Here is a 114,350-nt window from a genome sequence, read left to right as displayed (position 1 = left end):
TTGTCGGCCTCGGCATCAACCTCGTCGCGTTGCCAGATCCGGTAGGCACCGAGCAGGAAGAGCGCGTTGAGCACCAGCGCGGTCGCCAGATAGACCCAGCCGCCAATCGCGGAAAAGGCAGTGCCGACAGCAAGGACTACCAGCAAAACGGTATAGGCAAGGATATGGCGGCGGGTAGCGGGGCGACCGTGGGTCACGGTCAGCATCGGCACACCTGCATCGTCGTAGTCAGAGCGCATGAACAGTGCCAGCGCCCAGAAGTGCGGCGGGGTCCACATGAAGATCAGCGCGAACATCAGCCATGCTTCGACAGAAAAGCTGCCCGTTGCCACGATCCAGCCGATCACCGGCGGGAAGGCACCGGCGGCGCCACCGATGACGATGTTCTGTGGGGTCGCACGCTTAAGCCACATGGAATAGAACACGGCATAAAACAGAATGGTAAATAACAACATCCCAGCAGCCAGCAGGTTAGCCGCCAGTCCGAGCATCACCACCGCCATACCGGAAAGTGCCACACCGAGTGCCAGCGCCTCACCGGGTTGGACGCGGCCCGAGGGGATCGGACGACTTTGCGTGCGGCGCATGATCGCGTCGATATCAGCGTCCCACCACATATTAAGCGCGCCCGAGGCGCCAGCCCCGATGGCGATAAACAAAATCGATGCAAAACCAACGACGGGATGCACGCCCACGGGGGCCGCCAACATGCCGACGAGTGCGGTGAACACCACCAGTGACATCACGCGCGGCTTTAGCAGGGCGAAATAATCCCCCAACTGTGCCTCGTATTCCATTGCTGGTGTATTAGTGATGTCGGTCATCCCGCACCCTCGCTTTGTTTCTGGAGCAGACAGATCGTCCACCTTGCGAAGCTTTCAAAAGGCTAGGCGCGAGGGGGTCCCCCCGCGACAGTGTTCGGCTTTGTGATCCGAAGGGCGGGCAAAGCGCCCTGCCCTTCGGTCCACGAAGATTACTTGGACGCAACCGTTAGCGGCTGGTCGATACCTGCGTATTCGGCCTTCGCCTTGCCCAGCCATTCGGCATAGGCCTCTTCGGAGACGACTTTCACAGTGATCGGCATATAGGCGTGTGCCTGACCGCAAAGCTCGGAGCACTGGCCGTAGTACACGCCTTCACGCTCGGGCTTGAACCACAACTCTGCCAGACGACCGGGAACCGCGTCTTGTTTGACGCCGAAAGCGGGGATCGTCCAAGCGTGGATCACATCGGCACCGGTCACCTGCACGACCACTGTCTTGCCTACAGGCAGAACAACGGAGGTATCGGTGGCCAGCAGGAAGTCTTCGCGGGCGTAGCCGGCTCGCTCAAGCTTGGCGACCATCGCGTCGTTTAAGACATGGGCAACGCCGCCGGCCTCTTCGTCTTCGGCGGTCATCGTGGCAGGTGCGCCGATCATGTAGCTGTCAAAGCCAAAGCCTTCGTCGACATATTCATGGGTCCAGTACCACTGGTTGCCTGTCGCTTTGATCGTGATGTCAGCCGTCGGAATCTCTTGCTGGCGGAACAGGATCGGCAGCGAATAGGCACCGATCAGCAGCAGGATCAGGATCGGAACAAGCGTCCATGCAATCTCGATCGGGGTGTGGTGGGTAAAGGCAGCAGCAGTCGGGTTGCGCTTCTTGTTATAGCGAACGACGATCCAGAGGATCAAACCGGTCACGAACAGGGTGATCACGGTGCAAACCACCAAAAGCAGATAGTCCAGATCGTGGATGTCTTGGGCGACGCGCGTCACGGCGGGCTGGAAGCCCATTTTGCCGTCAATCGGTCTGCCGACCGTTTCAAGCCCGTCGATCCGCAGATTTTCCTGCGCCATGACCGGCAGTGCCGCAAGTCCGGTCATCAGACCGCTAAGGGAGAGAAGTTTTTTCATGTGTCGTCCTGATCTTGTGACCAAAGCCTGTTTACGATTCGGCGTTGGCGGTGCGCGCGGCGTAGCCTGCCGTTGAATTCCTGTCTGCTTACAATCATATTCTGATCACAAGATAAAGCCATCCGGTTGCGTCAAACAGACGCGACACGCGATTTTGTGGCATCAAGATGAGGTATTATTACGATGAGCAGCAGCGCCTTTGCCCCTTTGGGCACAAATCTGGACCGTGACAGCGCCCTGCGCATCCTGCGCGATGCCGTCGCCGGAGCCGACGATGGCGAGTTGTTTTTCGAGCGTCACCGCTCAGAAGCGCTGACTTTTGATGACGGACGCATTAAAAATGCGAGCTATGACGCCTCAGAAGGGTTCGGGCTGCGCGCTGTGCGGGGCGAGGTCGCGGGTTACGCCCACTCCACCGAAATCTCTGAGGCCGCCCTGCGCCGTGCCAGCGAAACCGCGCGCCTCGCCGTGGGCGATGGCGGCGGCACATGGGCGGATGCGCCCAAGGGCACCAATGTCAGGCTTTACAGTGATCAGGACCCGATTGCCGGGGCTGCCTTTGGCGTCAAGGTCGAGACCCTGCGCGAGATCGACGATTTTGCGCGGGCCTTGGACAAACGGGTGGTGCAGGTCAGCGCGACCATCGCCGCGAGCCTGCAGGAGATCGAGATACTCCGCCCCGAAGGCGGCTCGGTCCGCGATATCCGCCCCATGACGCGGGTGAATGTCTCGGTCATCGTCGAGCAGGACGGACGCCGTGAAAGCGGTGGTGTGGGCGGCGGCGGCCGCATCGCACTTGATGGCATGCTGGCGCCCGAACACTGGCAAGGCAAGGTGCGTGAGGCGCTGCGCATCGCGCTGGTAAACCTCGACGCTGTGCCTGCCCCTGCGGGCGTGATGGACGTGGTACTTGGCCCCGGCTGGCCCGGCATTTTGCTGCACGAGGCCATTGGCCACGGGCTAGAGGGTGATTTCAACCGCAAGGGCTCCAGTGCTTTTGCCGGATTGATGGGCCAACAGATCGCCGCTAAAGGCGTGACTGTGCTGGATGATGGCACGATCCCCGACCGGCGCGGCTCGATCATGGTGGACGACGAAGGCACCGCTTCGCGCCGCAATGTACTGATCGAAGACGGCGTGTTGGTCGGCTATATGCAGGACCGTCAGAACGCCCGCCTGATGGGCGTTGAAAGCACTGGCAACGGGCGGCGGCAGTCCTATGCGCATATTCCGATGCCGCGGATGACCAATACCTATATGTTGGGCGGCGATACCGCACCCGGCGACATTGTAGCGGGGCTGAAGGATGGCATCTATGCCGTGGGCTTTGGCGGCGGTCAGGTGGATATCACCAACGGCAAGTTCGTGTTCTCCTGCACCGAAGCCTACCGCGTGCAGAATGGTGTGGTCGGCGCCCCCGTCAAAGGGGCGACATTGATCGGTGACGGCGCGACTGCGTTGCAGCAAATCCGCGCCATCGGTAATGATCCGGCCCTTGACCCCGGCATGGGCAATTGCGGCAAGCAAGGCCAGTGGGTGCCCGTGGGCGTCGGTCAGCCAACCTTGATGATTGGCGGATTGACGGTCGGAGGAGCTGCGGCGTGACCAGCGGCTTGAGGGACATGTAAATTGTCCTGAAATTGTTCAGGTCTTGTTAACCAACAACTTCTATACCTGATTCTGCACCAGGCGGAGACAGGGCGTGACTGACAAGGACCTACATCCTTCTTCCAATCACCCCCCAATCCCACCCACCCCGGAAGACGAACAGTTTGCCCGTCTCCGCCTGTTGCGATCCAACCGTGTGGGTATTGTGACCTTCAACAGGCTGCTGTCAGAGCACGGCTCAGCCCGCGAGGCCTTGCGTGCATTGCCGCAAGTGGCACAGGCGGCGGGTGTCTCCGGTTACAAGGCCTGCCCCGAGGGGGTTATTCACGCGGAATTAAGGTCCGCGCGGGCCGCTGGTGCGAAATTACTGTTGCGCGGCGAAGCCCCCTACCCGAGATCCTGTCCGAACTCGATGATGCCCCGCCCTTTTTGTGGGCCATTGGAAATACGGCGCTGCTGACGCGGCCAATGATCTCGCTGGTCGGGGCGCGCAATGCTTCCTCGTTAGGAATGCGTATGGCGCGGTCGCTGGCGAGCGATTTGGGAACGGCTGGAATGGTCGTTGTCTCGGGCTTGGCACGCGGCATTGATGCCGCCGCGCATCTGGCGGCGCTGGATACGGGCACCATTGCGATACAAGCTGGCGGCGTTGACGTAATGTATCCGGTTGAAAACACCGTTCTGGCACATCAGATCGCGGAACAGGGCCTGCGCCTTTCGGAGCAACCGATGGGTCTGCAACCAACAGCACGACATTTCCCGCGCCGCAACAGGATCATCTCCGGCCTCAGCCGCGCCACCATTGTCATTGAGGCGGCAGCGCGGTCCGGCAGCCTGATCACTGCCCGCGACGCGCTGGATCAGGGCCGCGAAGTGATGGCAGTTCCGGGACATCCGCTGGATGCGCGGTCCTCAGGCTGCAATATGCTGATCCGCGACGGGGCAATGCTGGTCCGTACGGCACGCGATGTGCTGGAGGTTATCGGGACTGAGGGGGAAACACATCCGCAAGCGCGCGCACAATCACGCGGCGCAGCCATGCCTGCTGCTACGCCTACTGCCACGCCCTCTCCCAAACCACGCTCACTCGCGGACCTTCACAAACGAATACTGTCACTGCTCGGTGCCTCTCCTATAGCGGAGGACCAATTGATCCGGGATCTGCGCGCGCCAGCGGCCGAAGTTGCCCCCGCGTTAATGGATCTGGAGCTTGAGGGCCACGTAATCCGCCGCCCGGGCGGCCTACTGACCCGCACTATTTAACACTCCTCTCCTGTACTGTCGTCGCATCTGTCCATGTCGGTGGCCTGCTCACCACCCGCCAAACGGGTGCCAGATACCGTTTCTAAAAGGCCGCTTTCGGGCCATTGCAGGGGGCTGACAAGATGCACCAACAGCCCGGCGGCGCGTCTGATGCATTGACAATCACCGCCACCATCCCACATGTGACACCGCACGAACTGCCTGCCCCATTTTAGTAAGGTCTTATTTTCTATGCCAGTTGTTGTAGTCGAATCGCCCGCCAAGGCAAAGACGATCAATAAATATCTTGGGGACAATTATACCGTTTTGGCCTCCTACGGTCATGTCCGCGACCTGCCACCCAAAGATGGCTCCGTCGATCCCGAGCGCGATTTCGAAATGCTCTGGGAGATCGCGAGCGACAGTAAAAAACACGTCAAAGCCATCGCCGATGCGCTGGCGAAAGACAACGAACTGATCCTCGCGACTGACCCTGACCGCGAAGGTGAAGCGATCAGCTGGCATTTGCAGGAAGCCCTGACCAAGCGCAAATCGATCAAGAAAGACACGCCGGTGAGCCGCGTGGTGTTCAATGCGATCACCAAAAACGCCGTGACCGAAGCGATGAAGAACCCGCGCCAAGTCGACATGCCGCTGGTGGAGGCCTATCTGGCCCGCCGCGCGCTCGATTATCTGGTGGGCTTCAACCTCAGCCCCGTGCTGTGGCGCAAGCTGCCGGGTGCAAAATCCGCCGGGCGCGTGCAATCGGTCACCCTGCGCATCATCGTCGAGCGCGAGATGGAGATCGAAGCGTTCCGCAACCGTGAATACTGGTCGGTCAAGGTACTGCTGGCCACACCGCGCGGTCAGGAATTCGAAGCGCGGCTGGTCACGCTAGCGGGCAAAAAGCTCGATAAATTTGATTTGGGCAACCAGACGCAAGCCGAAATGGCTGTGCAAGCGATCACTAGCCGCGATCTGAGCGTGACCTCGGTTGAGGCGAAACCCGCCAGCCGCAATCCCTCGGCGCCATTTATGACCTCGACCCTGCAACAAGAAGCCAGCCGCAAGTTTGGCATGGGTGCGCGCCAGACCATGAGCACCGCACAGCGGCTTTATGAAGCGGGCCACATCACTTATATGCGGACCGATGGCATCGATATGGCGCCCGAGGCCGTGGTCATGGCTCGCGATGCAATCAAGGAACGGTTTGGCGCTGACTATGTGCCCGACCAGCCGCGCATTTACAAAAACAAAGCCAAGAACGCGCAAGAAGCGCACGAATGTATCCGGCCGACCGAGATGACCCGCGATGCGGCGTCACTGAAGCTCGAGCCTGATCAGGCCAAGCTTTATGATCTGATCTGGAAGCGCACGCTGGCCTGCCAGATGGAATCGGCACGGATGGAGCGGACCACCGTCGAGGTCGGCGCGAAGGATGGTCAGGTCGGCTTGCGCGCCACCGGACAGGTCGTACTGTTTGACGGTTTCCTCAAGGTTTATGAGGAAGGCCGCGACGATGATGTGGTGGATGACGACGACAAGCGCCTGCCGCAGATCAGCAAAGACGACAAGATGGACAAACGCGCCGTCACGCCCGAGCAGCATTTCACCCAGCCGCCGCCGCGCTATACAGAAGCGACGCTGGTCAAGCGGATGGAAGAACTCGGCATCGGGCGCCCCTCGACCTATGCCAGCATCGTTACAACGATTCAGGACCGCGAATATGTCCGCAAGGAAGGCAACCGCCTGATCCCCGAGGACAAGGGGCGTTTGGTCACGGCATTCCTTGAAAACTATTTCCGCCGCTATGTCGGTTATGATTTCACCGCCGATCTTGAAGACCAGCTTGATAAGGTCAGCGCGGCGGATGCCAACTACAAAGACGTGCTCAGCCGGTTCTGGCGCGATTTCTCGGCGGCGATTGCCGAAACAGCCGATTTGCGCATTACCGAGGTCTTGGAAAAGATCAACGAGGTGCTGGAGCCGCATCTATTCCCTGCCACCGAAGATGGTGGCGATCCGCGTCTCTGTCCGAACTGCGGCGCAGGGCGGCTGTCGATGCGCACGGCACGCTCGGGTGGTGCTTTTATCGGCTGCTCGAATTATCCCGAGTGCCGCTATACCCGCCCCTTCGGCCCACCCGATCCTGAGGCCGAGGCCAGTGCGATCTCGCCCGATGGCAAATTGCTCGGCGAGGACATGGGAGACGAGATCCGCGTATTCAAAGGGCGCTTTGGCCCCTATGTGCAGCGCGGCCCGATGACGGAAGAAAACAAAAAGCCGCCACGCCAGTCTGTACCGAAAGAATGGCCCGCCGAGGAGCTGGAGCTTGAGGCCGCCGTGCGCCTGTTGTCCCTGCCCCGCGAGATTGGTCCGCACCCCGAAGACGGCGTAATGGTCTGGGCCAATATCGGGCGCTATGGCGCCTATATCAAACACGCCGAAAGCACATCGGACCGTGGCGGCACCAATGCCAACCTGGAGGGGCTGGACGAGGTTTTTTCCGTCGGGATGAACCGCGCAGTGCAGCTGCTCGCCGAAAAGGTCGCCAGCCGTGGCGGGCGCGGTAAAGCGGCCCCGCCGATCCGCGAAATGGGCGATCACCCTGATATGGGCGGCGCGGTCAATATCATGGAGGGCAAATACGGCCCTTACGTGAAGTGGGAAAAGGTCAACGCGACGATTCCGAAAGAGATTGAACCTGCGGACCTGACAATGGAACGCGCGGTTGAGTTGATTGAGGAAAAGCTGGCGAAATCTCCGGCCAAGCGTAAGGCAGCAAAGAAAGCCGCGCCGAAGAAGGCTGCGGCGAATAAAGCCCCTGCCAAGAAAGCGGCAGCTAAAAAGGCGCCTGCCAAGAAAGCCCCCGCTAAAAAGGCAGCAACTAAAAAGCCTGCTGCAAAGTCTGAAGAATGACGATCACAATATCACATTTCAGATCATGAATATGTGATTTGCATCACTTGCCCAAGTTTGCGACCCCTCGGGGAGATAACCACGTAAAAGCGGAGCAAGTTGATGGCAGAGCATAAATTTTCCCGACGCGGGCTGATCGTGGGCGCAGGTGCATTCGCATTTGCCCCTGCGATCCTGCGCGCGCAATCTACTGAATCTGATGAAGTACTGGGCGTGCGCCGCAACGCCACAAGCTTTACCAGCCAGAAATGGCAGGACCACTTCGAGACATTGGGCAAGGCCGCGATTGTCGCCGACACTACCAGCCGCGCGCTGCATTTCTGGAGCGGGGACGGCCAGACCTATAACATCTATCCGACCTCCGTGCCGCGCACCGACGAGCTGACCAAGCGCGGCTATACCAAAATCGTGCGCAAACGCGTTGGCCCCGACTGGACGCCGACCCAATCGATGGTCGAGCGCGATCCAACACTGAAATATATGCCGCCCGGCCCTGATAATCCGCTTGGCACCCACGCGATGTACCTCAGCTGGCCCGCCTATTTGATTCACGGCACTCACGATACCCGCAAGATCGGGCGTCAGAGCTCGGACGGGTGTATCGGCCTGTATAACCGGATGGTTGAATCGCTCTACCAGATCGCGCCGATTGGCACGCAGGTTCGGATTATCTGAGGGCTGGCATCAGTTAATATTCTGGCTTGGGATAACTGAAGCACTGGAACGGGGGCTCTGCTCCCGGAACTCTCGAAATATTTGCGTTCTAGGAATACGGGGGCGGATCAGAGATCGTTCGCCCCATTCGCACGTCGATGACGTTGGCAGGCGCATGCAATTGACTTCCTCTACGTCGGGGGTCAGAAACTGTACCCGACAGGTACGGAGAACTTTCATGAAAAAAGTCTATGATTCCGCCGCCGATGCGCTCGAGGGTGTCCTTTCTGACGGGATGCTGATCGCAGCGGGCGGCTTTGGCCTTTGCGGCATTCCAGAACTACTTTTGCAGGCGATCAAGGAGAGCGGGGCCAAGAACCTGACCTTCGCATCCAACAATGCAGGCGTCGATGATTTCGGCATTGGCATTCTTTTGCAAACGCGGCAGGTCAAAAAGATGATCTCGTCTTATGTGGGCGAAAACGCCGAGTTCATGCGCCAATACCTCAGCGGCGAGCTTGAGCTTGAGTTCACCCCGCAGGGCACTTTGGCCGAGCGGATGCGCGCGGGCGGTTGTGGCATTCCCGGTTTCTACACAAAAACCGGTGTCGGCACCCAGATCGCCGAAGGTAAAGAAGTGAAGAACTTCGACGGTCAGGATTACATCCTTGAGCGCGGGATCGTCGCTGATCTGAGCATCGTAAAAGCGTGGAAGGCCGATGATACCGGCAACCTCGTGTTCCGCAAGACGGCGCGCAATTTCAATCCACCCGCTGCAATGTGTGGCAAAATCTGTATCGCCGAAGTCGAAGAGATTGTACCGCGCGGCGAATTGGACGGCGATGCAATCCACCTGCCGGGCATCTATGTGCACCGGATCATCAAGGGCACGCATGAGAAACGTATCGAGCAGCGGACAACCCGCAAGCGGGAGGACGCATAATGGCTTGGGATCGCAACCAGATGGCCGCACGCGCGGCACAAGAGCTTGAAGACGGCATGTATGTGAACCTTGGCATCGGTATTCCGACGCTGGTGGCGAACTATGTCGGCGACAAGGATATTACCCTGCAGTCGGAGAACGGGATGTTGGGGATGGGCCCTTTCCCTATTGAAGGTGACGAAGACCCTGACCTGATCAATGCGGGCAAACAGACCATCACCGAATTGAACCGCACGGCCTATTTCGATTCCGCGACATCCTTTGGAATGATCCGTGGCGGCAAGATCGCTGCGGCGATCCTTGGTGCGATGGAAGTGGCGCAGAACGGTGATTTGGCAAACTGGATGATTCCGGGGAAGCTCGTCAAAGGTATGGGCGGTGCGATGGATCTGGTTGCGGGCGTGGGCCGCGTGATCGTGGTCATGGATCACACCAGCAAGCATGGCGACAGCAAGTTGCTGAAGGAATGCACCCTGCCGTTGACGGGCAAAGCTGTGGTAGACCGCATCATCACCAATCTTGGTGTGCTCGATGTGGTTGAAGGCGGATTGCGGATCGTTGAATGTGCGGATGGCGTTTCGGAAGAAGAGCTGCGCGCCGCGACGGAAGCCACCATTGTCTAAAGAAGATATCCGCCGCGAGGTTACGGGCAGCAAAGGGCGCTATGTGCTGACCCGTGAGGACCACGCGGCGGAACTTACCTATTCGCAGTTAGGCCCGACGCAGGTGATTGCCGACCACACCGAAGTGCCCGAGGCGCTTGCGGGCACGGGCGCTGGTGGAACGGTTGGTCGCCGATGCCCGCGCCGAAGGCTTTGTGATTGTGCCGCTTTGCCCCTTCGTTAATGCAATGCGCCGCCGTCACCCTGAATGGGCAGATGTCTTTAAGGTATAGGCATCCTTGTCGCGTTCAGTTCATCGCGACAAAGACACAGCCATCGCTGATCAGTTCGGGCGGCGTCTGGCACAGCCCCTTGGCCACCTGGAACGCTGCCAACACTTTTGGTACATAGTCGCGGGTTTCTGCGAAGGGCGGCACGCCTGCATGTTTGCGCACCGAGCCTTCGCCCGCATTATATCCCGCGAGCACCAAGATCGGATCGCGGTTAAACTCTTCCATCAGCCAGTTCAGGTATTTCACACCGCCAGTGATATTCTGGGTCGGTGCGAGGCTGTCGGTCACGCCAAAGCGGCTGGCCGTGTCGGGCATCAATTGCATCAACCCCTGCGCCCCTGCCCCGCTGACCGCATCATGACGGCCTGAGGATTCAACCGAGATCACCGCGAGCACCAGCGCCGGAGAGACCTGTGTGCCGATTGTCGCGCGTAGAATGTCGATCCCGTTGGCGCGGGCGATATCTTGCATCTGCTGCATGCGCGGGCTGGCGACACGGTTTGTCGCGGCCGCAAGCGTGGTCATCGCCACCTCCAACCTGCCGGGACCAGACTGCGCGGCCTCGGGCGAGACCTTTTCCCAGAACCAGTCATAGCTGCCCGGTGCCTTGGGCACGATCGCACCCGACGGCACGGCAACGGCGGCCGGTGTCGCTTTAAGCTGAACAGTGGGGTCGATCTGGATGGTGATACGCTTTTGGCCTGCTTTGGGTGGCTTGACCCGTTTGGAGGTAAACTCGGGGAATGGCGCGGGGACCTCGGCAAAGGTGGGTCCAACGGCGATCAACCCCGCCAAAAGCGTATAGCTGATTATATTATGCATGCCTGCCTGCTCATTTCCGTGCGCTTGGCGCGCCTCTGCGAAGGAATGTCTCACAAAAGCACCCTTCAAACCAGCAAATCAAGGCATCAATAATGGCAGTTTTGACACATTTGGCGCTGCAAACCCCGCATTTTCGACGCGGCCAACGATATGTTAAATTATAAAGTGAGTGAAATCATAAGGTTGCTATTTTGTTCGTAAAAAGTGTGGGGGGAACGCGAAATGCCGCATTTGCCGCCAAATTCATGCCCCAATCAGAGGGCTATATATGTTCATACCAAGTCGGACAGGCACTCAACTGAGAGAGACGGTGCCAGACGGACGACAGGGTTAGACTTTAAAACCTGATGATCCTTGGAGGGACATACCATGATGAACTTTATCAAAAACTTCCGTAACGATGAGTGTGGCGCCGTGACTGTTGACTGGGTCGTTTTGACCGCTGCTGTTGTTGGCCTGGCCGTTGCTGCTTATTCCTCGATCAAAGAAGGCGCAGAAGATCTGACAGGCAAGACAGCGACTTATCTCGGAACCCGTGGTCCTGCTGACGCCCCTGCTGATACTTCCGGCGGCTAAATCTCGACTTGAGTTAATCTAACAGAATTTGGGGCTGCATTGTAAGCGAATGATGCAGCCCTTTTCTGTCACACCATTAAGCTGAACCGAGGATTGAGAGTAAAATGATGATGATAAGTTTATTAGCATTTGTCGGTGACGAAGAGGGCGCCGTGACGGTTGATTGGGTCGTGTTGACCGCAGCCATCGTCTCGCTCGCAGCAATCGCAACGGTCAGTCTGAAAGAGAATTCAGACAGCTTGGCTGTAAAAACGCAGACATATATATCCGATCGCGCAGTCGGCGAATAACGCTGTTAAAGGCCGGTGTCGGCCTTTTCTTAGACCAGTTATCCCTCCGCTTAGGGGGACGGTAAAACCGGTTGTCCGATGCGCCAACCGCGATCAACATCGGATTTATGTGATCCGAACTTTCCCTCATTTTGCCAATTTTTTGGCGAAAAATGGCCCAAGTTGGCCAGTATGAAGGAAAAAAATTAACCGCAGCCAGCCCCCAGCGACTGGCATAGAAACTCAAAGAGGTATGACACATGCGTATGGTATTTGGATTGGTTCTTCTGGTAGGCATCGCCCTTGCCGGTGGTGCCGTATATCTGGCCAAGGACCGGATCGCGCAGTATCAGATGGCAAACGCGCAAGCCCAAGCAGCCTTGGCGCAGGTTGTGCCGACTGTTACGGTGTTCGTTGCGAAAAGCCCCCTCAAATACGGCCAGCGCCTCACCCGCGAAGATGTTCGCCCCGTCGCATGGCCTGAAAATGCCATTCCCGAGGGATCCTTTTTAGAAGAGGTAGCTTTGTTTCCTGAAAACACTGACGAGTTGCGTGTTGTCCTGCGCGCCATTGAGAAAGACGAAGCCATTATGGCGCTGAAGGTCACCGAACCTGGTGAAGACACCGGCCTGACCTCGCGCCTTGAACGTGGCAAGCGTGCTTTCACGATCAAGGTCGACGTCTCCAGCGGTGTTTCGGGCTTCCTACGCCCCGGCGATAAGGTCGATATCTACTGGACAGGCCGCGTGAATGTCGGTCGTGACAACAGCGACGTGACCAAGCTGATTGAAGCGGGCATCAAGCTGATTGCGATCGACCAAAGCGCGGGCGGCCAGATGAATGAAGCGAACATCGCTCGCACTGTAACTGTCGCCATCAGCCCCCAGCAGGTCGCTGGGCTGGCTCAGGCACAATCCACCGGCAGACTGTCTTTGTCCCTTGTCGGCGCCGAGGATGATACCATCGCCTCTGCCATCGAAGTTGACCAACGTTCGTTGCTCGGTATCGCCACACAGGAAGTGAAAGCAGAAGTTGCACAGAAGAAGGTCTGCACAATTCGGACACGCCGCGGTGCCGAAGTGGTCGAGATCCCGATCCCCTGCACAAACTAATCTGTCATAAGGTGACACAAAACCAATCACTTGCTCAGGCGCCCTTCCCCGAAGCGGCGCCTGAGCTTTTTGTTATGTTGCTATTTGTCCACATGCGGAACCCCCGTGAACTCTTTGATTCTTGCAATAAAAACCGATTTACCCCACAGTGTTTGAAACGACGGGCACTAAGACCCACTTCCGAGGCGTGATCAAAAAGGCAGGTCACATGAAAATCGATAGATTTCTGAAGGCAGCTCTCCTAGGGCTGACGCTTACCGCCATCCCAATGGCGATAACGGGTTCGAGCCCTGCTTTTGCGGATACGCTACGCATTGTGAAGCGCGGTACCAACGCCACGCTTGATGTGCCGATGAACCGCGCTGTGGTTGTCGAGAGTGACATTCCGTTCGCGGAATTGAGCATTGCCAACCCTGGCATTGCCGACATCTCGTCGCTCTCTGATCGCACCATTTATGTTCTTGGCAAATCGCCGGGTCTGACCACACTGACCTTGCTGGATGCCAACGGCCAGTTGATCACCAACGTCGATGTTCGCGTGGCGGCGGATGTCTCGGAATTCAAAGAACGCCTGCGGCAGATCCTGCCCGGCGAGAATATCGAAGTGCGCACGGCCAATGATGGCATCGTACTTTCCGGCATTGTCTCGTCGATCCAGCGCCTGCAGCGCGCTCTTGATCTGGCCGAGCGCTACGCCCCTGAACGGGTATCCAATTTGATGAGCGTTGGCGGCATTCAGCAGGTCATGCTCAAGGTACGTTTTGCTGAAATGCAGCGTAACGTATCCAAATCGCTCAGCTCTTCGCTGGCTCTCAACGGCTCCATCGGGGGCACGGGAATTAACGGCGGCACCGGCACAACCAACGGTTCGGGCGGTGTAACAACCTCGCTCGGCGGCAATATCCCTGGCAATAACCAGAATGCAGGTGCTGTTCTTTTTGGCTTCAACGCCGGATCGACACAGGTCGGCATTCTGCTCGAAGCTCTTGAACAAAAAGGCGTTGTGCGTTTCCTCGCAGAGCCCAACCTCGTTGCACTTTCGGGGCAGGAAGCAAAGTTTCTCGCAGGGGGCGAATACCCCGTCCCTGTCGCACAATCCTCTGATCAAATCTCCGTCGAGTTTAAACCTTTCGGTGTCGAGCTGTCGTTTATCCCCCGTGTGGTGGACAAGGACATCATCAACCTCGAATTGAAGGCGGCTGTGTCGGCGATTGACCCGAGTAACAGCATCGCATTGGGCAACGGCGTGGAAATCTCCGCCTTCACCCGCCGCGAAACATCGACAACCGTCGAAATGCGCGACGGTGAGAGCTTTGCCATCGCCGGCCTGCTCACCGACGAATTTACCGACAATTCAAGTCAGCTACCGTGGATTGGCGATGTGCCAATCCTTGGCGCCTTGTTCCGCTCTGCCGCCTACTCGCGCAACCAGACCGAATTGGTGATCATCATCACCGCCCATCTGGTCACGCCGACCCGTGGCGATGCACTTGCGTTGCCGACAGACCGGATCAAACCGCCGACCGAGAAAGATTTGTTCCTCTACGGTCGGACCTCCGAAGGAGCGCGCACCCCGAACAAAGGGGCCGCTGGTGAAGTTGCCAAACAGGACTTTGGCGGGTCCTACGGCTATGTACTGGATTGATCCGATGAAAAGCGCGATGATCTCGAAACTCAAGATTTCCTGTCTGACTCTGAGCCTTGCCACTCTTATTGGGTGCGTCAGCCACGATCCGACCTACACCCAGTTCCACCGCGAAGCCGGTGCGATTGTCGATACTGGCCATTTTGGCAATGCGACGCTGAATAACCGTCTGGTAATGACTGGCGAATACACTGCCGGCATGGCGAACCGGTTCTCGACCGAGGTGACTTCGGTGGTGACCTTTGCATTCAACTCTGATCAGCTTGACGGTCTGGCACAGAATGTCCTGCGCCAGCAGGCCGACTGGATCCGCCAGTTCCCCGAGATCCGGTTCCGCGTTTATGGCCACACCGATGCCGTCGGCTCGAATGCCTATAACCGCGATCTGGGCCTGCGCCGCGCCAATGCGGTTGTTTCCTATCTGTCAACACTGGGCATCAGCCGCAACAGGCTGGAAGCTTTGGTTTCCTACGGCGAAACACAGCCGCTGGTCGTGACCCAAGGGCGCGAGCGCAAGAATCGCCGCACCGTGACCGAAGTCAGTGGCTTCGTGAAGCGCCATCCTACTGTTCTGGATGGAAAATACGCTCAAATCATCTATCGCGACTATGTCGCCAGCGCGGTTCCTCCGACGCAATTGACCTCGGCAGCCATCGGGTCTGTTTCAGAGTAACCTCAGACCACGCAGTGCCCTGCCCCGCCCGGATAACCGGCTGGGAACAGGGCATTTTGCATAATTTGGTCTGGGTCAATCAGCACCAAAACAGCTGATCGTTTCAAAATACCTAACAATCGAAGCTTTTCGGCCCCAATCCTGCCTCAGTTGGCGGCGATATTCGCTGTTATAGGACAACTGTGCCCCACGGATCGTCGGGGATGGGTGACGCGATCAGATGCAAAGAGAGGCGCAAAGTGCCTCCGCAAATGTTTCGGTAACCCTTTAACGTTAAAGGATGAAGGCAATGAGCAGTACGATGCCACAACCAGAGACAGCGCCAATCGTGGCCTGTACCGTCAGCCGCGACGTCCAGAACTTTGATCTGTTGATCGAAGACATGGAAGAGGTGCTGGGCGAAAGCTGGGGCGATTTAGGGTTCGCAGAAGCCCTCGCTTTCTTTGGCCAACCCGAAGCGGAGACATTGGAATTCATCGCGCTTGCGCTGGATGAATCCGACGAAGATAACGTTGTGCTGATGGGCGAGATTATCACCCAGGCAAAAGCGCGTGACATCAAGGTGATCCTGATTGCCGAGGACGTGACGCCAGTGGCGCTACATTCCCTTTTGCGTCAGGGCGCTGATGAATTCGTGCCCTATCCGCTGCCAAACGGCGAACTGGCCCAGGCAATCGAACGCGTCAGAAAAGCCGAAGCAGAACCTGAGCCCGCGGCGGTTCAGGCACCGCAGCTCAAGGCTGGCGCGCGCAAAGATGGTGCCCTGATCGTGGTACACGGTCTCGCTGGCGGAACCGGCGCAACCACACTCGCGGTTAATATCGCTTGGGAACTCGCCAACGCGGATAAGAAAGACCCACCCTCGGTCTGCCTGCTGGATCTGGACCTTCAGTACGGCAGCGTTGCGACTTTCCTTGATCTGCCGCGCCGCGAAGTGGTGTACCAGATGCTTTCCGACACCGAAGGCATGGACGAAGAAATTTTTGGTCAATCTCTGCTGACTTACGAAGACAAGCTGCACGTATTGACCGCGCCGCCTGACATGTTGCCGCTGGATCTGATCACCGCAGAAGACGTAAACCGTATTCTGGATATGGCCCGCAACCAGTTTGACTATGTCATCGTCGACATGCCCTCGACGCTGGTGCAATGGTCCGAAACCGTGTTGAGCAACGCGCATATCTATTTTGCGATGCTTGAACTTGATATGCGCTCCGCACAGAACACGCTGCGTTTCAAACGCGCCCTTCAATCCGAAGAGCTTCCGGTTGAAAAGCTGCGCTATGTGCTGAACCGCGCCCCAAAATTCACTGATCTAAATGCCAAAGGCCGCGTCAAACGGATGGCGGAATCACTGAGCATTTCGATTGATGTGCAATTGCCGGATGGCGGCAAGCCGATCACGCAGGCGAACGACCACGGTCTCCCCCTGGCAAACTCCGCCCCCAAAAGCCCGCTGCGGCGCGAAATTGCCAAGCTGGCAGCGTCGATCCACGACCTCAAGGGTGTAACGGCCAAAGCGGCCTGACCCCGAACCGAAAGAGCGCAAAGATGTTTTCAAAATATAAAAAGACAGATGCTGCCGCCCCTGCTTCCAAGCCGGGCGCGCCAAGCAAGGTGACGCCAATCCAGGCTGCAGCACCCGTCAATACCGCATCGATGCGCAAGGCGTTACAACCCGCTGCCGCCGCGCCAATTGATAAGGATGTGAAACGCAAGCAACGGATGAGCGAAATCAAGCTGGAGCTTCACCGCGCCCTGCTGGACAACCTCAACCTCGCCGCGCTTGAACATGCGACCGAGGCGGATTTACGTCAGGAAATCAACGATATCGCGGCCGAAATTCTTGAGGAAAAGGCCATCGTTCTCAACCGCGAAGACCGCATGACGCTCAACTCCGAACTTTATGACGAGGTCACCGGTCTTGGCCCATTGGAGACGCTGCTTAAAGACGAGACCGTTAACGATATTCTGGTCAACGGCCCGCAGCAGATTTTTGTGGAACGTTCAGGCAAGCTAGAGCTGACGGATGTCACTTTTAAGGACGAAAAGCACCTGCTGCGGATCATCGACAAAATCGTCTCCGCCGTGGGACGTCGCGTGGATGAAAGCAATCCTTACGTGGATGCGCGCCTGAAAGACGGCTCGCGATTTAACGCGATGGTGCCGCCGGTGGCCGTGGATGGCAGCCTCGTTTCCATTCGTAAATTCAAAAAAGACAAACTTGGCATCGACGATCTGGTTGGTTTCGGTGCTTTCACCGAAGAGATGGCCGCCTATCTTCAGGCCGCCGTGGCGACCCGGCTGAATATCATCGTCTCGGGCGGTACCGGTTCAGGTAAAACCACCACGCTCAACGCCCTGTCGTCGTTTATCGACAACGCCGAACGTATCCTGACCATCGAAGACACCGCCGAACTCCAGTTGCAGCAGACACATGTGGGCCGGATGGAAAGCCGTCCGCCCAACGTTGAAGGCAAGGGCGAAGTCAGTCCGCGCGATTGTTTGAAAAACGCTCTGCGAATGCGTCCTGACCGGATCATCGTTGGCGAAACCCGTGGTGAAGAAGTTATCGACATGTTGCAGGCCATGAACACAGGCCATGACGGATCAATGACCACGATCCACGCCAACTCGGCGCGCGATGGTGTGTCACGACTGGAAAACATGATCGCGATGGCCGGGATTGAGATGCCGCTCAAAGCGGTCCGTAGCCAGATTTCGTCGGCTGTGAACCTGATCGTGCAGGCTTCACGTTTACAGGACGGCTCGCGCCGCATGACCTCGATTACCGAAATCACCGGTATGGAAGGCGATGTGATCTCCATGCAAGAAATCTTTCGGTATCAGCGTGTCGGCTTGACCCCGGAAAACAAAATCATCGGACATTTCACCGCAACAGGTGTCCGCAGCCACTATGCCGAACGGTTCAAGATGTGGGGCTATGATCTGCCTTCATCCATCTACGAACCCATCGCAGCCCAGTAAGGAAAAGTGCCATGAGCGCCGAACCAATCATTTACGGTCTGATCTTCATCGGGGTTCTGGTGCTGGTCGAAGGCCTATACCTTGTCGCCTTTGGCAAATCCATCAGCCTCAACAGCCGCGTCAACCGCCGCCTTGAGATGCTGGAAAAAGGCGCCCGCCGCGAAGAGGTTCTCGACAAGCTGCGCAAGGAAATGCAGCAGCATATGTCGGCGAAATCTATCCCGCTCTATTCGCTGTTGTCTGAAAAGGCGCAGAAAGCCGCGATCGCCTTCAGCCCGAAACAGTTGATCATGATCATGGGTGGCCTCGCCGCCGTGGCCTTTATGGCTCTGACTATTGGTACCGAAACTGAGCCACCCGTGCGTGCCCTGCTGGCCGTGGGTATCGGCGTTGGCGGTGTCTATTTCTGGGTATCGTCCAAGGCAAATAAACGGATGGGCATGATCGAAGAGCAATTGCCCGATGCGGTTGAGCTAATGGTGCGGTCCCTGCGAGTCGGGCATCCGTTTAGCAGCGCGATCTCTATTGTTTCGAAAGAAATCCAGGATCCGCTCGCCTCAGAATTTGGTGTGATCGCCGACGAAAGCGCCTATGGCCGCGATGTGGGTGAAGCCCTCAAAGACATGGCCGAGCGCCTGGACATGCAGGATTTGCGCTTTCTCGCGGTTGCTGTGACCATCCAGCAGCAATCGGGAGGCAACCTCGCTGAAATTCTGGCCGGTCTGGCAAAGGTGATCCGGGCACGCTTCCGTCTGTTCCGCCGTGTCAAAGCTATCACGGCCGAGGCGAAGTGGTCGGGCAAGTTTCTCTCGGCTTTTCCAATCGTCGCCCTAATCGTGATCAACGTCGCCGACCCGCACTATTATGATGAAGTGCGCGATAATCCGATGTTCATCCCGGCCTGTTTCGCCGTCGGTATTTTCCTTGCCGTGAACCTTCTGGTGATGCGCGTACTCACCGACATCAAAGTGTAAGGAGCATTAACGATGGAATCCCTAACACAAATTACTGGTCAACTTGACGCGATCCTCGGGCCAATGGGGCTCATCATTATCGTGGGGGTGCTGGGCCTGACTTTGGTCGCCTTTACTCTTGTGATGATGCTGCGCCAGCCCGAAGATCCGCTGTCAAAGCTCAAACGGTCAAGTACAGTTACTTCCTCGACCGAGCGGGCGCAGCTGCGCCAGTCCGACCGCAACGAGCAGCTGCAAAAGTTCGCAAAATTTCTTGAACCCGAAGACGTTGCCGAACTTTCTGCCAAGCAGTTGCTGCTGCGGCAAGCCGGATACCAGTCCCGCGATGCCGTGCGCATGTTTTATTTCGCACAGTTTACTCTGGCGATCATCGGTTTGATCTTGGGGGTCGTCTATACCAACTTCCTTGGCGGTGGCGAAGGCATGAGCACGCAAAAAACAATCATGTGGACCATCGGGCCGGGTGCGATCGGATACTACCTGCCGAAATATTGGGTCACTCGACGCGTTGGCGAACGCAAAAAGCAGATCGAGAGCGGCTTTCCTGATGCACTTGATATGATGTTGGTCTGCGTCGAAGCGGGACAGTCTTTGGATCAATGCATTGTCCGTGTCGCCCGCGAGCTGCGTGCCTCCTACAAAGCATTGGCCGACGAATTCGAAGTCGTCGCCTATGAGATGAAGGCTGGTAAAGACAAGGTTTCGGTCTTGAATGACATGGGCGAACGCTGCGGCGTGCAGGACGTATCGTCCTTCGTGACCGTTCTGGTGCAGTCGGCTGCTTTTGGTACCTCTATCTCCGACGCGCTGCGGGTATATGCGGCCGAAATGCGTGATAAACGTGTGATGAAAGCCGAAGAAGCCGCAAACAAGTTGCCAACCAAGATGACCCTCGCCACAATGATGCTGACGGTGCCGCCGTTGCTCATCATTCTCGTTGGTCCTTCGGCGCATGGCATCACGCAGTTGGGCAATATGACAGGACCAGGTCAGTAATGAAACCAGCCATCAGGCGCAGTCTTCTTTGCGCTCTGAGCCTCGTATCGATTTTCGGATTAACCGCCTGTTCCAAAGGCGGTTTTTCCACGCGCGGTAATGACAACCCCTACGCTCCTGGCGTGAACCAGCGCGCCGAAGCTGTGGATGGCATCGAAGTCGGTCACCGTCTGATGGCCGCGGGCCAGTTCGAGCTTGCGATCAAATCTTTCAACCGCGCCGCCCTCGCCCAAGGCATCGACTCTGAAATCCTGTCGGGTTTGGGCAGTGCAAATCTGGGGCTCGGCCGCTTGGGCCAAGCCGAAACACTGTTGCGCCGTGCCGTAAAAGCGGATGAAACCCAACCCGAGACATGGAACAACCTCGGCGTTGTGTTGATGGAAAGCGGAAAAACACCCGAAGCGGTGCACATTTTCCGAAAAGCCTATGCATTGGATAATGGCGAAAGTGACGCAATCCGTGACAATCTTCGCTTAGCACTCGCAAAATTAGAAAATTCTGTTATCACCGATGTAGAAGAAGAGAATTATAAATTGGTGCGGCGCGGCACGGGCGACTACCTGATCAGCTCTAATCTCTGATCTGCCTTCACGCCTGCGAACGACACCAAATCGAGGCAGAGCAGTAAAGAGGACGCAAAAATGCGCCACCCCGTTATTCTGGCCGCTTGCATTGCAAGCGTCACCGCTTTGGCAGGCTGCGGTGAAAAAAATGGCAACGCAACGGTTCAACGTGCCTTCAAGGACGTGAACGTCGTAAACGACGCCAATCTTTCCGACGTGATGTTGACGGTGGCAGACCCAAACGAAGCGGTCTCCTACTTCACCCGCTCGCTCGCCGAGGACCCTACCCGCATTGATCACCAGCGTGGTTTGGCCCTGTCTCTCGTGCGCGCTAAACGCGTCACCGAAGGCGCGATCGAGTGGCAAAAAGTCACGAAGATGCCCAAAGCGACCCCCGATGATCACATCGAATACGCCGATGCGCTGATCAGATCCGGCGATTGGATCAAAGCGGAGAAAGTTTTGAACGGCGTGCCCCCCACCCACGAGACCTTCGCGCGTTACCGTCTTGAGGCGCTGGTCGCGGACAGCAAACAAGAATGGACCAAGGCCGACAGTTTTTACGAAACCGCCGTCGGGCTGACCACTACGCCCGCTTCGGTAATGAACAACTGGGGCTATTCCAAACTGACACGTGGCGACTATAAGAATGCCGAAGTGTTATTCTCTGACGCGATCCGGCAAGACACCACACTGTTTACCGCCAAGAATAACCTCGTGCTCGCCCGTTCGGCACAGCGCGATTACACCCTGCCAGTCATTCCGATGGACCAGACCGAGCGGGCGCAGCTGCTGCACACAATGGCATTGAGCGCGATCAAACAGGGTGATGTCGAAACCGGCAAAACTTTGTTGCAGGAAGCGATTGATACCCATCCCCAGCACTTCGAAGCCGCCGTCCGTTCGCTTCGAGCGCTTGAAAACAGCAACGGCTAGGGCGATGGCACTCTCTGCCGCAACTGCTCTATGGTTTCTGCCCTTTGTTCTGCCAATCTGTCTCTACGTTGCGTTCACCGACATGGCGCAGATGCGGATTACCAATCAGGCTGTCGTGGCGCTGGCGTTGGTTTTTATCGTGCTCGGCGTGTTCATTTTGCCTTTCGAGACATATCTGTGGCGGCTCTCGGGGCTGGTTATCGTCTTGGTTGTGGGAATGGTGCTTAATTTCGCGGGCGCACTTGGCGCTGGTGACGCCAAATTTGCTGCCGCCGCCGCGCCCTATATCCCAATCGGGGATCTGCGGTTTGTCCTCGCATTGTTTACCGCCGTGCTTCTCGCCGCGGCCATTGCCCATCGCGGCATCAAACGCACACCACTACGCCAGCTCGCGCCACATTGGGAAAGCTGGGCACAGACCAAGAAATTCCCCATGGGCCTCGCGCTTGGCCCGACACTGGCGATTTACCTTATTCTAGCGGTGCAATTTGGAAACTGAATTTCCATATTCACGCCATCTTCAACCCTCATGGTGCAGGGTGACGCTTGCCCGCCCCCCGGCTTTAGGAGTTGCTCTATGAACATGCAGCCAACCTCGGTAGTGGCCCCGCCGCCACCAAAGCGGCTTGAGGATATGAAGCTCCCCATCGTCATGATGCGGGATATTTTGCTCAAAACGATCTTCCGCAAAAACGTTGATCTGGTCAGTGACTTGGCCAAGGCGATCTGCCTGCCGGTTCCGGTGACGCAAGAGCTGGTGGATATGGCGCGCACTCAGCGTTTGTTGGAAGCAACAGGCACATTGAACGCCAATAACGGCAATGAAATGGGTTATCAGCTGACCGACGCTGGCAAGGCGCGTGCCCTCGATGCGCTGGCCCAGTCGGAATATTTCGGCGCGATGCCGGTCCCGCTTGATGTCTACCGCGAACAGGTCGCGCGGCAATCTGTGCGAAACCTCCAGATCACCCGCAGCCAGCTCACCGGCGCGATGGGTCATCTGGTCCTGCCCGACAGCCTGCTGGATCATCTCGGCCCCGCGGTCTCTGCGGGCCGCTCGATCCTGATGTACGGCCCTCCCGGAAACGGGAAATCCTCCATCTCCAACGGTATCCGCGACGCGCTCGGCGATCAGGTCTACGTGCCCCGCGCCATTGAATACGCCAGTCAGGTGATCACGGTTTTCGACCCGATCGTGCATGTGATCGCCAAAGAAGCGGAGCAGGACCCGACCTCGCTGCGGCGCGTCACCCGGTATGATGGCCGTTATGTCTGTTGCGAACGACCCACAGTTATCACGGGCGGTGAACTGACAATCGACATGCTTGACCTGGTGTATAACCCGACAGCACGCACCTATCAGGCGCCGCTCCAGCTCAAATCAACCGGTGGCATTTTCATCGTTGACGACCTTGGTCGCCAGAAAGAACCGCCGCAGAGCATCGTTAACCGCTGGATTGTTCCGCTCGAAGAGGGCAAGGACATTCTTGCATTGCAGTCGGGTGAAAAATTCGAAGTTCCCTTCGATACACTGGTGATTTTCTCCACCAACTTTCATCCGAACGAGATCTTTGACCAAGCGGCCCTGCGCCGGATCTTTTTCAAGATCAAAATCGACGGCCCCAATCAGGAAAACTTCCTGAAAATTTTTGCCATGGTCGCCCGAAAGCGCAAAATGGCGCTCGACGAGGCTTCGTTGGTGCATCTGCTCAAGGTCAAATACCCGACCATCGAAAATGTTTACGCCAACTATCAGCCAATCTTTCTAATCGACCAGATGATCGCGATCTGTGATTTTGAAGGCATCCCCTATCAGATGTCCCCCGCCCTGATTGACCGTGCTTGGGCCAATATGTTTGTCAAAGATGAAGTTATCGTAAAATGACACTGTCACCTGCCGTGACGGCTCGGATCGGCGTGGCGGGCTGCGGGCGTATGGGTGGCCCGATGCTGGACGCTTTGCGCGCCGCTGGCTTCGACGCAATCGGCTTTGATGTGGTGTCGACACCTTACGAAGGTGTCACCTCCGATGCTGCCGCGTTCCGCGCGCACGTCGAAATATTGATCGCTGTCGTTCGCGACATAGAACAAACCGACGCCGCGCTGTTTGAAACGCAGGGCTTCGCCACGGCGCCCAACCTCAAACAGATCATAGTCTGCTCCACACTATCCCCCCGCTATGTTCGCGCCCTGCGTGACCGTGTCCCGCCTCACGTCTCGCTCATCGATGCCCCTATGTCAGGCGCACAAAACGCCGCCCAAAATGCCAGCCTTTCCTTCATGCTTGGCGGGAACCGAGCCGAGCTTGACGCCGCACAGCCGCTCTTCAACGCGATGGGCAAACATTTCCACCATATGGGTAAATTCGGCAACGGCATGCAAGCCAAGGTCCTCAACAACTTGCTGGCCGCCTCCCACACCGCGATGACACGGCTGGTGCTCGACTGGGCAGATGACGCCGGATTGGACAGCAACAAGCTGCTCGACCTGATCCACACATCTTCGGGGCAAAACTGGCTCGCCTCCGGCTTTAACGAAATCGAATTTGCCAAACACGGCCATGCACCCGACAATAGCATCGGCATCTTGGTTAAGGACGTGCAAAGCGCGCTTGATGCCGCGCCCGAAGGTGCAGACACCACTCTGCCCGAAACTGTCCAAGCCCGGATCCGCGCGCTCACGTCCCGAAACTAGGGCCCTGTTCAGTTAGCCGATTAAACTCCGGGGGTCGGGGGGCTGGCGCAGGGTCGAAGCCATGCTACCTTCCCTGATATGCGCGCCTTACCCCCTAAATTTAACAACTGGTTTGCCACCAAAGGCTGGTCGATCCACCCGCACCAGCAGGCCATGCTGGACCGCGCCGATGCGCCTGCCCTGTTGCTCATCGCCCCTACCGGCGGCGGCAAAACGCTGTCGGGCTTCCTGCCTACCCTGCTCGATCTCGCCGAAGGCGGGCATGAGGGCATGCACACACTTTATATCTCGCCGCTCAAGGCCTTGGCCGCAGATATCAAGCGCAACCTGACCACGCCGGTTAAGGAAATGCACCTGCCGATCACGATTGATGAGCGTACCGGTGACACCCCGCAAAGCCGCCGAAAGCGTCAGCGCGCCGATCCGCCAAACATCTTTCTGACCACTCCAGAAAGCCTTGCTCTGCTGGTCAGTTATCCCGACGCCGCGCATATGTTCAAAAACCTCAAACGCGTGGTGATCGACGAAATTCATGCGCTGGCCGAATCCAAGCGCGGCGACCAGATGATGCTCGCACTCGCCCGCCTGCAAACCCTCTGCCCCGCTCTCAAACGCGTGGGCCTTTCCGCCACGGTCGAAGACCCCGCCGCCATCGCCCATTACATGGCGCGCCACCCCGATCCGTGCGAAGTTCTGCTCGCTGATCCCGGCCCCGCGCCGGATATCTCGATGCTGACCACCACCGAAGCGCCACCTTGGTCCGGCGGCGGCGCCGCCTATGCCATCCCCGCCGTGCTCGACCAAATTCGCCAACATAAAACCACGCTGATCTTTCACAACACCCGCGCCCAAGCGGAAATATTTTTTCACAACCTATGGCTCGCCAACGACGATCATCTTCCGATCGGCATCCATCACGGCTCGCTGGATCGTACCCAGCGTGAAAGGGTCGAAGCCGCGATGGTGCGGGGCGACCTTCGCGCCATCGTCTGCACCGGTTCGCTCGATCTCGGGATCGATTGGGGCGATGTCGATCTTGTCATCCAGATCGGTGCGCCGAAAAATGTCAAACGGTTGGTCCAGCGGATTGGCCGCGCCAACCACCGCTACAACGCCCCGTCAAAAGCCCTTTTGGTCCCCGCAAACAGGTTCGAAGTCGTCGAATGTGTGGCAGCGCTTGAGGCCGTCCTCGAAGGCGCGCTGGATGGAGAACCGCGCGGCCCCGGTCCGCGTGACGTCCTGTGCCAGCACATTCTAATCGCTGCTGCGGCGGGCCCGTTTGACGCAGATGCGCTCTACCGAGAAGTCACTTCTGCCGGAGCCTACGCCGCCCTGTCGCGCCCCGATTTCGATGCCTGCCTCGATTTCGCGGCCACTGGTGGCTATGCGCTGCGCGCCTACGACCGCTGGCAACGCCTGCTTCAGCGCCCCGACGGCCTTTGGCAATTGCGCGACCCCCGCGCGGCGCAGCGCATCCGGATGAACATTGGCACCATTCAGGATACCGACACCCTCAAAGTGAGGATGCGGCGCAATCGTGGTGGCAAACCTCTGGGCGAGATCGAAGAGGGCTTTGCCGCCTCTCTGACGCCTGGTGATACCTTCTTGATCGGCGGCCAAATCGTCAAATATGAAGGCCTGCGCGAGATGACCGTCGAGGTCAGCCGCGATTCCGCGAAGAAGCCCAAGATCGCGACCTTCATGGGCACCAAATTTGCCACCTCGACCCAACTCTCCGCCCGCGTGCAACAGATGTTTACGGCCCCCAGTTGGCCCGAATTGCCTGACCACACCGCCCAATGGCTTCACTTGCAACGCGAGGTCAGCGAGTTGCCGCAGCCTGGCCGCTTGCTGATCGAGAGCTTTCCACATGACGGGCGGGCGCAAACCGTCATCTATGGCTTTGCCGGACGCAATGGGATGCAAACGCTCGGGCTTCTTCTGACCAAGCGCATGGAGGAGCTGGGCCTGCATCCACTTGGTTTTGTCTCCACCGATTATGCCACCCTGATCTGGGGGCTCGATCCGATCACCGATCCCGCGCCGCTCTTTGATCTTGGCGCCCTGCAGGACGGTTTGGACACTTGGCTGGCGGGCAACGCAGTAATGAAACGCACCTTTCGCGCCTCCGCAACGATCGCAGGGCTGATCGAGCGGAACACCCCCAGCGCCCGCAAATCCGGACGGCAGGCGACGTTTTCGAGCGACATCCTCTACGATACTCTTCTTCGCTACGACCCCGACCATTTAATGCTGGAGATTACCCGCGAAGAAGCCCTGCGCGGTCTCGTCGATTTTGGCCGCATCGAAGAGATGATCACCCGCATTGACGGCCGCATTGATCACCGTGTTCTGCCCCGTGTCACCCCGCTTGCCGCCCCGCTGTTCCTCGAAATGGGCCGCGTCCCTGTTAAAGGTCAGGCCGAAGAGCGCTTGCTCGCCGAAGAGGCCGCCCGCCTGATGGAAGCTTCCGGTCTGGCTCAGATCACCCCACCGCCATCCGACAAGCCGCACTGGCGCGCCAAGCCCTAAGCCCCCTTGCCAAATCATGCCTTTTGAAACATGAACAAAGGATGAACGGATATCAATTCTCATTCGCGTCCACCCATTTCACCGCCCTAGGGAGCGGTGCACTTTATTGGGCCGCGCAGAGCCTGCTCTGCGTCAGTGACCTGCACTTGGGAAAATCCGAACGCATCGCGCGGCGCGGTGGGGCTACACTGCCGCCGTATGAAACCCGCGATACGCTGACTCGGCTCGCGGCAGACATCGCGCTCACCGAGCCGGATATCGTGGTCTGCCTCGGCGACAGTTTCGACGATCTCAATGCCGCGCTCGCCCTGCCCGAAGCCGAGCGTTCGTGGCTCGCACGCCTGCAAGCCGGACGTCGCTGGATTTGGATTGAGGGCAACCATGACCCTGGTCCGGTCGAGCTTGGCGGCACACATTTGCGCGAATTAAATCTCGCGCCGCTGACATTTCGCCATATTGCCCAGAAAAATGCCCGCGCCGAAATCTCCGGCCATTATCATCCTAAAGCTTCGGTCCAGCTTGGCGGACGCCGGATATCGCGCCCCGCGTTTCTGGTGGACAGCGACCGGATGATCATGCCCGCCTACGGCACATATACTGGCGGATTATGCAGCACATCACCTGTGCTCGAAGCCTTGATGCTGCCGGCAACCTGCGCAATCCTGACAGGTGCCACACCCATCGCGATTCCCCTGTTTAGAAAAGTATCCTCATGATCCAACCGGCTATCGATCGCATCCACCGCAGCTTTGACGCGCAAAGCATGATGAAAACGCTGGGCGCATCATTGATCGAAGTGGCCGAGGGGCATATCCGCATCAAGGCGCCAATCCTGCCGACAACCCTACAACAACAGGGTTTCGGTCACGCGGGACTGACCTTTTCCATCGGCGATTCCGCCGCCGGTTTCGCCGCACTTACCCTGCTGCCATTGGATCAGGAGGTCGTCACGGCGGAGATCAAATTAAACCTGCTCGCCCCTGCCCGTGGCGACCATTTGATCGCGACGGGCAAGGTCGTGAAAGCGGGCAGACGTCTCAGCGTCGTCACCGCCGAGGTTCATGCGATAAACGGCCAGCAAGAGACGCTTATCGCTCTGCTGCAAGGCACCATGATTCCGGTACCCCTTGGCTGACGATCAGGCCGTCAGCCCCTCCGGCTCCTCCAACCCGTTCGCCCGACAGCAGGCCGTCACGGTATTGGCCAACAGGCAAGCAATGGTCATCGGCCCTACACCGCCCGGCACCGGCGTAATCGCCCCTGCCACAGCAGCACAACTGTCATAATCGGCATCGCCGACCAGCTTTTTCTTTCCGTCTCGCTCAATGCGGTTGATGCCCACATCAATCACTGTCGCGCCCGGTTTGATCCAATCACCCGGCACCATCTCGGGGCGCCCAACGGCGGCCACGACAATATCGGCCCGGCGCACCACCTCAGGCAAATCTTTAGTCCGCGAATGGGCAATCGTCACAGTACAGCTATCCCCCAGCAGCAATTGCGCCATCGGCTTGCCGACGATATTCGACCGCCCGATTACGACCGCATTCATGCCGGACAACGACCCGTGATGGGCACGCAACATCATCAGACAGCCCAGCGGCGTACAAGGCACCATACTCTTCTGGCCGGTGCCCAACAGCCCCACGTTAGATACATGAAAGCCGTCCACATCCTTCGCAGGCGCAATCGAATTGATCACCAGATCCTCGTCCAGATGATCCGGCAAAGGCAACTGCACCAGAATTCCGTGGATTTCAGGATCATTATTCAGGGCGTCAATCAGATCGAGCAATTCCTGCTGCCCCGTTTGCGCGCTCAACTTATGCTCGACAGACTTCATCCCCACTTCCAAGGTCATCTTACCCTTGGATCGCACATAAACCTCTGACGCTGGATCCTCCCCGACCAACACAACAGCCAGGCCCGGCGTAATGCCATGCGCTTCTTTCAGGCGCGTGACATGTTCGCCCACCTGCTCGCGCACTTTCGCTGCAAAAGCTCTACCGTCGATTACCGTCGCTGACATATCGTAAGGATCCCTGTCTCTTTCTGGCTAAAATATCCCCGCCGGAGGCAGAGGGGGGGTGGGCGGGGCGTCGGCACCGCCGCGCGCCGCACCACCCGACTTACTAGAACAAACCTTCGACGTCACCGTCTGCATTCAACCGGATATTCTCGGCTGATGGCACCCGTGGCAGGCCCGGCATGGTCATGATCTCACCACAGATTACCACGACGAAACCGGCCCCAGCAGAAAGGCGAACCTCACGCACCGGCACAGAGAATCCCGTAGGGGCGCCGCGGCGTTCAGGATCCGTGGTGAAGCTGTACTGCGTCTTGGCCATGCAGACCGGCAGATGGCCATAGCCCTGCTCTTCCCATTCTTTCAACTGGTTGCGAATTTTTGTGTCGGCCAAAACCTCGTCCGCACGATAGATACGCTTGGCGATAGTCTCGATCTTTTGGAACAACGGCATTTCGTCGGGATAGATCGGCGCAAAGTTCGCTGAATCACCATCGGCAATCTCGGCCACGCGGGTTGCCAGTTCGGCAGAACCTTCGGAGCCCAATTCCCAATGCCGGGACAGGATGGCCTCGGAGCCTTGATCCTTCACGTATTCCTTAACGGCCTGCACCTCGGCATCTGTGTCAGTGACAAAGTGGTTGATCGCCACGACCACCGGCACACCAAAGCTTTTGACGTTTTCGATGTGACGCCCAAGGTTCGCACACCCGCTTTTGACCGCATCGACATTCTCGGCACCGAGATCAGCCTTAGCCACGCCGCCGTTCATCTTCATTGCGCGCACAGTCGCCACAACCACTACGCAGGAAGGCGCCAAACCGGCCTTACGACACTTGATGTTCATGAACTTCTCGGCGCCAAGGTCGGCACCGAAACCCGCTTCGGTCACCACATAATCCGCCAGCTTCAGTGCGGTTGTTGTGGCAATGACCGAGTTACAGCCATGCGCGATATTCGCAAACGGGCCGCCGTGCACGAAGGCCGGATTGTTCTCCAGCGTCTGCACGAGGTTGGGCTGCATCGCGTCCTTCAACAGCACAGTCATTGCACCGTCGGCCTTGATGTCGCGCGCATAGATCGGTTTGCGCTCGCGGGTGTAGGCCACGATCATATCGCCCAAGCGCTTCTCAAGGTCTTTGAGGTTTGTCGCCAGACACAAGATCGCCATGACCTCGGAGGCCACAGTGATATCAAAACCAGCCTCACGCGGGAAACCGTTGGCAACCCCTCCAAGGCTCGCTGTGATGGTCCGCAAGGCACGATCGTTCATATCGAGCGCGCGACGCCACACCACGCGACGGGTGTCGATCTCAAGCGCATTGCCCCAATAGATGTGGTTGTCGATCATCGCCGACAGCAGGTTGTGTGCGCTGGTGATAGCGTGGAAGTCACCGGTGAAATGCAGGTTCATCTCTTCCATCGGCACGATCTGAGCATATCCACCGCCGGCGGCCCCGCCCTTCATACCAAAGTTCGGACCAAGCGAGGCTTCGCGGATGCAGACCGCTGCCTTCTTGCCAATCCGGTTCAGACCATCGCCCAGACCCACGGTTGTAGTGGTCTTGCCTTCGCCCGCAGGCGTCGGGTTGATCGCGGTCACAAGGATTAGTTTGCCGTTCGGATTGCCCTGAACGCTGTCGATAAAGGTCTGGCTGACCTTTGCCTTGTCATGGCCGTAGGGCAGCAGGTCGGCGCTAGAGATGCCCAGCTTTTCACCGATCTCTTGGATAGGGCGTTTTTTCGCTTCGCGTGCGATTTCGATGTCGGTCTTGAAAGCCATGTCAGTTCCCCTGTTGCCGCCTTGGGCGATGTCGTTGTGCCCCTCATACAGGGGAGGGGCTCATAGGCGACATGGCATTTCCGACATATCCACCACCCGATGCGGCGGCGGGCGGTGCTGCGGTTTCTTTTCGGAAACCGTTGTCCCTTAAAGGTGCGCCCAGACCCGCTGGTTCGGCACATGCAGCCGCAAAGTATCGCCCACGGCAAGTTGCCCTTCGCGCTCGATCCACCCCGTCACGCCACGCTTGCCGCGTGCGGCGGGTTTGAAGAGTTTTCCCTGCCCCGGTGCCACGGTTTCTATTTCGCGTGCAGGGGCCGTTCTCGACGTCCACAACAAGTGTTGTGCCACTCATGGTTTGCAAGCGTGAAGCAGGCGGCAGATGGGTGAAATCCGGTATCCCCTCCACCACGATCGACACCCCAAGCAGCGCCGGATCGAGGTCATCCACCCCCATCTCCGCGGCAATCTCGGCAATCTCTTCGACTGACAGGATGGAAAGCTGCCGCGTATTGCGGATTTCGGTACCTCGGGGATGTTGCTCTTTCACCCGCACACAAGCGCCGCGCGTTAGCCCGCCATGATAATCCCCCACGATCCCTGCGAAAGTGGCGGTCAGCGACTGAACCGATATCGAGCGGATGTTGCGCCTGTCTTGGGGGACCGTGCCAAGCCAGCGTATCGTGGCTACAAAATCTGTCGGTCTAAGCTCGGCCATGTCCATTCCTGTATACTGTTCAAACCGTGGTGCGCTCACGCTGGCAGAAGATGGCCAATCCCGCATCCGCTTGCAAGTGCAGCAACGAAACTCGCGCACTCCTAAACGCACAAGGCCCCGCAAAAGCAAGGCCTTGGTGTTCTAGTTTGCTAACGCTGTCCGGACTCAAACCGAAGGTTCAGGCTCCAAATCGCCGGCTGGCGGGGTCTTTTTACCCTTGGCCTTGGGGATCGCTGTGACGCTGGGCGCGTTGCCCTCGTCCGGACCGCTTTCGTCCTTATCGTCGGTCGGTGGCAGGCCGTTGATCACGCGCTTGATCTCATCGCCGGTCAGGGTCTCGTATTCCAGCAGGCCTTGGGCCAGACGCTCGAACTCGACTTCCTTTTCAGTAATGATCTGCATCGCATGGTCATAACCGTCCTGAATGAACTTCTGGACCTCCTTTTCCACCAGTTCCTTGGTGTTGGCCGAGACCGAGAAACCCGCCGTATTACCCTGATAGCCTTCTGCGGCTTCGGAATAATCGATATTACCAACCTTATCCGACATGCCCCAGCGCAGCACCATTGCGCGTGCCAAGGCTGACGCCTGCTGGATATCGCCCGCAGGACCGTTTGACACGGAATCAGGGCCGTATTTGTGGATCTCTGCCGCCTTGCCCGCCATGGTCATAGCCAAGCGCTGGTGGCATTCGTCCTTGAACATATTGAGGCGGTCCATTTCAGGCAGGCTCATCACCATACCCAGCGCACCACCGCGTGGAATGATCGTTGCTTTATAGACCGGATCACATTTCGGTAGGGACATGCCAACCAGCGCGTGGCCAGCCTCATGATACGCGGTCATTTCTTTCTGCTCGGCAGTCATCACCATCGAGCGCCGCTCGGGGCCCATCATGACCTTGTCCTTGGCCTGCTCGAAATCGATCATCGTCACGAAACGACGCCCGATGCGCGCAGCGGTCAAAGCCGCTTCGTTCACAAGGTTCGCCAAATCGGCACCTGAGAAACCGGGCGTGCCACGGGCGATGATGCGCAGATCAACGTCAGGGCCAAGCGGTGTTTTGCGCGCGTGTACGTGCAGGATCTTCTCGCGGCCTTTGATGTCGGGGTTCGGTACTGTGACCTGACGGTCAAAACGACCCGGACGTAGCAAGGCAGGGTCAAGCACATCACGACGGTTGGTCGCCGCAAGGATGATCACACCCTCGTTGGCCTCAAAACCGTCCATCTCGACCAGAAGCTGGTTCAAGGTCTGCTCACGCTCGTCGTTACCGCCGCCATAGCCGGCGCCACGGTGGCGACCAACGGCGTCAATTTCATCGATAAAGACAATGCACGGTGCATTCTTTTTGGCCTGCTCGAACATGTCGCGCACACGGGATGCACCGACACCGACGAACATTTCAACGAAGTCGGAACCCGAAATTGTGAAAAACGGCACGCCCGCCTCTCCCGCAATCGCGCGGGCCAGCAAGGTCTTCCCAGTACCGGGAGGGCCGACGAGCAAAGCACCTTTGGGGATCTTGCCGCCAAGGCGCGAGAATTTCTGCGGGTTGCGCAGGAATTCAACGATTTCTTCAAGCTCTTCTTTGGCCTCATCAATGCCAGCGACATCTTCAAAGGTCACGCGACCCTGCTTTTCGGTCAGCATCTTGGCTTTGGATTTGCCAAAGCCCATCGCGCCGCCTTTGCCGCCGCCCTGCATGCGGTTCATGAAATAGATCCACACCCCGATCAACAGAATGATTGGCAGCAGCGACATCAGGAAAGTCTGGAAGCCCGATTGCTGTTGTGGCTGCACCTTGATCGGCACGGAATTGTCGATCAGCAAAGAGGTAATCTCGGCGTCGTCCGGCTTGACCGTCACATAGTCGGTGCCATCGGCCCGGCGGAAGCGGACCTGTTCGCCATCAAGCGTCACATTGCGCACATCCCCCGATTTAACCGAACCGACGAATTCCGAGTAGCTTACCTCGTTGCTTTGCAGCGTGCCGCCTGATCCGTTGAACAGGTTGAACAGCGCTACAATGAGCACCAGCAGAACAACCCAAAAGGCGAGATTACGCATGTTTCCCAAAGAAACTCTCCTAACAGCGAGGGTCGCGCACAGATTGCGCTGACCATGATAGCACATCCCTCCGACGCACCCTGCCCATTAGATAGACATCATACGCCCTAGTTCAATGCGACAACAGGGCAGCAAAGAAAGCTTCTTCGCCACCATCGACGTGGGCATGCCACTTCTGACCCATAGCTGCAAGGGGGGCCGCGACAAGCCGGTCGCCCTTCCATACTGCCGGGGTCGATAAAAGCATCGCATGGGGGCGGCCTGTCGCGCGCCAGTCTGGCACTTGCAGCAGCCCGTCAGGCCCCAAGGCGCGCAGCGTGGTGTCCTCGGTGTCTTCCTGCGCGTCCGCTGGCGACACCCGCCAACGCCCGTCCCAAAGCGCATCGTGTGGCGCCGCGACATCGCGCACCGCGTTCAACTCACGGAAAATCCAGACCTTCCCCTGCGCACGGCAAACATGACAGCCATCAAGCGTTCCCGCTTGGCCGTCTCGTAGGGCGGTCATCAGATTTGCAATGGCCCCGCGACGGGGCGGATATTTGGCACCGCTGATCCACCCGATTGCATGGACCAAGAGCCTGCGTTGAATTTCCACCGGCATGATGCGCAGCTTGCGTTCGCAGATCACCACCGCGCCCGCATCGACCACCGCCGCGTCGCGGGCCGCTGTAAAGGTCTGCCAATCAAGTGCGCTGCGGGCCTCGGCCATGCTGCTTGCCACCGCTGCCAGCCCCTGGACGCCAATTCCTAAAGGGGCGAGCACCTCCAAGGCTTTGCGCACCTTGATGCGGTCGTAAGATAGGTCTTCGTTGCTGGGGTCTTCGGCCCAAGTGATGCCACTGTCGCGCAAGTGGCCGCGCAAATCTTCGCGGCTGGCCCCCAGTAACGGGCGCACCCACGTCAGGCCTGCGCGGGTTTTGCGCGCGGCCATCGCCGCCAGACCGTCCACGCCAGACTGTCGCGCCAGCCGCATCAGGACGGTCTCGGCCTGATCATCCGCGGTATGGCCCAAAGCGATGGTATCGATGCGATGGGTGCGCGCCCACTCCGACATCAGCCGGTAGCGGGCATCGCGCGCGGCGTTCTGGAGATTGCCAGTGCCGTCCCAGTCCTGCCAGTGCAGGGTGTCATGGGAAATTCCCAGCCCTGCGCAAAACCGGTGCACCATCTGCGCCTCGCCATCCGATCCGGCGCGTAACCCGTGATCGACCGTGACAGCCCGTAGGGTGATGTTATGCAGGCTGCACATCTGGTGCATCAAATGCAGCAGCGCCATCGAATCGCCGCCGCCTGACACCGCCACACCCACTCTCTCGGGCGGATGCGGCAAGAAGGCATCCGCAACCTGTTGAGTGAGGCGCAGCGGCATGGGGTTACGAACAGCCGAGTGTCAGTTTCTCAGTCTCGGCCTGAAGGGCGGCCGGATCGCCTGGGAACCGCAGCCCGACTTCGGACAGGGTCACGCAGGCTTCTTGGGTTTGATCGAGCTTGCCAAGCGCACGGCCCAGCTCAAACAGGGTCTGCGGTGCAATCGGACCGGTCGGATTGCTGCTGAAGCCTGCCAAAAAGGCACGCGCTGCTTCGCGGGTGTCGCCCAAACCGGACAATGCCTCGCCACGGCGCAACTCGGCTTCGGCGGCTAGCGGACCACCGGGGTAGGTCTGGTTGAAGGCCTCAAACTGGTCAGCGGCGGTGCGAAAGTCACCGGATGCGAGCGCCGCCTGCGCCCGCTCGAAATCGGCAGCTTCGCTTACTGCGAGCTCTGACTGGTTGGAAAGGGTAGTGCTGGGTGCCGATGGCGCCGTCACGGGGGGCGCCAGCGGTGCCGAAGTCGCGGTCTGTCCCGCGCCGCCCAGCGGTGTCATTTCGGGGAGCGCACCGATATCACAGGCCGGCTCCAGCTCGCAGAGACGGAAATTAAGATCGCCAAGACGGTTGGTGCCATCGCCGACCACCCGGTTGACGCGGTTTTCCAGCTCTTCGGTTTTCGATGTCAGACGTTGGAGTTCGCTCTCCATCGTATAGACCCGCTCCAGCACAGAACCGGCCCCGATCTCTACCGACGCCCCGCCTGTAGTGGACAATTCGCGGCGCAGCTTTTGCACCTCGACATTCAGCACAGTGAGTTCCTGACGCACATCCGCCAAAGTCTCGGCGTCCTGTGCACCCGCGACGACAGGGCTGATCATCACCCCTGTCGCCAAAACCATTAAAAAACGCATCTTCATAGGTCAGACTGTCCTAGCTTGTCAGGCCGCCCGCCAGAACGGTGACGGCACGGCGGTTCTTGGCATAGCAGGCTTCTTGCGAACACACTTCGATCGGGCGTTCTTTGCCATAGCTGATGATCCGCAGACGCGACGATGGCACGCCTTGGGAGATGAGGTATTCTTGCACGGCTGTTGCACGGCGCGCGCCCAAGGCGATGTTGTATTCGCGGGTGCCCTGTTCGTCTGCGTGGCCTTCGATCACGGCTTGGTAGTCGGAATTGGTCAGCAACCACCGAGCCTGCCCGTCGAGCGTTGAACGACCGATGTCGGTCAGGTTGGACTGGTCGACCAGAAACAACACACGGTCGCCGATGGCCTGCTGAAAATAGGCGGAGGATGCGGGATCGTTGGCGCTGCCGGGGATTACGCCGCTGTTGATGCCAGCCGAGCCGTTGGCGCCATTGGCACCAAGACCGTTGGCAGAGCCGTCTGCGCCAAAGCGATTGGGGTTGGTACAGGCCGATACGGCCAATGCGGCGATCAGAAGGGTGCCGGTAAGAATTCGTTTCATTTGTGCTGCCTCTCGTTCGTGGCGTTCTTGTTCTTTGAAATCTGTTAACACAGTGCTGCGGCTGAGGGAATTACCCTGTTGCCGCAGCACGCGTTGTTATTGCTGTAAGGGCGACCATGACGGGTCCGAGGCGCCTTCGGGGGTGCGAACCGGCCGCAGGTTGCGCCCCGAGATATCTACGGAGTAGAGCGAGGATGCGCCCCCCGCCCCTTGCGTTTCGCGGGCAAACATGATTACGCGGCCATTGGGCGCCCATGTCGGACCTTCGTCCAGAAACGACGCGGTCAGCAGACGCTCTTCGGAGCCGTCCAGACGCATCACCCCGATGTGGAAGCGGCCTTTGTTCTGTTTGGTAAAGGCCACCAAATCGCCGCGCGGTGACCAGACCGGCGTGCCATAGCGCCCTTCGCCAAAGGAAATCCGCGTCGGCTCGCCGCCAGTGGCGGACATAACGTAGAGTTGCTGGTTGCCCGAGCGGTCGCTCTCGAACACGATGCGGCTGCCATCGGGCGAATAGCTGGGCGCGGTCTCAATCGACGGTGTGTTGGTCAGCCGCACCGACTGGCCGGAGTTCACGTCCATGGTATAAATGTCGGTATTGCCGCCATTTGTCAGCGAATAAACCACCGTCTGGCCCGAGGGCGAGAAACGTGGCGCGAAGCTCATCGAGCCTTCGGCCCCTTCCAGCGCACGGCGCGAGACACTGCCGATGTCCATCACATAAATGCGCGGAAATCCGCTTTCATAACTGGTGTAGAGCACCCGATCGCCGGAGGGCGAGAACCGTGGCGCCAGAACGATCGAGCCGGATTCGGTGAGAAATTTGTTGTTGGCCCCGTCATAGTCCATGATCCCGAGCCGCTTTTTGCGATCATCCTTGGGTCCGGTTTCCGAGACATAAACCACGCGGCTGTCGAAATACCCGCCTTCGCCGGTGATCCGGCTATAAACCGCGTCGGCCACTTTGTGGGCCATGCGCCGCCAGCCGTCCGTGGTGCCGGAGAACTGCAGTCCACTGCCCAACTCAGCGCCGGAAAACACGTCATAGAGCCGGAATTTCACGTTGAGCGTATTGCCCGAAACATTGACCGCGCCTGTTACCAGCGCCTGCGCGTTGATCGCCTTCCAGTCGGCATATTGCACGGGCGCGTTAAAATCGCTGACCGTCGAGATGAAGGCCGAAGCGGGCACTTCGCGAAACAAACCGGTGCCGATCAGATCTTCGGCCACCACGCGGGCAAGGTCGTTCGCCATCTGGCCCGATTCACCGCTTTCGGGTTGAAAGCTCGGCACCGCAAAGGGCAAAGGCTCGATCACGCCTTCGGTGATTTCGATCCGCAGCGGCCCGTCTTGGGCCTGTACGGGACCGACAAAGGCACAGACCAGCGCCAGAATAATGCTCAGGAACCTCAGTGTCATTTGATCCGCATCCTTTCGGGATTAAAGGTCATCTCGATATTCTGCCATTGGCCGAATTTCTCGACGGGAAGTGTATAGCCTTTTGTACCGCACCGGATAATGGCGCGGCGGGCGGCCTCAAAGGCCTGTTTGGCGGCAGCGTCTGTGCCGCCGGAACTGCTTTCCAACCGGATAGTGCCGGTATTGGGCGTGCCGTCTTGGTTCATCGCAACACTGACCACAACGGTCGTGCGCAGCGCCTCGGATGAGAGCGATCCTACGTTCCAGCAAGCCGATACCGCAACCCGTAGCGATTCCTTTTCGCCTGCCGACAGGGGCGGACCACTGGGCGCGGCCTTGGCAGGCGTATCGCTGGCCGTTTGCGACGCGGCGACCGCAGCCGCGATGGCAGCGGCATCTACATCCACAGGCTTGTCTGCCGGTTTCTCGGCGGGCTTGGGCTTCTCGACCGGTTTCTCGGCGGGCTTCTCAGCTGGCTTTTCTGCGTGTTTCTCGACTGGTTTCTCAACAGGCTTATCTGCTGGTTTCTCTGCGGGCTTTGGTGTCTCGACCGGCTTTACTGCCTCGGCCACTTGCGGCGCTGGCGCGCTTGGGCGTTTGCCGGGCGGGCGCGGCGAGGCAGCCGGAGCCTTTGCAGCTTCGGTTACAATCTCGGTTGTCGCCTCTTCAGGGGCCTGCGCCTCTTTAGGTTCTTCGACAGTTTCGCCCTCGGCATCGGGGGCCACGGCCTCTTGCGGTGTCTCTGCCGGTGCAACGTCAGGCTGGGGCTGTGCCACGGGTTCGGGGGCCACACGCTCCACAGGACGCGGCACTGCAACGGGGGCGATATTCGGCGCCACAACAACCACATCGCCCACAGGCTCGTCCATTACCGGCGGCGTGTCGGTGACTTCGGCCTCGGGCGGCGGGGTGGTTTCGGTGATCTCGGGGGCCACATCGGGGGGCGGCGTTTCGGTTTGGACCGGCGCGGGCTGTTCGATCACCGCATCAGGAGCGGCCACAACTTCGGGGGCCTCGGGTGTGGCTTCGGGGGCGCTTGGCTGGGCTACGTCAACCACCGTATCGGGGGGCTGTTGCGCGGCCAGCAGCGCGTCGAACTCCGCGCCCGTAATCACCGAGACTTCGGACATCTCGAAGGGGGGCGGCTCAGACCGGAAGACGCCACCAAACAGCAGCCAAAAGATCAGCGCTGTGTGGCCTGCGCCAGAAATATAATGACCTGCGTGCACGTTTAGCCGCCCGAAGGCGCGGTGCCGTCAAGTGCGGGCCCGCCGATGTCCGTGACCAGACCGATATTGGAAAACCCGCCTGCATTCAGCGCGCCCATGATTTCCATGACGTTGCTATAAGGCACGCGGCCATCGGCCCGCAGATAGACCCGGTCGCTGGCGCGCTCGGAGGCGATCCCGCGCAGGCGGGTCACAAGCTCGTCGCGCGGCACGTCGGTGGTCTGGATCTGGATTGCACCCTCGGCGGTTACTGTGACGGTCAGCGGCTCTTCCTGTGCGGCGGGCAAGGCTCCGGCTGCAGTTTTAGGCAACTCGACCGGCACACCGACTGTCAGCAGAGGTGCCGCCACCATAAAGATGATCAGCAACACCAGCATCACGTCGACAAAGGGCGTGACGTTAATTTCCGACATGGGACGATTGCGGCTGCGCCGCCTGCCCCGTCCGCCTTCTTTTTGCATGACACCCGCGCCCATCGCTCAAGCGTCCAACTGGCGGCTGAGGATGGTGGCGAACTCGTCCGAGAATGCTTCGTAGCCGCCGATAATGCGGTCGCTGTCAGCGCTGAGCTTGTTGTAGAACACCACGGCAGGGATCGCGGCCATCAGGCCCATGCCCGTCGCCAAAAGCGCCTCGGCGATACCAGGCGCAACGACAGCGAGATTGGTGTTTTGTTGGGCGGCGATTTCGATAAAGGCGTTCATGATACCAAAGACGGTCCCGAACAGGCCGACAAAGGGCGCGACAGATCCGACAGTTGCCAGAACCGGCAGACCCTTTTGCAGACGCTCGGCCTCTTTGGTGATCGCCACATCCATTGAACGGTCAATCCGTGAGGTGGCACCGGGGATCAACCCTCCGTCATCGCGATGCGACCGCCGCCATTCCGTCATGCCAGAGGCGAAAATGCTCTCGGACGACCCACTAGGATCCGCGCCGATGCCATCATAGAGCCCGTCCAAAGGCTCACCCGACCAGAACGCGCGGTCAAAGCGAGTCGCCTCGGACCGCGCAGCGCGATACTGGATCAGCTTCTGCACAATGATCGCCCACGACCAGAACGAAGCGATAATCAGCGATATCATCACAAGTTTCACGGTGATGGTCGCCCGTGCGAACAACCCCCACAAGGAGAAATCAATCTCCTGCGCCAATGCCAGCGTCTCTGTTTCCATCAGTCCTGCTCTTTAATCCTGCCGCTTTGCGGCGCACTGCCTTATAGGCCCTGTTTTCCAAGGCTCCATTTGGCACGAAACTAGCGGACTGCAACGACGAAAGCTAGGATTATGCTGCCTAAACGCCGGTCACGCTTGCGTTAAGCGAAGTTTCGCTGGCAAACGGGTCGGTTTTCCCTCGGTGGTCATGCAGACGGCCGTGACAATGGCCCGAAAGATCAGCATGTCGTCGCGAAAAACCTCTTGGTCGAACACCCATCGGACCGGCCCTTTGGCGGCATGGGTGGTGCGCACGTCCAAACGGTCGCCAAAGCGCGCCGACCCGATGTAATCCGCTTCGACCCGCGTCACCGCAAAAACGATACCTTCGTCGCGCATCGCCCGCTGATCCAACCCCATCTGCTCGACGATGTCGGATCGCGCCCGTTCGATATAGCGCAGGTAGTTGGCGTAATAGACGATGCCCGCCATGTCGGTGTCTTCGTAGAAGATTCGGACAGGAAAAGAATGGCTCATCGCTGCACCGCCAGCCGCGCGGCCAAGCGCAGCGCGTGGGAGGGGTCTTGTGCCGACAGAGGCAGCACCGGATCATATGCCGCACGGACCAGCCCCGAGATCTCGGGGCGCAGGATTGTCGTCTTACCGACTACCGCCAGCGGCGACTGGTCGCGGAACGCGGTGTCGGACCATAAAAGCATCGCCTGTACCATTTGGCCAAGCGCCAGCGTGTCGGCAGGTATTTCTGCCAGATGCGCATCCATCCGCAGGAACACAAAGCAGGCCTTGATCGCGCCCGCCGCGTCAAACCGGAAAAACCGGTACTGGTTGGCATCCGCCGCCTGCAACCGCACCAGCAAGGGTTCAAGCTCCGGCACCAGTCCCGCCATGCCGGACACATCGGTAAGCTCCGCCCAATCGCGCAGGAAGAACACCATCAGGTTGCTGCCGAGTTCGGGATCTGTCTCGGCAATGTCGTGGCCCGCCAAGGTCACCACCGCCTCCAATGCACCTTTGACCACTGACAGCGTGGTGTCCTCCACCCCGAACACCACAGGCGCGATAGGTCGCCCCCACCGCGCAAAGGCAAAGCTGCCATCGGCACGGGTGAAAAGCGTCTCGACCTCACGCGGGGTCATCAGGCTTTCGGTGGCGTTATCTTGGGTCATAGGAGCCTATTCTCGACGATCAGTTAGCGGCTTTGGTCTGACAGGCGGGCACGGGTATATCAACCCTCGGAGAACAGGTCGTTCGCCGTACGTGGGGGTGCCATGCCCAAATGCGTCCATGCTTTTGGCGCCAGCATCCGCCCGCGCGGGGTCCGTTGGATCAAACCTTGCTGCAGCAAGAAGGGCTCAATCACTTCTTCCAGTGCATCGCGCGATTCCGACAGTGCGGCAGAGAGGGTTTCAATCCCGACCGGCCCGCCCTGATAGGACTCCGCAATCAGCTTAAGATAGCGCCGATCCGCGCCATCAAGCCCCAGATAATCCACGCCCAACCGCGTCAGCGCCATATCCGCCAAGGCTTTGGTGACCTTGCCGTCGCCCTCGACCACAGCAAAATCCACCACGCGGCGCAGCAACCGGCCCGCAATACGCGGGGTGCCACGGGCACGCCGGGCAATCTCGCGCGCGCCGCCCTCGTCTGCGGGTGCACCCAGCTTGCGGGCATTGCGTTCCACAATAATGAATAGCTCGTCTTCGGTATAAAACTGCAACCGTGTGGGGATGCCAAAACGGTCTCGCAGTGGTGTGGTGAGCAGCCCCATCCGCGTGGTCGCTCCGACGAGCGTAAAGGGCTGAAGCTCGATCCGCAGGGTCCGCGCGGCGGGGCCTTCGCCGATCACCAGATCCAGCTCGAAATCCTCCAGCGCGGGGTACAGTACTTCTTCTACGGCCGGGTTCAGACGGTGAATTTCATCAATGAACAACACATCACGGGCCTCAAGATTGGTGAGGATCGCGGCCAGATCACCCGCCTTGGCAAGCACCGGACCGGAGGTCATGCGAAACCCGACCCCAAGCTCGCGCGCCATGATCTGCGCCAAAGTGGTCTTGCCCAAACCGGGGGGGCCGTGGAACAGCGTGTGGTCCATCGCCTCGCCGCGCTGGCGGGCTGATTGGATAAAGACCTTGAGGTTGCTGCGCGCCTCGGCCTGACCAACAAATTCATCAAGCATCTGCGGGCGCAAGGCGCGGTCGTGATCTCCGGGCAGGGGGTCGGGCCGCACGGTGGGGTCAATCTCTGTCATCTGTCATCCTGCGGTGGGGTAGCACGAGGGGGCTACCCGTGGGCGCACCCTAGCCTTTTGGTGCCAGCAACTTCAACGCCGCGCGGACCAAAGCCGAGGTATCGGCATCGGGCATCTCTCCGGCGGCCTGCGCCACCGCCCCCGCCGCATCGCCCGGACCATAACCCAGATTGCCAAGCGCCGAGAGGGCCTCGGCCTGCGCTGACTGCGTCTGCGGAGTGGTTTTGGTGCGCGACGGGGCGGAAGGCTCGATCACCTGCGCCTCTTCGACACCTTCGGCCTGCGCCATGGTGCCGCCCATCGCCATCACGCCCGGTGCCTTGTCTTTGAGGTCGAGCACGACGCGTTGTGCGATTTTGGGGCCGACGCCCTTGGCGACCTTGACGGCATTCCAGTCGCCCAAAGCGATCGCGCGGCTCACCCCGTCGGGTCCGAGCGCGCCCAAAATAGCCAGCGAAGCCTTGGCCCCTACCCCTTGGACAGAAGTCAGCAAGCGGTGCCACTCCTTCTCTACCAAGGTTTGAAAGCCGAAAAGCTGCATCAGATCCTCGCGCACCGTCAGATCGGTATAAAGCGCTACCGCCTCGCCAACAGAAGGCATCGCCGCCATCGTCCGGTCCGAGCAATAGACCAGATAGCCGACGCCGCGCACATCAATTAAAAGGTGGTCAGAGGCACGATAATCAATTCTGCCGGTAATTTTACCTATCATGCGCTCGCCCTCGCGACTGCCTGTGCCAATGTGCTCGCCCCGCCATGATGGGCGTGACAGATCGCAATCGCCAAAGCGTCCGCCGCATCCGGCCCCGCGATCTCAACGCCGGGCAATTGCATCCGGATCATATGCGCCACCTGCCCTTTATCGGCATGGCCCACGCCAACGACGGTTTTCTTAATCTTGTTCGGGGCGTATTCGCCCACCGCCAACCCTGCTTGCGCTGGCACCAACATCGCAATCCCGCGCGCCTGGCCAAGCTTGAGCGTGCCTGCCCCGTCTTTGTTAACAAAAGTCTGCTCGACCGCCGCCGACTGTGGCCGATAGGTAACCACCACGCGGGTCAACTGACTGTGCAGCGACAAAAGCCGCTGCGCCAGATCGTCACCCAGCGATTCGCAAACGCCGTTCGCGACATGAGAAATCTTGTTGCCGGTAACGTCGATCACGCCCCAACCCATCTTTCGCAGCCCCGGATCGATGCCAATTATCCGTATCATGTCCCTGCCCGCCTCGAATTGTTGTTTTTTTGATGCACTAGCACGAAAGGCGAACATCCGCCAAGCCTTTCCGCTGCGATGCCGCTCACGACACGGCCAATGTCGCATTCAGGACGCGCTATGCGTTGCGGGAATAATTCCGTCGCTTCCAAGGCTGAAAACGACAGGGTGAAAGACACAAAAGCGTCATATTTCATTGGGCAATCAGGCCGTTTCGCACCTATGCAAAAAGCGCAGATCACACATGCGTTTCTGGCGATTGTGCCGGATTTCATTTCCGCCTATTTGCCCAGCACACCGCCGAGGAAATCGGCTTAACGATTTAGAAAAAGAGGACGGCTACAATGGCTACTTTCGACACGACCCGCACCGCATACGGCTCCGTAATGGCCGTCTCCCGCGTAACTTCCTTTGTGACTGGCGTTTTCGGCGCTGTTGTTGCCTGGAATGACGCCCGCGTAACACGCAATGCCCTGGTATCGCTGACAGACCGCGAGCTGGACGATATCGGCCTGATCCGTGGCGACATCGATATGGTCAGCCACAGCGATTTCATTCGCTAAATCCAGTCGCGCGGTGGCGTCCACTGCGCCCTGCTGACAGATACAAAAAAAGCCGCGTCCCTCTATAATGGGGCGCGGCTTTTTCTGTTTCCCCTCCGGCAATTGAAGAGGCAGAGAGCAACTCGTTAAAGACACGCGCAGTGCAGCACATGGCACATGCGGGGCTGAAGGCAAACAACGCGGCGCAACAGACTTTTGACAGAAACTAAAAACTGGTTAACAAACCTTGGTGGCGCCGCATCGTTTAGCGGCGCAACATTGGACCGGAGATTTTCGCGACCGACGCGGTGATCGGGTCGATGCCAAGCGCCTTGGCGCCAGCCTGTTCCAGAACCGAGCCATTCTCCAGCTTTGCCAGACGCTCGTTATAGGTCACCGGACCAATCGCCGACAACATGAAGGCTTTGAAACCGAAGAACCCGATGACGAGCATAAACAGCATCTGGAACGGAAATCCGCGACGTGCCCGCTTGGGTTTCACAACGATCAGACCGTCTTTTCCGACGCGGGTGACATAGCCGTGGGTCAGTTGGGCATGTTTGCGCCCTAGGGACTTCAGGCGTTTGATGAAATGGTCATGTGTCTCAACCATGGCAGCCTCTAATGTTCAATCGGCCCCCACCGTTTGACCCGTTATGTATACGTTTGAAATGCGGCATTTTCTGGGCAATTGCCTCAAATGCACCTAAAATGCGGACGGAATTATGTCTTTTTCTGTAAGGTCAGCGTGGTCCAGTCAACAATGCTCTCGCGGTGCACCAGACTGATGCCGGATCGTGCATAAACCTCGATCACTTCGTCGGCTTGCTCGTTCAGGATGCCGGAAAGAATCGCATACCCCTGAGGTTGCAGGGCAGTGGCCATATCGGGGGCCAGCGCGATCAGCGGCCCTTTCAGGATATTGGCAAAGACCAGATCAAAAGGCGCGGCCTCGGCCAGCTTGGGATGATCAAAGCCTGCCGCCTCATAACATTGCACCCGCCCTTCGAGATCATTTGCGGTTACGTTGGCCTGCGCCACATCTACGGCAACTTCGTCGATGTCGCTGGCCATGACAGTCTCGGGCCAGATCCGCGCCGCCGCCATCGCCAGCACCGCGGTGCCACAACCGATATCCACCACATTGCGTCCCGCAAACCCGTCTGTCGCCAAACGGTCCAGCGCGCGCAAGCAGCCCAAGGTCGTCCCGTGGTGGCCAGTGCCGAAAGCCATCGCGGCCTCGATCAACAAAGGTTCGCAATCCGCAGGCACCTTGTCTGCGTCATGGCTGCCATAGACAAAAAACCGCCCCGCCTCGACCGGTGCCAGCTCGCGCCGCACATGGGCGACCCAATCGGTTTCGGGCACTTCGGAGACCACAAAGGGCTTGGCCCCCATCGCGGCCGCCAATACCGACAGTCCGGTGCTATCGGGCACATCTTCGAAATAACCGCCGACTTCCCAAAGGCCCGAGCCATCTTCCATTTCGAAAACGCCCACGCCGGTTGGCTCAGGCACAAGCCGTTCCATGGCGTCGCCGAGGTTATAGGCCGCATCGCGGCCCTCAAGGGTGGTCAGTGCGGTATAGGTGGGCATTATCTTCTCCGGTATCTATCAGGGTTCGGGTAGGGGCGCGGCGGCGGCGGGTCAAGGGTGCGCAGATCGGCTGCCTGCAGGCGGTTGACGTATATCCAGCCCCAGATCGCGGCAATAACCCCCATCACCGCGCCTGCCAGTGTCTGGCCATATATTACCCCCGGTGCGCCAAACAGCGTGGCCAGCGCCAGCGCCGCTGGCCAACTCGCGCCATCTTTGAGCCAGTTCACCAGCGTAGACCGTGCAGGCTTGCCTAGATTGTTGAACGCGGCGTTCGACACAAAGAGCCCGCCGACAAAGACAAAGCCGCCGACACCGATATAGCAAAACGCCTGCAATACGGCACGCCCCTGCCCGCTCAGGCCAAAGATGTCGGTGATGACCGGCAGAGCAGACGCGACCAGCCCCCAAGCCACCAGCGTATAGATCGCGCAGAATATCAGCGCATCACGGTAGGTGCTGCGGACCCGGTCAAGCTGGCCTGCGCCAAAGTTCTGGCCAAAGATGCCGCCAATTGCGCCAGACAATGCAAAGATACCTCCAAACACCACGACGGTTAGCCGCCCGACCACGGCCCAAGCTGCGACCGCGTCATCGCCAAAGGGTGCCATCACGATGGTCATCAGATAATTACCCGCAGGCGTCGACATCTGGTTGGCAATCGCAGGCGTCGCGATAGCCATGAAGGGCACAAACACCGCTCGCAAATCTGCCAGATTAGGGGCCGCCACCAGATTATTGCGCCGCACCGCATAATGCAGCGCCAGTGCCACCAAACAAATCCGAAACACAAACAAGCCAATGGCCGCACCATCGAGCCCCAACCCCAGCCACAAGATCAACAGCGGGTCGAGCACCATCAAAACCAGCCCGGAATAAAGCGTCACATACATCGACTGCGCGCCCAGCCCCTCGGCCCGCAAGGCACCCGAACAGGTCAACGCCACCGCCATCAGCACCAGCGACGGCATGGTAATCGCCAGATACCGCGCCGACAGCCGCGCCGTCTCTCCGGTGGCACCGGCGAAGCCAACAAGCTCGTGCCGCGCCAAAATGACCAGCGTCGCAACGACAAGCTGGATCAGCACGGCAATCACCACCGACGCCCCCGCCTGCCGCCGCGCCAGCGCCCGCGCGCCCTGCCCGATCGAGCGTGAGATCAGCGCCGTCGCCGCAATCATCAACCCGACAGCAATCGACACCGAAAAGAACTGCACCGCAAAGGCAAAGCCGATGGCAGCCACCAACGCAGGTTCGCCCAGTTGCGAAATCCACAGCAAGCCCGCTGCATCAACGAGAAACACGAAAGTAATGCCCATCGCGCCGGTCGCAGTCATCCGCACCACATGACCCATGGTCGATCCGGTGAGGAACCGCCCGCCCTGCACGCGCTTACTCTGCCGCCTGCGACACCCGCCGGGCAAATATCGTCTCGTTCCCCGGTGCCGGATGGCGCGGGATCAACATCGACAGGCTCAGCGAGATCGCCGCCATCCCCGCCGCGAGAAAGAATACTGCCGCAGGGGATACCAACCACAACAACCCCAACGCGACAGGTAAAAACACCGCCGCAATGTGGTTGATGGTAAAGGCGACCGCCGCTGTCGGCGCGATATCACGCGGATCAGCGATCTTTTGGAAATAGGTTTTTAGCGCCAAGGCCAAGCCAAAGAACATATGGTCCAGCACATAGAGAACCGCCGCAACAACTACGCCCCAGCCAAGGTAATAAACCCCGCCATAGCTCAAAAACACGATGATCAGCCCGATATATTCGAACCCCAGCGCACGGCGCTCGCCGAAATATCCGACAGCACGACCAAGCAGCGGTGCCAAAATCATATTGGCGATAAGGTTGACCATAAACAGCAGAGTTATCTCGTGCACATCATAGCCAAAGCGTTCGACCATCATGAAACCGGCAAAAACCACGAAAATCTGTCGCCGCGCCCCCGACATGAACTGCAACGCATAATAGAGCCAGTACCGCCGCCGCAGCACCATCTTCTTGATCTGCGGGGTCGGTGCCTCGAACTGCGGATAGGCAAAAATCGCAACCAGCGCGATTACCACCGTCACCCCGCCGCCGATCATATAGACGATATTATAGCTCAGGCTCAGCGTCTCCCACAGCGCCATGATCACCAGATAGGCCACTAGGGTCGCCAGCGATCCCGCCGCCATCAGCCACCCCAACATCCGCGGCGCGTCTTCGATTTTGAGCCATTGAAGCTGCAACGACTGGTTCACCGTCTCGTAGTAATGAAACCCGATTGAACTGAGCATGGTGATGGTTAAAATCCCGCCCATCGACGGAAACCAAGCCGTCACCGCCGTCGCCACGCCGAGCAAAACCAGCGACACCAGCCCCAAAACCTGCTCGCGCACAAAGATGATGATCGCAATCACACCAACCGCCAGAAACCCCGGAATTTCGCGGACCGTGTGCAACAACCCGATGTCCGAGCCGTCAAAATCCGCGACCTCGATCACGAAATTATTCAGCAGTGCCGACCACGTGTTAAAGGCAATCGGCATCGCCAGAGCCATCAGGAACAACAGCGCCACAGGCCGCCGCCAGAAAGGCAACTGCTTGGCATCTTCAAGGGTGATATATTGGGCCATCCCCGATCCATACGCCCGCCCCCGCAAATTGGCGAGATCGAAAACGCACAGCGCCCCTGTGTGCCGACACCAGCACCTTCATTTGGCCAGCTAAACTCCCACCGGCGGCACGCGCCGCCCCGCAAGGGCGGCGTCAATAAAGGCTCAGTAAAAACTCTGCGGATCAATATCCACCGCCAGCCGCACATCCCCTTTCAGCCGGACCTGTGCAATCCAACGCGCAATCGCTTCCTGAAGGGGGGCGGTTTTCTCGGCCTTGATTAACATTCTGACCCTGTGACGCCCTCGCACCCGCGCAATCGGCGCGGGCGCGGGCCCGTACACCTGAGCGCCGATCTTGCGCAAAGGCCCATCCTGCCGCGCCAACTGGTTGCCCAGATCAAACACCGCCGCCACGTCCGAGCCGGACAGGATAATTCCGGCCATGCGGCCGTAGGGGGGCACGCCCGCCTGTCGACGCTCACCTGCCTCAGCGGCCCAGAATTTCTCTTCATCCCCTGCCAAGATCGCACGGATCACCGGATGGTCCGGCTGATAGGTCTGTAACAAAGCCGCCCCCGGCGCTTCGGCACGCCCTGCGCGCCCGGCGACCTGCCGCATCAGCTGGAACGTCCGCTCCGCCGCGCGTAGGTCGGACCCCGTCAGCCCCAGATCCGCATCGATCACACCGACCAATGTCAGTTTGGGAAAGTTATGCCCCTTGGCCACCAGTTGCGTGCCGATGATGATATCAGCCCCGCCCTCGGCGATCCCCGCAATCTCGGCCTTCAGCGCCCGCGCCGAGCCGTACATATCAGACGACAGCACAGCGATCCGCGCCTCTGGCCACAGCGTCTTGGCCTCTTCGCCCAAACGCTCAACCCCCGGTCCGACGGGCGCGAGTTTACCCTCGACCTCACAGGACGGACAGACCTCTGGCATCGGTTTGCTTTCGCCGCACTGGTGGCAGACCAGCCGCTTCAAAAACCGGTGCTCGACCATTCGGGCATCGCAGTCGTCACAGGCGATCTGATGGCCGCAAGCACGGCAAAGCGTCACCGGCGCATAGCCACGGCGGTTGATAAACAGCATCGCTTGCTCGCCACGCTCCAACCGCTTGGTCACCTCAGACTGTAGCGTCGGCGATACCCATTGGTTCGCGGGCAACCCTTCAGTGCGCATATCAATCGCGCCCATCTGCGGCATCACCGCAGGGCCAAACCGCGAGGCGAGATCAATGCGGGTGTATTTGCCAGCCTCGACATTGGCCCAAGTTTCCAACGACGGCGTCGCACTGGCCAGCACCACCTGCGCTCCACAGATCGCGGCCCGCAGCACCGCCATATCGCGGGCGTTGTAAAGCACACCGTCTTCTTGCTTGTAGGAGGTGTCGTGCTCCTCATCGACCACGATCAGCCCGAGGTTTTGAAACGGTAGAAACAAAGCCGAGCGCGCGCCGATCACCACGCCGGCCTGCCCCTCGCCAACCATCCGCCAGATCCGGCGACGCTCGGTCATGGTTGCGCCTGAATGCCACTCGGCAGGCTTGGCCCCGAACCGTTCCTGAACACGGTGGAAGAACTGTTCGGTCAGCGCAATCTCGGGCAGCAGCACCAAAGACTGCCGTCCGGCGCGCAACGCCGCCGCTACCGCTTCAAGATAAACTTCCGTCTTGCCCGAACCTGTCACCCCGCGCAGCAGGGTCGTGCCATAGGTCTCACCGCGCACCCCTGCAGCCAGCGCCTCGGCGCCCGCAGCCTGATCGGCGGTCAATTCCTTGCTGGGCAGATCGGGGTCCATGCGACCAAAGGGCGTGTCACGCGGGCTGTCTTCCTCGCGTACAGCGCCTTGGGTGACCAGACCTTTGACAACCGATGCCGTGACCCCCGCCATTTCGGCCAGTTCTTTCAAGGTAAACGACAGATCGCCATATTCCGCCAAGGTCTCTAGCACCCGCCGCCGCGCATCGGTCATCCGGTCAGGCTCTGCCCCGCCACGGCGATAGATTTTGCGCATCGACGGCGGATCGCCCAACCCCGGTGCGCGGGTCGCCAGCCGCAACATCGCGGGCATCGGCGTCAGCGTATAGGCTGCGGCACGGGTTAAAAACTCGCGCATTTCATCGCGCATTGGCGGCGCATCCAGCGCGCGGATCACATGGCGCACCTTGGCGAGATCATAATCCCCCTTGCCCGCGCCCCAGACCACACCCAACACCTTGCGCGGCCCCAGCGGCACCTCGACAAAAGCCCCCAGATGGCAGCCGCCCTCTGGGGCACGGTAATCCAGCGCGCGGCCCAAGGGCTGCGTTGTCAGCACACTGACAAGCGCGCCGTGCTCGAAGAAATCTGGGGGCGTCAGCAAAAAGGCTCCGATCGCTGGTTTGCGGTTTTCAGGGTTTAAGCAGGTCGGATCATGCGGTAAAGCCAACATCGACGCTCCCTTCCCCCTGCGCAAGGACAGACCGATGAAATTTTTCGTAGACACAGCCGACATCACCGCAATTGCCGAACTCAACGACCTTGGCATGGTCGACGGGGTTACCACGAACCCTTCGCTGATCCTGAAATCAGGCCGCGATATTCTCGAAGTCACCAAGGAAATCTGCGATCTGGTTGCAGGCCCCGTCAGCGCCGAAGTGGTCGCGCTGAACGCCGAAGACATGATCGCCGAAGGCCGCAAGCTGGCCAAGATCGCCGACAATATCGCCGTCAAAGTGCCGCTGACATGGGACGGCCTCAAGGCATGTAAAGTCCTCAGCGACGAAGGCAATATGGTCAATGTGACCCTGTGCTTCTCGGCCAATCAGGCGCTGCTGGCAGCCAAAGCCGGTGCGACGTTCATCTCCCCGTTCATCGGGCGTTTGGACGATATCAACCTCGACGGGCTTGAGTTGATCCAGGACATCCGCACGATCTATGACAACTATGGCTTTGAGACCCAGATTCTCGCCGCCTCGATCCGCACGGTGAATCACGTGCAGGATTGCGCACTGATCGGTGCCGATGTGATGACTGCCCCACCCGAGGTGATCCGCAAGCTGGCAAGCCATATCCTGACCGATAAAGGTTTGGAGCAGTTCATGAAAGACGCAGCAGCCGGCAACATCAAAATCGTCTGACGCACTGCATCGCGCGGCCTGTCAAGCGGGCCGCGCGACAATACTACCTTCCGGTGACGGCAGCGGCGCCTGCCCGCCATTGCGCTGGCACCTCTCCGCCACAGGCGTGGGGCCGATCCGCAAGGCCAGCAACAAAAGGGCAGATTTATCCCTGACCCCATGCTATACCACCGCAAATCAATAAGAGACTGATGATGAGCAGCAGCCCAAAAATCGACGATTCCCTGCGTGAGGCGATTATCTCGCGGCCCGATGTCATTCTGGATGACAGCGATGTGATGCAGGCGTTGATCGCTGCCAACGAAAAAGCAATGGGTGGCAATATCGTCGATTTGCGCTCAATCGCGATGGAGCGGTTGGAGAGCCGCCTTGACCGGTTGGAAGACACCCATCGCAGCGTGATTGCGGCGGCCTATGAGAATCTCGCCGGCACCAACCAGATCCACCGTGCAATCCTGCGCATGCTTGATGCGGTCGAGTTCGAGACCTTTTTGCGTGATCTAGGCGGCGAAGTTGCCGACATCATGCGAGTCGACGCCGTGAAACTGGTGCTGGAATCGGTTCAGAACGATAGCAACCCGACGGTTCAGCGCCTTGGCGAAGTGCTCAGCGTTGCCGAGCCCGGCTTTATCGATGACTACATTACCAAGGGCCGGGGCGGCGCGCCGCGGCAGGTGACTTTGCGCGGGCTCCAAGATGCCTCCGAAGTCATCTATGGCGGCAAGGCCGAGTGGATCCGCTCAGAAGCCTGCCTTAAACTTGATTTCGGCACGGGCCGCCTGCCCGGTTTGCTGGTGCTCGGGGCCGAAGATCCGCATCTGTTCGGGCCACAACAGGGCACCGACCTGCTGACCTTCTTTACCGGAGTTTTCGAGCGCACCATGCGCCGCTGGCTGTCTTGAACCGCCCGCAGGAAACGCCTGCTCTGGGGCTGCTCAGTCCCGCTGCGCGTGACGCGCTACAAACATGGTTGCAACACCAGCGCGCCCTCAAAGGGGCCGCCGAAAATACGCTTACCGCCTATCACGGTGATGTGGTCGAGTTCCTGGCCTTCATGACCCGCCACAAGGGCGACACCCAGGGGTTGGGGGCTTTGGCAAAGATCACGATCTCGGAGATGCGCGCGTGGATGGCTTTCACGCGGGGCAGCGATGTCGGCCCACGGTCGATGGCGCGCAAACTCTCCTCGGTCAAAGCCTTCTACCGCTGGCTGGCCGAACGCGAAGGGTTCGAGCCGACGGCTGTGCTCTCGACCCGCTCACCGAAGTTCCAGAAAAAGCTGCCACGCCCATTGGCAATTGATGCGGCAACCGCGCTGATTGATTGCGTCGAGGACCAATCGTTGCGCCCTTGGGTGGCGGCGCGCGATGTCGCGGTGCTGACCCTGCTTTGGGGCTGTGGACTACGGATTTCCGAAGCCTTGGGTCTGAAAGGTGCCGATGCGCCCCTGCCCGAAGCACTGCGGATTGTCGGCAAGGGCGATAAAGAGCGTGTCGTGCCGGTTCTGCCCGCGGCCCGCGATGCCGTTGACGCCTATCTGGCGGCCTGCCCGCACCCGCTTGAGAAAAACGCCGCGCTGTTTCGCGGCATTCGCGGCGGCGCGCTCGGCCCGCGTGCCATTGCCCAAGTGATGGCTGATGCGCGGATGCAACTGGGCTTGCCCGCCACGGCCACGCCACATGCCATGCGCCACAGCTTTGCCACCCATCTGCTGGATGCAGGTGGCGATCTGCGGGCGATCCAAGAGCTTTTGGGCCACGCCTCGCTGTCAACGACCCAAGCCTACACGGCAGTTGATACTGCCCGTCTGATGGAGGTTTATAACCGCAGCCATCCCAAAGCTGCCGGTTGAGGCTTGCAGGGCTGGCGGCAATTATCCTATTAAACAACGGCGAGGACGACCTCCCCCAAACGGGAACAAAGTCGGGACGACCCGATCCATAGCGGGACCGCCCAAATGCGCACGACTTCCGACCGTATCCGCCACGCTGTGAGCTTTGAGGTGATCGCCTTGCTGATCGTCACCCCGCTCGGCGCTTGGCTGTTTAACCATCCATTAGCCGATATCGGCGTGGTAACCGTGATCAGCGCCACCATCGCGACGGGATGGAACTACCTCTATAATCTGGGGTTTGACCACGCGATGAAACGGCTGCGCGGCACGGTGCAAAAAACGGTCTTAATACGCATTCTTCATGCGGTCCTCTTTGAGATCGGCCTGCTGTTTGTGCTGATCCCCTTCATCGCATGGCATTTGCAGATCCCTCTCTACGAGGCATTTATAATCGACATCGCCTTCGCGGGATTTTACCTCGTCTACGCCTTCGTCTTCAACTGGCTGTACGATGTGATCTTTCCGGTCCCGCAGGACCAGCCGGCCTGATCACATCAGTCCGGATCGCGGCGCAGCGCAGACATGAACCGCGCGGCGCCATCGGCGGGGTCAAGCGCCCCGGTCGCGACCTGTTCGCCCAGTTCCGCCATCGATGCGCGGGCCGCAGGGGTCTCTAGCTGCGCGAGCAAGGTCTGTCGGATGTCCTGCTCGAACCAATAACGTGCTTGCGAAGCGCGGGTCCGGTCCCAATAACCATTGTCGCGCCGCCAGTTCACCAAGGTCTGCAAGGTCTCCCAAGTCTCCGGCAATCCGATGTCTTGCAGAGCTGATACGGTCATCGCGCGGGGGTAGCCTTGAGGGTCCTGCGGGCGTTTGCGCAACAAACGCAGCGCACCGGAATAATCAGCACAGGTCCGCATGGCGGTCGCGGCAAGATCGCCATCAGCCTTGTTGACCACAATCAGATCGGCCATTTCCATGATGCCGCGCTTGACGCCTTGCAACTCGTCGCCGCCCGCAGGGGCCAGCAGCAGCAAGAACACATCCGACATTTCGGCCACCACGGTTTCGGACTGGCCAACGCCGACAGTCTCGATCAGCACCACGTCATATCCGGCGGCCTCACACAGGCGCACGGCCTCACGGGTGCGGCGCGCCACACCGCCCAGATGGGTCTGACTTGGCGAGGGCCGCACAAAGGCATTGGGGTCACGGCTCAGCCGGTCCATGCGGGTTTTATCGCCCAAAATCGACCCGCCCGAGCGCGACGATGAGGGATCGACCGCCAATACCGCCACCCGCTTGCCCATCGCGGTCAGCATCATACCAAAACTTTCGATGAAGGTGGATTTTCCCACCCCCGGCGTGCCCGATAGCCCGATCCGCAAGGCTTGGCGGTCCTGCGGCAGGGCAGCCAGCAGGCGCATCGCCTCGGCACGGTGATCCGCACGGCCGGATTCCACCAAAGTAATTGCGCGGGCCAGCGCCCGACGCTCGGAGGCGATAACGCCTGTGGCAAGTTCTTCGATATCCATGGCGGCATCTTTTGCGAGGTGCGGCGCGAATGTCCATCCCCTGCCCCTTGGCCTACGCCACCGATTGCCCGATAAAGCCCGTATGATCCTGACCCTTCCCATCGACTCCGTCCTGCCCGAAGTAATCGCCGCTTTGCGGGCCACAGGACGTGCCGTGCTGCAAGCGCCGCCCGGTGCGGGCAAGACGACCCGCGTGCCGCTCGCCATTCTGGAGGCGGGGCTGACAAAGGGCCGCATCGTGATGTTGGAACCGCGCCGCCTTGCCGCGCGGGCCGCAGCCGAACGTATGGCCGCCACCTTGGGGGAGGAAGTTGGCCAGACTGTCGGCTACCGCGTGCGGGGGGCGTCGGCTGTGTCCAAGTCGACGCGGATCGAGGTGGTGACCGAAGGCATCCTGACCCGCATGTTGCAAAGCGCGCCGGAATTGCCCGACATCGGCGTTGTGATCTTTGACGAATTCCATGAACGTTCGCTCAATGCCGATCTCGGGCTGGCGCTCTGCCTTGAGGTGGCGGGAGCCCTGCGCGATGATCTGATGCTGGTAGCGATGTCGGCGACCTTGGATGCCGCTCCCGTGGCCGCTCTGATGGAGGCACCGGTCATAACCTCGGAAGGGCGCAGCTTCGAGGTCACGCCCCGTTGGCTGGATCGCCCTCTCGGGCGTGAACGGTTCGAAGAGGCGGTCGCAAATCTGGTCTTGAAAGCGATTAGCGAAGAGCAAGGATCGGCGCTGGTGTTCTTGCCCGGTGAGGGCGAGATCAGGCGGGTTGAAACTTTGCTCCGCCGTCAAGTACCGCCCGATTGCCATGTCGCGCCGCTGTTCGGTGCGATGGATTTCAAAGCGCAACGGGCAGCGATACTGCCCGCAGCGACGGGGCGCAAGATTGTGCTGGCCACCTCGATTGCCGAAACTTCGCTCACCATCGAAGGCATCACGATTGTCGTGGATGGCGGGCGGGCGCGGCGGGCGCAGTTTGATCCGACGTCGAGCATGTCGCGTCTGGTCACCGAAAAAGTCACCCGCGCCGAGGCAACCCAGCGGGCGGGCCGCGCCGGGCGACTGACCGCAGGCGTGGCCTACAAGCTTTGGACCCGCGGCGAGGAAGGCGCGCTGATGGCCTTCCCCCCCGCCGAGATCGAGGTCGCCGATCTGACCGGTTTCGCGCTGGAGCTGGCGCTGTGGGGCGCACGCGCCGACGAGCTTTGCTTTGTCACCCCCCCGCATGAAGGGCGCCTTGCGGAGGCGCGGGCGGTATTGCAGATGCTCTCGGCCTTGGACGAGACAGGCCGGATCACCGCGCATGGTCGCACCTTGGCGCGTTTGCCGCTGCACCCGCGTCTGGCACATATGGTGGCGCTTGGCGGGCCGTCGGCGCCGATGCTGGCCGCGATATTGGCCGAGCGCGACCCGCTGCGCGGTGCGCCCGTTGATCTGGCACTGCGCCGCGATGCGGTATTGGGCAATCGCGCGTCCGGCGAGGCCAACGCCGCAACCATCGCGCGTATTCGTCAGGAAACCAAACGGCTGGCACGGGGGCAGGCAGGCACCGGACCGGACGGATTGGGCATTCTCGCCGCACTCGCCTACCCCGACCGCGTCGGCCTGCGCCGCAAGGGAGACGAACCCCGCTATGTATTGTCGGGCGGCAAGGGGGCTGTGATGGCAGGGCATGATCCGATGGCAGGTGCGCGGCTCTTGGTGGCGACCGATCTGGACGGCGACCCGCGCGAGGCCCGCATCCGGCAGGCGGCAACCCTGACCGAGGCGGAATTGCGCGAGACCTTTGCCGATCAGATCGGCTGGCACGAAGTCTGCGAATGGTCGCGGCGCGATGGTCGCGTGCTGACTCGCAAGCAGGAACGTTTTGGCGCCTTGGTCCTCGCTGACCGGATTTGGTCTGTTGCGCCTGACGATCAAGTAGCCTTAGCGATGCTGGAGGGTGTGCGGCAATTGGGTCTGAATCCACGCGCCGCAGCGACGCGTTTTTTGGCCCGCGCCCGTCTGATGCCCGCGCCCTTCCCGGATTTCAGCATCGAGCATCTTGAAGAGACACTGGAGGATTGGTTGTTGCCGCATCTGCGCGGGGTCCGCAGCACCGCAGATTGGAAGAACTTCGATATGCTTGTGGCCCTGACGGCGCGGCTGACCTGGGATGAAACTCAAGCGATGGAGCGCATCGCCCCCGCGCATTTCGAGACCCCCTTGGGGCGGCGCGTGCCGATCGATTATAGCACCGCACAGCCCTCAATCGAGATACGGTTGCAAGAGGTGTTTGGGGTCACGCAGCACCCGACCGTGGCGGGCCGCCCGTTGCAGTTGAGCTTGTTGTCGCCCGCACGACGACCGGTGCAGGTGACCACCGACTTGCCAGGGTTCTGGAAATCGTCTTATGCCGATGTCCGCAAAGAGATGCGCGGTCGGTATCCACGCCACCCGTGGCCCGAGGACCCGACTGTTGCTGATCCAACGGTGCGGGCAAAACCACGCGGGACTTGAGCGGGAAAGTTGTGCTCGGAGGCCCCCCGTTCCACCCCGAAGATATTTAGGCGCGAAAGAAAATGAAAATCGCGTTGCGTCGTTAGCCGCGCGGATTTTGTGCCTCATGGCCTGCCAGCACGAGCAACCCGCCAGCAATTGCCCAATTCTTGATGAAAATCGACATTTGCCATGGGTCATCCGGGAGATAGTGAAACAGGCTGGTCACCATGCAATAGAAAGCGAGCGCCAGCGCCATAGGGGCCAGCCAGACCCCAAAGACAAGCGCGAGCGCCCCCGCGACATTGAAGGCCGTTGCAGGCCAGACTAACCAGACCGGCCAGCCTTGGGACGCGAGCAATGACTGCGCGCCCTCGGGGGCGACGCCTTTTTGTACCGCCCCCGCTGCAAAGAGTACGGCGAGCAAAAGGCGCCCCGCAAGGATGCCGTATTGCGTGAGACGCTCCATCTTCAGTCTGCTATGAATGCGAGCGAGACGCCATTGATGCAGTGGCGTTTGCCGGTGGGGGCCGGGCCATCGTCGAAGACATGGCCAAGATGGCTGCCGCAACGGTCGCAATGCACCTCGGTGCGGCGGGCAAAAAGGCTGTTGTCGGGCATCGTCTCGACCGCGTCTGGCAGCGGGGCGGTAAAGCTCGGCCAGCCGGTGCCACTGTCGAATTTTGCCGCAGAACTGTAAAGCGGTTGGTCGCAGCCGCGGCAGGCAAAAGTGCCGGCGCGTTTTTCGCCGTCGAGCGGACTGGAGTAGGCGCGTTCCGTCTTTCCCTGGCGCATCACGGCAAATTCGCTGTCATTCAACATCGCGCGCCATTCTGCGTCGCTTCGGGTGATCTCGAAGCTGCCTGCGACATAGGGCGCGGCGTGAACGGCCTTGGACGTCAGGCCAAGGGCGATGCTGGAGAGGAGGAAACTGCGTCGGTCAAAAGCCATGAGGTGATCCTTTCAGTCGCGGGCAGCCAATATGGCATGGGGCCGAGGTCCCCGCCTGCGTTTGTAAAGACACGGACGCGGGAGCCTAAAAGTTTCAAACGTCGGTCGCGCTTAAAGTTCTTCGACCGCACCGACAGCGAGGATCGCACCTGTCGGCACGCCCTGTGGGGCACCTTGGGGCGGCTCGTCCGAGATCGCGAGTGTCAGTTGTGAAATCTGGGCTATAAATTGGGCCGGCAAGGTCACACGGGTCACATCGCCCTCAGGCAAGACACCCAAAGAAACAGGTGCCTGTTCAGGCAGGAGCGCCCAAAGCTCGAGAACACGGCCCTCAGGGGCGCCGCCCGCAATCCGGCGCAGGGCCAGATCGCCGCGCGCAGGGTCCAGCACGGCAAGCACTTCGAGGCCGCTGGCCTCCCCCTTAAGCTGGGTGGCATAGATTTCTGACGGCACCTCGACTGTGGGTCGCACCAGCGGAAAGGCGAAATAGGCGGCGGCGACGAGCGAAGCCAGCGTTAGCCCTTTCCAGACCCAGAGGCGGTCCAACAAGGGGATCGGCGGGGTCGAGAAGAGTGTCTTAACGACAGCTTTCTTCACCCGTCGCGGCGGGGTGACGGGGGCGATATCGTCAGTCATCGCAACAAAACGCTCCTGCCATGCAGCGATATGCGCGGCAAAGGTGTTATCGGTGCGGGCACGCTGCTGGGCGGCAGCAAGGTCCGCGCCCTCGGCGAGGCCAAGCGCAAACTCAGCCGCCTGAAAATCATCGTCAAAGTCGGGGGTATCTGGTGAAAGGGTCACAGGCTCATGCACTCTCGCAGGGATAGCAACCCGCGCCGCAACCATGTCCGCATCGTGTTAATAGGCACCTGAAACCGCTCGGCCAGATCCGCATAGGTATCGCCGTCCAGATAAGCGCCGCGCACGGCGGCACCGCGATTTTCAGCCAGCGCATCGAGACAGCCCGAAAGTCGCGCGGCTTCAGAGGCAGCGACTACCGACTGCTCGGGCGACGGGCCGGGGGCGATCAGCTCAAAACCGGGGGTGTCGATATCTTGGTGGCCCTTGCGGCGGGTGCGCAAACGGTCGATCGAGGTATTGCGCGCGATGGTGATCAGCCACGTCATCGGCGACAGACCATTGGCCTGATACCTGTCGGCGTGGTTCCAGATCTTGACAAAACTGTCCTGCATGGCGTCCTCGGCTTCTGCGCGTTTGGACAAGACACGCAGGCAGACGCCGAAAAGTTTCGCGCTGACCCTGTCATAGAGTGCGTCGAATGCTTTTCGATCCTTTAGCGCCACGCGGGCGATCAGGTTTTCGATTTCGTCGCGGTCCATAACGGATTGTTTCTCTTCCCTATGAGACAAATCTCGGCGCGGGCAGAGTTCCGACCGCAACGTTTGCTAACATGACGCAATTGCCGCTCAAGTCAAACGGGGCTTTGCGTGTGTTTGCCGAATTTGGCAAGGGCGTCCTGACGGCGGTGCAGCACGTCGTGGCAATCATCGGCATCACCTCGTCACGGACCATCGCCACAACGCGGTCCAGCAACGCGCGGTTTGGAAGGCGCATTTCGAAATTCAAAGAGAGATCCTCGGTTTAATGTAACGTAGGGCTTTCGCAGCACCGCCAGACTTGCTTAGATTGCGCGGGCTGTCCTTGGCCGAAGAGAGGGAGGTTGCAATGCAAACCTATGATGACCGCGTGATCGAGTACTTCTATTCGGCCCATTCCGCCTATGCCTATCTCGGCGCGGCAGAGCTTGCGCGAATTGCGCAGGCCAGCGGCTGGCGCATCCAGCACCGCCCGTTTGATTTCGCGCCCGTGATGAAAGCGGCGGGGGGGTCCGCGATCGGGGCGCGCAGTAAAGCACATATTCGCTATTTCTTTGGCCGCGAAATGGTCCGCTGGGCCGAATGGCGCGATGTGCCGATGATCCGCCACCGCCCCGCCTACCATGACAACCCGCTTGATCTGGCCAATGGTCTGATCATCGCAGCGGGCGAGGACGCCGACGCGCTGAGTCATGCGATATTGCAGGCGCACTGGCGCGATGATGCCAATATCGCCGACCCTGCTGCTCTGAGCGAGTTGGCAGTCGACCTCGGGCTCGACGCCCCTGCCCTCCTGAGCGCCGCCAAAAGCACAGCCATCCAAGACCAGCACCGCGCCAACACCCAAGAGGCGATAGATCGCGGAGTTTTCGGCTCGCCGACCTATTTCGTTGGCGGTGACATGTTTTATGGCCAAGACCGTCTGCATATGGTCGAGCGGGCCATCCAAAAGCCATTTGCGCCCTAGCGGTTCACAGAGATTGCGGGGGCGCGGCCTGTCGGCTACCACACGTCTGAGTGGTTTGCACAAAGGATGACGCAAATGGCCGTGCCGCACCAAAATTCCTATGACGTGGTGATCGTCGGGGGCGCAATCTATGGCTCCTCTCTGGCGTGGTGGCTGACCACGATGCCGAATTTTAACGGCAAAATATTGGTGGTGGAACGCGACCCGAGCTATACTTTCGCCTCCACCAGCCACACCAATTCCTGCATCCGCCAGCAGTTCACCAATGAGGTGAACATCCGCATCTCGCAGTTTGGTGCTGAGTTTATCCGCAACTTCCGCAGCTTTATGGGCGACGATCCCGAGGTCCCCGAACTGGCGCTACAAAGCTTTGGCTATATGTATCTGGCTGATACCCCCGAATTTGCCGCCAGCCTGAAAGAAGCCCAGCAAATCCAGATGAGCCTTGGCGCACAAACCCGCCACATGAGCGCCGCCGAGATCGCTGACGACTATCCGTTCTACAACCTCGACGACATTATCGCGGGCAACCACAACAAGGTGAACGAGGGCTATTTCGACGGTGGCACCATGTTTGACTGGTTCAAGCGCATGGCGCGGCGGCGCGGCGTGGAATACATCCACGACGAGGTCACGGCGATGACCCTCAATGCGGCGGGCACCAATGTTGACAGCATCACGCTGAAATCCGGTGCACAGATCACTTGCGGCACCGTGGTCAATGCCTCCGGCCCTCGCGCGCTGGCAACGGCGCAGATGGCAGGGATCGAAATGCCGGTGCGACCGCGCAAACGCTACACATTCATCTTTGACGCGGCCAAGCCGCTTGACCGTGATCTGCCGCTGACCATCGATCCCTCCGGCGTGCATTTTCGCACCGACGGGCGCTATTATATGGCGGGATGCCCACCGGATGAGGATCTGGACGTGGCTTATGACGACTTCGCCGTTGATCATTCGATTTGGGAGAATAAGGTTTGGCCTGCGATCGCCACCCGTGTGCCCGCCTTCGAACAGGTTAAGGTGATCAATGAATGGGTCGGGCATTATGCCTATAACACTATCGATCAAAACGCGATTTTGGGTACGCACGACAAGGTGGCGAACTTTGTCTTTCTAAACGGATTTTCAGGGCACGGCTTGCAGCAATCCCCCGCTATCGGGCGCGGCACTGCCGAGCTGATCGCTTACGGAGAATACCGCACGCTTGATCTGTCCCAGTTCGGATTTGCCCGTGTCGCCTCGGGTCAGAAATTTCTTGAAAAGGCCGTGATATGAAACTTGCCCCCAACCGATTTCTTGCATCGATCCGCGCAGGCCAGCAGCAGGTGGGCCTATGGGCCTCACTCTGCCACGGTTACGCTGCCGAAGTGATTGCTCCCGCTGGCTATGACTGGGCGCTCTTGGATATGGAGCACAGCCCGAACGAGCTTGGATCGCTTCTGGGCCAGCTTCAGGCTTTCGCGGCCAGCGAGACCACAGCCATTGTGCGGCCCGACTGGAACGATCCGGTCAAGGTAAAACGCCTGATGGATCTGGGCGTACCGGGGCTGTTGTTCCCGATGGTCGAAACCATTGCCGAGGCCGAAGCTGCCGTTGCAGCGTGCCGCTATCCGCCGCGCGGGGTGCGCGGTGTTGCGGGCGCGATGCGGGGCAACAAATTTGGCCGCATCACCGATTACTACACCGAGGTCGAGAACCAGACCGCGATCCTGATCCAGCTTGAATCGCAACAAGCCGTAGAAAACGCCGACAGCTTTGCCCAGGTCGACGGGGTCGATGGTATATTCTTTGGCCCTGCCGACATCGGTGCCGATATGGGCATCGTTGGCCAGCCGATGCATCCCGACATCTGGGCGTTAATCCGCCCCGCCGCCCGGCGCTTGATGGAGCGCGGCATGCCTGTCGGTACGCTGGTCTCTGACCCCGATTTTGCCGCAACTTTGCTGAACGACGGTTTCAGCTTTGTCGCCTGCGGGTCTGATACAGGGCTGCTGGCACGCGGCGCGGATGCCTTGCTGGCCAATGTGCGCGGCAAGCTCGTTTAACTCTAAAAGAAATCCGAAGGGGATGACATGAAACTGAAGAAACTTGTGCTGACTGGCGCTGCGGGCCGTCTGGGCTCCTATCTACGGGAACCGCTGGCCGCGATGTGCGACGAACTCGTCAGCACCGATCTCGTCGATGACATTGGCACGCTCTATGCCGGTGAGCGGTATGCAAAGGCCGATCTCGCCTCCTATGACCAGATTTTCCCGCTGCTGGAAGGCGCGGATATGGTGATCCACTTCGGGGCAATTGTGGATGAAAAACCGTTCGAAGAACTGCTCGGCCCGAACTTCATTGGCTCCTACAACATCTGGGAAGCTGCCCATCAGCATGGGGTGCGGCGGGTGGTCTATGCTTCCTCGATCCACGCGGTCGGGATGCACAAAAAGGCAGACTTCATCGGCATCGACGCGCCGCACAAGCCCGATACCTTCTATGGCCTTGCCAAATGCTTCACCGAAGATCTTGGCAGCATGTACTGGGACAAACGCCAGCTTGAATCGGTGCATCTGCGCATTCTCTCGGCGGCACAGGTCAACAACTCCCGCGCCTTGGGGTCGTGGTTGAGCTATGACGACCTTATCCAGCTTGTGACCCGCGCCATCGACACCCCTTCGGTCGGCTTTGCGGTGATCTACGGCGTGTCCAACAACGACCGCTGTCCGGTGGACAACGCCAAGGCCTCGTTCCTCGGCTACCGCCCCAAGGACAATGCTGAGGAGTTTGCGGAAAAGGTACTGGCCGAGGAAGGCCCCGTCGATATTACCGATCCGGGCCAGATGTGCCACGGCGGGCCCTTTGCCAAGGTTGATCTTGGCCAAAGCGGGTTGGCGCAAATGAACGTCGTCGACGACAAGAAAACGACCTGAAACTCAACGCGTTGGCCCCGATTCTACCGAGGATCCGGGCCGATGCTGCGCTTTCCGTAAAGCTCACGTTACGTAAACTTTGGCCATAGGTTAACGAAGGTCTTTATAAATTCTGGATTTTGGTGATATTAGTCGAAGACTTGTTTCGATCTTTCGTCAAAGGACCAGCCTGCATGACTGTTCACCAACCAAGCGACCCTAATCGAAAAGAACCTTGGTTCGAGGTTGATGGTGAGACCAAAACGCGGGCGCTGAATCTACGGCACTTTGCCACCTATTACTTTACGGTTATCACCAATCTGCTCTCTAACGGAGCCTCGCGGCGTTATATCCGGGAATTCGGGGTGGGCGTGGTCGAGTGGCGGGTGCTCGCGGTGCTGACGCTTGAGCCGGACATTCCGGCACGCCGCGTGCGCGAAGTAATCGGGCTCGATAAATCTTCGGTCAGCCGCGCTGTCGGACTGCTTCGCGATCAAAACTACCTTAACGAAGTTGTTGATCCCAAGGACGAACGTCGCAAGCTGTTAAAGCTGACCCCAAGTGGCAAAAAGCTGCATGACAAGATGATCCACATTGCGCTGGAACGTGAAGCACATCTGCTGCGTGGATTTTCCGAGGACGAGCGTGAATTGTTGCTCAGCATGTTGGCCCGCGTACAGCGCAATACCGAAACCCTGAACGACAACTAGGCAGAGCCTGGGCCGCCTGCCCAAAACGGAAAAATGGAGAACAGGTTGCCCTGCTCTCCACATTTTCCCGCGCCCGAGAGGTACGAGGGTAAAACCCCTCGGGACGAGGTACTTTTCCGAGATTAGAAGCCCAGAACCAGCGAGACGCCGAGGCTGTTGTCGGTGGATTTCAGGCCCGGTGTCGGGTCTGTGTTGTAGTCGGTGCGGTAGCTGACGCGGGTCGACAGGTTGTTCGACACTTTGTAGTTAATGCCGGCATCGTTCGACAGGATGGTGTTCACGTCGGAACCGAGGATGTCTGTATCCATGGTGAAGGAGACAGTTTCGTTGAACGCATAGAAGTAGCGTGACGATGCGATGAAGCCGACTTCGGTTTCGTCGTTGCCGTTTACATCTTCAAAGTAGCGCACACCGGGGCCACCCTGAACACGCCATGTGTGGTTGTCCGAGTTGATCACGCGGTAACCTGGACCAAAGCCCAAGAAAGCATCGGTTTCGTCGCCAGCAAGCGGGTTGCCGTTGGTGTCGGTCAGGTAACCGTCATACTGCACGCGGGCCAGGCCAAAAGCATAGAACTCGGGCGAGAAATAGCGGCTGCCTTCATAGGTACCGAAGACTTTTTCTTCGCTCTTGGTGCCATTGGACTCGCCGTACTCGACAGCGAAGCCCAACAGGTGGTTCCAGTCGCCAGCGCCATAGGTAAGACGGCCCGCGCCAGAAAGCTCACCTGTGTCGGTGTTGCCCGATGTGCCATTCGCGGACAGCGCGAAAGAACCGCGCCAGCCTTGTGCCACACCGTTGGGGCCGAAACGCTGGGCGTCGTTGCTGCGATTAAGCTCGCGGTTTGCGTCGATTGTAATGTCGTCGATCTGGTCATTCAAACCTTGAAGACCGGTAACGCGGTTCTGTGCGGACACAGGGGCCGCAACCATCAGCGCCAACACGGAAACCGAGGCAAATTTCAAAACATTGTTCATGGGTCAAACCTTTCCCAAAAGAAGTGATCCGGACCCGCAGCGGGTCGGAAGCATCTCTGCTGAGACTGATCTAGCTAGTCTGGATGCGAGAGTTAAATTCGCTTTAATCATAGATAAAGCGATAATTACTCATTTGTAAATCGGACCGAGTGACCATGTTTCACGGTGTGCACCCTTCGGCCAAATACGATCTACAAGGAATTGTTTAGTTTCGGCGGCTTACACACATGGATGGGAGCAGCGGTGCCCCAGTGCAATCACTATTTCACTTGGTGCATGTCCAAACACCACCACTTGCCGGCGGGAAATCGTGGCGCCAGGGTCACATCAAGCAGGTTTTCGGGCTTCCGCACAGCCAGCCAAGATGCTCAGACCGCCTCGCCGCTGTTGGAACGCTCAGATAACCAGACCGGAAAACACCACCGCCAGCCCGCCCGCCACCATCACACCAGTCGGAACCACCTTTCGCGCGCTGATGAGACCATAGGAGATTAGCGACAGGCCGACAGCCACGCGCAACATGGCGACGATCGCCTCCAGTGGCGCGGTGGCCAACCGCAACATGTCGGGATTGGCAATCATACCAAGCGGAATAATATAAAGCCCGATACCAAGCGCCATCGCCGTCAATGCCACCTTGATCCAGCTTTCCCCGATCATCCCTGCGGCGATAAAGACCGCACCGCAGACTGGCGGGGTGATGGTGGACAACAGCGCAAACCAGAACACAAACAGATGCGCCTGCAGCGGCTCCAGCCCCAGTTGGGTGAGCGCGGGGCCCGCGACGGAAACACAGATTACATAAGCGGCGGTCGTCGGCACCTCCATCCCCAGAACGAGGCAAGCCAGCGCGGTCAGCAGCAGCGAGGGCCACAACAGCCCGCCCGACCCTTCGAGGATCAGGGAGGTGATCTTGACCCCCAAGCCCGTGATCGACAGTACCCCGATGATGATCGAGGCACATAGGATGATCGCCGCGATCATCGAAACCTGCTTTGCGGCATTCAGCACCGCCGAAGTCAGCCGCTGGTAAATCTGTGCCGGATCGCTCTTCAGATCAGCGTTGAAAAACAGCAACACGACACCCGCAAGGATCGCCAGCGCGGCGGAATACTCGGGCGTAAACTTGACGACGAACATGCTCCACAAAAGCACCGAAAACGGCACGAGGAAAAACAGCGAGGTGATGATGACATCGCGCCGCGCAGGGCGGTCCTTTGCCTCGACGCCCTTCAGGTCATACCGTCGGGCATAGGCGTTGATGCCGACCCAGACGGCGAGAAAATACAAAAATGCGGGCAGGATCGCCGCTGCCATGATCGCGGTGTAGGGCACGCCCGTAAGCTCGACCATCACGAAAGCCCCCGCCCCCATCAACGGCGGCATGATCTGCCCGCCCGAGGAAGCGACGGCCTCGACCGCAGCAGCGAGGCGTTTGGGGTAGCCCAGTTTAGTCATCGCAGGCAGGGTGATCGCGCCCGTTGAGGCAACATTGGCGGAGGCCGAGCCCGAGATCGAGCCAAACAGCGCCGATGAAATCACCGAAACCTTGGCCGCACCGCCCTTGAGGCTGCCCGCGGCGGCCGCAGCGACATTCATGAAACCCTGCCCGGCTTCGCCTGCATTCAGCACCGCACCGAAGATCACAAAGATGGATACCACACCGACCGAAACACCCGTCAACGTGCCCCAAATACCGCCCTCGGCGATGGTCAGCGTGCCAAGAAAGCTGTCTAGGGGGGTGCCGGAGTGGCCGAACTGGCCGGGAATATACTGGCCATAGAGCCCGTAGAGCAGTGCCGATCCGGCGACCAAGGGCAGCGGCCAGCCGATCGCGCGGCGCGCGGTTTCAAGCACCACAACCAAAAGCACGACAGCCACGACACGCTGCAGCGGCCCTTCAAGAAATCCATATTGATCGCCCAGCGCATCACTGTTGAACGCCACCCACAGGGCTGCAGCAACACCGAGCACCGCCAGAACGCTGCCGCTGATCCGTCCAGCGCGGGTTGTGGCGCCCAGGACCAAGGCAAACGGCAGGATAAAGGCCATATGCAACGGACGGCTGATCAGGTTTGGCACCAGCCCCGAAAATATCAGTGCAAGATGGTAGCCGACCAAGCCAAGCGCCAGCGTCAGCCAGAAAGCAACAGACCAGCGGCCTTGGGGTAGCGTGTTCATAATCAATCTCTGTGGTTTTGGGCCACGGGCGGGATCAGCGATCTTGCCCGTGGCCCGAGCCTTATTTCTGCGCGTCGGTCAGGGCGATACCTGCTTCTTCGTAGTAGCGAGCCGCACCGGGGTGCACTTTGCCTTCGATGTTGACCATCAGATCCTGATCAACACCGTTCCACCAAGGCGAGGTGCCGCCGAGCTTTTCCTTGCTCTGCCAAAACGTCTTGGTCAGCTGGTAAGCGGTGTCGTCATCCATCGCGCTGGTCGCATAGGCCACAACCGGAAGCGATGTCGTGGTGATGTCGGCGTCCTGTCCGGCATAGGTACCCGCAGGGATTACCAGTTTGGTGCGCTTGCTTGCGGCAATCTGATCTTCGGTCATAGACAGGATTGTGACAGGCGTTGACGCTGCGGCCTCGATCACATTTGGCGCAGGCCATGAGCCAGCTGTGACGAACCCGTCGATTTGGCCGTTCTTCAGAGCAGCAACCGCATTTGAAAGCTCCGCGTCCGCGATCTTGACCTTGTCAGTCAGGCCAAATAGCTCAAGGTATTTCTCGCCCTCGGTGGCCCCGAACGAGCCTTTGCCCAGCAGCACGGTCTTGCCTTCCAGCCCCACCAGATCGGTGGTGCCACTATCAGCGGACATAACGAAATGCATGGTCAGCGACGGGATCGGGAACAGCGCGCGGATTTCGTCGAACTTGGGGTCACCTTTGCCCTCGAACATCGCGGCGCCCTTTTGCGCCAGACCGACCAAGGCAGGGGGCGTGGTAAAGACGTAATCCGCCCCGCGCGCCTTGGCTTCCATGACGTTCTGGACCGAACCTTGGCTCTCTTCGACCGTGACGATCACCGCGCCGTCAGTGCCAGCCTTCAGAGCTTCGGAAAGCTCGACGCCCATTTGGTAATAGGACGAGCCAGTTTTGGCGGATTTATAGGTGATCCGGGTTTCGGCAGATACGGCCGTGATGCCAAGCGCCGTGGCGGCAATGGCGGTCAGCAGGGATTTTGCTAGGGTTGTCATCTTAACTCCTCCTTCAAGATGCAAGGGTGCTCGGGTTTCTTGGCCTGTTGCCAGCGTTTGTGCAAGTTTTGTTGTATGGCCACCCGTGGTTGGCCGATACGCCACTTTGCGGGACCAGCAGCGTTTCTCAAGCGTATGCGGCGCGCAAGCGCGTTGCGCCTGCGCCGACCGATCCCGCAGGTACGGGCACCCTAAATCCGGACGCTCAGACAAGATTTTCGCACGCTCGGTCATACCCGCATCTCAGGGCCAGCGGTATAGCTGTAGATATTGAAATGCCGCGCAATCGGCATGTGAACAAATATCGCACAATGCGGCGCAGGGGGAGATAACATGTTAAAATCGAACGTTTTCGCGGCACTATTTGGTGCGGCATTGTTCACAACATCAACGCAGGCATCCGCCGGCTATGATGAATACTGTACCTATATTTCACAATCTGGCCGCTGGTCCCCAACGAATGCATCGGCGACTTGCAAACCGTGATTGAGATGGAGCGCGAGGCAGGCGCTCAGCGCTACGCCCCCGCACCCAGCCAGCCCCGTCACAATGTCCGCGGCTTTTCGCATGGCGGCATTCTACGTTCAGGACCCGGCATGCAATATCGCAAACTCGCCAGCCTGCGCGAGGCCGACTGGCTCGAAATCCTTGAGAATACCGGCGTGTGGTTTGACGGTTACCAATGGTTTCGTGTCGATACACCGATGGGCATTGGGTATCACTGGGGCGGCATCTTCTGTGTCGAGCGCGGCCAGCGAGCAGACGGGGTTCTCAACGTCTGCTGACCTTTCGTTCTTGTTGCTTTTTGAAACGGTTACGCGCTCAATCGAAAGCGTAACATCCCCCCTTTGCAAAAGAAGTGCTTTGATGAAAATCCCGCCCCGCATCCATTTCTCCCTGATGCCTTTGTGGCTGTCATTGGGCCTGCTCGCCGCGCCGGTGCTCGCCGACGATCTGGTCGCATATAGCACCACAGCCATGGCAATCACCGGCGATATCGAGATCGACGATTTCGGCATTACCTTTGCCAACGGCACCCATATGGTTTTCGACGATCTGGTCGCGGATCATTTTGTTGTAGACGGGCAGCCGGTCTATTCTTCGGTCTATTCTATGGAAGATCCGCAAGACCCCGTGCTGGAAAACGGCAACCGTCTGTGCGGTTCTGGCCGTGTGACCTATCTGGCCACTTGGGGCGATGCCGATGTTACGACCCTGGCGGTCTTTACCACACAGGATGTACCTGCCAGCAGTGCCGACATGTGCGCCTCCTACAGCTTTACGTCATTGTACTGAGATGGGATTTATCATGCGCACGCCTCTGATAAGCTATGCACAAGCGGTGGTTTGCGCTGCCGGCTTCACCTTGGCGCTTGGCGTCTCCGCTGGGCAGAGCCAAACCGACATGACGGCTCTCAAGGACGCCGAGGCCTTGTACCAACAACTCTGGTCCGAGGCACCGCTGACCTTTGACGTGGCGCTTTTTACCGAAGGCCCTGCCACCGGTTTTGGCGCCTATATCGCGCGGCGCGACGATACCTTTGACGCAGGCGAGACGCTGTTTATTTATGCCCAGCCCAGCAGTTTTGGCTTTGGCAAGTCCGGACGGTTGCACACCATCGATCTGCTCTTTGATATCGCCATTCTGGACAGCACGGACGAGATGATTTTCCAGCAAGACGCGTTTGGCAGCTTTGCTTTCCAAAGCTACGAGCAGAACCGCGAAATCATGTTTAACGCGGATATTACCGCTGATCTGCCACCCGGCGACTATGTCCTGCAACTGCGGGTGCGGGACCAGCATAAAGACGGGCAAGACGTAGTGGACCTGCCTTTCAAGATCGCCGCACCTTGATTGCTCCGCCTTCTGCGGCGACCGCTACGATGGCGCGATCACGGCTTGGATGGCTCCGCTTCACCGGTTCTCTGACATTGGCGTTCTACGCAGTCTTTTTACTTGGCGAATTTCTGGTCGTCGGCGCTTTTGGTCCCGGAATGGACGCGGCAGGCACCTTGTTGATCTATGTCGCCTGTCTGGTCCCTGCCCTGGGTTTGGCCGTGCTGGCCCGCTATGTCACCCATCCGGTATCCGCCTTGAGCAGCGTTTTTTTGATCATCACCTCTCTCGGGGGCGCGACCTTAGTGTTTCTGGCGCTGCATGTCGCCCCGCCGGATGCGCTGAATGCAGTTGTCATTGGGATGATATCGCTTTTCCAACTGGCGGCGCTGGCGGTGCTGGCAATTTCCGCCGCCGCCGTGTCGTGGCGCCGCAGCCGTGCCGTCCCTTCCCCTCCTTGATCGGATATTTGTATGAAACACATAATACTCACCTTGCTCATGATCTTCGCGCCCATGCCGTTGGTCGCGGGTGCTGTGGCCGTAGAACCCGCATATTACTGCGCCAAGATCAGTTCCGGCGACCAGATCACTTCGAAGGGTCAAAAATTGCAGGACGCGGGCGCGATCCTGCAACAAGACCGGGCAAACTATCACCGCTTTAATTTGCGCGATTTTGGCGACCAGCTGGATCCTATCTTTGCCGACCCTGCGGTGCGCGCGCAAATTCCGCGGCTCTTGGCCGCTTCGCAGACGCCTGGCTCTGTGCTGCGCGAGATCGAAAAAGGCACGCCAGATATCTGTGTTGATGTGAGCGGCAAAGCGATGACGGTGACCCTCGCCGCGCCCGCAGCCGAACGCCCCGTCGCCGGCGCGGACAGCTACCCTTTTGAGGGACGCTGGAGCTGCGAAGTCGCCGAGTTCACCTTCACCTCATCAACCTACAACAACGGGTCAGAGAACCTGCCGATCCGCGAAATTCAGGAAGGCTCCGACGGATCCTACACTTTGATGTTTGATGACGACTATATGATCACCTTGTCGGGTTTTACCGGTAGCGCGATGGGGTGGTTCAGCCACTCCAGTCAAGACAACTTCTTATGCCAAAAGCTTTGAGGGGTATCTCCATGTTTCGCACCCTGACCCTCGCACTGCTGGTTCTGTCCTCGCAGGCCGCAGCCCAAAGCCAGCATCCTTGTGCGCGTGACGCATTAGCACGGGCGGAGCCGTTGCTTCGGGTCCATTGGGGCAGCAACGACATGCCACGCCCTGACATTGACAGGGCAGTCGCTTCCATCCCGCCCATTCGCGCGCTGCAAGGCTCCGGTAAGATCGATGTGTTGGAGGTCTGGGGCCATATTTACCGCACCAGCTACAGGATGCGGTTTCTCTATGCCCGCATCCCGGGCACTTGCGCTTTGATGGGTCAGGAAATCCTTGAGAACTCCGATCCATACTAGCCGGCGTATCACTAGCCCCGCCTAGCGGTAGAGCGCCCGTATCCACGGGTCGAAACCGCTATTTGTCTCGATACCGCGCGGCAAGGGCGCGCTCCCCTGCCGACGTTGGCCGGGCGTCTCGCCGTATTGGGCTTTATAAAGCCGTGCCGCGTGGCTCTCGGCGGCAAAGCCGACCTGATAGGACAGCTCGGCAATGCTCGAAGTACGGGATTCAACCCGCCCCAACAGAGCCCGTAAACGCGCGGTGCGCCGCATCTGCACATAGCGCGACACCCCGCCGTAAGGGCGAAAAAGCTCATAAAGGGTTGTGCGCGACAGATTGGCATGTCGGGCGATCATATCGGGGTCCAGATCGCGCCGCGCCAACAATTTCTCCACCACCAGCCGCGCCTGTGACAAGGCATCGCGGCTGTCATGTGAAACCGGCGTGCGGCCCAGTGCCAGCGCCAATGCCTCCTCGAACATCTGCATGCCTGCCGCCGTCTGGCGCGGGTCATCTCCTGCCCGCCGGCGCACCAGTGACACCATCAGATCCGCCAGTAACCCTGCTTCGGCCGCAAGCACGGTCCCATGCAGCGCAAAAGCATGCAGGGTCGCCGCCTCAACCATCTCGCGCGCAACCGAGAAGGTGAGATAATGCGCGTTTTCAGCGCGGGTGCGCTGCGGTCTGCTCAGATCGAAGACAATCGCCTGCCCGGGGGTGACCGTAATAAACTGGTCGGGCGTCTCTACCAACAGGCGACCGGATAGAACCAATTGTAGGGTAAAGTGCTCAAACCCGTCGGTCCGGACCCGTTGCAAGGTCCGTTCATGTTGGGCTCCGTTGAGGTGCCGCTCGACCATGACCAGTTGCCCCATCCGCTGGGCCTCGACCCGCGCGCGAAACGTGTCCGAGGTGGGGGAAACATCCGTGCCGCCACGATAAAGCGCATGATAAGCCTCGAACCGCTCGTCAGACGCGATGTCCTCGCTGTCGAAAGTCAGCCGCTGCGGCGGGGCCGCTTCGGATGCAGATGCGGTCATAAAGCCCCCTCCTGTCGCAACGGACCTTTGCGCGGATATACAACTGCTGCACCCGTCACAGCCGAAAGTATGACAACCAACAATAGGGCATAGGATAGTCTCTCATCTCCTGAAAACAACGAGGTGCTCGCCCATCCCACCGACACCGGTCCCAATCCCAATCCCAGAGATACCAGCGTTACCCCGGCGACATAGGTTGCGGTGATCCGGCCGCGCAGTTCGGCAGGGGCGATGCGCTGGATGCCTGCCAGCCCGATTGGCGTGGCGATCCCCAGCAGCACGCTGGCCAAGGCGAGACCAACAAGTGCCACCACCGCGCTTGAGACAACGCAAAACAGAGGCGTCACAAGGACGATGCCAATCAAAGCCAAAGCGATCATCCGCCGGTGGGCGACAACCGCCTGCAAGGTTCCTACCGGGCCGGTCAACTGCTCGTCGCCGAGGGTCTCCGCACTGCGCGCCTTGTCCAGCAGCCACCCGCCCAGGATATTGCCCAAAGGTGCTGTCAGCAAAACGACAACGCCAAAGGCGAAGCCGCTTTGCGGCACTGAATAATCAAACCGCCGCACAAGCAGCGTCGGTGACCAAGCTGTGATCGTCTGGATCAACAACACCGTCATACCCGCCCCGATGAACAAGGCCGCATAGCTGCGCAGGTTTAGCCGCAGATGGCCCAGCACCTCGGCGCGCGCTGTGCCTGTGCCGCACAGTGCCGCCAGTCGCCGGGGCGGGCTTTTGGCGGTGAGGAGCATCAGGATCGCGCCGGCGTTTACGATCAATGTCAACAACAGCAGGACCCGCCACGGGTCAGTGCCTTCCGATGTCGCGCTTGCACCGAACCACGTCAGCACCGCACCGCCCCCGATCAACACCGCCCCGCGCCCCAAAGCCGAGGCGGAGGTAAACACACCGATCGGGCGGCCCAGTTGCCGTGGATCAAAGGCATCGGTAATCAAGCTCAGCGCCGCTGGGATCAGCGCGGCCTGCCCCAGCCCTACAATCAATCGCGCCGCGACGAGCATCGCAAAGCTATCGGCCATTGCGAAGGCCGCGGTGCCAAGGCTCCACAGCAATGCCGCAACCCCGACCATAACCTGACGGTTGACCCGATCCACCAGCACCCCCGCAGGGAGGATCGCGACGGCATAAAGAACCGTGTAAGCCGTGCCGTGCAACAGTCCCAGCGCCGTATCACTCAGATCAAATTCGACCTTGAGCGGCGTGAGGATCAGGCCAACGACATGGCGGTCCATCGAGGATGTCAGGTGAATGAAGGCGAGCGAAAGCGTGAGATACCAAGCGCTGAGGGGGACGGGTTTAACAAGTGCGACTGGCTTCAAAGCAGACACGAAGATTTGGTCCTCGGCTCACACACAGCCCCGCTTGCTTGCAATATCCTTGAAGTCAACAATAGCCCACTCATAATCAGCGCAACGGTTACAACCTGAAGTTAGCTACCAAACCGCTGAAGGCCAACACAATTGTTTGTGTATCTAAGCTGATGCACCTGCAGGCCCCGTACCGACAAATTGCCCCTTAGAAGCCGCTAACCTTGGGTATCCAAGTCGACAGCGCTGGCACGAAGGTGATCAGCAGCAACGCCGCACCAAGGGCCACGAAGAACGGCGGCATCTCTTTGATCAGGGCAGAGGGTTTAATATTCGCCGTCGAAGACACTACGAAAATCAAACTGCCCACAGGCGGCGTGGTTAGACCCAGAGTCAGGTTCACGATGACGATAATGGCGAAGTGGTTCGGGTCAATCCCCAGTGCGAGGCTGATCGGAGCGAGGATCGGCACAAGTATCATCACGCCAGGCAGAGGATCCATGAACAGGCCGAAAACCAGCAACAGCACGTTAACCGCCAGCAAGAAAACGATGGGCGACAGATCCCATGCGATGATGGTTTCGGCCAGAAATTGCGGGATGCCTTCGATGATTAAAATCCACGCAAATGCCCGCGCCGCGCCGAGGATCAGCAGCACTGCCCCCGAGACCAGCGCCGCACGCAAAATGATATCAGGCAGATCGCGCAGCCGCAGCGAACGATAGACAAACATGCCGACAAACAGCGCATAGAATACAGCAATCACCGAAGCTTCTGTAGGCGTAAAGACCCCGAAGCGGATGCCGCCGACGATCAGCACCACCAACATAAGCGCGGGCAGAGCATAGATCGCGATCCGCAAGATTTCAGCGAGCGGTGGCATTGGCGCGCCGCTGGCATAGCCCCGCAGGTGGCTGACCCGCGCATTGGCCAGCAGAACCACACCCGTGATCAAAACACCCGGCAGAATGCCCGCCATGAACAAGGACCCTACCGAAACTTGCTGGTCCTGCATCGCGTAAATGATCATCGTGATCGACGGCGGAATGATCGGTCCTACGACCGAACTCGCGATGGTCAGCGCACCTGCATAAGTGTGGTCATAGCCGCCCTTTTCCATCATCCGGATCATCATGGTGCCTGGCCCTGCGGCATCGGCGAGCGCGCTGCCCGAAATGCCTGCAAACATCGCGGAACTGACCACATTGGCGTGACCGAGCCCACCTTTCAGGTGCCCCACCAGTGACTGCGCCAAACGCAGCATCGCCAGCGTCACAGCGCCGCCGGTCATGATCTCGGCGGCCAGAATAAAGAACGGCACGGCCAGCAACGGAAAGCTGTCGAGGCCCGAAAACATTTCCTTAACCACCACGAGGTTAGGATAGGTCGAGCCGAAGCTCAGGGCTGCAAAGACCGCAATCGCCATGGCAAAGGCGACCGGCAGGCCGAGTGCGAGCAAAATAAACAGAGCGGGGAAGAGGATCTCAGCCATTGGCGCCTCCGGGCAGAACATCGGGCGCGGGCTGGTCGTCGTCGCGGCGTTTATAGGTGCCAGCCGTGATGAAATCGCGCGCGATCAACAACAGATGGAGGATCAACAGGCCAAACCCAATCGGCATCGCCGCATAGACATAGAGGTAAGGAATGCGCATCGCGGGCGTAACCTGATATTGCATCCGGTCGGCGTATTGGACCCCGACATAAACCATGAAGCCAAAGAACAGCAGCAAACCCAGCGCAATCGCGCCGCGCAACATCTGCTGGCCGCGGTGTGGCAAAGCGTCTTGCAGATTGGTGATGGCAACATGGCCGCCCGTGCGCAGGATCAGCCCTGCCCCGCTGAAGGTCATCCAGATCATCAGATAACGCGCGGCCTCATCAGCCCAAGGCAGCGAATGCGAGGTCGCATAGCGCAGGGTGATATTAGCGCCGACAATCAATGTCATCGCCGACAGCATCACGATCAAGGCCCAGCCGTTCAGCGCAACGAAAAGTGTTTCCAGTCGTTTCAAGTCGCGCTCCCTGACAGCAAACCGGCGCCCGCGAAGGGCGCCGGCGTTAGATTTTACTCGAAGTTAACGATCGAGTCGACGAGGTCCTGCGTATAGGTCTCGTAGTAGCCCTCATAGGCGGACTTGATCGAGGCTTGGAACGCGGATTTTTCCTCGGCGGAGAGGATGTTCACTTCCATGCCCCGTTCTTTCAGTGTCTCAACACCCGTGGTCTCCACGTTGTCGACATAGCCGCGCATTGCGGCCACAGCCTCAACCGCACCTTTTTCCATCGCGGCCTTCTGGCTGTCATCCAGACCTTCCCAGAACGGCTTGGACACCAGCAACATCGCGGGTGAATAGACGTGGCCAGAAACGGTCAGGTACTTTTGCACTTCGTCCAGCTTGACCGAAACGATCACCGACAGCGGGTTTTCCTGCCCGTCGATTACGCCCTGCTGCAGTGAGGAGATCACCTCGGGCCATGCCATTGGCGTAGGCGCCGCCCCCATCGCGTCAAACGCGGCGAGGTGGACAGGGTTTTCCATGGTGCGGATCTTCAGGCCTTCGACATCCGCAGGCGTGTGGATCGCGTTGCGGTTGTTGGTGATGTGGCGAAAGCCCTGCTCGCCCCATGCCAGACCGTGCAGGCCGACACCGTCGAACTCGGCCAGAATGTCCTGACCAATTGGCCCGTCCAGAACGGCGCGCGCGTGGTCAAGCCCGCTGAACAGGAAGGGGATGTCAAACACACCGGTGGACGGCACGAAATTGGCGAGTGTACCCGAGGAGACGATGGTCGCCTCGATGGTGCCAAGTTGCAGCCCTTCGATAACCTCACGCTCACCGCCCAGACCCGATGACGGGAAGTGGGTGAAGCTGAACTGGTCACCGGTCTCGGCCAGCACGACCTCTTCGAACTTCTGCGCGGCGACGCCGTAATGGCTGTCCGGTGCCAGCGCGTAGCCGATCTTGATTTCGGTTTGTGCGTAGGCGGGGGCGCCCAGCGCAATGATTGAGCCGGCAACAGCCAGCGCAGCGTAATTAAATTTCATGATAACCTCCCAGTAGCGGTAAACGGTTGCTACAGAAACCAGATGGGAGTCGCAAGCCCACCTGCGCCCGCCGCCGCCTCGCAGAGGCCAGAAACCCAAAGGCAGACGACGGATCAGGCTTCGTTAGCGGGGGACAGATTTGCGGAAAAGCCGTACCAGTTCTGGCACATATGCTTGGCCGTGGCCGTCCTCGACAACTTCGGAAATTGCTGCCGAGACCGCATCCGCGACAGGCTTTCTTGCGCCCGAAGCCTCGGCCATCGCACGGTAGTAATCGATGTCTTTTTGCGCGTTACTGACAAAGAACGGCAGCCCCTCGCGGTCGCCTGCAACGATATAGGGGGCCAGCCGGTCCAGCGCCGCGCTGGCACCGCCGCCGCCGGCCAGAACATCCACAAAAACCTGCGGATCGACGTCAGCGTCCGCCGCCTGCGCCGCCGCTTCGGCCAGCAGGGTCATAAACCCGATGGAAACATAGTTGTGCAGCAACTTTAGACGGTGGCCATGGCCGAGCGGACCGACATGCGCCACAGTTTCGGTGAAAGAGGCGAGTACCGGCCGGACCCGTTCCAACACGCTGGCATCGCCGCCGACCAGCAGGTTTAGCGTGCCGTCATGGGCATGCTTGGCGGTTCGGGTCATCGGCGCGTCGATATACTGCCCGCCTGCGGCCTTGATGATCTCGCCCATACGTACGGTCGATTCCGGCAGCGCGGTGGAGCAATCGACGATGACCGTATCGGGCTTGAGCCCCGCGACCAATCCATCTTTTCCTGTGACAATCGCCTCGACCTGCGGCGATCCGGTGACGCAAAGGATCACTACATCGCAAGCTGCAGCCACCGCTGCGGGCGTCGGACAGGCGACAGCGCCCAAACCGGTGATTTCATCGACCGGCTGGTTACCCGGATGGTCGAGAAAATGCAGGGAGAAGCCGCCACGCTTCAAAACATTGCGTGCAATGCCATGGCCCATAAGCCCCACGCCGATTATTCCGACTTGCATAGTTAGTTCCTTTTTATTCCGACGCAGAGAGGTTCATGAGAATTCGTTTTAAGCAGCGCAAAACGGGCGATGGGCGCAGATCGAATGAAGTTGCAAGTTTACGAAGCGGAAGGGTCGCTTAAGTCTACGCCCCTGCCCCAAGCCGCCAAAATCGCCTTAATCGGTGTTGATCCAGATCGCCTTGGTGTCGAGGTATTCTTCCATATGCTCGGTGCCGCCTTCGCGCCCATAACCTGACATTTTGACCCCGCCAAACGGCACGGCAGGATCAATCGCGTGATACATATTAACCCAGACCGATCCCGCCTTGATCCGGTGCGCCAGTTTGTGCGCCGTGCCGAGATTGGTGGAGAACACGCCCGCGGCCAGTCCGTATGGTGTGGCGTTGGCGCGGGCGACGACTTCGTCGATGGTATCGAAGGGCAGCGCCGAAATCACCGGCCCGAAGATCTCCTCACGGGCGATGGACATCTGGTCAGTGACGCCGCCAAAGACGGTCGGCTGGATGAAATGCCCGCCTGCCAGATCAGGGCGATCAGCCCTGTTGCCACCCGCCAGCACCTCGGCCCCCTCATCCGCACCAGCTGCAAGAAAACCCGCGATGCGCTCGGCCTGACGGGCTGTGATGATCGGACCGATATCGGTATCGGTCGCAATACCGTGGCCGATTTTGAGGTTAGAGGCGAATTCGGCCACACGGCGGACGAACTCGTCATGGATCTCTCGCGCCACGAACAGCCGCGAACCCGCAATGCAAATCTGGCCGGAGTTGGCAAAGACCGCCATCGCCGCTACGGGGACGGCCTTGTCGATATCGGCATCCTTGCACACGATGACAGGAGATTTACCGCCCAGTTCCAGCGAGACCTTTTTGAGGTTTCCAGTGGCCGCGCGGGCAATTGCCTGCCCTGTCGCCGTGGAGCCGGTGAAGACGATTTTATCTACATCTGGATGAGCAGCCAAAGCGGCCCCTGCATCGCTCCCATGTCCGGTCACGATATTCAGAACGCCATCGGGCAGCCCTGCATTTTGCATGATGCGGGCGATCATCAACACCGTCAACGATGCTTCCTCGGAGGGCTTCAGCACCACGGTACAGCCGGTGGCCAGCGCAGGCGCGATCTTCCAGACCGAACCGGCGATGGGCGCATTCCACGGGATGATCGCGCCGACCACGCCAACAGGCTCGCGCACGGTCGATGAATAAATCTCGCCGGGGAAGGAGTTGGGAATGGTGTTGCCGTGGATCATTACGGCTTGGCCTGCATAGAATCGCAGCATGCCCAATACCCGCCGGCTGTTGGCCAGCGTGCGCTGGATCGGCATCCCCATATCAAGCGTATCCGACAGGCACAGGCTCTCCCACTCCGCCTCGAACCCTTCGGCGATACGCAGCAGCAGGGCTTGGCGCTCGAACGGGGTGAATTTGGACCACGGCCCCTCGAACGCTTTGCGCGCGGCGGCAACCGCCCTGTCGATATCGGCGCTATCGCCTTTGGGGACCGTCGCCAGCAAACTGCCATCAGCGGGATTGCGGGCGTCGATCACCGCACCGGAGCGAGCGGCGCACCAGTCTCCGTCAATAAACATCGGGCGAAAACCGCCATCATAGAGCTCGCTTGCCCGTGCACTCCAGTCTTCCATCTCGTCTCCTTCGCCTGCCAGCGTCTATGCGCGGGACCTTCATGCACCTATGGTCGATGCGCCGCAAGGAAACATTCTGCATGCGGACGATCGCGTTCAACCCGTTGCTCCGCCCGCCTTTGGCGCACCCTGCGGCGCCCGCTGTGCCGGCTCACTTTGGTCGTCGCGATGGTGCTGTAATGATCGCCAGACAACCAATGATCAGCCCGACCCCCAGCCACCCCATAAACGGCAACCGTTCGCCCACCACCACAATCGCCAGCATCGCGGCCACGACCGGTTCCAGCAATGTGATGGTCGTCGCCGTGCTCGCCTGCACGCGGGCCAGCCCATAGCCATAGGCCAGATATCCCAGAAACATTGGTACCAGCGCCATGTAGATGCCCACCGCCGCGTTGCCCCATGACGCAAGGAACGGCCCGCCGGTGCCCAACAAAACCGGCAGCAACATCACCCCGCCGATGCCAAAGGTCGCTCCCATCGCCACTGAGGACGGCACGCCGCCCAGCATCACCTTGCGCGCAGTCCAGGAATATAGCGCGTAGGTGAGCCCGCCGAGCAGGCCGAGCGCGATGCCTAAAGGCACCTCATCCGCGCCGATGATACCAAGATCGCTCACCCGCTCGGCCAGACTGATCAGCACCATGCCGACCAGACCGATGCTGGCCCCCGCGATCCATCGCGCGGTGAGGCGGGTGTGGTCGAGCAGATATTCGATCACCGCCGAGAGGAGCGGCGCGGAGCCGATGGTGATCACTGTGCCAACCGTGACCCCCGCCAGCCGCATCGAGCCGTAAAATGCCAGCGGATATACCGCCACAGCCAAGGCGCCCACCAGCACAAGGCGGCGGTGGTGCCAAAGTTCGGCACGCGCACGCGTAATACCGCGCAGGGCAAACAACGCCTGGGCAAGCCCTCCGATCCCCATCGCCGCCGCGCCAATGGCCGCCGCACTGACATCGGGCGCAAAGGTCGCGGCAGTTCCGGTGGTGCCCCAAACCACGCCTGCAAATAGGATGGCAAAGATGCCCTTTGTATAGTCGTGCACCCTGACGTGTCCCTTTACCCTGCGTTGCCAAGGCACCTGCGATGGGCCGGCACGGTTGCGGGCCACAAGACGCAAGGCGCGCGCCATTGTCGAGGATGAATGGGAAATTGCTTGGGAAGCGCACTTTGAATTGTCTCTATTCGACAGTCGCCCCCTCCCCCCTTGGCAGGATGGCACGGCCCTCACGATTGGTGGTAGGGAGACGTAACATAGCGATGGATTACCTGATGACCGCCGAACTGACCCAAGCCATTGACTGGCGCCATGACCTGCACCGACACCCCGAACTGCTGTATGATTTGCCGTGGACCTCGGGCTTCGTCGCCGAAAGGCTGCGCGAAATGGGGATGGATAGCGTGACGACTGGCGTCGGCCGGTCCGGTGTTGTGGCCGTGCTGCAAGGCGAACGACCGGGGCCGGTGACTGCCCTACGTGCCGATATGGATGCGCTGCCAATCACCGAAGCGACAGGCGCGCCGCATGCCTCGCTCCATCAAGGCCGGATGCATGCCTGTGGCCATGACGGGCATATGGCGATGCTGCTGCTTGCTGCCCGCCGCGTTGCCACCCAGCGCGATTTTGCGGGCACCGCCGTCTTCATCTTCCAACCCGCCGAGGAGAATGGCGGCGCAGGTGCGCGGGCGATGTTGCAAGACGGGTTGATCACACGGTTCGGCATGACGCAGATTTTTGGCATGCACTGTATGCCGGGTTTGCAAGGGGGCCAGTTCTTTACGCGACCCAAGGGCATTATGGCGGCGGCCGACAGTCTGCGCATCACCATCGAGGGGCGCGGCGGCCATGCGGCGCGGCCCGACACCTGCGTCGATCCGGCGCTCGTGGCCAGCCACATCCATGTCGCGCTACAAAGTATTGTGTCGCGAAATATTGATCCGGTGGCGTCGGCGGTGATCTCGATCACCCAAATGGAAGCCTCGGACAACGAGGATATCATCGCGCCGATTGCCCGCCTTGCCGGAACGGTCCGCACGCTGGACGAAGCGGTGCGTGATCATTGCGAGGCCGCGATTACACGCATTGCCACAGGGGTTGCCGCGGCTCATGGGGCGCAGGCCAAGGTCGAATATCTGCGCGATTATCCGGTCACCGTGAACGCCCCCGCCGCGATGGCGCGTGCCGCACGCAGCGCCGCTGCCGTGGCGCCGACCCAGATCGACACCCCGCCGCTGATGGTCAGCGAGGATTTTTCCTTCATGCTGCAAGCGCTGGAAGGCGCATTTTTGTTTCTAGGACAAGGGGACGGGCCGGGCCTGCACAGCCCGACGTTTGAGTTCAATGACGCGGTGCTGAATGTCGGCGCGCGGTTTTGGGAGCAGCTGATCCGCGATCAGTGACGCGCCAGAAATGCCGACACCAGCGGCAATCCCTCGGCCAAGATAGCGGGCGTATTGGCGTAACCGATGCGCACGTAGCCCTCCATTCCCAAAGCCGATCCGGGGGTGAACATCACGCCGGTTTCCTCCAGCAGCGCCACGCAGAAATCGCGCGACGATATCGGCAGGTCGACCTTGACCAACGCGGTGGTGCCCGATGCGGGCCGTACCCACGACAGTTTCGGTTCGGCGGCGATCCACTCGGCCAGCACCGCAAGATTGCCCCGCGTGATCGCCCGCGACCGCGCCAATACACGCTCATGGTTTTCCAGCGCCAAAGTAGCAAAATGGTCGTCGATCACGCCGACGCTGATCGTGTCGTAATCGCGCTGGATCAACACCTGATCAATCAACACCCGGGGGGCCGCCACCCAACCCAGACGCAGCCCCGCCAGACTATAGGCTTTCGACATTCCCGCCGTACTGATGCCCTTTTCATAGAGATCCGCCATCGATGCGGTCATTCCCGAACCGGCCTGATCGGTGCCGCGATAGACCTCGTCACACAGCACCCAAGCATCGGCCGCACGGGCGATCTCGGCGATCTCCAGCAGCATCTCGCGCGGGATCAATGCGCCTGTCGGGTTATTGGGGTTGGTCAGCGCAATCAGCTTGGTACCGGGCTGCACCAAGGCCCGCAAAGCGTCGAGATCGGGCAGCCAGTTCTGATCCTCGCGCAAGTGCAACATGTGAACGTCTGCGCCGATGCTGGCAGGGATGGAATAGTGCTGCTGATAGGTCGGCACGATGGATACCACGCGGTCGCCGCGCTCGACCAAGGCGCGGTGCACCAGCATATTGGCGCCAATGGTGCCGTGGGTGACGACGATATTCTCGGGTGGTTGCTGCGCATAAAGCCCCGAGATTGCGGCGCGCAAACGCTCCGACCCTTCGATCGCGCCATAGGTCATCTTCATCTCCAGCAGCGCCGAGAGATCGTCGGCGTTGCGTCCGGTGAGAGTGAGCAACTCCGCAATGGTCAGGCTCTCGACGCAAGTCTCGGCGAGGTTGAGCGCGCATTTCGTCTCATACTCGTTCATCCAGATTTCAACGCCAAACGGTTCGATCTTCATCGGGTTTCTCCTAGTTCGCGTGCCGCGTGAGGGGGGCATGCGGATTGCCAGCCATCAGAGCCTTTATCTTGGCTTATGATAGGGCGCCCAACTGCGCGGCGCTATCCACCCAAAGGAGGATGCGCTGCACAACCGCCTCTGCTATCGACGCCCCATGACCGTCCCGCCCCTTCCCGCGCTAACCCGCGCCAATGCCGCTCTCGCCGCCGTATTTACCGGTGCGGAAGGGGCCGAGGCACTGTTGCGCGCCGCACAAGCTTTGGTGCCGGTCACGGCGGGGTTGGCGGTGGTGAATATGCCGGACGCGCCGCCCGCCTATCTCGCTGACAGCTATAGCAGTGCCACGGCCAAGGCGGCGGTACAGCACTACGTCAGCAGCACCTATCTGCTCAACCCGATCTGGAACGCGATCCGCGAAGGGCTGGCCCCGGGCATTCACCGCATGGCCGATCTGGCCCCCGATCACTGGGGGCTGGCGGCTGGCGAAAGCGGCGTCACCCCTGCCAAGGCAGAGGAGATCGGTTATCTGACGACTGGCTGGCCCCGAGGGCAGGCCGAGGTTTCGATCCTCACGGCGCTGCCTGAAGGTGCGATGGCCGAGCTGAGCCTCGCCCGCCCCAGCGCAGAGGGCGGATTTTCGGCGGAGATGATTGGTATTCTGGCCAGCATGAAACCCCTGATTGATGCAGCACAGGTGGCACTCTGGGCACGCCGAGCGCCTGTTGCCCCGCCCCCTGTGGCCCGCCCTCTGGCACTGTTTGGCCGCGACCGTCTGTCCCCGCGCGAAGCCGAGATTTTGCAACTGGTTCTCAAGGGCCACTCGAACTTGTCGGTCAGCCTCGCCCTTGGGATCACCGTGCCGACAGTCAAAACCCACCGCAAAAACGCCTATGCAAAGCTGGGCGTTTCGACCCAACAGGAACTGTTCCATTGTTTCCTGACATGGGCCGAAAAGGTTTGAACGACATGTACCGCCTAACACGGAAAAGGCCATTTTAGACATGACAATAGAGACACCGTTGACGCAAGAACCCCTTCGCACTGAAACGCTGGTCATCGGCGGCGGGCTTGCGGGTCTGGCACTGGCCGAAGCGCTTGAGGCGCAGGGTCGCGACTATTTGTTGCTCGAGGCGCGCGCTCGATTTGGCGGGCGGATTAAGACCGAGCATAACGAGGGTGGTTTTTTCGACATGGGGCCTGCTTGGTTCTGGCCGGGGCAGCCGCGCATTTCGGCGCTGATTGACCGTTTCGGGCTCAAGAAGTTTGACCAGTTTGCCAGTGGCGACCAACTGACAGAAGACCCGCAGGGCCGTGTCCAGCGTGGGCGCGGATTTGCCTCGATGCAAGGGTCTTGGCGGTTGGAAGGCGGGCTTGGCGCGCTGACCCAAGCCCTCGCGGATCGCGTGCCTGACGTCCGCAAGCGTTTGAATACCCAAGTGACGGCGCTGATCCAAACCAAGGGCCGCATCACAGCGACCCTTGCCAACGGTGAGACCGTCAGTGCCGCAAAGGTCGTGCTGGCGATCCCGCCGAGACTTGCGGCAACGATCAAATTCACACCCGCCCTACCCGCACCAGCGATCCATGCAATGCAAGAAATTGCAACATGGATGGCGGGGCATGCAAAGGCCGTCGCGGTCTATAACACACCGTTCTGGCGCGAGGCGGGATTGTCCGGCGATGCCTCCAGCCGCTCCGGTCCAATGGTCGAGATCCACGATGCGTCCCCCGCCAATGCAGGGCCTTTTGCACTGTTCGGCTTTATTGGTGTGCCGCCGCAAGGGCGCAAGGATGAGCAGGCCCTCCGCACCCACCTCAAGGCCCAGCTTGTGCGGCTATTCGGGCCAAAAGCGGCTGCGCCTGCGCAGCTTTACCTGACCGATTGGGCATTCGACCCGCATACCGCCACCCCTGCCGACCAAACGCCGCTCTACGCGCATCCGACCTATGGGCTGCCGCGCGAAATGACCGGATTGTGGGATGACAGGCTGCTGTTTGGCGGCACCGAAGTCGCGCCACAATTCGGCGGCTATCTGGAAGGTGCGCTGGAAGCTGCCGAAGTTGTCTTGCCGAAACTTTAGCGCTCCGACGCCGCGCCCTGATTTGAACCCTCAGGGGTTTGACACAATTATCGTGTTTGACGCGCCTATAAAATGCTACTACCCCTGAGCGAACCAGGGGCGCTGTAAAGCTGAGATGTACCCTTTGAACCTGAACCAGATAATGCTGGCGGAGGGAGGTCGTATGTTTCTCTTTGGCGCATGCGTTGTCTCCTTTTCCGCTGTGAAAAGGAAGCAAAATGACCCCGCAAGAAATGCTGACAAAGCTGCGCGCGCAAAACCCGCTTGTCCATTGCATGACAAATTATGTCGCGATGAACATCGCCGCCAATGTTGTTTTGGCGGCGGGGGCCTCTCCGGCTATGGTGCACGCCGAGGAAGAGATCGCCGAGTTTACCGCAATCTGCGGCGCCTTGACCGTGAATATTGGCACACTCTCGTCGCCTTGGTTGGCCAGCATGAGCGCCGCAGCGCGCGTGGCGGCGGACAATGACATCCCGTGGGTGCTTGATCCGGTTGCACATTTCATCTCTGGCTATCGCCGGAAGGCGGCGCAGAACCTGCTGGCTTTGCGTCCGACAATCATCCGCGCAAACGCTTCGGAGATTATCGCCCTGTCGGGTCAGGTCGGTGCGGGCAAAGGCGCCGACAGTGGCGATAGCGTGGAGGCTGCACAGGCTGCGGCAAGAGCGCTGGCAGATCAGTTTGGCGCCGTCATCTCCGTCACGGGACCTGTCGATTTCGTCACCGACGGAACGCAGCAGGCACGGATATCGGGCGGGTCGATATGGATGCCGCAGGTCACCGCTTTGGGCTGTGCCCAGACCGCCTTGATGGGCGGGTATGCCGCTGTTGGCCCCGCCTTTGATGCGGCAGTTGCCTGCCTCGCGCATTTCAAAGTGGCCGGATCGGCGGCGGCACATACCGCCAAGGGACCGGGCAGTTTTCAAGTGCAGTTTCTGGACGCCCTCGCCGCCACGCAGCCACGTGACCTTGCACAGGCCGTCGCCTGATGCGGTTTCATCGAAGCCAATTGCGGCTCTATCTGGTGACCGATCCTCAACTGTGTTCCCGCTTGGGTCTGGTTGAGACCGTGCGCCGCGCCGTCGCAGGGGGCGTCACAATGGTGCAACTGCGTGACAAGGACGCGACCACCGCCGAAAGGGTCGCGATGGCCCGCGCGTTAAAACAAGCATTGGCGGGTTCCGCTGTGCCGATTGTGGTTAACGACGACGTTACCGCAGCGCGTGAAGCGGATGTCGATGGCGCGCATATCGGTCAGGGCGATATTTCTGTCGCCGAGGCGCGCGGGGTTCTGGGGCCGGACAAAATGCTCGGCCTTTCTTGTGAAACAGCCCGCGCCGTCGCGGTAGCCGATCCAGGTTTGGTTGATTATCTCGGTCTCGGGCCGGTTTTTGCCACCGCAACCAAGTCAGATCACAAAACCCCTATAGGCTTTGCCGGATTGGCGCAGATGATCAAGGTATCGGCGCTGCCTGCTGTTGCGATCGGCGGCCTGAAAACAGAGCACGCCGCTGAAATCCGCGCCAGTGGTGCTGATGGTATGGCCGTCGTCTCTGCGATCTGCGGGACGGCTGACCCAGAAAGCGCCGCCCGTGCCTTTTCCCGGCGCAATCGGGAGTGTGAGATATGATCCCGAACGTTCTAAGCATCGCAGGGTCCGACCCGTCCGGTGGGGCGGGTATTCAGGCGGATATCAAGGCAATTTCGGCCAATGGCGCCTTTGCCATGGCTGCCATCACGGCTTTGACTGCGCAAAACACGCAAAGTGTGTCTGATATCCACCTCGTGCCACCTGCATTTGTGCAAGCGCAGATCGCAGCGATTTTTGCCGACATCCGCGTCGATGCGATCAAAGTCGGGATGATCGCAAATGCTCGGATCGCGGCAGCAGTGGCAGATGCAGTGCAGGCGCATTCAAAAATCCCGCTGGTTCTTGATCCCGTCATGGTCGCAAAGGGCGGCGCGCCGCTTTTGCAGCCTGACGCCGTAGCGGCCTTGCGCGCACGGTTGCTGCCGCTTGCTACTCTGCTGACGCCAAACCTGCCCGAAGCTGCCCATTTGCTGGGCACCACCGCAGCCACTAACCGCGCCGAAATGGTCGAGCAAGGGCGCGCGCTCTGCGCGCTCGGTCCCGCCGCCGTGCTCATGAAAGGCGGCCATTTGGGCGGAACCGATAGCCCCGATTGTTTGGTCGCCGCTGCTGAGGTGCGATGGTTTGAGGCACCCCGCACGGCAACTTCCAACACCCACGGCACAGGATGCACGCTGTCCTCGGCGCTTGCCGCGCACCTCGCAAAGGGACGTGCCTTGCCCGACGCAGTTGCCGCCGCAAAAGCCTATGTCGCGAGCGCAATCGCCAATGCGGATGCCTTGGATGTCGGAACGGGCCATGGCCCCACCCATCACTTCGCCCCCTTTTTCCCCAACCTGAAAGAACCCTCCGCATGAAACCTTTGATCATTGCCGCAGCCCTGTCGCTTTGTGCCGCGCCTGCTTGGGCCCAAGATAAAATAACCGTGTTGCTGGACTGGTTCGTGAACCCCGACCACGGCCCTGTAATTATCGCCCGCGAACAAGGCTTTTTCGCAGAGCAGAACCTTGAAGTGGAAGTTATTGCCCCCGCCGACCCCTCCTCTCCGCCCAAAATGGTGGCTGCGGGTCAGGCTGATCTGGCGATTTCCTATCAACCGCAACTGCATCTGCAAATCCACGAAGGGCTGCCGTTGCAGCGGGTCGGTACATTAATCGCCACACCGTTGAACTGTTTACTGGTTCTTGCCGAGGGGCCGGTTCAAAGCCCTGCCGATCTGAAAGGACGCAAGGTCGGCTTTTCGGTCGGCGGGATCGAAGAGGCCATGCTCGGACAGATATTAGCTACGCATGGTCTGGAGCTTGCGGACATCGAAATGGTCAATGTGAACTGGTCGATGTCGCCCGCTCTGATGTCGGGTCAGGTCGATGCCGTGATCGGCGCATTTCGCAATTTCGAACTGACCCAAATGGAGATCGAAGGCAGGCCGGGGCGTTGTTTTTATGTCGAGGAAGAGGGGCTACCCCCCTATGACGAACTGATCTATGTGGCCAACAAGAACACTATGGATGCAGATAAGATCCGGCGCTTCCTAGCTGCCACTGAAAAAGCCACCCAGTTCATCATCAATCATCCGGTTGAAAGCTGGGAGGTTTTCGCAGGCACCGCGCCTGAGCTGAATGACGCGCTTAACAAGCGCGCATGGACACTGACCCTGCCCCGCTTTGCCTTGCGCCCAACGGCGATGGATGTCGGCCGCTATGCCCGGTTCGAGGCGTTTTTGTACGACGCGGGTTTGATCCCCACACTCAATCCGGTCAGCGAGATCGCCATTGACGTCACCGCCCAATGACCGGCGCGTGACGCCCCCCGTGATCCGGCTGCGCGGATCTTATCGTATCGGTGCGGAAATTCTGTTTGGACCGGTAGATATCACTCTGGGCGCAGGTCAATGGACCTGTATTCTGGGCCGCTCGGGCGTTGGCAAATCGACTTTGTTGCGGGTGATCGCGGGGCTTGATTGCGCAGGCGATTTCGACGGCAGCCTGCACGTATCGGATGCGGTGACATTGGCGGGGCGTGTCAGCTTAATGGCGCAGTCTGATCTGCTGTTGCCGTGGTTAACTGTGCTTGAAAACACCGTACTTGGCGCGCAATTGCGCGGTGAGCAGCCCGATATCGGCAGGGCGCAGCGTCTGTTGGCACGCATCGGGCTGCGGGACCACACGCACAAAAAGCCGGGCGCTTTGTCGGGCGGGATGCGCCAGCGCACCGCGCTCGCACGCACCTTGATGGAGGACCGCCCCGTGGCCCTGTTGGACGAACCGTTCTCCGCATTAGATGCCAGCACCCGTGCCGATATGCAGGAGCTTGCAGCGGAAATGTTGCAAGGAAAAACGGTCCTGCTGGTCACCCATGACCCTGCCGAGGCCGTCCGGCTGGGCCACCGGATTATTGTACTGAAGCCCCGGGGCGTTCAACACTGGCCAACCCCGGTTTCCAAGCCAGTTCGCGACCAATATGCGCCGCAGACGATAGCCTGCCAAGCGGACCTATTGGCGCATCTTCGGGGCACAGGATGATCAGGGTGAGATATGCTTTGATGGTGGCGCTATTTGCCCCATTGCTCTGGCAAGGGGTCATCTGGCTCACCGACGTGCCCGCGTTCATCTTGCCTTCGCCTTGGCGGGTAGCGCAGGCCGCGTGGATCAACCGCGCTTTAATCACCCAACATTCGCTGGTGACGGCGACCGAAGTTGCGGCCGGATTGGCAGTCGGCGCGATTTTGGGCACTGTGACAGCGGTGCTCTTGGCGCTGTCTGCGCGGGCGCACCGGATGGTAATGCCCCTGCTGGTTTTCACACAATCCCTACCGGTCTTTGCCCTTGCCCCCATCCTGACACTTTGGTTCGGCTACGGTCTTGCGTCAAAAGTGGTGATAGCCGTTTTGATAATCTATTTTCCTGTAACATCGGCATTTTATGACGGTCTAACTCGGGTGCCTGCCGATATTCTCGATATGGCCAAGACGATGGGGGCTACGAAATTCCAGACCATGCGCCGGATCAAAATACCGCATGCCCTGCCTTCCCTAGGGACGGGACTGAAACTCGCAGCGGTTTACGCACCGATTGGCGCGGTAATCGGGGAATGGGTCGGGGCCTCGCAGGGATTGGGATACTTGATGCTCCTCGCCAACGGTCGCGCCAAGACCGATCTGATGTTTGCGAGCCTGCTTGCCCTAGCGATTATGACGCTGGTTTTGCATTTGGCCGTCGGGCGGGCGTCGGCGCGTTTACAACGGCCCGAACAGCCTTAGACGCGCGGCATCCTCACCAAGGACGCTGGTGCGTGGAACTTTCTATATCGTCGATCTTCAGCCCCAGAGACCCTTCACTTGCGGTTTCTCTGCTGCACTGAGTTAATTGTTTTATGAAGGGATTTATCGGCGGATTTCCGGCGCGAAAGCGAGGTGTTGTTGAACTTCTCCTCTGCCGCCAGCTTGCGCCACCTTGCCAGTCTGGCAAGCTCGATCTCGCCGCGATCGAGGGCTGCACGCACTGCGCATCCCGGCTCGGTCTCATGGGCGCAATCGTTAAACCGGCACTGGCCTGCAAGTTCGACAATATCGGCAAAAAGCCCCGCGATGCCCGCTTCCACGTCGGTAAGCTGCACCTCGCGCATGCCGGGCGTATCGAGCACTGCGCAGCCTTCGGTGGTGAAGTGCAACTGTCGCCGCGTGGTGGTGTGACGGCCCCTGCTGTCCTCCTCGCGCACCGCAGCCGTGGCGGCGACGCCTTCTTGAAACAGCGCATTGACCAGCGTCGATTTCCCGACACCGGAGGAGCCGAGAAACGCAATCGTCTGCCCCGGTTTGCACCAAGGCGCGAGCTTGGTCAGCGGCTCATCGCTTTTGGCATTGATGACCTCGACCAAGACACGATTTGAGATGGTATTGGCCTGATCGACAAAAGGCGCGGGGTCGGCGCAGAGGTCGGGTTTCGTCAGCAGGATCACTGGCGTCACTTCGGCCTCGAACGCCAAAGCGACATAGCGTTCCAGCCGTGCCACGTTAAATTCGCGGTTGAGAGAGGACACGATGAAGACCGTGTCCACATTGGCGGCAATCAGTTGGGTTGTACGATCGTGTCCCGGCGCGCGCCGTTCGAACTTGCTCGTACGCTCCAGCACTTTGCTCTCGGAGGGATTGAGCGGATCGTATAGCAGCCAGTCCCCCACGGTCGCATCCGGTCCGGGGGGGATGGTCAGATCAAGGCCCTCGCCCATGACATGTAGCTTGGTCCGGTGCACCTCAACCACGCGCACGGGCGGGGTCGCGGCAAGATCTTCGATGCTGGCTTGCTGGCTAAAGAACGGTTTCCAGCCGAGAATTTCCAACCGTGATCGGGCACGTTCGGGCGCTTTGCCAGTGCCCGCGTTTGGCAGAAATTGGGAATAGTCCCGTGTCATCTCGCATGAGCTTTCGTGTTCGAGGGCCGGATCAACGCCGCGCCATGACGGCTAGATTGACCATTTTGCAAAAGGGTACCACCTCTTCCAACACTCCCGCCAGCCTTTGCTGTGCGAAATGAGCAGGTTTTGGCATGCCCGCACTGCTGCGACCTATCAGTTCGGATACGATAAGTTACAATTTGAATAGCGATTCAGGATGTCCGTTTACCGAAGGACGTAACCGCCTTTTCATAAGCAGCATCGATCGCTGGGCGCAGCGTCTCCAATGTATCTGCCGTGGGGTCCAGCACGGCGATCCAGCTCATCCAGCCATAGACCGGATGCGGCGTAGGGGTGTTTAGTTTGGTGAAGTCCCATGGCCCAACTACAGCACAGCCCTTGGCGGGACGCACAGGTGGCGGGCCGAACATGTCGCGGAAAAGCGCCTTGCTGGTGCCTGCATTCAGCCGGAACACGCCCTCCCGATCCAGATGCGAAGCCTGATCATTTGCGCCGTCCTTCTGCTTTATCGTCGCAAAATAAACGCCACGGGGCAGCAGCTTGCCCGGATTGTAAAACAACGAGGTTTCGCCCCAAGCCTCCACAGCGACTGTCCCCTCATAGCGATTGAGAAGGTCGGACAAAATCTCGGTTGGGGTCGGATCTATCATTGCGGCTCCATGTGCTGGAACGTGCGCAGCGGCACCCTCAGACACACAGAGACACCAATGGCGAACCTATGGCAATTGGCCCGAGAAGCTCGGTGGCACTTTTAGCAATGAAAAGCACAGCCCTTTGCCGACCTCTATTCAAACTCCATCTGCTCAAAGACCCGACCCGCATTCTTGGTCGCAAGTTCGTCAAAAGTGTTGAGATGCGCATAGGGAGTTTGGTCGACGTAATAAGCCTCTGCCAAACCGCCGCCCTCCTCCAGATGCGCCGCGATCTTTTCGCGCAGATAAACGAGGTAATCGTGGGTATAGAGGCGGACCTGAGCCATATTGGTCGGGTGACCATGGCCGGGGATGACATAGGTCGCGCCCAGCGGCTCGAACGCGGTTTCCCACGTTTCGACCCAACCTTGGGTATCAGTATCGGGAAAGACCGGCAGCATCCGCTCGTGGAACGCCATATCGCCGGAAATGACCAGCTTTTGCTCGGGCAGAAAGACAACGATATCGCCCGCGCTATGGGCTGGCCCAAGATAGCGGGCCTCAATCGGGAAATCGCCAAAAGGTACGTTATAGACGTCGTCGAAGGTCTCGGTCGGACCTTGGAGGCGCGTACCTTCAAACCTGTCCGACAGCAGGTTTTCACCGGCGCGGAAAGATGCACTGCCATCCTCTTCAAACGCGCGGGCAGCATCAACATGGGCCACCACCGGGATCCCTAGATCGACCCAATAGCTGTTGCCCAGCATCGCATGGCCCTGACCGTTTTCATCAATCACCAGTTTGACCGGCTGGTCGGTCGCTTCCTTGATTTCGTCGTGCAGAGCCTTGGCCAGCCCCACGCTGGCGCCTGCATTGATCACCACAACCCCGTCACCTGTCACGATAAAACTGAGGTTGTTGTTATGACCGGCGTTTTCATAAGTCGGTGGCGCGGTGGCCCCGGTCGCGGACCAGACACCCGGAATGAACTCGACCGGCTTGGCGTAGAGCAGTGAGGTGGGATACTGATCGGAGATGTCTTCATCAGCGGCGGCCCCGGTGGCGATCAAAGCAATGAGCGCTGCAATGCTAGGCGTGAGTTTCATTCAAACGGTCCTTATTACCAGTCGTTTGAACAGACACTATATACATATTCGAATATGTACAGAGCGCCCGTCCCGCGCTTGGCTTACAGGATGTTTTGCGTGTTTCACCGCTTTATCAGCAGCAGTTCTCGACCGGCTTTAGGCGTTGAGAAAGTGGGCAACGCTCATGATGGCAGCTTGGTTATAGTCGTCACCGATGCGCATCTTTGGCCCCATGGGCAGCGCGGTGAGGCCGTGACGGCTGTTCCAACGCTGAAAAGCCGCCGGCACGATCCCGATGACATGCGTGGCACCGTTGTCCCCTGCTGTACGCGCCATCGCGCGGAGCAACATGCGCTGGATATAGGAGCGCCGCTCGATCGAGCCGTTTTGCAGCAGGAAAAGCCGCGTCGCCTCCCAGACATGGGGCGCGACTGGCGCGCGCTCGTGTAGCACCCATTCGGGGATATTGGGCAGCATCCCGCGCTGCGCATCTTTCAGCATATAGGTGTAGCACCCACACTGTGCCGTGGTCGGAAAAAGCCGCACGCTCGCAAGGATACGACCGTATTCATGGATGATCACAGACCGGCTCTGCGGGGTGTCGTATTGGTCGAATTCCATACCTTCGGTATGCGGCAAATCCCATGCCTTCTGGTCGATAAAGACGGCTTTGCGCGCCTTCAGAAGATCGGTGTAAAGCTGGCCATGCTGATGCTGATTGCCAACATAGACAACGGTTTCCTCGATTCTAGCGGCAAAGGCGGGTGGCTGTTCAACAGGCTTACTGTTGGCGGCCTCTGCTAAGCTGCCCGCCGCAAAATGGCTAGAATGTGACGCCTGCGATGTCTTTAACCCGTGGAAACCCATACTCGTTACCTGACTTCAACCATTCCTAGAAAACTAAAAGGTTAACAAAGGCTTTACAGCCCCTCTTTTGCCATCTTTGCACCATATTCAGCTTTCATATTGGTACCGTTGCCAAATTGCTGCAACACGACCCCGCACACTGGCCAATAGGACCACATCTGAATGGAAATTCCGCGAACCTTTGTCGCACAGAGCCACCCTGACTTACCGTCACGGGACCATTCGAGTGTATCTCGACTGAAGGACTATGCGCGCGCAGGCCAAAGAGCGTTTCCACAGCGTGCGGCGATCTATACCACATCGCTGTTCTTCGCCGGTTTCTATTATGACCAGAGTGTTGCGATCATCTTTTTTGCTTTGATCCTTGCTTCTGAACTCTACGATACTTTAGTGCTGCGCCGCATTCGGTTGTCGACTTCGGCAAACCCGATCAATGTTCGCACCGCCCTTATTCATACCGGTGTTGTGACGTTCCTGAGCGCGACCACGGTCGCCCTGTTCTGCATCGCGATTGCAATCCAGCAAGGCACCGACGGCAACCATTTTCTGCCGCTGTTTCTGCTGGTTTCCGCGTCGATCTTTGCTGCCATGAACAATCACCAGTTCATCCCAATTCTGGCCGTCCGGCTTACGATCTATATCGGCGCAATTCTGTTCATCCCGATCAGGGATGTGTGGATCGAACGCCCGCCAATCCACTCCGAACTCTGGCTAAACCTGTTTACGGTGCTGTTTGTTTTGGGCTTTATCGTCGAGTTGGCGCGGAGCTTTTTGAAAGGCTACTCGGCCTCGCTGAAAAGCAGGCATGCCTTGCAGATTGAGCATAAACACGCCTTGGCCGCCAACGAGGCCAAAACGCGGTTTCTGGCCACGGTCAGTCACGAATTGCGCACGCCGCTTACCTCTATCAAGGGATCGCTGGATATCATCAATTCCGGCCGTCTGGGCGCGCCTCCCGACAATATGGCGCGACTGCTGGATATGGCGGGACGCAACAGCAACCGGCTGAATGATCTCGTGGGTGATTTGTTGCTTTTGCAGACCTCCGACGCCGGCAAGCTGAGCCTTAACATGGCCAAGACCGACCTTGGCGAAGTGGTGCTTGGTGCCGTGCAATCGTTCCAGTCCTATGCGGGCGGTTTGGGCGTAAAGGTCGAATGCGATGTCCGCTTGGACAAGCACTATGTGCACGGCGACAAGAAGCGGCTGGACCAGGTTATCAACAACTTGCTGTCGAACGCCGCCAAGTTCTCTGACACAGGTGATTTTGTGCGCGTGTCGTTGCGGCGCGTCGGGGCAAATCTGGAACTGTCGGTCCGCGATCAGGGCATCGGCATCCCCGCTGGCAGCGAAACCACGGTGTTCGAGGAATTCGGGCAGATCGACTCCAGTGATCAGCGCAAGTTTCAGGGCACGGGGTTGGGCCTGTCGATCTCGCGGCGCATTGTCGAAGCGCATGGCGGGAGCATCGGCTATGACAGCGTTTTGGGCAAAGGCACGACCTTCCGCTTTATGCTGAAAGCCGTGGGTTAACCCCGAATTCCCTGAAAATCCTGAACCCGCAGGCGTCGCCGCTCGACGACGTCGTTCGATTGCGTCCGGGATGGATAAGCTGGTTACATTTGGAATAGCAGGGGAGAGCCCTGCGGATGTGCCCTACTTCGCGTTAAAGTCGGGTTCGGCTGAGCCAGCGTTTACAGGCAAACGAACGCCGCCAGTGCACATGAGTTTGGCGGCCTCAGTTCACAATCACTCGGCGGGTTGGAAAACCGGCAGTTCAGGCGTCAGTGGCCGACAAGCTTTGCTAATCCGCGCCTCGATGACTTCGGCCTGCCGAAACTTGTGCCGCTCCTGATACATGTACTTCGCGTACCGCGCCATAACAGGTGTCATCAAGCCCGCGTCGATGCTGATACGGTCCGTCCAGACAGCGCCGTTGCGCGTCTGCCCGATGTGCAGCCTATGCCGCCAAGTGCGAATGGAATCTCCGAATTCCACTGTATCCAGCGTTCTCGCCTCCGGACTGATCCGGTCGACGGTGATCTGATACCCACGGCATTTGAACAGGCCAAACACAGATATATCGGTCTGGTATGTGCATCCCTCCTCCATCGGAACGGCAGGAAGATGATGGTAAGTGGATATTCTCCGCGTTGCGTCGATAAGGTCGGAAAAATGGCGCGCGCGCTCGAAAAGTGCGTCGGCGCAGCCGTAATAATAGCCTTTGACTATGAGTTCGACAGCCATCATCAAATTCCCCGAAGCTCGGATCGCAGCGCTGTCTTCGTAGCGTTAAAGCCAGACCGCCGATCGCCGTAATACGTGTCAGGGATTTCGTAGACAGCTTATGGGGCAGTAAAATGGCCGCTTTTGGTCGTTGTGATGTCGGATGGCGCGGGCATTGGCTTAATGTAGGAAAGTTGGCCGCCGTCCGCTTTTTTCAGAACGTAACACCCCCAATCGCGCCGCCTGATACTATCAGATTTGTGAACACTTACCGGCGTTGCTGACAATATCATTGGCCCGCCGGGGCGCATTGTAAATGTCAGGTTTGGCGGCGCGACCGGATGGTCGGTCATCGCAAAGGCAGCACGCCGTAGGGCCGCCCCCAAGAGCACCATGATCTCGGTCTCGGCATATTGCGCGCCGATGCAAATTCGCGGGCCGTCACCGAAAGGGATATACTGCCCGCGCGGGTATTTACGACCGATAAAGCGGTCGGCCTGATAGTCGGACGCGTTTTCCCACAAAAGCTCGTTCCGGTGCAACGAGTAGACCGGAAACATGATCACGTCGCCTTTTTTAAAGGTCACGCCCTTAATCTCGGTCTGGTCCGTCGCGTCCCGCGCAAATAACGCGCCCGCTGGATAAAGCCGGAGCGTTTCGCGGACATGGCCCTGCAATTTGGGCATCTGCGGCAAGGTCTCGAACGTGATTGGCCCATCGGGACAGGCCTCGATAATTTCGGCGCGGATTTCTTCCTGCACTTCGGGATACAGCGCCAGTAGATACAGCGCCCAAGCGACCGTATTGGCCGAAGTCTCATAGCCTGCGGCCACAAAAGTCAGCAGATTGTCTACCGTTGTTTCGATATCCTCGCGGTCGGTTTCCAGCGCATCGATCAGCAGATCGAGAAAATCCTCTGCGGTATCGTGGCGTTTGGCCTGGCGGCTGGTGATCACATCACGGGTAAGTTGCCGCGAGTCAGTGATCGCTTGCTTGCTTCTGAGCCACTTCAGCCGCGGCAGCCACTTTGGCAGACCCATCAAATCAAACAGCGACATATAGCTGATGTAGTCGGTAAACCGCCGCATGCCACTGCGAATATCGTGTTTTGAAACGGCTTCGTTCCCCGAAAACATGACCCGCGAGATATTAACCAGCGTGGCCTCCTGCGCGGCATCTGCTGCATCGACCTCGCCATTGGCGCGCACGAAAAAGTCGGCCAACTCCTCGCCGGTTGTCGCAAAATGACGGGTCAGAACCGGTAGGTTCCGCGCGGCAAAAAGCGGCGCGTAGCGGTGCCGTTGCGCCCGCCATTTCTCACCTTCCGACAGGATCATCCCGTTGCCAACAGCGGGTCCAATGACGTTGCGCGTGAACTGCGATTTTGGAAAGCTCCGCCCTACGCCTGCCAACAACTCGGTGATCATTTCGGGATCACACACGTAGTGGATTTTCGCAGGACCGCGCAAATATTTATGCGTCAGGGTCGCGTCAGGAATGACGGAAAAGATATTCTTGCCCGCTTTTCTGGCAAAATCGATCAGCCCGATGTTACCGCGCGCCAACTCCGCTTCGACGGGACGCGCGTGCTTCACGCCCACCGCGACCCCTGATCCCTGAACTGCCATCCCTGCCCCGTCGTTTTTTATCGTTGCCCGTGCATTGTTCCTACACAAACGAATTGTAGCTTTACAGGTAATTTACCCGCCAACCGGGAAATAGAACTACTTTTTTGTGCAAGTTCCCCGTCGGCAACATCGACCATCGGGAAAATGGCATCCGGCAGCATCGCCGGGGGCAATGGTTGAAATTGCATTGAGTTAGAATTGAACCTTCTGAGGGTGTCCCGCGTTTCACCATTTCAATCTCAAGCGGCTGTATCTGCAATCTTTCAGTTTGCGCGGTGCATTCCGCATCATCTGGGCTGATCATTGCAGATAGGTAGTCGCATCGTGAATCAAACTAACGCCGTCGCACAGGAAGTGCCTTACATACCTTCCCTCTTTGACCGGACCCGCACGCAGACGACGAAATTGGTCGCGCCCTTGCTGCCTGAGGATATGATGTTGCAGTCGATGGAGGATGCGTCTCCTGCGAAATGGCATCTGGCGCATACGACATGGTTCTTCGAAGAGTTTATCCTCAAACCGTTTCTGCCAGGCTATGCGAGCCCCGACGACCGTTTTGCGTTTCTATTCAACAGCTATTACGTCACCGCAGGGCCGCGCCATGCACGCGACCGTCGCGGATTGGTCAGCAGGCCGGACAATGCGGATGTGAGAGCTTACCGCGAGCATGTTGATGGCGCGATGGCAGAGCTCATTGCGCTGGAGCGAGACAACACACCAGAGATTTTGGATCTGATCGAACTCGGTTGCCACCATGAGATGCAGCACCAAGAACTGCTAGTGACTGATCTGCTGCACGGCCTCTCGTTCAATCCTTTGCTGCCGGTCTACCGCGAACCTGAACCGATGCCAGTGACCACCGAAGTGCCGCTAACTTGGTCCCGCCACGACGGTGGTGTGATCGAAATCGGCCATGACGGGAACGGGTTTGCCTATGACTGTGAAGGTCCAAGGCATAAGGTTTACGTCTACCCCTTTGCCATCGCTGATCGTCCTGTCACCAATCGGGATTGGATCACGTTTATGGACGCCGGTGGATATAGCGATCCGCGCCATTGGTTGATGGAAGGCTTTGCTGTTGCCACGAAGGAAGGCTGGACGCATCCGCTTTACTGGTGGCAGCAAGACGACGAATGGTGGACGTTCACCCTGCGCGGCTCGCAGCCCGTCGCGCTGGATGCGCCCGTGGTCCATGTGAGCTATTACGAGGCCGATGCCTTTGCCCGCTGGGCTGGCGCGCGCCTGCCGACCGAGGCGGAGCACGAGCACGCTTTCGCACATCACCCGATACGCGGTAATTTTCTCAATGACGGAACAATGCGCCCTATGCCGGGGTCAGGTGTCTGGGGGGATGTGTGGGAATGGACGGCGTCGCCCTTCACACCCTACCCCGGATTTAAGGCCCCCGAGGGCACTTTGGGCGAGTATAATGGCAAGTTCATGGTCAATCAGATGGTGATGCGCGGCGGTTCCTGTGCCACGGCGCAAGAACAGATGCGGTCTAGCTACCGTACCTTCTTTTATCCACACCAGCGCTGGCAGATGATGGGTTTGCGCCTCGCAAAGAACACATAGCTACAGACTTGATTTGGGGCTCTGTTTTAGTTGCCTCACGTAAGCGCTTAAGGTCCAAATAGTGCTATTTGATAGCAATGTCTTCTTAGCTCATTGGTAACGACTGAGGAGTGGAAGATATGACGTAAAGACAAGAGCATCGTGGATTTGGCATGAAGGGATTCGTGAATGCCAAGTCGGCCCAAACGAAGGATGACTAAGCAAATGATTAAGGAGAAAACATTGAAAAATTTCCAAATAGTCGGGGTAGTGATTGCTGCCATGAGCGTGGGTACCGCCGCCATCGCTGAACAACATGTACAACCTGCCGCTGCGGCATTGGTCAGCGGTCAGGATAGCGCTCTTGCTGGCGACGTCGTCTTGAGCACGACAGCATCAGGCCGTGTCCTGGTTCAGATCAACATTAACGGCGTGCCACCGGGCGAACATGCCATTCACTTGCACGAGACCGGGGATTGTTCGGCGACCGACTTCAAGTCGGCTGGCGGGCATATCTCGGGCGCGGCACAGCACGGCGTGCTGGCCCAAGGTGGTCCACACCCCGGTGACATGCCAAACGTGACTGTTGCCGAAGATGGCAAGCTCAAGGTCGATGTGTTTTTGGATTTGCTGGATATTGATAGCATGGTCAGGGACAAAGACGGGGCTGCATTTGTCATTCATGGACAGGCTGACGACTACATGTCTCAGCCTGCGGGGGATGCGGGGCCGCGGATTGCCTGTGGTGTTTTTGAACAATCTTCCTGAAAGCTTTGGGGCGCGTTGGGAAATGCGCCCCGATTTGTCTCACATTTGAAGGTAGAAAGCGTGGTGCTTGACGTCGGTCAGAAGCGGACCCAATGCCTAGAAGAATGCGGTGCCGCTGAGCCAGCAACATCAGAATATTTCAAAGACCCCGCACGTTTGCAGTGCCGCTGAGTCTCACGCCGAAGCTCATGTTTGTTGTTATTCAGGGATCCGTTGGTGGGGCGGAAACGATACCAGCGAAAAACTGATCGAAGCGGCAGGCGTCCTGCACCATTTCAATTAATGTTAAAACCGCAGGGCTGCGGGTGCTTTCAGAATACACGACTACATAGGCAAGCGGCGCGGGCTTGAAATCAGGCGAGATCCGGCTGATCGCCATGGAAAACGGGTGCGTGTCGAGGATGAAATCCGGCAGGACGGAGATGCCGTGATCCGAGGCAACGAGGGCGATCATCGCCAACAACCCGTCCGCGACAATGACATCCCCCAATTCAGGCTCCTCGTCGGATAACACATGCGCGACGACCTGATCGAACAAGGTATTTTCTTGCACAATCAACGGTGTTCCGGCCTGTATTTCCAAACTCAATTGCGCAGCGGGCGGGAATTTTCCGCGCGCCGCACAGAACGAGGTGGTGAGGACCCCTACCCGTTTTGCGGTAAAGCCAGGCGGGTATAGAGCCGAGGGCACCACGGCAAAATCTAGCTCGTTCTCGACCAGCATCTGCCTTAACTTGAAGGCGGACCCCACCCGCAGATCCAGCTCCAGCTTGGGGAAGGCGGCACGGGCCTGGCGCATGAAATCGGGGATCCAGCTAAACGACGAAAGCTCCGTCACCCCGATAGAGACACGGCGGGCGATCATGTCAGGTGAGGACAATCCCGCCATTAACTGTTCGGTGCTTTCCAAAATCGCGGCCGCCTGCAGGCAGGCCTCTTGCCCGCGGCGCGACAACGTTGGAACACGGGTCGTGCGGTCAAAAACGGCGGCACCTGTCACCGCTTCGAACTCTTGGATGCGCCGTGTGATGGTGGATTGCGAGGTCTGCAAATGCCGTGCAGCAGCTTCAAAACTCCCCAACCGGCCAATCCAGTACAAGGCTTCCAGCTGCTTCAATGTCACCATCTGAATGCCTCATCGTCGTGGGAGACCCGCAAAAACAGGGGGCGGCAACTGCCGCTCGCAGGCTAGCTTACGCATATTAGTTGCATTTAGTGAAACAGAAAAGTAATCTAAATTCCACATTGCGGAACTAACTTGGTTCATCCTATGCTGCCCCGACAAGGCCATTGCGAGACTGCACTGCCCTTGCAGTCATCAGGGAGGATGAACAACAATGAAACGCAGAACCCTATTGTCCGGCGCCGCATTTGGTGCCGCAGCTCTGACACTTGCCGCTCCAGCAGTGGCGCAAAACAAACGCGTCCTTAAACTGGTTGGCACATTCCCGCGTGGCTTTCCCGGATTGGGTCATGCGGCCGAGAATATTGCCAAGCAGGTGACCGCAGCGACCGAAGGCGCTCTGACGGTTGAATATTTCGGCGGTGGCGAGCTGGTGCCCCCCTATGCCGTTAACGATGCTGTGTCGACCGGCGCTGCAGAAATGGGCCATTCCTCGCCCTATTTCGCCGCCGGAAAAATCAAAGCTTCGATGTATTACACGAACATGCCTTACGGCCTATCCGCAGCCGAACTTGGCGGCTGGATTCGCTACGGCGGCGGTCAGGCGCTTTGGGACGAATCCTATGCGCCGTTTAACCTCAAGCCGTTCTGGGCTGGCAGTTCAATGGCGCAGGCTGGTGGCTGGTTCAAAAAGCCAATCAACTCGCTCGATGACATGCAGGGCCTGAAAATGCGCATTGCGGGTTTGGGCGGCGCAATTATGCAAAAAATCGGCGTCTCCTCTGTCAACTTGCCAGCGGGCGAGATTTTCCCCGCATTGCAATCAGGTGTTGTGGATGCCGCTGAATTTGTCGGGCCGTGGAATGACAAGGCTCTGGGATTAGCCAAAGTCGCGCCGCACTACTATATGCCAGCCCCTCACGAGACAGGCGCCGGGCTGGAATGCATCGTGCGCCAGGACGTGTGGGAGGAATTCACGCCGGCGCAAAAGGTCATTGTTGAATCGATCATTTCGGCCGTCGCCGACGAAACGACAACAGCCTTCGCCTATAACAACGTCGTCGCCTTGCAGCAGTTGATGTCAGATGGCGTGACGCCTTCGGTATTTCCTGATGATGTGGTTGCGGCCTTGGGTAAGGCATCGGTCGAGGTCTTCGAAGCCTACCCCGAGGGTGACGAAATGGCCCAGAAAATCCATGCGCCCTATGTCGAATACGTGAAGCAGGCTGTGTATTGCGGAAAACTGCTCGAAGGGCAGATGTATGCCGACCGCGCCCGCGCCTGGGGCATCTAGAATCCACAAACGGATCGGCGGGGCGCGAAAGTGGCCCGCCTTCTTGGCGCAAAGGACCACCATATGAAACGGATTGCCGCTGTCATAGATACGGTGAACGACCGTATTGGCCGCGTGATTTGCTGGGGCATCTTGTTGATGGTGATCCTGCAATTTGCCGTGGTGATCGCCCGTTATGTTTTCTCGACATCCACCCTCTTTGGCGTACCTGCAGTCTGGCTTCAGGAGGGTGTCGTTTATCTGCATGGCATCACCATCCTGCTCGGCACGGCCTACGCGATGCTGTGGAACAAGAATGTGCGTGTCGATATTCTGTATGAAAAAGCCAGCCCCCGCGTGCAGGACCTGACAGAGTTTCTCGGGAGCCTGTTCTTTGTGCTGCCGCTGTGTGTGGTGATCGGCTGGTCTGCGATGCCGAACATCACGATGGCATGGATGGTCAAGGAAGGCTCGCTTGAACCCAACGGCATTCCTCTGCGCTATCTGCTCAAAGGCTTGGTTCTGGCCTTTTGCGTGCTGGTTTCCGCGCAGGCTCTCTCAACCATGATCAAAGCATTTTTGCGGCTCACGGGGCGCTCCACTGATCCAATTTATGAAGCGAGTGACGAGCTGTGAACGCATTGATTGCACACCTTGATTTGTTGATGTTCCCCGTCGCGATCGTATTGCTGCTGCGCGGCTTTCCTGTCGCTTTTACATTGGCCGGCGTTGGCCTGCTCTTCTCGGTTTTGGGGGCTGTGTTTCAAATCGGGTTCTTTGCGGGGGGTGATCTATCGTTTTTGCGTGCGTTGTTCGGCCGCATCTTTGGCCTGATGGACGAGACAAACGAAGTGCTCGTTGCGGTCCCGCTTTTCGTCTTTATGGGCGTCACGCTGGAGCGAAGCGGGGTCGCTGCAGATCTGCTCAACTCGATGGCAAAGATTTTCGGGCGTCTGCCCGGTGGCTTGGGCATATCCGTGGCGATTGTCGGCATGTTGTTAGCCGCCTCCACAGGTATCGTCGGCGCGACCGTGGTGACGATGGGCCTGATTTCATTGCCCACGATGTTGAAGGCCAATTACGACAAACGGCTGTCGACCGGGATCATCGCCGCCTCGGGCACACTGGGGCAAATTATCCCGCCGTCGCTGGTTCTGATTATTCTGGGCGATGTGCTGTCGAATTCCTACATCACAGCGCGGCGCAATGTCGGTGACTGGGCGCCTGACCCTGTGTCGGTCGGAGATATATTTGCCGGTGCACTTTTGCCCGGGCTGGTCCTCGTCGGCGCCTATGTTTTGTATATTCTCGCCGTGGCCATCATCTCTCCGCACCGCGCCCCAAGTGTGGTGGTCGAAGGCGAAAAGATCGCTTTTGGCCCGGTGCTGATGCTGCTCATCCCGCCGCTTTTGTTGATTGTTGCTGTGCTTGGCTCGATCCTGTTCGGCGTTGCCACCCCGACCGAAGCCGCCTCGATTGGCTCGATTGGTGCGGTGCTGCTTGCGGGGCAACGCCTGTCGGACCGCTCATCTCTGCCGCAGTTGGTCGCCATCATCGGCGCCGTGATCGTTGTTTACTTTGTATTGAACTTCGATCTGCGTCTGGCAAAAACCACGATCACCACAAGGGATACGATTAACATTATTGTTGTCTCGGTCGCGTTGATTGCCTTCATCTGGGGAGGTGCCGTCAGCCTGTGGCGCATCTGGCTAGCGAAAACCGACAAGGAGCCATCGGTTCTGACTGCCATCCTGCGCGCCTCGCTGCACATGTCGGTCATGGTATTTGCAATTTATATCGGGGCGCAGGTGTTCAACCTCGCATTTCGTGGCTTGGGCGGCGAGCAGACGGTCAACGATTTCTTCACAGGTTTGCCTGGCGGTCCTTGGATCGCGCTTGGCAGCATGCTGTTGATCATGTTCCTGCTTGGGTTCTTTCTGGACTTCCTCGAGATTGTTTTTGTGGTCACCCCGATCATGGCGCCTGTGCTGTTCTCGTTCAGCGGTGCGGATGGTTCGGTTCTGTTCCATCCGGTTTGGCTTGCCGTCATCATGGGGCTAAACTTGCAAACATCGTTTTTGACGCCGCCATTTGGGTTTGCCCTGTTCTACTTGCGGGCCGTGGCACCGAAAGAAGTCACCACCGGAGACATTTATCGGGGCATCGTGCCGTTTGTCGCAATCCAGATCATCATTCTGGGCGTGGTGTTGTGGTGGACTGATCTGGCCACATGGCTGCCGAGGTTCCTCGCCGGCTGATCGCATCGTTTTTCTCCTTCTATTCAAACACTCGTCATAGGACTTCTCTCATGAAAACGCCGCGCTTCCGCTCCGAAACTATCCGTGATGGCGTCATCCGCAGCACCACGCGCAGCTTTCTCTACGCCTTGGGGCTGGATGACGAAGACATTGCGAACCCGCATGTTGCGGTGATCCATACCGGTGGCGATATGAGCCCATGCAATACCAGCCTGCGCGATCAGGCCCAGCATGCCAAGACCGGCATTTTCGCCGCTGGCGGCACACCGCATGAATGTCCGGTGGTCTCGGTCTCTGACGGGTTGAGCGTGGCGCATTCGGGCATGCGGTTCTCGCTGATCTCGCGCGATCTTATTGCTGATAGTGTCGAGGCGACAGTGCGCGGCCACCAGTGGGATGGCATTTTCGGCATCGGTGGTTGTGACAAAAACATGCCGGGTCTGATGATGGGCATGACACGCTGCAATGTGCCTTCGCTGTTTCTATATGGCGGGTCTTCCTTGCCCGGTCAGATTGACGGCAAAGATGTAAACATCGTCGATACCTATGAGACGATTGGCAAAGTGCTGGCAGGTGAGGCAACCGAAGAGGAGCTTGACCAGATGACCCGCAGTTGCCTGCCGACAGCGGGCGCATGCGCGGGTCAGTTCACTGCCAACACAATGGGCATGGTGTCCGAGATTCTGGGCTTTGCGCTGATGGGGTCTTCGATGGTGCCAGCGGTTTACGCGGCGCGTGCGCCTCTGGCACGGCGGGCAGGCAAGGTGTTGATGGCCGCCGTAATGGGCGACGCGCCCCTGCCGCGCGATCTGGTCACCCGCAAATCGCTGGAAAATGCCTGTGCTGTGGTTGCGGCAACAGGTGGCTCGACCAACGCAGCCTTGCACATCCCTGCGATCGCCCATGAGGCGGGCATCGCGTTTCACCTTGATGATGTAGCCGAAGTTTTTGCCCGCACGCCGCTGATCGCCGACCTCAAGCCCGGTGGCCGTTTTCTGGCGCGGGACGTGTTCTATGCCGGGGGCGCGCCTGCGATCTTCAAATCATTGCTGGATGGCGGGTTTCTGCATGGCGAGTGTCTGTCGATCACAGGCAAAACCATTGCCGAAGAACTCTCTGAGACGGCTGAGCCTGATGGTGAGGTCGTGCGCCCGACGTCAAAGGCCATCGCGGCAACTGGCGGTGTTGTGGTGCTCAAAGGCAATCTCGCGCCGGACGGTGCATTGCTGAAAGTTGCGGGCCTCAAAAAGTTGGCGCACAGCGGCCCTGCGCGAGTCTTTGAATGTGAGGAAGATTGTTTAAAAGCGATCCGGACGCTGGACTATGCCGAAGGCGACGTGATCGTTATCCGCAACGAAGGACCGCGTGGCGGGCCGGGCATGCGGGAGATGCTGGGCATCACAGCGCTGATTTACGGCCAAGGAAATGGCGAAAAAGTTGCCCTGATCACTGATGGCCGTTTTTCCGGCGCGACCCGTGGTATGTGTATCGGCTATGTCTGCCCCGAGGCCGCGAGCGAGGGCCCGATTGGCCTGCTGCGGGACGGGGATATCATCGACATTGATGCCAACGCAGGCGTCTGTACGCTGTCCATGCAGATCGACGACGCCACCCTCGCCGCGCGTCGCGCAGACCGACCCGACCGTCCAACTATCGCTCTCGGTGGATTGCTGGAGAAATACGCGGCAACTGTCGGCCCTGCGGACAAAGGTGCCGTGACACACAGCGGCAATGTAATCTGGGAAAAGGACCCGATTGGATGAGGGTCGGCTTTGTCGGGTTAGGTGACATGGGACTGCCAATGGCGCGGCGGCTGTTAGCTGCTGGCTATGAGGTCATTGCATGGAACAGATCGCCTGCGCCGCTTGCTACGCTTGCCGCCGAAGGCGCGACAGCCGCGACCACACCTGCACAGGTGATGGCCGAGGCCGAACTCGTCGGGCTTTGCCTGTCCTCTCACGAGGCCGTCGCAACGATTGCTTTTGGTGCCGATGGGTTGTTCTCGGCCCCAACCATCAAAGCACAGGCAATCGCTGATTTTTCGACCGGCGCCGCAGACGCCACCCGCGACTTTGCCAGACGTGCTGCGGCGCAGGGAATAGCGTGGATTGATGCACCGGTGAGCGGTGGGGTCGCAGCGGCCGAGACCGGCGCACTCATTGTTTTTGCTGGCGGAACCGAGGCGGGCCTCAAGGCGCTGGAGCCTTTATTCGCCGCCGTCAGCGCACGGGTGACGCATATGGGGGGATCGGGCAGCGGCCAGGTGACAAAAATATGCAACCAGATGATTGTGGCCGCAAATGTCATCGCTATCGCCGAGACCACCGCGTTTGCACGCAAGGCCGGTGTTGATGTTACGGCCCTCGCACCTGCACTTGCAGGTGGTTTTGCCGATTCCGCACCCTTGCGTATTTTTGGCCCCCGCATGGCGCGCCAGACTTTTAAGCCGCGATTGGGCGCTATCGGGTTGATGCGTAAGGACGCAGAGTTGGTGCAAGACTTGGCGTCTCAAATCGGTGCAGATGTCCCGCTCATTGATGCAGCACGCGCTGTTTATGACCGTGTGGAGGCGCATCCCGATTTGTCGTTTGACAGCGATCTTTCAGCACTCGTTCGCCTTTACGAAGACGAAATTGCCATTCTGGATGAGGGATTTGATCCATGACTAAGACAGCCGTTATCACCGGTGGCGCATCGGGCATCGGGCGCGCCTGCGCCCAACACTTCATGCGCGAAGGGTGGAACGTCGTTCTGAGCTTTTTCCTAGATAGCGAAAAGGTCGCTGCCGACGCGTTGGAGCAGGAAGCCGCGCGCCTTGGCGTGCAAGCTGTGGCGCTGAAGTCGGACGTGACAAAAGACGAAGACTGCAGGGAGCTGGCCGCGCTCGCCACCATGACATTTGGCCGGATCGACGCGCTGGTGTCCTGTGCTGGAACAACGCGGATGGTGCCGCACGCCGATCTTGATGCGTTAACGATGGACGATTTCATGCTGACCACTGCCGTCAATACGGTGGGTCCGTTCCAGATCGTGCGGGCCTGTGCTGACGCGCTGAAAGCCGGAGATGGCGGCAGCGTGGTAATTGTATCATCATACGGGGCAATCTGGGGCACGGGTTCCTCTATTGCGTACGCGGCTTCGAAGGGGGCCACCAACACGCTGACCATGTCTTTGGCGCGGGTCTTGGCGCCCAAGGTGCGGGTCAATGCGGTTTGTCCTGCGCTGATTGCTGGCGGGTTCGTCGAGCGGATGAACAAGCAGGTTTTTGATGCGCGCGTCGAGTTGCAAGAAGCCCGTGCCCCCTTGCAATTGGTAGGCCAGCCCGAAGATGTAGCTGCGGATGTTTATTGGTTATCAACCGGCGCACGGTTGATGACCGGAACCGTGCTGTCGCTGGACAGCGGGCTGCACCTGAACGGCGACAGCTGAGCAAAGAATTTTAAACCCGAGGAATACTATGTCTGATCTTCTCCAACTTGGCCGCATCTCAGATGATATGCGTGAACAACTCGCACGGGTCTTTACCATCCACAGCCCTGACGATTTTCCGGCTGAGAAAATCACCCACGTTCTCACCAGCAGCGGTGTGGGCATTGCGCGCACGCTGATGGAAGGGCTGCCGAACCTGAAGGCAATAAGCAACTATGGCGTTGGCTATGATGCAATCGACATAGATGCAGCGACGGCCCAAGGCATCATTGTTTCACACACGCCCAACGTCCTGAACTCCGAGGTTGCAACCACGACCGTCATGCTGATGCTGATGTGTTACCGCGAAGCGCTGCGGGATGACGCTTGGGCACGCTCGGGCAACTGGGAAACGTCAGGCGCTGCGCCCCTGACACGCTCGGCCGACAATCAGACGATTGGCATTCTTGGACTGGGACGTATCGGGCAAGCGATCGCCGACAAATTTGCCCCTTGGACGCCCAAGATTGTGTACCATTCCCGGACAAAGAAAGACGTGCCCTACCCCTATTATGATAATCTGGTCGATATGGCGGCCGCCTGTGACGTACTGGTGTGTGTCACACCCGGCGGGTCGGGCACCAAAAATATCGTCAATGCGCCGGTTCTTGAGGCCCTTGGCCCACAGGGGACATTAATCAACGTCAGCCGCGGCTCCGTTGTCGATGAGCCGGCTTTGATCACTGCATTGCAAACAAAGACGCTGGGCTGGGCCGGGTTGGATGTGTTTGAGAACGAACCTGCCATTCCACAGGCATTGCGGGATCTGTCCAACGTCGTCTTGCTGCCACACGTGGGCAGCGCAACAGTCGAGACGCGTAGGGCGATGGGGCAACTTGCCGTGGATAATGTCATTCAACACTTGCGCGACGGCACGATGATCACAGCAGTTCCGGAACACGGGTAGAGCCGCGCTGTCGATCTGGCTAGGTTTGCAACTGACCACAGGGTATTTGCACGGTACAAAGTAAGTGCTCTGAACCATTGCCACGCCCATAAATTTCCTCGCCACGAATAGTGATAGACAGAATAATGGTGTAATGTCAGAAATCTAAAACCGAGATTCCCCGCAAGTGGAGGGGGATTTCGGGCGCAAGTCAAAACCAGTGCAGAATATGAGCTACTTGTGTATCAACGAGCCGGCAAAAACGCGATCGTCCACATTGGTGTGCCGAAGACCGGATCTACGACGATTCAACAGTTTCTAGCTTTGAACGTTTCTGCACTGGCCGTACGCGGGTTGCACTACGATCCACCACGCACTTACGGGTTTAGCCCGTTAGAATATGGACTTGCGGCGGGGCGGATCAGCTTGTCGACGATCTCATGTTTCGCAACAATTACCGCATACGGACGCTCGCAGACCAAGCCCGCATTGTGACACCGGATGCACGACTGGTCGGCGCAATTCGGCGAAAGGATCCGCTTTGCCCCCATGCCCGGCAAGGCAAAGGACACGCGTGTAGAAAGCTTGCTTGAGCGCTATTGTGCGCGTTTGCGACATCAACGCAGCCCCAGCCTGACATGCATAAAGCGATTTTTAAAAGCCATGATTGTAGAAATTTTTATGCAATGCGCCCATCAAAAGGTTCAGCTTTGAGACCTCATTTTGCCTCCCACAGCGCCGTTTAGGGGAATAGGGCAGCCAAAATTTGGCTCATCTCCAGCGGTCTCCCCGTCTTCCAAGACAGCCAGTAAAGCGGCGGATTTACCCTAGGCGGCGCGCATGACCGCCTCGAGGGTGTCGTCCAAATCCACTTCGCCGTCGCAGATCATCGGGCGCCGCGGGAGCGACAATACTCGGCGGTAGAAAAAGGATAGCGAGGCGAGAGTTTATAAGTTTTATGTTCTCACATATTGCTATTAAGCTGCTCGGATCGAGAAATTGAAACGGCCTATCCTATGCCCCGCAACTCTACCACCAAGGACCTCAGCCTCAAATCGCTGGAGCTGTTTCAGATTTGCGCCCAAAAAGGGTCGCTTCAGGCCGCCGCCAAGGAGACCGGGCTGACCGTCAGCACTGTCTCGCACCACCTGCGTAATCTGGAAAACCACCTTGGGGTGGAGATGTTCAACCACGCCAGACGCCCGATGGTCCTGACCCCCAAAGGTCGCGCCTTTCTGCGCAATATCGACGAAGCTCTCTATGCCATCCGCAAAGCCAAGGCCGAAGCTTCCGCCGGAAGCGTCGCCGAGGCGAGCTACCTGCGGATCGGCACGATTGAGGATTTTGACAGCGATATCATGCCCGAATTGGCGGTGTATCTGTCGGGGAGGATGCCGGTTTGCGACTTCATGTATCACACGGATTCCAGTGACGAGCTCATCGACATGCTGCGCAACCGCCAGCTTGATCTGGGGATCACGGCAACACCCAGCGAAACCCTCCGTGACCTCAATGCTCACCCCCTGCTGCGCGATCCTTTCGTGGTTGTCCTGCCGATCAACACCGAGCTTGCGCTGTCGGACATCGTCGAAGGGCGCACCAAACTGCCCTTCCTGCGCTTTTCCGGCCAGCTCTTTATTGCCCGCCAGATTGAATCCCAATTGCGCCGCATCGGCGTGACATCGGCGCATAGATTCGAGTGCAGCAACAACCAGACCCTGATGGCGATGGTGGCCGCAGGTGCCGGTTGGACGATCACGACGCCGCTGTTGTTTTCGCGTGCGCGGCGGTTCCATCCCAAGCTGCGGATGCACCGGTTTCCAGGCAAGAACTTTTCCCGCACCCTCGCCATCGTCACCACGCCCGACTGTTCGCGCTCGGTGATTGAGCTGGTCGACAGCCGGATGCGCGCGCTGATCAGCACTCATGCGATCACACCATTTCACCGCAGCGATCCATGGCTTGCCGACAGCTTCAAGCTGCTCTCTTAAGGAATTCCGCTGCGGGGCAAATGCTCAGATGATATTAAACTGGCCGCAGATCTCGCTGTCCTGCGCGTCTGTGAGATAGGTGGGTCGATGGCTGTTCAGAACCTCTTGTGCCCGCAGACGCGCCCTGCCCCACCCTTGTTGCCCCAAAGGGGAGGCGCCGAAGGCGCTTACCGCACAAATGAAGCCGCCTTATTCTCAATTCATCCAATGTAGATTTCAATAAAATGAGTGACAGCGCAAAGGTCATTGCCCAAGCCCAACCACTCTGGCCTTAATCTACACAACAGGCAGCCGGAGGCGTTCCCCATGAAGTCGCGAACAAAGGTCGTTGTCATCGGTGGCGGGATCGCCGGATGCTCTACCCTCTATCATCTCACCAAAGAGGGCTGGAGCGATGTCGTTCTGGTCGAGCGCAACGAGCTGACCTCCGGCACCACATGGCACTCCGCCGCGCAGGTGACAAACTTCGGCGGTAACCAGACGATGGTGGGGCTCAAGACCCATTCGATCAACCTCTATAAAGAGCTGGCCGAGAACCCCGAATATCCGATCAACTACCACCACGGCGACGGCGGGATCCGGCTTGCCAATACCGAAGCCCAAATGCAAGGCTACCGCCACTTTTCATCCATGGCGCGCGGAATGAATGTCGACCTCGAAGTGATCGACGCCGAAGAATGTGCCCGCCGCCATCCGCTGATCTCCACCACCAATCTGCTGGGCGGTCTTTGGGATCCGTTGGACGGTGATATCGATCCGGCGCAGCTGTGTCAGGCGCTGGCCTACCACGCCCGCAAAGCCGGTGCCGAGGTGTACCGCAACACGCCCGTCACTGCGCTGACCCAGCACAAGGACGACACCTGGACCGTGCATACCGAACACGGTGACATTGATTGCGATGTCGTGGTCAATGCCTGCGGCTACCGCGTGAACGAAGTGGGCGCGATGATGGGTGTGCACCATCCGGTCGCCTCGATGGAGCACCAGTATTTTCTCACCGAGGATATTCCCGCCATTGTCGAGGCCGGCCACCGGATGCCGCTGCTGCGCTGCCCGATTTCCGACTACTACTGCCGTCAGGAAAAGAGCGGCCTGCTGATCGGATTTTACGAACAGGGGTGCAAGACCTGGGGCATGGACGGGATTGACCCGAACTTCGTCAACGCGCTCTGCCCTGACGATCTCGAACGGGTGATGGATGTGCTAGAAGGCGCTTTCGAGCGTATGCCCGCATTGGCCGAGACCGGTATCCGCGCAATCGTCAACGGTCCGATCACCTATACCATCGACGGCGCGCCGCTGGTCGGACCGATCCCCGGCAAGCGCAATGCTTTTTGTATCATCGGCCTGCGCGCGGGTTTGGGCGAAGGCGGCGGTCACGGGTGGTTGCTGGCCCAGCAGATCGTGCACGGCGAAGCGCAATATGACACATGGGTCATCGACCCGCGCCGCTTTACCGGCCACACCAATGTGGAGCTGACGGCCCTCAAGGCCATCGAGGATTACCAGAACGAATTCCGCTTCCACTTTCCGCACGAGCACCGCCCGGCGGGTCGTCCGGCCAAGACCACACCGCTGACCCCGATCATGGCGGCCGAAGGTGCGGAATTCACTGTGGTCAACGGCTGGGAGCGGGTCGATTACATCAAACCAACGCCCGACTTCCACCCCAGCCTCAGCTTCAACTTTGACGAAGCCTTTGGCGTGGTTGCCGCCGAGGTGAAGAATGTCGCCGAAAATGTCGGCCTGTGCGAGGTCAACGGTTTCAACCGTTTCGAGATTACCGGTGCCGACCGCCATATCTTTCTTGACCGGATGTTCTGCGGGGCGGTCACCAAGCGCGATGGCCGTGTCGGGCTGGGCTACCTGCTAAACCATCACGGCATGGTCAAAGGCGAGGCCACGATAGCGAACCTTCCCGCCTCTGATCGCGGCGCGCAGCGGGTTTGGTACGGCTCGGCGGCAGCCAGCGAATTCCACGACATGGACTGGCTGACAGCGCACCTCCACCCCAGCGAAGACGTGCAGATCCGCAGCCTTACAAATGATCAGACCATCCTCGTGCTGGCCGGACCGAAAGCCCGCGACGTGCTCTCGGCCTGCGCGCGTGGCGACTGGTCCAAAGAGGCTCTGCCGTGGCTCAGCCTGCGCGAATGTTACATCGGCTTCTCCCCCGCCACCGTGCTTGGCATCAGCTTTTCCGGCGAGCACGCCTATGAGATCCATGTGCCCAATGCTTCGCTCTATGCCGCCTATCTAGCGCTGCGAATGGCGGGCGAGGCGCATGGCATGAAGCTCTTTGGTGCCCGCGCTGTCGATGCGATGCGGATGGAGAAGGGCTTCTTGCATTGGAAGGCCGATCTGCTGACAGAGTTCGACCCTTTCGAGACCGGCCTCGACCGATTTGTCAAAATCGACAAGGGTGATTTTATCGGACGTGATGCGCTGCTCAAGCGTCAGGAAGCAGGCCCTCGTGCCAAGCTTGTGAGCCTCAAGATCGACACCACCGACGGGCCAGCCATTGGCGGCGGCTCGTTGATGCAGGGCGATAAGGTTGTGGGCACAATTACCTCCGGCGACTGGGGCCACCGTGTCGGGCTCAATCTTGCCTATGCCTTTGTGGATCCCAGCCTGAGCACGCCGGGCACTATCCTGCAGCTGGACCGTTGCGGAGAGCTTGTTGCCGCCGAAGTGATCGACCCCTCCCCTTACGATCCCGACTATTCCCGAATGCGCGGATAAGACATGACACCCTCCGACGTGATCAATCTGGTTGCAGGGATTTGTGCGGATGCGCTGCGCTGTAGAGCAGCGCAATTTACACATCACCAAATTCGCGGTCGTTTGCGAATTCGCCCGCTGCACAAATTTTTCCAAGAACTATGCCCGCGAATTCGATATATCCCTGTTAAAGCGTCGGGCTTAACCGGCGTGCCAAGCCAACCGGCCCCTGCCCCAGCCAAGATTACAAGGATCCCATAATGCATCTCTCCCGTTTTCCGCGCGTTCACCTCGCCCATCTGCCCACACCACTGGAGCCGATGAAGCGCCTCTCCAAGGAGCTCGGGGTTGAGCTTTGGATCAAGCGCGACGATTGCACCGGCATGTCGACCGGCGGCAACAAGACCCGCAAGCTGGAATTCCTGATGGCCGAAGCCATTGAGCAAGGCGCCGATATGGTGATGACCCAAGGCGCGACCCAAACCAATCACGGCCGCCAGACTGCCGCTTATGCCGCAAAGCTGGGCCTTGCCTGCCATATCCTCCTTGAGGACCGCACCGGCTATAA

Annotated in this window: 110 protein-coding genes, 2 pseudogenes and 1 riboswitch (2 of these 113 cut by a window edge); of the genes and pseudogenes, 64 read left to right on the top strand and 48 right to left on the bottom strand. The window is 59.2% G+C overall.

Translation table 11 applies throughout. From position 1 onward, the window contains the following. A protein-coding gene (gene cyoE, locus BM174_RS12575) for a heme o synthase (protein ID WP_093924204.1) crosses the window boundary here: on the bottom strand, positions 1-824 show its 5' portion. 130 nt of this gene lie to the left of the window's left edge; only the first 824 of its 954 coding nucleotides appear in the window; its start codon is at positions 822-824; its stop codon lies off the left edge, out of view. Between the two features lie 149 nt (positions 825-973). Continuing rightward, positions 974-1,897 (bottom strand): cytochrome c oxidase subunit II, encoded by a 924-nt coding sequence (gene coxB, locus BM174_RS12570; protein WP_093924203.1) that lies wholly within the window; start codon positions 1,895-1,897, stop codon positions 974-976. Between the two features lie 183 nt (positions 1,898-2,080). Here coxB and tldD point away from each other — a divergent pair, with 183 nt between their 5' ends. The 7 genes and pseudogenes from tldD (at position 2,081) to BM174_RS21740 (ending at position 10,158) form a co-directional block, all read left to right on the top strand. Further along, complete coding sequence (gene tldD / locus BM174_RS12565) at positions 2,081-3,502, top strand: metalloprotease TldD (RefSeq protein ID WP_093924202.1); 1,422 nt, start codon at positions 2,081-2,083, stop codon at positions 3,500-3,502. 97 nt (positions 3,503-3,599) lie between these two features. After that, a pseudogene (gene dprA / locus BM174_RS12560) lies at positions 3,600-4,768 on the top strand (DNA-processing protein DprA). Positions 4,769-4,999: 231 nt separating this feature from the next. Beyond that, the gene (topA, locus tag BM174_RS12555; protein WP_093924201.1) at positions 5,000-7,666 is read left to right on the top strand and encodes a type I DNA topoisomerase; all 2,667 of its coding nucleotides are present in this window, start codon (positions 5,000-5,002) and stop codon (positions 7,664-7,666) included. 102 nt (positions 7,667-7,768) lie between these two features. After that, complete coding sequence (locus BM174_RS12550; RefSeq protein ID WP_093924200.1) at positions 7,769-8,341, top strand: L,D-transpeptidase; 573 nt, start codon at positions 7,769-7,771, stop codon at positions 8,339-8,341. Between the two features lie 217 nt (positions 8,342-8,558). Further along, positions 8,559-9,263 carry a CoA transferase subunit A gene (locus BM174_RS12545; protein WP_093924199.1) on the top strand — a complete coding sequence of 235 codons (705 nt, stop codon included), beginning with the start codon at positions 8,559-8,561 and terminating at the stop codon, positions 9,261-9,263. Beyond that, complete coding sequence (locus BM174_RS12540) at positions 9,263-9,886, top strand: 3-oxoacid CoA-transferase subunit B (RefSeq protein WP_093924198.1); 624 nt, start codon at positions 9,263-9,265, stop codon at positions 9,884-9,886. The genes BM174_RS12545 and BM174_RS12540 overlap by 1 nt, the downstream gene beginning before the upstream one ends. After that, positions 9,795-10,158, top strand: a pseudogene (locus BM174_RS21740) (GNAT family N-acetyltransferase). Before BM174_RS12540 ends, BM174_RS21740 begins: the two are co-directional and overlap by 92 nt. Positions 10,159-10,173: 15 nt before the next feature. On the opposite strand, the gene BM174_RS12530 reads toward BM174_RS21740, so the two are convergent. Next, positions 10,174-10,980, bottom strand: a complete 807-nt coding sequence (locus tag BM174_RS12530; RefSeq protein ID WP_177209475.1) for a lytic transglycosylase domain-containing protein — start codon at positions 10,978-10,980, stop codon at positions 10,174-10,176. A gap of 369 nt (positions 10,981-11,349) precedes the next feature. Between BM174_RS12530 and BM174_RS12525 the strand changes: the two genes are divergently transcribed. The 17 genes from BM174_RS12525 (at position 11,350) to BM174_RS12445 (ending at position 28,073) form a co-directional block, all read left to right on the top strand. Next, a complete protein-coding gene (locus BM174_RS12525; RefSeq protein WP_093924197.1) occupies positions 11,350-11,556 on the top strand; it encodes a hypothetical protein in 207 nt (68 codons plus the stop codon). 104 nt (positions 11,557-11,660) lie between these two features. Continuing rightward, positions 11,661-11,846, top strand: a complete 186-nt coding sequence (locus tag BM174_RS12520; protein ID WP_342742064.1) for a hypothetical protein — start codon at positions 11,661-11,663, stop codon at positions 11,844-11,846. Between the two features lie 239 nt (positions 11,847-12,085). Beyond that, positions 12,086-12,937: a Flp pilus assembly protein CpaB gene (gene cpaB / locus BM174_RS12515; RefSeq protein WP_093924196.1), complete on the top strand. Its 852-nt coding sequence runs from the start codon at positions 12,086-12,088 to the stop codon at positions 12,935-12,937. A gap of 208 nt (positions 12,938-13,145) precedes the next feature. Continuing rightward, positions 13,146-14,582: a type II and III secretion system protein family protein gene (locus tag BM174_RS12510; RefSeq protein ID WP_093924195.1), complete on the top strand. Its 1,437-nt coding sequence runs from the start codon at positions 13,146-13,148 to the stop codon at positions 14,580-14,582. Beyond that, complete coding sequence (locus BM174_RS12505; RefSeq protein ID WP_093924194.1) at positions 14,569-15,255, top strand: OmpA family protein; 687 nt, start codon at positions 14,569-14,571, stop codon at positions 15,253-15,255. Before BM174_RS12510 ends, BM174_RS12505 begins: the two co-directional genes overlap by 14 nt. 289 nt (positions 15,256-15,544) lie before the next feature. Then, entirely contained in the window at positions 15,545-16,783 is a 1,239-nt protein-coding gene (locus BM174_RS12500; RefSeq protein ID WP_093924193.1) for a CpaE/TadZ family protein, read from the top strand. A 23-nt stretch (positions 16,784-16,806) separates the two neighbouring features. Further along, positions 16,807-18,243: a TadA family conjugal transfer-associated ATPase gene (locus tag BM174_RS12495; protein WP_093924192.1), complete on the top strand. Its 1,437-nt coding sequence runs from the start codon at positions 16,807-16,809 to the stop codon at positions 18,241-18,243. A gap of 11 nt (positions 18,244-18,254) precedes the next feature. After that, positions 18,255-19,217, top strand: a complete 963-nt coding sequence (locus BM174_RS12490) for a type II secretion system F family protein (RefSeq protein WP_093924191.1) — start codon at positions 18,255-18,257, stop codon at positions 19,215-19,217. A 12-nt stretch (positions 19,218-19,229) separates the two neighbouring features. Continuing rightward, positions 19,230-20,213: a type II secretion system F family protein gene (locus BM174_RS12485; protein WP_177209474.1), complete on the top strand. Its 984-nt coding sequence runs from the start codon at positions 19,230-19,232 to the stop codon at positions 20,211-20,213. Continuing rightward, positions 20,213-20,794, top strand: a complete 582-nt coding sequence (locus tag BM174_RS12480) for a tetratricopeptide repeat protein (RefSeq protein WP_093924190.1) — start codon at positions 20,213-20,215, stop codon at positions 20,792-20,794. Before BM174_RS12485 ends, BM174_RS12480 begins: the two co-directional genes overlap by 1 nt. A 60-nt stretch (positions 20,795-20,854) precedes the next feature. Then, entirely contained in the window at positions 20,855-21,712 is an 858-nt protein-coding gene (locus tag BM174_RS12475) for a tetratricopeptide repeat protein (RefSeq protein WP_093924189.1), read from the top strand. Between the two features lie 4 nt (positions 21,713-21,716). Beyond that, entirely contained in the window at positions 21,717-22,211 is a 495-nt protein-coding gene (locus BM174_RS12470; protein ID WP_093924188.1) for a prepilin peptidase, read from the top strand. Positions 22,212-22,289: 78 nt separating this feature from the next. Then, a complete protein-coding gene (locus BM174_RS12465) occupies positions 22,290-23,597 on the top strand; it encodes a P-loop NTPase family protein (protein WP_093924187.1) in 1,308 nt (435 codons plus the stop codon). Next, the gene (locus tag BM174_RS12460) at positions 23,594-24,406 is read left to right on the top strand and encodes an NAD(P)-dependent oxidoreductase (RefSeq protein ID WP_093924186.1); all 813 of its coding nucleotides are present in this window, start codon (positions 23,594-23,596) and stop codon (positions 24,404-24,406) included. Before BM174_RS12465 ends, BM174_RS12460 begins: the two co-directional genes overlap by 4 nt. 78 nt (positions 24,407-24,484) lie before the next feature. Further along, positions 24,485-26,938: a ligase-associated DNA damage response DEXH box helicase gene (locus BM174_RS12455; protein ID WP_093924185.1), complete on the top strand. Its 2,454-nt coding sequence runs from the start codon at positions 24,485-24,487 to the stop codon at positions 26,936-26,938. A gap of 41 nt (positions 26,939-26,979) precedes the next feature. Further along, positions 26,980-27,654: a ligase-associated DNA damage response endonuclease PdeM gene (pdeM, locus tag BM174_RS12450; RefSeq protein WP_093924184.1), complete on the top strand. Its 675-nt coding sequence runs from the start codon at positions 26,980-26,982 to the stop codon at positions 27,652-27,654. Then, the gene (locus BM174_RS12445; RefSeq protein WP_093924183.1) at positions 27,651-28,073 is read left to right on the top strand and encodes a PaaI family thioesterase; all 423 of its coding nucleotides are present in this window, start codon (positions 27,651-27,653) and stop codon (positions 28,071-28,073) included. The genes pdeM and BM174_RS12445 overlap by 4 nt, the downstream gene beginning before the upstream one ends. Before the next feature lie 3 nt (positions 28,074-28,076). Here the strand turns inward: BM174_RS12445 and folD are convergent, their stop codons facing one another. The 16 genes from folD to ruvC form a co-directional block, all read right to left on the bottom strand. Continuing rightward, a complete protein-coding gene (gene folD / locus BM174_RS12440) occupies positions 28,077-28,967 on the bottom strand; it encodes a bifunctional methylenetetrahydrofolate dehydrogenase/methenyltetrahydrofolate cyclohydrolase FolD (protein ID WP_093924182.1) in 891 nt (296 codons plus the stop codon). 103 nt (positions 28,968-29,070) lie between these two features. Next, positions 29,071-30,747 (bottom strand): formate--tetrahydrofolate ligase, encoded by a 1,677-nt coding sequence (locus BM174_RS12435; RefSeq protein ID WP_093924181.1) that lies wholly within the window; start codon positions 30,745-30,747, stop codon positions 29,071-29,073. A 43-nt stretch (positions 30,748-30,790) separates the two neighbouring features. Continuing rightward, positions 30,791-31,465 (bottom strand): MOSC domain-containing protein, encoded by a 675-nt coding sequence (locus tag BM174_RS12430; RefSeq protein ID WP_425442362.1) that lies wholly within the window; start codon positions 31,463-31,465, stop codon positions 30,791-30,793. Positions 31,466-31,630: 165 nt separating this feature from the next. Further along, positions 31,631-33,544, bottom strand: a complete 1,914-nt coding sequence (ftsH, locus tag BM174_RS12425; protein ID WP_093924180.1) for an ATP-dependent zinc metalloprotease FtsH — start codon at positions 33,542-33,544, stop codon at positions 31,631-31,633. 103 nt (positions 33,545-33,647) lie between these two features. Next, on the bottom strand, positions 33,648-34,904 hold the full coding sequence (gene tilS, locus BM174_RS12420) for a tRNA lysidine(34) synthetase TilS (protein WP_093924179.1): 1,257 nt from the start codon (positions 34,902-34,904) through the stop codon (positions 33,648-33,650). Between the two features lie 4 nt (positions 34,905-34,908). Further along, positions 34,909-35,757 (bottom strand): tol-pal system protein YbgF, encoded by an 849-nt coding sequence (gene ybgF, locus BM174_RS12415; protein WP_093924260.1) that lies wholly within the window; start codon positions 35,755-35,757, stop codon positions 34,909-34,911. A 19-nt stretch (positions 35,758-35,776) separates the two neighbouring features. Further along, the gene (pal, locus tag BM174_RS12410) at positions 35,777-36,316 is read right to left on the bottom strand and encodes a peptidoglycan-associated lipoprotein Pal (RefSeq protein WP_093924178.1); all 540 of its coding nucleotides are present in this window, start codon (positions 36,314-36,316) and stop codon (positions 35,777-35,779) included. A 96-nt stretch (positions 36,317-36,412) separates the two neighbouring features. Next, entirely contained in the window at positions 36,413-37,735 is a 1,323-nt protein-coding gene (tolB, locus tag BM174_RS12405) for a Tol-Pal system beta propeller repeat protein TolB (RefSeq protein ID WP_093924177.1), read from the bottom strand. Continuing rightward, the gene (locus BM174_RS12400) at positions 37,732-38,964 is read right to left on the bottom strand and encodes an energy transducer TonB (protein WP_093924176.1); all 1,233 of its coding nucleotides are present in this window, start codon (positions 38,962-38,964) and stop codon (positions 37,732-37,734) included. The genes tolB and BM174_RS12400 overlap by 4 nt, the downstream gene beginning before the upstream one ends. A 2-nt stretch (positions 38,965-38,966) precedes the next feature. Continuing rightward, a complete protein-coding gene (gene tolR, locus BM174_RS12395; RefSeq protein WP_093924175.1) occupies positions 38,967-39,440 on the bottom strand; it encodes a protein TolR in 474 nt (157 codons plus the stop codon). Positions 39,441-39,443: 3 nt separating this feature from the next. After that, complete coding sequence (tolQ, locus tag BM174_RS12390) at positions 39,444-40,139, bottom strand: protein TolQ (RefSeq protein WP_093924174.1); 696 nt, start codon at positions 40,137-40,139, stop codon at positions 39,444-39,446. A 129-nt stretch (positions 40,140-40,268) separates the two neighbouring features. Beyond that, the gene (locus tag BM174_RS12385) at positions 40,269-40,655 is read right to left on the bottom strand and encodes a YbgC/FadM family acyl-CoA thioesterase (RefSeq protein WP_093924173.1); all 387 of its coding nucleotides are present in this window, start codon (positions 40,653-40,655) and stop codon (positions 40,269-40,271) included. After that, the gene (locus BM174_RS12380; RefSeq protein ID WP_177209473.1) at positions 40,652-41,305 is read right to left on the bottom strand and encodes a hypothetical protein; all 654 of its coding nucleotides are present in this window, start codon (positions 41,303-41,305) and stop codon (positions 40,652-40,654) included. Before BM174_RS12380 ends, BM174_RS12385 begins: the two co-directional genes overlap by 4 nt. Before the next feature lie 59 nt (positions 41,306-41,364). Then, positions 41,365-42,390, bottom strand: a complete 1,026-nt coding sequence (ruvB, locus tag BM174_RS12375) for a Holliday junction branch migration DNA helicase RuvB (protein WP_093924172.1) — start codon at positions 42,388-42,390, stop codon at positions 41,365-41,367. 49 nt (positions 42,391-42,439) lie between these two features. After that, a complete protein-coding gene (ruvA, locus tag BM174_RS12370) occupies positions 42,440-43,102 on the bottom strand; it encodes a Holliday junction branch migration protein RuvA (RefSeq protein ID WP_093924171.1) in 663 nt (220 codons plus the stop codon). Continuing rightward, a complete protein-coding gene (gene ruvC, locus BM174_RS12365) occupies positions 43,099-43,605 on the bottom strand; it encodes a crossover junction endodeoxyribonuclease RuvC (RefSeq protein WP_093924258.1) in 507 nt (168 codons plus the stop codon). Before ruvC ends, ruvA begins: the two co-directional genes overlap by 4 nt. Positions 43,606-43,949: 344 nt before the next feature. Here ruvC and BM174_RS12355 point away from each other — a divergent pair, with 344 nt between their 5' ends. Then, positions 43,950-44,168, top strand: coding sequence for a DUF1127 domain-containing protein (locus BM174_RS12355; protein ID WP_093924169.1), 219 nt, complete (start codon positions 43,950-43,952; stop codon positions 44,166-44,168). Between the two features lie 244 nt (positions 44,169-44,412). Here the strand turns inward: BM174_RS12355 and BM174_RS12350 are convergent, their stop codons facing one another. The 5 genes from BM174_RS12350 to BM174_RS12330 form a co-directional block, all read right to left on the bottom strand. Next, positions 44,413-44,760 (bottom strand): hypothetical protein, encoded by a 348-nt coding sequence (locus BM174_RS12350; RefSeq protein ID WP_093924168.1) that lies wholly within the window; start codon positions 44,758-44,760, stop codon positions 44,413-44,415. A 110-nt stretch (positions 44,761-44,870) separates the two neighbouring features. Then, positions 44,871-45,743, bottom strand: coding sequence for a 50S ribosomal protein L11 methyltransferase (locus tag BM174_RS12345; protein WP_093924167.1), 873 nt, complete (start codon positions 45,741-45,743; stop codon positions 44,871-44,873). Next, entirely contained in the window at positions 45,743-47,131 is a 1,389-nt protein-coding gene (locus tag BM174_RS12340; RefSeq protein ID WP_245766356.1) for an MATE family efflux transporter, read from the bottom strand. The genes BM174_RS12345 and BM174_RS12340 overlap by 1 nt, the downstream gene beginning before the upstream one ends. A 4-nt stretch (positions 47,132-47,135) precedes the next feature. Continuing rightward, on the bottom strand, positions 47,136-48,368 hold the full coding sequence (locus BM174_RS12335) for an MFS transporter (protein ID WP_093924165.1): 1,233 nt from the start codon (positions 48,366-48,368) through the stop codon (positions 47,136-47,138). 144 nt (positions 48,369-48,512) lie between these two features. Beyond that, positions 48,513-50,780 (bottom strand): primosomal protein N', encoded by a 2,268-nt coding sequence (locus BM174_RS12330; protein ID WP_093924164.1) that lies wholly within the window; start codon positions 50,778-50,780, stop codon positions 48,513-48,515. Between the two features lie 34 nt (positions 50,781-50,814). Between BM174_RS12330 and fsa the strand changes: the two genes are divergently transcribed. The 4 genes from fsa (at position 50,815) to BM174_RS12310 (ending at position 53,851) form a co-directional block, all read left to right on the top strand. Continuing rightward, positions 50,815-51,468: a fructose-6-phosphate aldolase gene (gene fsa / locus BM174_RS12325; protein WP_093924163.1), complete on the top strand. Its 654-nt coding sequence runs from the start codon at positions 50,815-50,817 to the stop codon at positions 51,466-51,468. A 194-nt stretch (positions 51,469-51,662) separates the two neighbouring features. After that, positions 51,663-52,370 (top strand): DUF484 family protein, encoded by a 708-nt coding sequence (locus BM174_RS12320; RefSeq protein WP_093924162.1) that lies wholly within the window; start codon positions 51,663-51,665, stop codon positions 52,368-52,370. Between the two features lie 23 nt (positions 52,371-52,393). Beyond that, a complete protein-coding gene (locus BM174_RS12315; RefSeq protein ID WP_093924257.1) occupies positions 52,394-53,320 on the top strand; it encodes a tyrosine recombinase XerC in 927 nt (308 codons plus the stop codon). A 105-nt stretch (positions 53,321-53,425) separates the two neighbouring features. Further along, positions 53,426-53,851: a PACE efflux transporter gene (locus BM174_RS12310; protein ID WP_093924161.1), complete on the top strand. Its 426-nt coding sequence runs from the start codon at positions 53,426-53,428 to the stop codon at positions 53,849-53,851. 5 nt (positions 53,852-53,856) lie between these two features. Here the strand turns inward: BM174_RS12310 and meaB are convergent, their stop codons facing one another. Next, positions 53,857-54,837: a methylmalonyl Co-A mutase-associated GTPase MeaB gene (gene meaB, locus BM174_RS12305; protein WP_093924160.1), complete on the bottom strand. Its 981-nt coding sequence runs from the start codon at positions 54,835-54,837 to the stop codon at positions 53,857-53,859. Positions 54,838-54,919: 82 nt separating this feature from the next. Here meaB and hrpB point away from each other — a divergent pair, with 82 nt between their 5' ends. After that, positions 54,920-57,334, top strand: coding sequence for an ATP-dependent helicase HrpB (gene hrpB, locus BM174_RS12300; protein ID WP_093924159.1), 2,415 nt, complete (start codon positions 54,920-54,922; stop codon positions 57,332-57,334). Positions 57,335-57,416: 82 nt separating this feature from the next. Here hrpB and BM174_RS12295 read toward each other — a convergent pair whose 3' ends face one another. The 4 genes from BM174_RS12295 to BM174_RS12280 all read right to left on the bottom strand — a co-directional run bounded on the left by BM174_RS12295 (position 57,417) and on the right by BM174_RS12280 (position 59,604). After that, a complete protein-coding gene (locus tag BM174_RS12295) occupies positions 57,417-57,782 on the bottom strand; it encodes a DoxX family protein (protein WP_093924158.1) in 366 nt (121 codons plus the stop codon). A gap of 2 nt (positions 57,783-57,784) precedes the next feature. Next, positions 57,785-58,264 (bottom strand): peptide-methionine (R)-S-oxide reductase MsrB, encoded by a 480-nt coding sequence (msrB, locus tag BM174_RS12290; RefSeq protein ID WP_093924157.1) that lies wholly within the window; start codon positions 58,262-58,264, stop codon positions 57,785-57,787. 111 nt (positions 58,265-58,375) lie between these two features. Beyond that, on the bottom strand, positions 58,376-59,065 hold the full coding sequence (locus tag BM174_RS12285) for an anti-sigma factor (protein WP_093924156.1): 690 nt from the start codon (positions 59,063-59,065) through the stop codon (positions 58,376-58,378). Then, positions 59,062-59,604 carry a sigma-70 family RNA polymerase sigma factor gene (locus BM174_RS12280; RefSeq protein ID WP_093924155.1) on the bottom strand — a complete coding sequence of 181 codons (543 nt, stop codon included), beginning with the start codon at positions 59,602-59,604 and terminating at the stop codon, positions 59,062-59,064. The genes BM174_RS12285 and BM174_RS12280 overlap by 4 nt, the downstream gene beginning before the upstream one ends. 71 nt (positions 59,605-59,675) lie before the next feature. On the opposite strand from BM174_RS12280, the gene BM174_RS12275 reads away from it, so the two are divergent. From BM174_RS12275 to BM174_RS12250, 6 genes are all read left to right on the top strand, one after another. After that, positions 59,676-59,870 carry a hypothetical protein gene (locus tag BM174_RS12275; RefSeq protein WP_093924154.1) on the top strand — a complete coding sequence of 65 codons (195 nt, stop codon included), beginning with the start codon at positions 59,676-59,678 and terminating at the stop codon, positions 59,868-59,870. 80 nt (positions 59,871-59,950) lie between these two features. After that, positions 59,951-60,568 (top strand): 2-hydroxychromene-2-carboxylate isomerase, encoded by a 618-nt coding sequence (locus BM174_RS12270; protein ID WP_093924153.1) that lies wholly within the window; start codon positions 59,951-59,953, stop codon positions 60,566-60,568. Positions 60,569-60,643: 75 nt separating this feature from the next. Further along, positions 60,644-61,846: an NAD(P)/FAD-dependent oxidoreductase gene (locus BM174_RS12265; RefSeq protein WP_093924152.1), complete on the top strand. Its 1,203-nt coding sequence runs from the start codon at positions 60,644-60,646 to the stop codon at positions 61,844-61,846. Further along, positions 61,843-62,616: an HpcH/HpaI aldolase family protein gene (locus tag BM174_RS12260; RefSeq protein ID WP_093924151.1), complete on the top strand. Its 774-nt coding sequence runs from the start codon at positions 61,843-61,845 to the stop codon at positions 62,614-62,616. The genes BM174_RS12265 and BM174_RS12260 overlap by 4 nt, the downstream gene beginning before the upstream one ends. A 27-nt stretch (positions 62,617-62,643) precedes the next feature. After that, the gene (locus BM174_RS12255) at positions 62,644-63,486 is read left to right on the top strand and encodes an NAD-dependent epimerase/dehydratase family protein (protein ID WP_093924150.1); all 843 of its coding nucleotides are present in this window, start codon (positions 62,644-62,646) and stop codon (positions 63,484-63,486) included. A 173-nt stretch (positions 63,487-63,659) separates the two neighbouring features. Continuing rightward, positions 63,660-64,175, top strand: coding sequence for a MarR family winged helix-turn-helix transcriptional regulator (locus tag BM174_RS12250; RefSeq protein WP_093924149.1), 516 nt, complete (start codon positions 63,660-63,662; stop codon positions 64,173-64,175). Between the two features lie 122 nt (positions 64,176-64,297). On the opposite strand, the gene BM174_RS12245 is transcribed toward BM174_RS12250, so the two are convergent. From BM174_RS12245 to BM174_RS12235, 3 genes are all read right to left on the bottom strand, one after another. Continuing rightward, the gene (locus BM174_RS12245; RefSeq protein ID WP_093924148.1) at positions 64,298-65,152 is read right to left on the bottom strand and encodes a DUF481 domain-containing protein; all 855 of its coding nucleotides are present in this window, start codon (positions 65,150-65,152) and stop codon (positions 64,298-64,300) included. Between the two features lie 396 nt (positions 65,153-65,548). After that, a complete protein-coding gene (locus BM174_RS12240; RefSeq protein WP_093924147.1) occupies positions 65,549-67,333 on the bottom strand; it encodes a TRAP transporter permease in 1,785 nt (594 codons plus the stop codon). Between the two features lie 61 nt (positions 67,334-67,394). After that, a complete protein-coding gene (locus BM174_RS12235) occupies positions 67,395-68,354 on the bottom strand; it encodes a TAXI family TRAP transporter solute-binding subunit (RefSeq protein ID WP_093924146.1) in 960 nt (319 codons plus the stop codon). A 596-nt stretch (positions 68,355-68,950) separates the two neighbouring features. Here BM174_RS12235 and BM174_RS20815 point away from each other — a divergent pair. The 6 genes from BM174_RS20815 (at position 68,951) to BM174_RS12205 (ending at position 71,650) form a co-directional block, all read left to right on the top strand. Continuing rightward, positions 68,951-69,139 (top strand): hypothetical protein, encoded by a 189-nt coding sequence (locus tag BM174_RS20815; RefSeq protein WP_143092454.1) that lies wholly within the window; start codon positions 68,951-68,953, stop codon positions 69,137-69,139. Between the two features lie 82 nt (positions 69,140-69,221). Then, the gene (locus BM174_RS12225) at positions 69,222-69,650 is read left to right on the top strand and encodes a hypothetical protein (protein WP_218152927.1); all 429 of its coding nucleotides are present in this window, start codon (positions 69,222-69,224) and stop codon (positions 69,648-69,650) included. A 13-nt stretch (positions 69,651-69,663) separates the two neighbouring features. Then, positions 69,664-70,209 carry a hypothetical protein gene (locus tag BM174_RS12220; RefSeq protein WP_143092453.1) on the top strand — a complete coding sequence of 182 codons (546 nt, stop codon included), beginning with the start codon at positions 69,664-69,666 and terminating at the stop codon, positions 70,207-70,209. Between the two features lie 29 nt (positions 70,210-70,238). Then, positions 70,239-70,652, top strand: a complete 414-nt coding sequence (locus BM174_RS12215) for a hypothetical protein (RefSeq protein ID WP_143092452.1) — start codon at positions 70,239-70,241, stop codon at positions 70,650-70,652. 12 nt (positions 70,653-70,664) lie between these two features. After that, positions 70,665-71,306, top strand: a complete 642-nt coding sequence (locus tag BM174_RS12210) for a hypothetical protein (RefSeq protein WP_093924142.1) — start codon at positions 70,665-70,667, stop codon at positions 71,304-71,306. 11 nt (positions 71,307-71,317) lie between these two features. After that, positions 71,318-71,650, top strand: coding sequence for a hypothetical protein (locus BM174_RS12205; RefSeq protein WP_093924141.1), 333 nt, complete (start codon positions 71,318-71,320; stop codon positions 71,648-71,650). Between the two features lie 21 nt (positions 71,651-71,671). Here BM174_RS12205 and BM174_RS12200 read toward each other — a convergent pair whose 3' ends face one another. From BM174_RS12200 to BM174_RS12165, 8 genes are all read right to left on the bottom strand, one after another. Then, the gene (locus tag BM174_RS12200; protein ID WP_093924140.1) at positions 71,672-72,673 is read right to left on the bottom strand and encodes a helix-turn-helix domain-containing protein; all 1,002 of its coding nucleotides are present in this window, start codon (positions 72,671-72,673) and stop codon (positions 71,672-71,674) included. Further along, complete coding sequence (locus BM174_RS12195; RefSeq protein WP_143092451.1) at positions 72,670-74,022, bottom strand: MFS transporter; 1,353 nt, start codon at positions 74,020-74,022, stop codon at positions 72,670-72,672. Before BM174_RS12195 ends, BM174_RS12200 begins: the two co-directional genes overlap by 4 nt. A gap of 187 nt (positions 74,023-74,209) precedes the next feature. Continuing rightward, positions 74,210-75,493, bottom strand: a complete 1,284-nt coding sequence (locus tag BM174_RS12190) for a TRAP transporter large permease (protein WP_093924138.1) — start codon at positions 75,491-75,493, stop codon at positions 74,210-74,212. Continuing rightward, entirely contained in the window at positions 75,486-76,013 is a 528-nt protein-coding gene (locus BM174_RS12185) for a TRAP transporter small permease (RefSeq protein WP_093924137.1), read from the bottom strand. The genes BM174_RS12190 and BM174_RS12185 overlap by 8 nt, the downstream gene beginning before the upstream one ends. 53 nt (positions 76,014-76,066) lie before the next feature. Next, positions 76,067-77,047, bottom strand: coding sequence for a TRAP transporter substrate-binding protein (locus BM174_RS12180; protein ID WP_093924136.1), 981 nt, complete (start codon positions 77,045-77,047; stop codon positions 76,067-76,069). A 123-nt stretch (positions 77,048-77,170) separates the two neighbouring features. Beyond that, positions 77,171-78,052 (bottom strand): NAD(P)-dependent oxidoreductase, encoded by an 882-nt coding sequence (locus tag BM174_RS12175; protein WP_093924135.1) that lies wholly within the window; start codon positions 78,050-78,052, stop codon positions 77,171-77,173. Positions 78,053-78,208: 156 nt separating this feature from the next. Continuing rightward, a complete protein-coding gene (locus BM174_RS12170) occupies positions 78,209-79,696 on the bottom strand; it encodes an aldehyde dehydrogenase family protein (protein ID WP_093924134.1) in 1,488 nt (495 codons plus the stop codon). 151 nt (positions 79,697-79,847) lie between these two features. Further along, positions 79,848-80,744, bottom strand: a complete 897-nt coding sequence (locus tag BM174_RS12165) for a DMT family transporter (RefSeq protein WP_245766355.1) — start codon at positions 80,742-80,744, stop codon at positions 79,848-79,850. A gap of 227 nt (positions 80,745-80,971) precedes the next feature. Between BM174_RS12165 and BM174_RS12160 the strand changes: the two genes are divergently transcribed. After that, complete coding sequence (locus BM174_RS12160) at positions 80,972-82,099, top strand: amidohydrolase (RefSeq protein ID WP_245766354.1); 1,128 nt, start codon at positions 80,972-80,974, stop codon at positions 82,097-82,099. Here the strand turns inward: BM174_RS12160 and BM174_RS12155 are convergent. Further along, the gene (locus BM174_RS12155; protein WP_093924131.1) at positions 82,093-83,211 is read right to left on the bottom strand and encodes an aminotransferase; all 1,119 of its coding nucleotides are present in this window, start codon (positions 83,209-83,211) and stop codon (positions 82,093-82,095) included. The genes BM174_RS12160 and BM174_RS12155 overlap by 7 nt on opposite strands. Before the next feature lie 154 nt (positions 83,212-83,365). Between BM174_RS12155 and BM174_RS12150 the strand changes: the two genes are divergently transcribed. The 8 genes from BM174_RS12150 to BM174_RS12115 all read left to right on the top strand — a co-directional run bounded on the left by BM174_RS12150 (position 83,366) and on the right by BM174_RS12115 (position 90,145). After that, a complete protein-coding gene (locus tag BM174_RS12150) occupies positions 83,366-84,172 on the top strand; it encodes a helix-turn-helix transcriptional regulator (RefSeq protein WP_093924130.1) in 807 nt (268 codons plus the stop codon). Positions 84,173-84,212: 40 nt separating this feature from the next. Beyond that, positions 84,213-85,292, top strand: a complete 1,080-nt coding sequence (locus BM174_RS12145; RefSeq protein WP_093924129.1) for a flavin monoamine oxidase family protein — start codon at positions 84,213-84,215, stop codon at positions 85,290-85,292. A gap of 85 nt (positions 85,293-85,377) precedes the next feature. Then, a riboswitch (TPP riboswitch) is annotated at positions 85,378-85,466 on the top strand. A 44-nt stretch (positions 85,467-85,510) separates the two neighbouring features. After that, positions 85,511-86,284, top strand: a complete 774-nt coding sequence (thiM, locus tag BM174_RS12140) for a hydroxyethylthiazole kinase (protein WP_093924128.1) — start codon at positions 85,511-85,513, stop codon at positions 86,282-86,284. Continuing rightward, entirely contained in the window at positions 86,284-86,925 is a 642-nt protein-coding gene (gene thiE / locus BM174_RS12135) for a thiamine phosphate synthase (protein ID WP_093924127.1), read from the top strand. Before thiM ends, thiE begins: the two co-directional genes overlap by 1 nt. Then, complete coding sequence (gene thiD / locus BM174_RS12130; RefSeq protein WP_093924126.1) at positions 86,922-87,743, top strand: bifunctional hydroxymethylpyrimidine kinase/phosphomethylpyrimidine kinase; 822 nt, start codon at positions 86,922-86,924, stop codon at positions 87,741-87,743. Before thiE ends, thiD begins: the two co-directional genes overlap by 4 nt. Further along, positions 87,740-88,678: an ABC transporter substrate-binding protein gene (locus BM174_RS12125; RefSeq protein WP_093924125.1), complete on the top strand. Its 939-nt coding sequence runs from the start codon at positions 87,740-87,742 to the stop codon at positions 88,676-88,678. Before thiD ends, BM174_RS12125 begins: the two co-directional genes overlap by 4 nt. 7 nt (positions 88,679-88,685) lie before the next feature. After that, positions 88,686-89,408 carry an ABC transporter ATP-binding protein gene (locus BM174_RS12120; protein WP_093924124.1) on the top strand — a complete coding sequence of 241 codons (723 nt, stop codon included), beginning with the start codon at positions 88,686-88,688 and terminating at the stop codon, positions 89,406-89,408. After that, on the top strand, positions 89,405-90,145 hold the full coding sequence (locus BM174_RS12115; protein WP_093924123.1) for an ABC transporter permease: 741 nt from the start codon (positions 89,405-89,407) through the stop codon (positions 90,143-90,145). The genes BM174_RS12120 and BM174_RS12115 overlap by 4 nt, the downstream gene beginning before the upstream one ends. Positions 90,146-90,219: 74 nt before the next feature. On the opposite strand, the gene rsgA is transcribed toward BM174_RS12115, so the two are convergent. The 4 genes from rsgA to BM174_RS12095 form a co-directional block, all read right to left on the bottom strand. After that, the gene (gene rsgA, locus BM174_RS12110; RefSeq protein ID WP_093924122.1) at positions 90,220-91,296 is read right to left on the bottom strand and encodes a ribosome small subunit-dependent GTPase A; all 1,077 of its coding nucleotides are present in this window, start codon (positions 91,294-91,296) and stop codon (positions 90,220-90,222) included. Between the two features lie 194 nt (positions 91,297-91,490). Next, complete coding sequence (locus BM174_RS12105; protein ID WP_093924121.1) at positions 91,491-91,949, bottom strand: DUF6194 family protein; 459 nt, start codon at positions 91,947-91,949, stop codon at positions 91,491-91,493. 134 nt (positions 91,950-92,083) lie between these two features. Further along, the gene (locus BM174_RS12100) at positions 92,084-93,037 is read right to left on the bottom strand and encodes an MBL fold metallo-hydrolase (protein ID WP_093924120.1); all 954 of its coding nucleotides are present in this window, start codon (positions 93,035-93,037) and stop codon (positions 92,084-92,086) included. A gap of 138 nt (positions 93,038-93,175) precedes the next feature. Beyond that, on the bottom strand, positions 93,176-93,886 hold the full coding sequence (locus BM174_RS12095; protein WP_093924119.1) for an acyl-homoserine-lactone synthase: 711 nt from the start codon (positions 93,884-93,886) through the stop codon (positions 93,176-93,178). Between the two features lie 162 nt (positions 93,887-94,048). Here BM174_RS12095 and BM174_RS12090 point away from each other — a divergent pair, with 162 nt between their 5' ends. Then, the gene (locus tag BM174_RS12090) at positions 94,049-95,419 is read left to right on the top strand and encodes a sensor histidine kinase (protein ID WP_093924118.1); all 1,371 of its coding nucleotides are present in this window, start codon (positions 94,049-94,051) and stop codon (positions 95,417-95,419) included. 216 nt (positions 95,420-95,635) lie between these two features. Here the strand turns inward: BM174_RS12090 and BM174_RS12085 are convergent, their stop codons facing one another. Both BM174_RS12085 and BM174_RS12080 read right to left on the bottom strand, forming a co-directional pair. Beyond that, complete coding sequence (locus BM174_RS12085; RefSeq protein ID WP_093924117.1) at positions 95,636-96,136, bottom strand: hypothetical protein; 501 nt, start codon at positions 96,134-96,136, stop codon at positions 95,636-95,638. A gap of 95 nt (positions 96,137-96,231) precedes the next feature. Continuing rightward, entirely contained in the window at positions 96,232-97,740 is a 1,509-nt protein-coding gene (locus tag BM174_RS12080) for a cytochrome P450 (protein ID WP_093924116.1), read from the bottom strand. Positions 97,741-98,064: 324 nt separating this feature from the next. Here BM174_RS12080 and egtB point away from each other — a divergent pair, with 324 nt between their 5' ends. Both egtB and BM174_RS12070 read left to right on the top strand, forming a co-directional pair. Beyond that, complete coding sequence (gene egtB / locus BM174_RS12075; protein ID WP_245766353.1) at positions 98,065-99,315, top strand: ergothioneine biosynthesis protein EgtB; 1,251 nt, start codon at positions 98,065-98,067, stop codon at positions 99,313-99,315. A gap of 222 nt (positions 99,316-99,537) precedes the next feature. Then, positions 99,538-100,062, top strand: a complete 525-nt coding sequence (locus BM174_RS12070; protein WP_245766352.1) for a superoxide dismutase family protein — start codon at positions 99,538-99,540, stop codon at positions 100,060-100,062. A gap of 202 nt (positions 100,063-100,264) precedes the next feature. Here the strand turns inward: BM174_RS12070 and BM174_RS12065 are convergent, their stop codons facing one another. Next, positions 100,265-101,188 carry a LysR family transcriptional regulator gene (locus BM174_RS12065; RefSeq protein ID WP_093924115.1) on the bottom strand — a complete coding sequence of 308 codons (924 nt, stop codon included), beginning with the start codon at positions 101,186-101,188 and terminating at the stop codon, positions 100,265-100,267. Positions 101,189-101,399: 211 nt separating this feature from the next. Between BM174_RS12065 and BM174_RS12060 the strand changes: the two genes are divergently transcribed. From BM174_RS12060 to cuyA, 10 genes are all read left to right on the top strand, one after another. Continuing rightward, complete coding sequence (locus BM174_RS12060) at positions 101,400-102,479, top strand: TRAP transporter substrate-binding protein (protein WP_093924114.1); 1,080 nt, start codon at positions 101,400-101,402, stop codon at positions 102,477-102,479. 63 nt (positions 102,480-102,542) lie between these two features. Beyond that, positions 102,543-103,094: a TRAP transporter small permease subunit gene (locus tag BM174_RS12055; RefSeq protein ID WP_093924113.1), complete on the top strand. Its 552-nt coding sequence runs from the start codon at positions 102,543-102,545 to the stop codon at positions 103,092-103,094. Then, a complete protein-coding gene (locus tag BM174_RS12050) occupies positions 103,091-104,716 on the top strand; it encodes a TRAP transporter large permease (RefSeq protein ID WP_245766351.1) in 1,626 nt (541 codons plus the stop codon). The genes BM174_RS12055 and BM174_RS12050 overlap by 4 nt, the downstream gene beginning before the upstream one ends. 50 nt (positions 104,717-104,766) lie before the next feature. Further along, complete coding sequence (gene ilvD, locus BM174_RS12045) at positions 104,767-106,479, top strand: dihydroxy-acid dehydratase (protein ID WP_093924112.1); 1,713 nt, start codon at positions 104,767-104,769, stop codon at positions 106,477-106,479. After that, positions 106,476-107,381, top strand: a complete 906-nt coding sequence (locus tag BM174_RS12040) for an NAD(P)-dependent oxidoreductase (RefSeq protein ID WP_093924111.1) — start codon at positions 106,476-106,478, stop codon at positions 107,379-107,381. Before ilvD ends, BM174_RS12040 begins: the two co-directional genes overlap by 4 nt. Further along, positions 107,378-108,145 (top strand): SDR family NAD(P)-dependent oxidoreductase, encoded by a 768-nt coding sequence (locus BM174_RS12035; protein ID WP_093924110.1) that lies wholly within the window; start codon positions 107,378-107,380, stop codon positions 108,143-108,145. The genes BM174_RS12040 and BM174_RS12035 overlap by 4 nt, the downstream gene beginning before the upstream one ends. A 28-nt stretch (positions 108,146-108,173) precedes the next feature. After that, the gene (locus tag BM174_RS12030; RefSeq protein ID WP_093924109.1) at positions 108,174-109,091 is read left to right on the top strand and encodes a 2-hydroxyacid dehydrogenase; all 918 of its coding nucleotides are present in this window, start codon (positions 108,174-108,176) and stop codon (positions 109,089-109,091) included. 995 nt (positions 109,092-110,086) lie between these two features. Then, positions 110,087-111,061, top strand: coding sequence for a LysR family transcriptional regulator (locus BM174_RS12020; RefSeq protein WP_093924107.1), 975 nt, complete (start codon positions 110,087-110,089; stop codon positions 111,059-111,061). A 306-nt stretch (positions 111,062-111,367) separates the two neighbouring features. After that, the gene (locus BM174_RS12015) at positions 111,368-113,803 is read left to right on the top strand and encodes a GcvT family protein (protein WP_093924106.1); all 2,436 of its coding nucleotides are present in this window, start codon (positions 111,368-111,370) and stop codon (positions 113,801-113,803) included. 239 nt (positions 113,804-114,042) lie between these two features. Continuing rightward, positions 114,043-114,350 carry the beginning of a D-cysteate sulfo-lyase gene (cuyA, locus tag BM174_RS12010; RefSeq protein ID WP_093924105.1) on the top strand. The gene runs 706 nt beyond the window's last position, so 308 of the gene's 1,014 nt are visible here — the first part of the coding sequence; its start codon is at positions 114,043-114,045; its stop codon lies beyond the right edge, outside the window.

It is taken from the genome of Sulfitobacter brevis (assembly GCF_900112755.1).
GTDB lineage: Bacteria > Pseudomonadota > Alphaproteobacteria > Rhodobacterales > Rhodobacteraceae > Sulfitobacter > Sulfitobacter brevis.
Note: the sequence above shows the minus strand (reverse complement) of the source record. Positions and strands in the feature narration are given on the sequence as shown.

Coding starts and splice junctions, on each gene's coding strand:
- BM174_RS12040 (WP_093924111.1), top strand. CDS start 106,476: ATGAGGGTCGGCTTTGTCGGGTTAGGTGACATGGGACTGCCAATGGCG.
- BM174_RS12150 (WP_093924130.1), top strand. CDS start 83,366: ATGACCGTCCCGCCCCTTCCCGCGCTAACCCGCGCCAATGCCGCTCTC.
- BM174_RS12225 (WP_218152927.1), top strand. CDS start 69,222: ATGAAAATCCCGCCCCGCATCCATTTCTCCCTGATGCCTTTGTGGCTG.
- BM174_RS12065 (WP_093924115.1), bottom strand. CDS start 101,188: ATGGTGACATTGAAGCAGCTGGAAGCCTTGTACTGGATTGGCCGGTTG.
- thiD (WP_093924126.1), top strand. CDS start 86,922: ATGATCCCGAACGTTCTAAGCATCGCAGGGTCCGACCCGTCCGGTGGG.
- BM174_RS12455 (WP_093924185.1), top strand. CDS start 24,485: ATGCGCGCCTTACCCCCTAAATTTAACAACTGGTTTGCCACCAAAGGC.
- BM174_RS12030 (WP_093924109.1), top strand. CDS start 108,174: ATGTCTGATCTTCTCCAACTTGGCCGCATCTCAGATGATATGCGTGAA.
- BM174_RS12245 (WP_093924148.1), bottom strand. CDS start 65,152: ATGAACAATGTTTTGAAATTTGCCTCGGTTTCCGTGTTGGCGCTGATG.
- BM174_RS12085 (WP_093924117.1), bottom strand. CDS start 96,136: ATGATGGCTGTCGAACTCATAGTCAAAGGCTATTATTACGGCTGCGCC.
- BM174_RS12345 (WP_093924167.1), bottom strand. CDS start 45,743: ATGCCCACCTATACCGCACTGACCACCCTTGAGGGCCGCGATGCGGCC.
- BM174_RS12380 (WP_177209473.1), bottom strand. CDS start 41,305: ATGACCCAAGATAACGCCACCGAAAGCCTGATGACCCCGCGTGAGGTC.
- BM174_RS12350 (WP_093924168.1), bottom strand. CDS start 44,760: ATGGTTGAGACACATGACCATTTCATCAAACGCCTGAAGTCCCTAGGG.
- ilvD (WP_093924112.1), top strand. CDS start 104,767: ATGAAAACGCCGCGCTTCCGCTCCGAAACTATCCGTGATGGCGTCATC.
- tldD (WP_093924202.1), top strand. CDS start 2,081: ATGAGCAGCAGCGCCTTTGCCCCTTTGGGCACAAATCTGGACCGTGAC.
- BM174_RS12020 (WP_093924107.1), top strand. CDS start 110,087: ATGCCCCGCAACTCTACCACCAAGGACCTCAGCCTCAAATCGCTGGAG.
- BM174_RS12090 (WP_093924118.1), top strand. CDS start 94,049: ATGGAAATTCCGCGAACCTTTGTCGCACAGAGCCACCCTGACTTACCG.
- BM174_RS12265 (WP_093924152.1), top strand. CDS start 60,644: ATGGCCGTGCCGCACCAAAATTCCTATGACGTGGTGATCGTCGGGGGC.
- pal (WP_093924178.1), bottom strand. CDS start 36,316: ATGAAACGAATTCTTACCGGCACCCTTCTGATCGCCGCATTGGCCGTA.
- BM174_RS12215 (WP_143092452.1), top strand. CDS start 70,239: ATGGCGCGATCACGGCTTGGATGGCTCCGCTTCACCGGTTCTCTGACA.
- BM174_RS12060 (WP_093924114.1), top strand. CDS start 101,400: ATGAAACGCAGAACCCTATTGTCCGGCGCCGCATTTGGTGCCGCAGCT.
- BM174_RS12100 (WP_093924120.1), bottom strand. CDS start 93,037: ATGAAACTCACGCCTAGCATTGCAGCGCTCATTGCTTTGATCGCCACC.
- BM174_RS12250 (WP_093924149.1), top strand. CDS start 63,660: ATGACTGTTCACCAACCAAGCGACCCTAATCGAAAAGAACCTTGGTTC.
- ybgF (WP_093924260.1), bottom strand. CDS start 35,757: ATGCGTTTTTTAATGGTTTTGGCGACAGGGGTGATGATCAGCCCTGTC.
- ruvC (WP_093924258.1), bottom strand. CDS start 43,605: ATGATACGGATAATTGGCATCGATCCGGGGCTGCGAAAGATGGGTTGG.
- BM174_RS12240 (WP_093924147.1), bottom strand. CDS start 67,333: ATGAACACGCTACCCCAAGGCCGCTGGTCTGTTGCTTTCTGGCTGACG.
- coxB (WP_093924203.1), bottom strand. CDS start 1,897: ATGAAAAAACTTCTCTCCCTTAGCGGTCTGATGACCGGACTTGCGGCA.
- BM174_RS12260 (WP_093924151.1), top strand. CDS start 61,843: ATGAAACTTGCCCCCAACCGATTTCTTGCATCGATCCGCGCAGGCCAG.
- BM174_RS12170 (WP_093924134.1), bottom strand. CDS start 79,696: ATGGAAGACTGGAGTGCACGGGCAAGCGAGCTCTATGATGGCGGTTTT.
- BM174_RS12220 (WP_143092453.1), top strand. CDS start 69,664: ATGCGCACGCCTCTGATAAGCTATGCACAAGCGGTGGTTTGCGCTGCC.
- BM174_RS12335 (WP_093924165.1), bottom strand. CDS start 48,368: ATGGCCCAATATATCACCCTTGAAGATGCCAAGCAGTTGCCTTTCTGG.
- BM174_RS12180 (WP_093924136.1), bottom strand. CDS start 77,047: ATGAAATTTAATTACGCTGCGCTGGCTGTTGCCGGCTCAATCATTGCG.
- BM174_RS12475 (WP_093924189.1), top strand. CDS start 20,855: ATGCGCCACCCCGTTATTCTGGCCGCTTGCATTGCAAGCGTCACCGCT.
- BM174_RS12480 (WP_093924190.1), top strand. CDS start 20,213: ATGAAACCAGCCATCAGGCGCAGTCTTCTTTGCGCTCTGAGCCTCGTA.
- pdeM (WP_093924184.1), top strand. CDS start 26,980: ATGAACGGATATCAATTCTCATTCGCGTCCACCCATTTCACCGCCCTA.
- BM174_RS12295 (WP_093924158.1), bottom strand. CDS start 57,782: ATGGAGCGTCTCACGCAATACGGCATCCTTGCGGGGCGCCTTTTGCTC.
- BM174_RS12470 (WP_093924188.1), top strand. CDS start 21,717: ATGGCACTCTCTGCCGCAACTGCTCTATGGTTTCTGCCCTTTGTTCTG.
- BM174_RS12510 (WP_093924195.1), top strand. CDS start 13,146: ATGAAAATCGATAGATTTCTGAAGGCAGCTCTCCTAGGGCTGACGCTT.
- BM174_RS12160 (WP_245766354.1), top strand. CDS start 80,972: ATGACCGCCGAACTGACCCAAGCCATTGACTGGCGCCATGACCTGCAC.
- BM174_RS12525 (WP_093924197.1), top strand. CDS start 11,350: ATGATGAACTTTATCAAAAACTTCCGTAACGATGAGTGTGGCGCCGTG.
- tolR (WP_093924175.1), bottom strand. CDS start 39,440: ATGGGCGCGGGTGTCATGCAAAAAGAAGGCGGACGGGGCAGGCGGCGC.
- BM174_RS12235 (WP_093924146.1), bottom strand. CDS start 68,354: ATGACAACCCTAGCAAAATCCCTGCTGACCGCCATTGCCGCCACGGCG.
- BM174_RS12190 (WP_093924138.1), bottom strand. CDS start 75,493: ATGGCTGAGATCCTCTTCCCCGCTCTGTTTATTTTGCTCGCACTCGGC.
- thiE (WP_093924127.1), top strand. CDS start 86,284: ATGCGGTTTCATCGAAGCCAATTGCGGCTCTATCTGGTGACCGATCCT.
- BM174_RS12175 (WP_093924135.1), bottom strand. CDS start 78,052: ATGCAAGTCGGAATAATCGGCGTGGGGCTTATGGGCCATGGCATTGCA.
- ruvB (WP_093924172.1), bottom strand. CDS start 42,390: ATGACAGAGATTGACCCCACCGTGCGGCCCGACCCCCTGCCCGGAGAT.
- BM174_RS12505 (WP_093924194.1), top strand. CDS start 14,569: ATGTACTGGATTGATCCGATGAAAAGCGCGATGATCTCGAAACTCAAG.
- BM174_RS12310 (WP_093924161.1), top strand. CDS start 53,426: ATGCGCACGACTTCCGACCGTATCCGCCACGCTGTGAGCTTTGAGGTG.
- thiM (WP_093924128.1), top strand. CDS start 85,511: ATGACCCCGCAAGAAATGCTGACAAAGCTGCGCGCGCAAAACCCGCTT.
- ruvA (WP_093924171.1), bottom strand. CDS start 43,102: ATGATAGGTAAAATTACCGGCAGAATTGATTATCGTGCCTCTGACCAC.
- BM174_RS12320 (WP_093924162.1), top strand. CDS start 51,663: ATGAGCAGCAGCCCAAAAATCGACGATTCCCTGCGTGAGGCGATTATC.
- BM174_RS12500 (WP_093924193.1), top strand. CDS start 15,545: ATGAGCAGTACGATGCCACAACCAGAGACAGCGCCAATCGTGGCCTGT.
- BM174_RS12460 (WP_093924186.1), top strand. CDS start 23,594: ATGACACTGTCACCTGCCGTGACGGCTCGGATCGGCGTGGCGGGCTGC.
- BM174_RS12210 (WP_093924142.1), top strand. CDS start 70,665: ATGAAACACATAATACTCACCTTGCTCATGATCTTCGCGCCCATGCCG.
- BM174_RS12105 (WP_093924121.1), bottom strand. CDS start 91,949: ATGATAGATCCGACCCCAACCGAGATTTTGTCCGACCTTCTCAATCGC.
- BM174_RS12270 (WP_093924153.1), top strand. CDS start 59,951: ATGCAAACCTATGATGACCGCGTGATCGAGTACTTCTATTCGGCCCAT.
- BM174_RS12550 (WP_093924200.1), top strand. CDS start 7,769: ATGGCAGAGCATAAATTTTCCCGACGCGGGCTGATCGTGGGCGCAGGT.
- BM174_RS12255 (WP_093924150.1), top strand. CDS start 62,644: ATGAAACTGAAGAAACTTGTGCTGACTGGCGCTGCGGGCCGTCTGGGC.
- cpaB (WP_093924196.1), top strand. CDS start 12,086: ATGCGTATGGTATTTGGATTGGTTCTTCTGGTAGGCATCGCCCTTGCC.
- BM174_RS12355 (WP_093924169.1), top strand. CDS start 43,950: ATGGCTACTTTCGACACGACCCGCACCGCATACGGCTCCGTAATGGCC.
- BM174_RS12200 (WP_093924140.1), bottom strand. CDS start 72,673: ATGACCGCATCTGCATCCGAAGCGGCCCCGCCGCAGCGGCTGACTTTC.
- BM174_RS12530 (WP_177209475.1), bottom strand. CDS start 10,980: ATGCATAATATAATCAGCTATACGCTTTTGGCGGGGTTGATCGCCGTT.
- BM174_RS12495 (WP_093924192.1), top strand. CDS start 16,807: ATGTTTTCAAAATATAAAAAGACAGATGCTGCCGCCCCTGCTTCCAAG.
- BM174_RS12485 (WP_177209474.1), top strand. CDS start 19,230: ATGGAATCCCTAACACAAATTACTGGTCAACTTGACGCGATCCTCGGG.
- tolQ (WP_093924174.1), bottom strand. CDS start 40,139: ATGGAAACAGAGACGCTGGCATTGGCGCAGGAGATTGATTTCTCCTTG.
- BM174_RS12055 (WP_093924113.1), top strand. CDS start 102,543: ATGAAACGGATTGCCGCTGTCATAGATACGGTGAACGACCGTATTGGC.
- BM174_RS12145 (WP_093924129.1), top strand. CDS start 84,213: ATGACAATAGAGACACCGTTGACGCAAGAACCCCTTCGCACTGAAACG.
- BM174_RS12080 (WP_093924116.1), bottom strand. CDS start 97,740: ATGGCAGTTCAGGGATCAGGGGTCGCGGTGGGCGTGAAGCACGCGCGT.
- msrB (WP_093924157.1), bottom strand. CDS start 58,264: ATGGCTTTTGACCGACGCAGTTTCCTCCTCTCCAGCATCGCCCTTGGC.
- BM174_RS12430 (WP_425442362.1), bottom strand. CDS start 31,465: ATGGCCGAGCTTAGACCGACAGATTTTGTAGCCACGATACGCTGGCTT.
- BM174_RS12520 (WP_342742064.1), top strand. CDS start 11,661: ATGATGATGATAAGTTTATTAGCATTTGTCGGTGACGAAGAGGGCGCC.
- BM174_RS12015 (WP_093924106.1), top strand. CDS start 111,368: ATGAAGTCGCGAACAAAGGTCGTTGTCATCGGTGGCGGGATCGCCGGA.
- BM174_RS12385 (WP_093924173.1), bottom strand. CDS start 40,655: ATGAGCCATTCTTTTCCTGTCCGAATCTTCTACGAAGACACCGACATG.
- BM174_RS20815 (WP_143092454.1), top strand. CDS start 68,951: ATGCAATATCGCAAACTCGCCAGCCTGCGCGAGGCCGACTGGCTCGAA.
- BM174_RS12545 (WP_093924199.1), top strand. CDS start 8,559: ATGAAAAAAGTCTATGATTCCGCCGCCGATGCGCTCGAGGGTGTCCTT.
- fsa (WP_093924163.1), top strand. CDS start 50,815: ATGAAATTTTTCGTAGACACAGCCGACATCACCGCAATTGCCGAACTC.
- BM174_RS12125 (WP_093924125.1), top strand. CDS start 87,740: ATGAAACCTTTGATCATTGCCGCAGCCCTGTCGCTTTGTGCCGCGCCT.
- rsgA (WP_093924122.1), bottom strand. CDS start 91,296: ATGACACGGGACTATTCCCAATTTCTGCCAAACGCGGGCACTGGCAAA.
- BM174_RS12465 (WP_093924187.1), top strand. CDS start 22,290: ATGAACATGCAGCCAACCTCGGTAGTGGCCCCGCCGCCACCAAAGCGG.
- meaB (WP_093924160.1), bottom strand. CDS start 54,837: ATGGATATCGAAGAACTTGCCACAGGCGTTATCGCCTCCGAGCGTCGG.
- topA (WP_093924201.1), top strand. CDS start 5,000: ATGCCAGTTGTTGTAGTCGAATCGCCCGCCAAGGCAAAGACGATCAAT.
- BM174_RS12445 (WP_093924183.1), top strand. CDS start 27,651: ATGATCCAACCGGCTATCGATCGCATCCACCGCAGCTTTGACGCGCAA.
- BM174_RS12115 (WP_093924123.1), top strand. CDS start 89,405: ATGATCAGGGTGAGATATGCTTTGATGGTGGCGCTATTTGCCCCATTG.
- hrpB (WP_093924159.1), top strand. CDS start 54,920: ATGATCCTGACCCTTCCCATCGACTCCGTCCTGCCCGAAGTAATCGCC.
- BM174_RS12330 (WP_093924164.1), bottom strand. CDS start 50,780: ATGTTGGCTTTACCGCATGATCCGACCTGCTTAAACCCTGAAAACCGC.
- BM174_RS12280 (WP_093924155.1), bottom strand. CDS start 59,604: ATGGACCGCGACGAAATCGAAAACCTGATCGCCCGCGTGGCGCTAAAG.
- BM174_RS12490 (WP_093924191.1), top strand. CDS start 18,255: ATGAGCGCCGAACCAATCATTTACGGTCTGATCTTCATCGGGGTTCTG.
- tolB (WP_093924177.1), bottom strand. CDS start 37,735: ATGACACTGAGGTTCCTGAGCATTATTCTGGCGCTGGTCTGTGCCTTT.
- BM174_RS12540 (WP_093924198.1), top strand. CDS start 9,263: ATGGCTTGGGATCGCAACCAGATGGCCGCACGCGCGGCACAAGAGCTT.
- BM174_RS12035 (WP_093924110.1), top strand. CDS start 107,378: ATGACTAAGACAGCCGTTATCACCGGTGGCGCATCGGGCATCGGGCGC.
- BM174_RS12205 (WP_093924141.1), top strand. CDS start 71,318: ATGTTTCGCACCCTGACCCTCGCACTGCTGGTTCTGTCCTCGCAGGCC.
- BM174_RS12095 (WP_093924119.1), bottom strand. CDS start 93,886: ATGGGTTTCCACGGGTTAAAGACATCGCAGGCGTCACATTCTAGCCAT.
- BM174_RS12155 (WP_093924131.1), bottom strand. CDS start 83,211: ATGAAGATCGAACCGTTTGGCGTTGAAATCTGGATGAACGAGTATGAG.
- tilS (WP_093924179.1), bottom strand. CDS start 34,904: ATGCCGCTGCGCCTCACTCAACAGGTTGCGGATGCCTTCTTGCCGCAT.
- BM174_RS12435 (WP_093924181.1), bottom strand. CDS start 30,747: ATGGCTTTCAAGACCGACATCGAAATCGCACGCGAAGCGAAAAAACGC.
- BM174_RS12275 (WP_093924154.1), top strand. CDS start 59,676: ATGACGCAATTGCCGCTCAAGTCAAACGGGGCTTTGCGTGTGTTTGCC.
- folD (WP_093924182.1), bottom strand. CDS start 28,967: ATGTCAGCGACGGTAATCGACGGTAGAGCTTTTGCAGCGAAAGTGCGC.